Genomic DNA, 115,343 nt, shown 5'->3' with positions numbered 1-115,343 from the left:
TGCGCGGCGTGGCGAACAGCGGGCCTACAGCCAGATAGCAGACGGTCGCCAGCAGAACACCGGCACCACGGCCAATTGGCGTACTCAGGGCGTCAACACCGCCACCGACGCGCGCCAGCGCAATCACTGTCATCACCGGGAGACCTACCGCGGTTATCATAAACCCGGCAGCTGCCCACCAGACTTCAGGACCGGCCTGCAGGCCAACCATCGGCGGGAAAATAATGTTCCCCGCCCCGACGAATAAAGCGAAGGTCATGAAACCCAGCGCCAGAATATCTTTATTTGTTAAACGAGTACTCATGATTGGTGTCGTGTTGCCTGTTCAAATGAATAAAGTGACCGTTGCTGTCGTCTTGCCACCTCGTACAAGGATGAATGGCATAAAACTGCCAGAGAGCACCGTGTGGGGATCGAAGTGAGCTAAAAACGCCTGATGATATGCAGATGATTACGTTGTTATGCAGGGAGTATCGAGCGACAGCGGGCGTTAAGGTAAACGTTTATAGCGTATAAAGGCAAGCCGCGATCCAAAAAGCAGAGTGTTTAACCAGATTAACATCGCAAAGCAGTAATATTCGCTGAATACATCGAAAAACACGCCATATGATATGTATGATTTTTAAACTAATGAAGCACAAGATATGCTCCGGAAGGACGAAAAATGCGTGAAATCACCACTCTCAGGTTATTTCACGCACAGTTTACAACATTTTTACAAGGTCAAACATTAACCACTACCAGGCATTACCAGACGCGGGCAGCAATATCCACCACCAGTTTCAGTTTTTCCCACTGCTGCGCTTCGGTGAGGCTGTTGCCCTCTTCCGTCGAGGCAAAACCGCACTGCGGGCTGAGGCAAATCTGATTGATATCCAAATATTCCGCCGCTTCCGCCAGACGCGCTTCTACGGTTTTGGCCAGCTCCAGCTCGCCGGACTTGGTGGTGATTAACCCCAGAACTGCCTGCTGATGGCCCTTTTTAATAAAGCGCAGAGGCTCGAAGCCGCCGGAACGCTCATTGTCATACTCAAGGAAGAAGGCATCGATATTTACACCGCCAAACAGGATCTCAGCCACCGGCTCGTAGCCACCTTCGGAAATCCAGGTGGAGCGGAAGTTACCGCGACACACGTGCAAACCAATCACCAGATCGTCCGGTTTACCGGCAATCGCTTTGTTCAGCACGTCCGCGTAAGTATGCGCTAACTCTTCTGGAGAATCGCCACGTTCGCGGATTTGCTGCTTCTGATCTTCCGAGCACAGATACGCCCAGACAGTATCGTCAAGTTGCAGATAGCGGCAACCGGCGTCGTAAAATGCTTTAATGGCGTCGCGATAAACCTGTGCCAGATCGTTGAAATAGTCTTTCAGATCCGGATACACCTCTTTGCTGATGGCATTACGGCCACCGCGGAAGTGCATCACGCTCGGGCTTGGGATAGTCATTTTCGGGACTGCGCTGCCGCTGATGCTTTTCAGAAAACGAAAATCGTCCAGCATCGGATGCGCACCAAAGCCGAGTTTACCTGTGACTTTAATGCTGCGTGCTTTGGTCTGTACGCCGTTGAACTGAATCCCCTGTACTGCGTCGTAACCTTCCACCCCGTCAAGCCCTTCGAAGAAATCGAAGTGCCACCATGCACGGCGGAACTCACCGTCAGTGACCACCTGCAAACCGGCTTCGCGCTGTAAATCCACCACGCGGCGGATTTCAGTATCTTCTACGGCACGCAGCTGCGCGGCATCGATCTCGCCAGCCTGAAACAGCTTACGCGCTTCTTTGATAGCCGCCGGGCGCAGGAAACTGCCGACCACATCAGCACGGAACGGAGGGATAATACGTTGCATGAAAAACTCCTTAATGGCATCCCGTCGCAGACGAAATGCAAATGATTTACAAGGTAAATAATTGCGCCGCGTTACATATAGACTTCTGGATGTCTAAATGGCTTTAAGGCCATACTGTCATGCCGGTTACTCACCGACAACAGAGGAATTTTCATGGGAGATGAAATAAATTCACGATCAAATGCGGTGAGTTAATGAAGCAGCAAACAAAAAAAGCCCGACATGGAGAAATGCCGGGCTGGATAGAAAACAGCAATTTACGGTTTCACTGAAAATTTAGTGGTGTTATCGGAAGGAACTATCAGCTTGGGTGCCAGCGTAAAAATAAAGCGCGTGCCGACGCCGACTTCACTCATCACTTCGAGCCTGGCGTTGTGGTGGCTGAGCGCATGTTTGACGATCGCCAGCCCCAGTCCGCTGCCACCGGTCTGGCGGGAACGGGCTTTGTCGACACGATAGAAACGTTCAGTCAGACGCGGGAGATGCTGAGGTGCAATGCCCGGCCCGTTGTCGCTTATCTGGAACTGTGCGCCGTGCGGCGTTTGCTGCCAGCTGACCTCAATTCGGGTGCCCGGCAGCGTATGATTGACCGCGTTATACACCAGATTCGACACCGCACTGCGTAGCTGATCCTCGTTGCCGAAGACCTTCAGCTTCTCGTTTACGCGGAACACAACTTCGTGCTGACCGCCACTCAGTGTCTGTACTTCGCGCTCCAGCATCCCGAGCATCACCGGAATATCGACTTTTTCGTGCAAATCCATATTGGCGGAGGCTTCGATTTTTGACAGCGTCAGGAGCTGCTTGACCAGCCCGTCCATGCGTCGCGTTTGCTCTTGCATAGTATCGAGCGCTTTAGTGCGAAACGGCTCTTCCAGCTTGGCATCTTCCATCATTTCCAGGTAGCCCTGCAAAACCGTCAGCGGGGTGCGAAGTTCATGGCTGACGTTGGCGAAGAAGTTACGCCGCGCGCCTTCCAGCTGGCGCATTTGCGTGACATCACGCGCCACCATCAGTAACTGCCCTTCGGAATAAGGCATTACGCGAAATTCGACGTAATGTTCATTATTGAGCTGAAGATTGAGTGCGCGGCTGAAATCACGCGCCTGGATCCAGGCGCGAAATTCCGGATAGCGCAGCAGGTTGAAGATGTGTTGCCCGTTATCTTCCGGCCAGCGGAAGCCGAGAAGCTCCTGCGCCAGACCGTTACACCAGAAAATATTGCCCTCTTCAGTGGTCAGCACCACTGCATCCGGCAACGATTCTGCACCGCTGCGAAAACGTTTAATGAGTTGCCCTAATTCACGGCGGCGACGGCGGTTGCGCATCTGCATCTGGTTCAGCCCGTAGAACAACGGCTCCCAGCTCCAGCGGCCATTTGGCGGGGTGATGCTGCGGTCAAGCCACAGCCAGTGTGAAAGTTTAAGCTGGTTATAATAGTTCCAGCCCAGCGCCGCCAGCAGAGACGCAAAGAGAAGCCAGCCAAAATGGCCGACAAAAATACCGAGAATGATCGCTGGCAGGCAAAACAGAAAAAATTCGCCGGCCAGCCGTTTCCATGACAAACGTTCTAACACACAGATTCTCCGCTGTGGGGACTAATAACGCGTTGAAAAACGGTATCCCGTGCCACGAACAGTCTGGATCATTCTGTCATGTCCACTGGTTTCCAGCGCTTTGCGTAAACGACGAATATGCACGTCTACCGTGCGATCTTCCACATAAACGTTAGTGCCCCAGACGTTATTGAGCAACTGTTCGCGGCTGTAAACACGTTCGGAGTGGGTCATAAAGAAATGTAATAATTTGAACTCGGTCGGCCCCATGTCGAGCGCCTGCTCATTGGCCATCACGCGGTGAGAGGAAGGATCGAGCGTCAGACCCTGCATGTCGATCACCTCTTCCACCGCCATCGGTGAAATACGGCGCATCACAGCTTTAATACGGGCAACCAGTTCTTTAGGAGAAAACGGTTTAGTAATGTAATCATCGGCACCCACTTCGAGGCCACGCACCCGGTCTTCTTCTTCACCGCGTGCAGTCAGCATCATCACCGGAATTTCGCGGGTCAGGGCTTCACGTTTAAGATGCTTGATAAACTGGATCCCGGACCCTCCCGGTAACATCCAGTCGAGCAGGATAAGCTCAGGATAAGGCTCGACCAGTTGGCCAATCGCGGAATCAAAATCTTCAGCTTCTACTGCCTGATAGCCATTTTGTTCCAGTACAAAACACACCATTTCACGGATTGGAGCTTCGTCTTCAACCACCAATATACGTCTAGCCATCGTAGGTCCTGCCAATAGGTTAGCGATCTTTTATTTGATTGCGGGCGCCATTATGCGTCAGTTTTGTGACAGATTTATGAATAGAAAGGATGGTCTATTACACCGCACTTTGACAGCCATCTTGCTGAAATTCGCCTGATTTTTCTGGGGACATCGTCCCCCGACGGCGTTTATACTTTGCGCCATTGTTACCGTCTAGCGAATCACCGGGAGTTTCATGCGCCTGATCCACACTTCAGACTGGCACCTTGGCCAGTACTTCTTTACCAAAAGCCGCGCCGCCGAGCATCAGGCCTTTCTGCGCTGGCTGGCGGAACAGGTGGAAACTCATCAGGTCGATGCCGTGATTGTGGCGGGCGATATTTTCGATACCGGCTCGCCACCAAGCTATGCGCGGGAATTGTATAACTGCTTCGTGGTGGAATTACAACACACCGGCTGCCAGCTGGTAGTGCTGGCCGGTAACCACGATTCGGTCGCCACGCTCAATGAATCGAAAGAACTACTTTCCTGCCTCAACACCCGCGTGATCGCTACCGTCGGTGAAGACTTGTCTGAGCAGGTTTTGGCATTAAATCATCGTGATGGCTCGCCCGGCGCAGTGCTTTGTGCGATCCCGTTCTTACGCCCGCGCGATTTGATAGCCAGCCAGGCCGGTCAGTCCGGCAGCGACAAGCAGCTGGCGTTGCAGGAAGCCATCGCTGCCCATTATGACGCTTTATATCAGGCGGCACAGGCGAAGCGCGACCAGCTCGGCGTCCCGCTGCCCATCATCGCCACCGGCCATCTGACCACCGTCGGCGTCAGCACCTCGGATTCCGTTCGCGACATTTATATAGGTACTCTCGATGCCTTTCCGGCACAGGCATTTCCGCCGGTCGATTACGTCGCACTCGGGCATATTCACCGCGCCCAGTGCGTGGCGAAAACCAACCACATCCGTTACAGCGGCTCGCCGATTGCGCTGAGTTTTGACGAACTCGGCAAAGCCAAAAGCGTATTTCTGCTCGATTTTACGGGTGCAACGCTGAACAGCATCGAAACGCTGGAAATTCCGGTATTTCAGCCGATGCAGATGATCAAAGGCCCGCTGGCCGAAATAGAAAAACAACTGATGCAGTTCAGCGATGGCGATACCACCAAACCGGTCTGGCTGGATATTGAAGTCGCGACGCAGGATTACCTCAGCGACATTCAGCGGCGGATCCAGGCGCTGACCGCTGAACTGCCGGTGGAAGTCGTACTGCTGCGCCGCAGTAAAGAACAGCGCATTAACAGCATTGAACAACAGGAAAAAGAAACCCTCAGCGAGCTGAGCGTGAGCGATGTCTTCGAGCGGCGGCTGTCGCTGGAAGCGGACACTGACGAACAGCGTCAGGCACGGATGCGCACGCTGTTTGCGCAGGTGGTCGATGAGGTCACCAGCGGTCATCACGCAGAGGACGCCGCACAATGAAAATTCTCAGCCTGCGTTTAAAAAATCTCAACTCGCTGGAAGGCGAATGGAAAATCGACTTCACCGCTGAGCCTTTTGCCAGCAACGGATTATTTGCTATCACCGGCCCGACCGGCGCGGGAAAAACTACCCTGCTCGATGCCATTTGTCTGGCGCTGTATCACCAGACGCCGCGTCTGAACGTCACCCCCAGCCAGAACGAACTGATGACCCGCCACACCGCCGAATCACTGGCCGAAGTGGAATTTGAAGTGAAAGGCATTGGCTACCGTGCCTTCTGGAGCCAGCGCCGGGCGAAAAACTCACCGGACGGCAATTTACAGGCGCCGAAAGTCGAGCTGGCATTGCTGGCGGACGGCAAAATTCTGGCGGATAAAGTACGCGATAAACTTGACGCGATTGCCGAACTGACCGGGCTGGATTTTGGCCGTTTCACTAAATCGATGATGCTGTCACAGGGACAATTCGCCGCCTTTCTCAATGCCGATGCCAATGACCGCGCCGAATTGCTGGAAGAACTGACCGGCACGGAAATCTACGGTCTCCTGTCTGAACGCGTGTTCGAACAGCATAAAGAAGCGCGCGTAGCGCTCGACGGTTTGCATCAGCGCATGGCCGGTATCGAACTGCTCAGCGAAGAACAGCGTCAGGCGCTGGAAACTCAGCTTAAAGAACTCAACGCGCAGGAAATCAGCCTTAGCCAGCGGGCGCAGCAGCGTCAGCAGGATCTTAACTGGCTGCAACACTGGCAGCAGGTGCAGCAAAAACATCAGCAATCAGTGCAACAGCTGGCAGCGACGGAGCAGGAAATGGCGCAGGCTGCGCCGCAGTTGCAGCAGCTGGCACTCAGCGAACCGGCGGAAAAACTCCGTTCACGTCTTAACGATCGCCAGCGCTGCCAGCAGGAAACACTGAATCTGCAACAGCAGACCGCGCAGCTGATCCAGCGGCAGGAACACCAGCTGGCGCAGATGACGCCGCTGAAGCAGGCCGCAGAACAGGCGCAAAATGCGCGCCAGAAACAGGTGGAAGAACAGCGACAGCAGCAGACACTCATTGAAGAGCAAATCCTGCCGCTGGATAACAGCATCGCCCAGTGGCGGAAAGCGCAAACCGATACGCAACAGTCATTGAATGACGTACAGAAACAGGTCAGCGAGCAAAATCTTGCACTTGAACAGCTGACCGCCGAACGTCAGAAGCTTGAAGAGCAAAGCCGCCAGCACCAGACGCGGCACACAGCCCTGACCGAGGCACTGACCGTGCAGCAACAGCGTCAGGCAGCGCTGGAAAATCAGCATCCGCTGGCGGCGTTGCAGAAACGGCAGGCTGAACTGACACACCTGCGGCCGGTGCGCCAGCAGCTGTATTCGCTCGCGCAACTTTATCCTCCGCTGAACCGCCGGGTGGTGCAGCAAAATGCCGATTTCACACAGATCCAGACGCAGGTCTTGCAGGAAGAACAGCGACTGGGCGCGATCCGTCTGCAATGTCAGAAGCAACTGGAACATCTCAATGACGTCAAAGCCCGCCTGAAAAGTGAAGAGCTGATCGTCAGCCTCACCGCCGAGCGCGCGAATCTGCAAAGTGGTAAGCCGTGCCCGTTGTGCGGGTCGACGTCGCATCCGTCGGTGGAAAGCTATCAGGACGTGAAACCGTCAGAAACCGCGCAGCGCGTCGAGAAAATGCAGGCCGAATTCGATACGGCAAAAACCAGCGGCATTGAGCTGGCGGCGAAGATTAAAAACCTGAAAGAGCAGCAGACGCGCCTGCAAACCCAGCTGGAGCAGGATCAGCAACAGCTGAATGCGCAACTCGAGAGCTGGCAGCAACTGAGCGCGCCGCTGAATCTGACCTTCGTATTGCAGGATACGGATGCCGTTCAGCAATGGCTGGCGGAACGCGATCGCGAAGAGCAACAGTCCCAGGATCTGCTGGGTGAGCACGAACAGCTGGCGCGGGCGTTGCAACAGGCGAAAGATGCACTGAATGATGCCGTGAATGAGCAGCAAAAAGTGCAGCAGCAGACCGCCCTGCTGACCGAACGCTTTACGCTTATCGGGCAAAGTCAGGTCAAACTTCAGGAACAGATCGAGCACTTGCAAAAGCAGTTTACCGAGGGTGAGAAAACGCTGGCAGAGCTGGATGCGCAGCGTCGCAGTCTGTTCGGCGATAGCCAGATTGCGCAGGTTCGCGAGCACTTACATCAGCAGCAACTGGCCGCAGAGAAAGCCGTCAGCGACGCAGCCGAAGCACTGAACAAAGCGCAGGAACAGCGCGATAAACTGGCCGGTCAGCTGGCCAGCACGCAGCAGCAACATCAGCAGGCGACGGAACGTCTGCAACAGGCTGAAAATGAGTGGCAACTGGCGCTGGCCGCCAGCGAATTCTCTGACGAAGAGGCGGTGAAACTCGCCCTGCTCGATGACGGGCTGCGTCAGCAACTCCAGCTGCAAAAAGAACGTCTGCAACAACAGCTGGCGCAGGCCCAGGCGCTGCTGAGTGATGCCGGTGCGACGCTGGAAGCTCACCGTCTGGCGCGCCCTGCGCATCTGCGCGAGAGCGAAATCGACCTCACCCAGCTCACCGCAGAACAGGCGACGCTGGCGCAACAGCTGAAAGCGTTACAGCAGCAGCTCGGTGAAGTCAGCAATCAGTTGAAATTCGATAAAGAACGGCACAGCGGACAACAGGCGTTGATCGGTCAGATTGCACAGACACAGCAGACCTGCGACGACTGGGGCTATCTCAACCAGATGATCGGCTCCAGCGACGGAGCGAAATTCCGCAAATTCGCACAGGGGCTGACGCTGGATCATCTGGTGTATCTGGCGAACCGTCAGCTGGAAAAACTGCACGGCCGCTATCTGTTACAGCGTAAAACCAGCGACGCGCTGGAGTTGCAGGTAGTCGATACCTGGCAGGCCGATGCGGTTCGCGATACCCGTACGCTCTCCGGCGGTGAGAGTTTCCTCGTGAGTCTGGCACTGGCGCTGGCGTTGTCCGATCTGGTCAGCGACAAAACCCGCATCGATTCGCTGTTCCTCGATGAAGGTTTCGGCACGCTCGACGCCGACACGCTGGACACCGCCCTCGACGCCCTCGACAGCCTGAACGCCTCCGGTAAAACCATCGGCGTCATAAGCCACGTCGAGGCTATGAAAGACCGCATTCCGGTGCAAATCAAAGTCACTAAAGTGAACGGGCTGGGCATCAGCCGCCTGAGCAGTGAATTTAAAGTCTGACCGCAAAGTCGCAGGGCAAGCCGCTAGCAATCATGCTATCGCCTTGCCCTGTGGTGGATCCTTTCTGTGAGCACCCGCACAAAAATCGCACCGTTGCAGTGCGCGCGCTCCTGACAACCTGATGAATATTCGGTTATTTCGTTAAACCGCCGATCTGGCACGCCCTGTGCTTAACGTTATGTATACAAGTTGCAGTACAAGCTGCACAGCCTGCATAACAGCCAAGGGGAACGCCGATGAAAAACGACAAACCTGAAATCCTTCCGTTCAATAAACAACGCCGTCAGATGATGAAATGGCTGGCGATCACCGGCGGTGTGATGACGCTGGGCGGAATGATCCCCACTACCGTTTTCGCCGCAGACGACGATGAAATTCGCATCGGCTACTGGCCAATCGTCGGCGGATTGCCGTTGTATGTCGCGCTCGAACAGGGCTTTTTCAAAGAGGCCGGGCTGAACGTCAAAGGCGTCAAATTTGCCAGTGCACAGCAAATTGTCGAAGGGATGATCACCGGCAGGATCCACGGCTGTGCCAACGGCACGGCCACAGGCGCATTGGGTTTAGGCGCGATCACGTCGCCAGGCCTGTTCAAAATCATCTGCTCGAATCCTTCCAATCACACGCTGGTCTTAGATGAATTTCTGGTACCGCTGAACAGCACAGCGAAAACCATTGCCGATCTGAAAGGCAAGAAAATCGCCTGCGGACCAGGCATCCAGAACGTCACCATGGCGAAAATCATTCTGGAGAAAAACGGGTTCACTAATCCGTCAGTAATCGAACTCCCCGTCGGTCAGCACGCCCCAGCCCTTGCCGCCGGGCAAATTGACGGCGTTTATACCCTGGAGCCGACCGGCACCGTCGGGCGTATGAAACACCTGTCGCGCACGCTGGAAACCGGCGTCATTTCCAAATACGTACTCGGTAACGCCGATGCCCCGTGGTTCGGCGGTGCAGCGGCGCTTAACGCCACTTTCATCCAAAATAATCCTGACGCCGCGAAAAAGTTTATCGCCGCCTATCAGAAAGCCGTGGAATTTATTGCGGCCAATCCTGACAAAGCGCGGGAAAACGTGGCGGGTTATACCAGTATCGAACCGGCGCTGGTGAAAGAAGTGCCACTGCCCGGCTTCGTGATGTATCCCGACCTAAAGGGCGACAACCTGCAATGGTTCCAGAAATTTTATGACGTCTTTACGGAAAGAAAAATCTTCAGCAAACCGGTGGATGTCGCTTCGCTGATATATCAGGGATAAGGGGAGTTAATATGACGTCACGTTGGTCTTCGAGATTATTGCCGCTGATTGGGCCGGTGCTGCTGTTTCTGTTCTGGCAACTGGCGGTAAGCGCCAAATGGCTGAATCCGGTGCTGCTGCCTTCGCCCGTCGAAACGCTGGGCTTCATGTTCCAGTCGTTTTCGGATGTCTCAATGCGCACTGACATCGGCGCGACGCTGTATCGCACACTGGTGGCCTTTGGCTTCGCGGCGGTGATTGGCGTCCCGCTCGGCGTGATTTTAGGCAGCAACGAAAAGGTGTATCGCAGCCTGGAGTTTCTGATCGACTTCTTCCGTTCGACGCCGTCATCGGCGCTGATCCCGCTGTTCATGCTGATTTTCGGGATCACTGACGCTAACAAAATCGCCATCGCCGCCTTTGCCGCTGTACTGGTCATCCTGTTCAACAGCGCCTACGGCGTAATGAATGCCAAGAAAACCCGCCTGATGGCGGCCAAAGTGATGGGCATTTCCCGCTGGCATATTTTCAAAGACATCCTGCTGATGGAAAGTCTGGCGCAGACGTTCGTCGGCCTGCGCACCGGTGTGTCGATCGCGCTGGTGATCGTTATCGTCGCCGAAATGTTTATTGGTTCGGAAACCGGCCTCGGGCATCGGATTATTGACGCGCAGCAGGTCTTCAATATCAAAGACATGTACGCCTCGATCCTTATCACCGGCGCACTGGGTTATTTACTGAATCTGGCTTTTTTACTGATCGAGAAAAAAACCGTCCACTGGAGTAGCAAAGCATGACGCAACCTCTCTCGCTGAAACCGGATTACAAGGGCCCTCAGCTGCCGCAGTACGCCACGCGCCCGGATACCCATGTCACTATTCGCGGGCTGACCAAAGCCTTTGCCGGGCAGCCGTTGTATACGGATCTGAATCTGGATCTGCCGCGCGGCAAAATTGTGTCGATCTTCGGGCCGAACGGCTGCGGGAAATCTACTTTAATGAATATGATCGCCGGACTTATCCCGGTAGACAAAGGCGACATTCTTTTCGACGGCAAAACGCTGGCGCAGACGACTATCGGCTATGTGTTTCAAAACTACCGCGATGCGCTGTTTCCGTGGATGAGTGCACGTGCCAACATCGCCTATCCGCTGGTGCGCAAGGGCATGAGTAAGGCCGACGTGAACGCCCGCGTCGATGAACTGACGCAGATGTTTGATATCCGCTTCGATCTTAAACGTTATCCGTACGAGCTTTCCGGCGGGCAGCAGCAAACCGTGTGCATCATGCGCGCACTGGCGACGCGGCCGGAAGTCATGTTCCTCGACGAGCCTTTCTCGGCGCTGGATTTCGAAATGACGCTATTTATTCGCGATAAATTGCAGGAAGTGCAGCTGGCGACCGGCGTCACTATGCTGATTGTCTCTCACGATCTGGAGGATGCGGTATTTCTGGCGGATGAAATCTTACTGCTCACGCGACGCCCGACGCAGGTGGCGGAAATCGTCCCCTTCGATCTGCCCCGCCCGCGCGGTTCAGAAATAATGAGCCACCCGGAATTTATCCGCGTGAAGGCGCATACGCTGGAAGTGTTTAAGCGGGAGATGGCGCTCTGACTGAAAGAACGGGCGCGGTATTTTTGCAAATTCCGCGCCCGAGACTTTCTCAGAGAATTAAAAACGATTAAAGCGCAAACCTCGACTGCGGCCACAGCCATGCCGCACCGCGTACGCCGCTGGAATCGCCGTGAACGGCTTTGAGGATCGGCGTTTCGCATTCGCCGCCAAACACCCATTGCTTCACCAGCAGCGGAACGGTGTCATACAGGCGATCGACATTGCTCATGCCACCGCCGAGCACAATCGCGTCGGGATCGAGAATATTCACCACGTTTGCCAGTGCTTTCGCCAGACGACGTTCATAACGCCCCAGCGCCAGCTCCGCTGTTTCATCGCCCTGTTCCACCAGCGTAATAATCTCTGGCCCCTTCAGCCGCTGGCCGGACAGACGGAAATAATCTTCCGCAAAACCCGTGCCCGAAACGAACGTCTCGACGCAGCCTGATTTTCCGCAATAACACGGCACGTCGCTGGCAAACTGTCTTTCCTCTTCATCCTGCCACGGCAACGGATTGTGCCCCCATTCACCGGCATTGCCGTTACCACCCGCGTGCGCAGCACCGTGCAGCGCCACACCGGAACCGCAGCCGGTGCCGATGATCACTGCAAACACCGTATTACGGCCTGCGCCAGCGCCGTCGGTGGCTTCAGACACCGCCAGGCAGTTGGCGTCGTTGGCAATGTGCACTTCGCGGTTGAGCAGCAGCGCCAGATCTTCATCCAGCTGCTGGCCGTTGAGCCATACCGAATTTGAATTTTTCACTTTACCGGTGAACGGAGAAAGCGTGCCGGGAATACCCAGACCGACGCTGCCACGCTGGCCGGTGGCCTTCTCTGCATCCAGCACCAGTCCTTCAATCGCTTTCAGCGTGCGTTCGTAATCATTCCTTGGCGTGTCCACGCGTTTACGAAACAGCTCGCGGCCTTCGTCGGATAACGCGATGACTTCTATTTTTGTGCCACCTAAATCAATGCCAATTCGCACGTTTTCTTCTCCTGTCACATCGGGTAGGGTCAGTTTTTTATCTTTAATCCAGTTTAGAAGCCTGAAGCGGCAACCACCAGAATAAGGTGTTATGCAATGTTTCGCACAGGGGCGATTTCTTAACGACGGCTGACGCCCAATTGGGTATCATGCCGCCCTGTATTCATTTAATCAGCGTACCACGAGTGCGCCGGGACAGGGATAACGCCATGTTATGGTTTAAGAATTTGTTGGTATACCGTTTGAGCCGTGAAGTTTCGTTATCTGCTGACGAAATGGAAAAACAGCTCAGCGCTTTCACCTTTACCCCGTGCGGCAGCCAGGACATGGCGAAAACCGGCTGGGTTTCACCGATGGGTTCCCACGGTGGCGACGCGCTGACTCACGTCAACGGCGGCCAGATCCTCATCTGCGCCCGTAAAGAAGAAAAAATTCTGCCTTCTCCGGTGATCAAGCAGGAGTTACAGGCCAAGATCGACCAGCTCGAAGGTGAACAGCATCGCAAGCTGAAGAAAACCGAAAAAGATTCCCTGAAAGATGAAGTGCTGCACAGCCTGATGCCACGCGCCTTCAGCCGCTACAGCCAGACCTTCATGTGGATCGACACCGTTAACGGCCTGATTATGGTCGATGCTACCAGCGCCAAGAAAGCAGAAGATATGCTGGCACTGCTGCGCAAAAGCCTCGGCTCGCTGCCGGTGGTGCCGCTGACCATGGAAAGCCCGATCGAACTGACGCTGACCGAATGGGTGCGTTCAGGCGTTACCCCAGCCGGTTTCACGTTGCAGGATGAAGCTGAGCTGAAAGCGATTCTGGAAGAAGGCGGCGTGATCCGCTGTAAAAAACAGGCGCTGGTCAGTGACGAAATCGCCACGCACATTGAAAATGGCAAACTGGTAACCAAACTGGCGGTGGACTGGCAGGAACGTATCGCCGTGGTGCTGGCCGATGACGGCAGCATCAAGCGTCTGAAATTCAGCGATGTGATCCGCGATCAAAACGAAGATATCGACCGCGAAGATTTCGCTGGTCGCTTCGATGCGGATTTCATCCTGATGACCGGTGAACTGGCAGCGCTGATTCAAAACCTGATCGAAGCGCTGGGCGGCGAAGCCCAAAAATAACGGGCAAACTCCGGATGTAAAAAAGGCGCTCATTGGCGCCTTTTCTATTGGTACTGTGTCTGAACGGTTTATTTACTCAGATACTTACACAGGTACGAAGTGGTTTCGCCGACCTGCAGGTTGAATTCGCTTTTACCCGGAATGTAGAACGTTTCGCCGGGCTTAAAGACCTGCCAGTCCGGAGAACCTGGGATCAGCACTTTCAGTGAACCACTGATGACCGTCATTTCTTCCGGTTTTGCCGTGCTAAACGTGTATTCGCCAACGGCCATCACGCCAACGCTGGCGGCACCCGTACTTTCGCTGTCAAAACCAATCGATTTTACTTTCCCGTCAAAATACTCATTATTTTTCAACATAGATTGGCCCTTAGCGATAATTTTCAGAGGTTTCATATTAGGGGCAAAAACCCGCCGCTGTCACTGATTATTATAGCTTTCTCCCCACCCGGCGACACCGCCCGCAAACCGCAATGACTGATTTGATTTTACGTCTGCACAGTGCCATTGTGGGGAGTCACGCCCGCACACAACCCCGGTTATGCCACCAGTTCAGCCGCCAGTTGCACCATCAGCACATTCGCCAGTAATACAGGAATATCGAGATGCTGTTCTAACACTTCAACGTGATGATGGTTGTAGCCGAAGCAATCAAGCACCACCACTTCCGCGCCCTGCTCAGCAAAGCGCATCGCCGCGTCAGTCAGTGCCTGGTCATCAGGTAAATACGGGCTCGCCACTGCAAAACACGGTGCCTGTTCCAGCTTGCGCCATTTATTCGTTTGCCAGCCAATCTGGGATTCCACCGGCACCACAATGCCTGCCCGATGCGTTCCGACCATCGCGCCAATCAGTGGCGGGATCATCCGCTCCGGTTCGATAAGCAATGCACTGTCGGCGTGTAAGCCGCTGAATTCCCCACCGCACAGCAGCAGAATGGTGGCACATCCCTGCGCTTCCAGCTGGTAGATTTTTTCCTGCAATCCTCGCTCGGCGCCGGCCGCAGCAAGTAAAACCTGCGAACCATCCAGCAACAGTGCCACCAGCACAGCTTCGCCCTCTTGCGGCGCATAACGCTGCTCAATTTGCTCCCGGCTAAGACCGTCCAGTAACCCGACGTGCGTGACGGGTTCGTCCGGCAGATGCGCCATCAGCAGCGGTGTTATATCGCTGCGCGGCGCCTGTCCAATGGTGAGGGTAGCAAAAGAAGTCATCATAAGCGGGATGTCCGGCCATTCAGGTCGGTCACCCCTGAATGACGCAAGGAAGGATAAAACGCAGATATCGTAAATGTGTTTTGTACACTCATCACAAAGTCCTCTTAAACCACGTAACCGGCGCAAAAGCGCATGAGCTAAAAACGGTTACGAACGCTGTTCATCGTGGAACAGTCATTGTTTAGTGCTGGCTAACAATAAGCCCTGGTGTCGGTCTGGTACTCACTTCACTTTCTGCATCAGTTGCCTGATGCGTTTACTGCAAGCCGGGAAGATGCTGATCGTTAATCCAGTCATCATCACCGAGCTTTTCAGCAATTTTTCGGGTCACGGCGGTGAGGCCGTCCTTTATTCCATCCGGTATGCCCTTTCCTTCGGCGGGCGAAGAGAAAGACAGGCCCAACCCCACAATCTCATTTCTGTGCTTATTAAAAATGCTGGTCGCTAAAGAACTGATCCCCTGCAACGTTTCGTTATTGGCAAAAGACAAACCGGTTTGCCGGATTTCAGCCAGCCGCACTAATAATAAATCGATACTTTTCGGCGAATTGGCCGATTTGACCTGATACGCGCCGCGATACCGTTCGCGAACTTCGTCGTCGCTGTAGCGCGCCAGAATCGCCCGGCCAATGGCCGTTTCATGCGCCGGTAATAAACTACCCGCCGGTGTCACCACCTGCAGATAGGTTCTGCCGGGGAACATCCGCATGATCATTATCTCGCAGCCTTCGAGCATCGACACATAGCCAGTGCACTGCGTCAGCTGACTCAGCTGCGTCATATACGGCGTTGTCGCATCGACCAGCGGCGTCGATAAATAGTGGCTGGATATCGCCAGTAATAATTTTCCGATTCGATATAAACGACTGTCCGGATCGCGCTCTAATAAGCCTTCACTTTCCATGGTCATTAACAATCGGGAAACGGTACTTTTTGGCAAGGCTAAATTGCTCACCACATCGCTAAATGACAGCCCCGGATGCCCCTGGCTGACGCCCTGCCTTGAAAATAACTTCAGTACTGCCGTCGCATTCTCTAAAGTGCTCATAAAGAGAAGAGTTCCATTATGCGGAACAAGGTTCCTGTAAAGTTAATTGAAAAATAGTGCTGATACGTGTCAGCGTCAAGGCGTTTATTTTGGACGGAATAAAATTCCACTTAATAAATATGCTTAAAGATAATCCTAAAGCCATTTATTTAAGAGAAAGGGAAATGAATTGCCGAGTATTTATGAGGTGAAGCGCGTCAAACCCAGCAGATTATAGCGATTAAAGATTGCGCAAAATATACAACGCAATAGAGGCTTCTACGAGGATGATAGTGATCGACCAGACAGCCGGCATCGCTTTGCTGTGCTGGTGAAAGAACGACATCAGGGGTTTCATCGTGGGGTCCATAATGGAGGTTAAAGTAATCACCTGAGTTATTACATTACTCCCATTTATTCGTAAGGACAATAAGTCACCCTATGTGACACCGATCACTTAATATGGCCCGTTTTGTTTACGCTTTCGGATATTTCCCTCACCGCAGACATAAAAAAACGAGCCACCCGGACTCGTCGTTTTACATCATCACGCCTGTCAGCGTGCCATCGGCAATGCCAGTGCATCCATGATGGCATTGACGACCTGCGCCGGATCCTGCGTACCGTCGACAACGTGATGCGCGGCCTGCTGATACAACGCTTCGCGCTCGTTCAGCACCTGCATCATTTCTTCGGTGATCGGCTTACCGGTCAGCGTCGGACGCTGATCTTCCATCGGGGCATCTTCCAGACGGTTTGCCAGCGTGGAGGCTGGTGAACGCAGATAAATCACCGGGCCGGTCTGGCGCATAAAATCACGATTTTCCGCCGACAACACCACTCCACCACCGGTGGCGATTACGGTCAGCGGCGAGCTTATCGCCTTCAGCGTTTCAGTTTCACGACGGCGGAAACCCGCCCAGCCTTCACGGTCAACGATATCGGCCACGCTGAGCCCGGAGGTGCGCAGCAGATAGAGATCGGTATCGACAAATTTATAGCCCAGCACTTTGGCCAGAGCACTTCCAACTGTCGTTTTACCCGCGCCACGCGCGCCTACCATGAAAATGGGTTGTGTCATTAACGCTGTCCTTAATTCCCCGGGAGCCTCGTTGCTCATCTGATGAAAATCCATCATTTACCTGAAGCATGAATGTCAAAATAGTTGCTGATCTGACGCCAAAACGTACTCGCAAGATAGTACAACAAAAAAGCCTCACTGGCAGATTTTTGTCACCTGCCGGTGAAGCTTCTGTAGCGTTTTATTTACGCCACCCGTGGCATCATACTGATAAATCCTTACAGCGCAATGTTCTCAGCGGGTTCGACCGCTAAAGTGCTGTATCAGCGTGGTTTACAAATATAGACCAGTGCCGGGGGGAAATTTTTCACAACGCGGATTTTTTTCCAGGTGAAGTAGCGGGAGAGCATTTTCTCGGAAAGATGACTGTACTGGAAGAGCACCAGCACACCGTCTTTCGCCTTCAGTTGCTGCTGCGTTTTCTGCAAAATCTTCATGCTGATACGCGTCGGCATCGACAGCAGCGGCAGACAAGAAAATACCGCATCATAATCCCCCGTCAGGTGCTCGGCCGAATGCGCCATGACCTGCAACCGCCGGTCGTCGAACAGATTCAGCTTGCGGATAAACGCAGGCTCAATCTCAAAAGCATCCAGCCGTGCATCTGCACGCATGCGGTTAAGGATCCGCCGCGTCAGCACACCATCAGCCGCGCCTAACTCGGCGATATCCAGAGACTTTGTCCAGTCGATCTGGCTGAGCATCGCGTGACACAGCCAGGGTGACGACGGCATCAGCGTCCCCATTGTCCGTGGTGAGCTGATAAAATTCTGCAAATAAAAAAACTGATTCTGGATCGAAAGACCGGTGTTCTTAATCGTCATTCTTGCGGCATTCAACATATTAACGACCTCCTGAAGACATAGACCCTTATATAACAGAAAAATTCTTAAGAAATGATTAATAAGGGGAATAAATGTCACAGAGGCTAATTAAAAACAAATCACATGGGATAACTCCCAAAAAAAGCATTATGCCGTGGTCATGGATAAATAAAAAAAGGCCAATGTCAGATGACATTGGCCTTCTCATACTCAATCTGAAATCAGTCAGATTTTATTTATACAGCTCAACATTTGCACGGTTCAGGCTTGAATCACCCGGTGTACCGGCACCAACAACGCGATAGTGTGTTGCGCCTTTATCGCTGGCAATCTGGTTCAGCGCATCTTTCATGCTGCCCGGAACGGTGCTTGGCGCACTCACAGACACCATTCCCAGTGACTGATAAGTCCCGCTTTGTGCTTCTTGCGCAGTAATTGGCGATGCCGCCAGCGCTGAGAATGAAGCAACAGTAATAGCAACAGCTGTAATTGCAGGTAAGAGTTTCATATTACGCACCTTTCTTTCGTTAGTTTCGTTAATTAATGGAGCGGAAGCAATCCGTTGAAATAATTATCGTTGAAACAATGAAAGGGGGCGTAATGCAACGTAAAGAAGTTTAACCATTGTGGTAAAAATAAGGAGACAATGAAAGTAAGTATTTCGTCAATGATAACTGCAAGAGAATTAACGATATTTGATGGAGAAATGATGGAGAGTTTTCAAAGTTATTTATAGCCCGCACAACATTCGCACAAATCGACGCCGTAGTGCAATCACTGATATGATTATTTTTTATGAATTTTCTGCTTCCTTGATCACCTGCACAATCAGGGTCGCAGATTCGGGCCTCCGCGCGGGCGGTGGCTCATTTAAACAAGAAACTAAGGACGTTTTTATGGGGAGCATACATTATGGCGGGTGGTAGCCTTCTGGCCTTAATCGATGATATCGCATCGATTCTCGATGACGTGGCCGCAATGAGTAAAGTCGCGGCGAAAAAAACCGCCAGCGTGCTCGGTGACGATTTAGCGCTGAACGCACAACAGGTCACGGGCGTAAAAGCTGACAGGGAATTACCGATCGTCTGGGCCGTGGCGAAAGGTTCCATGCTAAACAAAGCCATACTGGTGCCGCTGGCGCTGCTGATAAGCGCCTTCATTCCATGGGCTATCACGCCGCTGCTGATGATTGGCGGCGCGTACTTATGTTATGAAGGGTTTGAGAAAGTCGCGCACAAGCTGATGCCCGGCAAACATCAGGAAGAAGAAAAACCGGCAGCGGAGCAGGTAAAAAGCGAAGCTGACGCGAAAAAGCTCGAAAAAGAAAAAGTGAAAGGCGCAGTGCGCACCGACTTCATTCTGTCGGCTGAAATCATCGTGATTTCTCTGGGTATCGTTTCCGCTGCGCCGTTCCTCAATCAGGTCACCGTCATGGTACTGATTGCTGTCGCCATGACCATCGGCGTCTACGGTCTGGTGGGCGCGATTGTAAAAATCGACGATGCGGGTTTGTACCTGAGCAAACTCTCCGGTGAGAGCGGCGTCATGAACAGCGTGCGGGCCTTTGGCCGCGGCATTGTCAATCTCGCGCCCTGGCTGATGAAAACGTTGTCGGTCGTTGGCACCATCGCCATGTTCCTGGTCGGTGGCAGTATTATCAGCCACGGCTTGCCGTTCATGCACAGCCTGCTGGAAAAATTCACCCACGGCCATCAGGGCTGGGTGAATACGCTGATCACCGGAGCGACCGATTTGGGCGTAGGCCTGATCGTCGGCGCCGCTGTTCTGGGCGTCGTTCTGCTTGGGCAAAAGATGTTCGGGAAGAAGTAAAACAACAGCGCCCCCGGTTTACCGGAGGGCGCACTCCATACCTTCACGACGCTCAGTTCTTCGACGCCACCAGCATCATTATGTCGCTGGTGAAAGAACCGTCGGGCTGGATCTCGAAATGCTGAACAACGTCGTCTGACATCACTTTTTGCAACTCGCGGATCGCCACGGAGAAGTGTTCCGGTGTACGCATACGTGCGATCCAGCTGGTGAACTCCAGCGGCAGGCGGTCAGTGGTGACTTCGCGGGTAATCAGTCCGGCTTCCGACGACATGCCCAGCCATTCGCCAGGCGAATAGTTACGGACATGCGACGTATCACGCAGCACTTCGATGGTTTGCAGATAGATATCCAGCAGCGGATGCCCCGGTGACACGACGTCCATCATGATAAATTTCCCGCCCGGCTTCAGCACGCGTGCCACTTCGCGCAGTGCCTGCCCGACATCGTGCCAGTGATGCGCAGAATAGCGGCTGATGATGATATCGGCGCTGCTGTCGGCAAACGGCAATGATTCCGCTACCCCTTGTTGTACGCGGATGTTCTCCAGTTGTTTATCCTTCGCCGCCTGCGCCACGACCTCCAGCATTTGCGCGGACAAATCATAGGCAATCACGCTTTTCACCACCCCCGCCGCCACGAAGCTGGCGTGGCCTGCACCACAGCCCAGATCAATAACATGCGCCTCTTTGTGTGGTGACAGCAACGCCGCCAGACGCTGTAAATCTGCGCCCTGCGCATGAACGGCGCTGGTCAGATAATCCTGCGCCTGCGAACCAAACTGCTTATCAACCGCCTGACTGTGAGTATTCTTCATGTTCATCATTGCTCCTGCCTGTCTTGTTTTTATGGGGATAATTTCGGGTTTCAAACGACCTCAAAATCACTATAGGCATTGTTCTATACGGGTACAATATGAGCGCTTATACTGGTATCAGTTACTCCCAGTCTCAGAGATAAGAATGATAGATAACGCAGAGTCGCTCACCGGCCCGAAGGCACTGGGGCTGTTTTTACGCACACACCGTGAGCGGGTTACGCCGGAAATGGTCGGGCTGCCAGGATCATCGCGCCGCAGAACCAGCGGGCTGCGGCGGGAGGAGCTGGCGCAAATCAGTGGCATCAGCGCCACCTGGTACACATGGATTGAACAGGGGCGTGATGTGTCTATTTCCGCTGCTACGCTCGATAATCTCGCTAACGCATTGCGGATGGAACCGGCCGCGCGCGAATATCTGTTCAGCTTAGCGGCGGTGAAAGATCCGCAGGCCGTGCACATTTCCGGCGCACCGGACGTCAGCCTGAAAAACTGCGTGAATCAGTTCACCTGCCCGGCTTATCTGCTCGACAGCTGCTGGAACGTACTGGCGTGGAATGCTCAGGCCGAAGCGCTGTTCAGCGGCTGGCTGGGAGTTGATCCGCAACCCAACCTGCTCGACTTCATGTTTCTGCATACGCTGGCGCGTAAACTGGTGACTAACTGGGCTGAACGCGCCAAGCGCGTAGTCGCAGAATTTCGCGCCGAAACCAGTCACTATGCGCATTCCGATGCGGTGCGGGAGACCGTTATCAGCCTGCGCGAGCGCAGCGCAGACTTCAATCAGTGGTGGACGCAGCAGGAAGTTTTGTCGCGGGAGGGGGGCGAACGGCGCTTTAATCATCCGGCGGAAGGTGAAAAAAGTTACCGTCAGCAGACTTTTTTCCCGGCAGGATATGCCGATTGCAAACTGGTGATGCTGGTGCCACAGGAGTAAGACTGCGGGCCAGACAGCGCTGTTTTTTCACACTTAATTGGCCCTGTCGCCAATTGACATATTGATGCTGTATGTGTGAGGCTGATTTGATTGCTTTCCCCAATCATTTCTACACTGACGGATGATAATCATGATGACACGCCAGATTTATCAGGACGAAGAAATCGAAATCCGTACTGCAACCGAACTGGAGGCCGTGCTGCACTTTGCAGCCGTTCAGGCCTCAGTAAAAGAAATTGGCGCATGGGAAACATGGTGCACCGAAAAATACGCGCTGGAGGACAGCCGCAAGTATCTGACCGACAGCGAGCAAAAACGCCATCGCGGCGCAGAATTCAATTTCTGTCTGTTCGATCGCGCCAGCGGTGATCTGATTGGCAGCGTAGGCATCAACCGCATCGTGCAGGAATATAAGTTCGCCAATCTCGGATATTGGATCCGCACCGGGTATACCGGCCGGAATCTGGCGACGCTGGCGGTCAGAGCGGCGGCCCGTTTTGCTTTTACCGATCTTGAACTCACGCGGCTGGAAATTGTGGCGATGGAAAGCAACGCCCGCAGCCGCCGCGTCGCAGAAAAAGCAGGTGCAATTTCCGAGGGCCTGCATCGCAATCGTCTTTATTATCACGGTCAGCCGCGCGACGCCTGGGTCTACTCCCTGATCCCGGGCGATCTCTGAGCTGGCTTCACAAAAAAGATAAGGCACAGAACATGACTTTTTCTACCCATACCGTATCTACCGACTGGCTGGCGAAGAATCTGAATTCACCGGACGTGGTCATTATCGATTGTCGAAAATCCAAACCGGGCATCACCCCGCCGATTGATTTTCATGCCAAATATCTGGAAGCGCATATCCCCAACGCGATCTATGTGGAAGTCGACAGTATTTCCGACTGCTCCACCGGCCTGCCGCATATGATGCCGACCGCGGAAGAATTTGCCGCCTCAATGAGCCGTCTCGGCGTGGCCGATACCCAAACTATCGTGCTTTACGATGAAGGCGATTTATTCTCTGCACCGCGCGTATGGTGGATGCTGACCAGTTTCGGCGCGAAAAGCGTCCGCGTGCTGGACGGTGGCCTGAACGCCTGGGTTGCCGAAGGTAAGCCGACTCAAAGCGGTGAACACACCCGCGTGCCCTCAACGTTCAATGCGAAGCTGGTGCGTCCGGTGGTCGTCTCGGCACAGCAGGTCAAAGAATCACTGGGCAAAGTGCAAATCATTGATGCCCGCTCGCTGGCGCGCTTTAAAGCCGAAGCGCCGGAGCCGCGTCCGGGTTTACACGGCGGCCATATTCCGGGCAGCCTTAGCGTGCCTTTTACCGAGCTGACGCAGGACGGCCATCTGAAAGCGCCACAAGCCCTGAAGGCAACGTTCGAAAAGCTGGGCGTGGATCTGAATAAACCGGTGATCACCAGCTGTGGCTCGGGCGTCACTGCCGCAGCACTAGCTTTCGGACTGGACGCACTGGGCGTGAAAGATGTCGCGCTGTACGACGGTTCGTGGGCAGAATGGGGGGACGTGAACGAAGATTTCCCTATTGAAACGCACTGAAAGTAGAGTGTGAGGGATCAAAATCACCGGGCTGAGAAGCCCGGTTTTTTTATGCCGTTTTTTGCAGCGTCAGTTCGCTCACGCCGAACGACTGCGCGATCTCCTTCATCAGCGTGATCACACCGTAGGCCAGTCGCGGCACTTCAGTGAACTCTTCGATCAGTAACGGCTCGCTGACGGGTTCATGCGCGATTTCATGCAATGCCTGTCGTAAAATCGCCAGCTGTTCGGGTGAGGTTTGCGCTGACGTAATCAGCGGTAAACCAGGCACGGCGGCGGTTTGGCCGATAATAACCAGCCCGGTGAGGATTTCAGGTTCCGCGCGTTTGAGCAATTCCATCGTCACGCAATCTACCGCCGCAATATCGGCTTTATTCTGCTGAATAAAATGAAGGGATTCGCGGTGGCTGCCCGTCGCTGAGGCCTCTGAAAAAAACCGCCCTGCGTCCGCCAGCGGTGCCACCAGTGCACGCAGGCTGTTATAACCGGACTGTGAATCGGTGCTATTGAAAGCCAGACGCCGGTGGCGGAAATCGGCCAGATATCGCCCTTTATCCTCCTCACGCACAACTAAAAAGCTGCGGTAACGGAACCCGTCGCAGCCGGGGGCACGATAGCTGAATAATCCCACCAACTGCACCTGCGGCAGGCTTTCCATCAGGGGGAATCCACAGGTCTGACTGAGCAGTAAATCCGGCAGTTGCCAGTGCGCCAGCAACGCCTGCGGCCAGCTCAAAGAGTCGGGCGTATCGGGCAGGCCGAGCCGGCGGAGCTTTTCACGCAACACGCTGGCGAAGGCCTCAACGTCGGGCGGGGAGATGGCGTACATCGGTAAAGACATCAGCATGATTTGGCGACTCCTTCAGAGGGTGTCCTGCTGATAATCATAGTCGCTGCAGGACGGTTGCGCTGGCATTCCCTCCGGCGCAAAAGGATGACTCTCGACGACGACCGCAGACCTGGAGTGATCGCGAAACCACTGCCGGTAGCCTTTCACCAAAAAACCCTGGCTTCGCGTAATGTACCCCTCACGATCGGCGACATACACCTGACGCAATGCAAACCACGGGACGCCTGGCAGATCGTGATGCACCAGATGGTAATTCAGATTGAGGAACAAAATCCGCCACACCAGACCGGCTTCATTCAGGGTAGAACGTGCCTCAGGCGCATGTTCGGCGCGGTGTTCGAAGAAAGAGCGGACTTTAGTCAGGCTGAGCGCCGGATAGCTCACTACCAGAATATAAAAGGCAGGCGATAAACCGTGCTGGGCCATCCAGTACAGCAATCCCGCCAGCAAAACGCCGTGCGTCAGCCACATCGTGACGGCCCGCCCGTCACCGCGAAACACCGCCATGAATGCGCCAGTCAGCGTGCTGCAAATATCCAGCAGCGGGCCGAGGAGCATTCTGCCCGGCAGGGTATTGCGTAACCGAACCAGCGCTTTCATTGTGGGTGAAAGCGTTTCCCAGCGGGCACGGCTGAAGTAATAACCTTCAGGATCATCACCGGGCAGCGTGAGATGTTCGTTAACGTGATGCTGCAAATGGGTATCACGATACAAACCGTACGGATACCAGACCGCCAGCGGCAGCGTGCCCATCAGCTGGTTAAACCACGGTTTGCGGGTCGGGTGGCCGTGAATGAGTTCATGTTGCAGCGACATATACCATGTGGTGAACCAAATCAGCAGTGGCGTGCCGATCCACACGCCGAGCGACGTCCAGAATATGACGACCGTAAACCAGCCGCTGTAGACGGCAACGATAAGCGCCCACGTCGGTAATTCCAGCCGCCACAGGAGGCGACGGGAACGGGCCACGATGTCTGCCCGCTGTCGGGCGCTGAGGTAATACGGGGTCGACGCCATAATTTTCCGCGCTGCTGATGATAAAGGCTTCGGCAAATTATCCCGCATCCCGGCACTTCGGCGAACTGACTTAAAATGCATTCTATTGCCAGTTCAGCGCTAAAGCCTTCGGCAAAGTTCAGGCGTAAAAAAGCCCGCCGGAGCGGGCTGGAGACGTCTTATGACTCAGCTTATCCTTGCAGATCTTTCTGCACGGCCTGAGTAAATTCGTCCATCGGGCAGAAACCCTGTTTATCGACGGCACAGCCTTCGATTTGCAGCGTCACACGCTCAGGAGGATTTTTGATACTCAGCGCAACATTGTTACGGATTTGCTTCGCGGTCGGATAAATGTATTCAATCTTCATCAGATCTTTATTGGCTTTCTTGTCATGCCAGCGCTGGAAAACAACGGTGCCGCTGATTGGCGTACGTTCGTACTGACCCGGTAAGGTGTAGTCCTGCGTTTTCAACGCGGCGAGCAGCGAGGCGATATTCGAATCGTGCCCGACCAGCACGGCCAGTTTTGACTGCTGTGCCGCTTTCTCATCAGCGGTATTCGCCAGTTTTGGATCCAGTGAGCCGGCAATAAAGGTGAGCAACGGTTTAGCCGCGTTTGCCGCAATCGTTGGCGAACCGAACAGGGTCTCGTGATACAGATTTTTGATAGTTTCCAGCTTCGTCCATTGCTCAGGCGTACTGATTTTTCCCCATGCGATGTCTTTCATCGGGAAACCTTCGTAATACTGCAACATGAACGCGTCGGTGGCACCGGTCGCCATGCGCAGAGGCCCGGTGATGCCCGGCTCTTTGCCCTGCGTGAGCACGACATCCGACGGTTGCGACGCCAGATCGCACTGCTGTTTCTCTTTACACATTTTGCTGTTTTTGTAATCGAGAATACTTTCCAGCAGTTGGTAATTCGGTTTCAGACGCTGATTCAGCCCCGCCAGACCACCCTCACCGGCATGCTGATTAACAGAATTCAGCGCGCTGGTTTTGAAGGTATCGTTCACTTCGGCAGTAATAATGGGGTTGAATACCGGATCCATTTTACCGACTTCTACGCGGTTGATGACCGGTACATCACAGCCGGGGAAAGCGCCGGCAGTAAAGTGTTTCGCAGTATCAATGGTGCGCGGCAAACTGTTGGCGTAAGTGAAAACTTGCGCGTTTGCAGGGCATCCGGCGGCGGGCAGCAGTTTGTCTTTCGCCAGCCACGCGCGGAAATAATGACCCATATGTTCGGAAACCTGACCGCCTTTTGGCGTCAGTAAGCCGCCTTCGGTTTTCCAGACAGGCCAGGTATGCGTGGTGGATTCGGCCAGCACATCTCCATAATTGACCAGCGGCGCACGGATACCGTGACGGCTGAGCACCAGCACCTGTTGCAGTTCTAAATTATCGGACTGAGCAGCCTGAGCGACAGGCACGGAGAGCGGCAAAACGCAGGCAAGTGCAGACAATGCAAGAAAACGGGATGCTTTTTTCACGAGTGATCCTCTTGATGAATAGTTTTGTAGATTCCCTGAAATAAAAAATCACCGCAGGATCCAACAGATTGATTCCTGCGATGAATTTCTAGCATAGTGGAATATTCACCAAAAGTGGGGGATCAGGTTCACAACCTGCGCCCGGGACTTTGTTCAGTCACAAAGAAACTGACTCAGAACTGATAACGCAGCCAGGCAAAGAACACGTTGCCATTATTATGGGTACCGGGAATATAGGTCGCCTGAAAAGTGAGTTTGTTATAGCCGACCGAAGCCAGCGGTAATACGATCGGAATAGGAATATATTTATAGTCATCGCGCGCGGTGACCGCCGCCGTATACCCTAAACCTAAACGAAAATCTTTATCATTGATTGGCTGCCATATTTTTTCCCAGCCATACCCCCCGATCGGTTGCCACTTATTATGTGAGTCTTTAAACGCCATAAAATAGATGCCGTTCCAGTTTCCCTTCTCATCATATCGGGAAACACCATAACCTCCGCCCCACGGACGCTCGTTATATCTGTCAGTTTTTTCTTTATCATAAGTCAGGCGGTTGTGCCAGGTTATGACCGGCAGATAGATATCCTGCGAATCAGAATCGTTCCAGGTATCGGACACGTTCTCTTTGAAAGAATCCCATATCCCCGGAAAAATGGACTCCGTGCCATCTTTATTGGGGGTGCTCATCGGATCCAGTCCGCTGGTGGTTGCCCAGACAGGCGAACTCAAACATAACGTTAATACCACTACCCAACAACCTAATACTTTATTGATTAGCATTTTCACAATAACTCCCTGCATTGAGGTAGTATCATAAACAAAGCTTGGCTCAATAAAGTAAACGTAGGTATAACGAAAAAACCTCGCCACAGTTAATTTAATGAATTTACAGCATTTAAATTCTGTATTATCAGAATTATCCTTAAATGATTTAGTTTTTGTTTATACAACTCCCACCCGAACCTTCCATAACACTCAGAACATTCGCAAAGATGCTGCGGGAATTATCTTATTATTTAACTAAAGTAATTAAATTAATTATCAAAACTGAAAACGGAACCAACCAAAGAGAACGTTACCTTTGCTGTTGGTGCCTGGAACGTAGGTTGCCTGGAACGTCAACCGGGAATAGCCTGCTGAAACCAGAGGCAAGACCATCGGGAAAGGAACGTAATCATAATTATCACGCGCCGATACGGCAGTAATATACCCTGCACCTAATCGGAATTCTTTATCATTCAGCGGTTGCCATATTTTTTCATAACCATAACCGGCAACAGGTTCCCATTTATTAAAGGAGTCTTTAAATGCCATAGCATAAAGCGCATGCCAGTTTCCTTTTTCGTCATAGCGAGAAACGCCGTAACCACCACCCCAGGGATGTTCATTATATCCATCGATTTGTTTTTTACTGTGGGTATGGCGATTGTGGCGTGTTAATACGGGCAGAAAGAGATCCTGATGCTGTGGCGCATTCCAGGTTTCCGCAATATTATGTTTATATGCAGGCCATAAACTTTCGTTATTCCCTTGTTCTGAAACTGTTTTAGCTTGAGGAACAATAACACTATCTTCAGCTTGCGCTGTGTTAGCACCAATTAGGGAAAGAGCAAAAACAGAAAATGAGAGTACCGCGTGAATATGCACGAAATTTATATTTTTCATTGGCATGAGCGCCCTGTTGAATTGACCGGGGCATCATATAACGTAAAAAAATCCGCAGGCTTTCGCGCTGCGGATTTTTATTACTGTCGCTATTTTATAACTCAGCCCAGCTGTTTACGCGCATTACGGAACATGCGCATCCACGGGCTGTCTTCGCCCCACTCTTCCGGGTGCCACGAGTTGCTGACGGTGCGGAAGACACGCTCAGGGTGCGGCATCATTACGGTGACCCGACCTGAAAGGTTAGTGACCGCAGTAATGCCGTTCGGTGAACCGTTCGGGTTCGCCGGATAGTTTTCCGTTACCTGACCGTGGTTATCCACAAAGCGTAGCGCCACCAGATTGCTGTGCTCGATCTGTGCCAGATGCGCAGCGTCCCGCACTTCCACATGGCCTTCACCGTGTGAAACCGCAATTGGCATACGTGAACCTGCCATACCCTGCATGAACATCGACGGGCTGGCGGTCACTTCGACCAGACTGAAGCGCGCTTCAAAGCGGTCAGACAGGTTGCGCACGAAGCGCGGCCAGTGTTCTGCGCCCGGAATCAGCTCTTTCAGGTTAGACATCATCTGACAGCCGTTACACACACCCAGCGCCAGCGTTTGCGGGCGATGGAAGAACTCCGCGAACTCTTCACGCACGCGCTCATTGAACAGGACAGACTTCGCCCAGCCTTCTCCTGCGCCCAGCACGTCACCGTAAGAGAACCCGCCGCACGCCACCAGCGTGTGGAAATCCTGCAAATCACGGCGACCGGCCAGCAGATCACTCATGTGGACGTCTACCGCGTCGAAACCTACACGGTGGAAGGCGGCTGCCATTTCCACGTGAGAGTTCACGCCCTGCTCACGCAGCACAGCGACTTTTGGCCGTGCACCTTTCGCGATGTAAGGCGCGGCAACGTCTTCATCAGGTGCGAACGTCAGTTTGACGTTCAGACCCGGATCGAGATCATTGGTTTTCGCCTGATGTTCCTGATCGGCACATTCGGGGTTATCACGCAGACGCTGCATCTGCCAGGTGGTTTCCGCCCACCAGGTACGCAAGGTGGTGCGACTTTCGCTGTACACCGGCTTGTCGCCATGAGTGATGATGAAACGGTCGCCGGTTTCCACTGTGCCGAGATAATGTGTGCAATCCGCCAGACCAAACTTCGCCAGCGTCTGCTCAACGGCATCACGGTCCTGTGCGCGAACCTGAATCACCGCACCCAGTTCTTCATTGAACAGTGCAGCCAGAGCGTCATTGCCGAGTGCAGCGATATCAGCCGTCAGGCCGCAATGACCAGCAAAGGCCATTTCTGCCAGCGTGACCAGCAAACCGCCGTCGGAACGGTCATGATAAGCCAGCAGTTTCTGCTCAGCGACCAGCGCCTGCATCGCGTTGAAGAAGCCCCCGAGCTGTTCTGCACTGCGTACGTCAGCAGGAGTGTTACCCAATTGACGATAAACCTGTGCCAGCGCCGTTGCACCCAGGGCATTATGACCGGCCCCCAGATCCACCAGCAGCAGCGCGGTGTCGCCTTTATCGGTGCGCAGTTGTGGTGTCACGGTATGACGCACGTCTTCGACACGGGCAAACGCGGTGATTACCAGAGACAGCGGTGACGTCATCTCGCGTTGTTCGTTGCCTTCCTGCCAGCGGGTTTTCATCGACATAGAGTCTTTGCCCACAGGAATGGTGATACCCAGCGCCGGACAAAGCTCCTCGCCTACGGCTTTCACCGCCGCGTACAGACCGGCATCTTCGCCCGGATGACCGGCCGCTGACATCCAGTTCGCAGAAAGCTTCACGCGCTTGAGGCTGCCGATTTCCACCGCCGCAATGTTGGTCAGCGCTTCGCCGACGGCCATGCGCCCGGAAGCAGCAAAGTCCAGCAGCGCAATCGGGGCACGTTCACCCAGAGACATCGCTTCGCCATAATAGCTGTCGAGGCTGGCGGTGGTGACGGCGCAGTCAGCGACAGGGATCTGCCACGGGCCGACCATCTGATCACGCGCAACCATGCCGGTAACCGTACGGTCGCCGATCGTGATCAGGAAGGTTTTCTCTGCCACCGCAGGCAGATGCATAACGCGGTTTACGGCCTCAGCAATCTGAATATTTTCCGCGTTAAGGTCATCGCCGCTCGCTTTCAGCGTCGTGACGTCACGGGTCATTTTCGGCGTTTTGCCAAGCAGAACGTCCAGCGGCATATCGATCGGCTGGTTGTCGAAATGGCTGTCTTCCAGAGACAAATGCATTTCTTCTGTCGCTTCGCCGATCACGGCGTAAGGCGCGCGCTCGCGTTTACAGATGGCATCGAACTGTTCGAGCTGAGCAGGTGCAACCGCCATCACGTAACGTTCCTGGGATTCGTTACACCAGACTTCCAGCGGGCTCATGCCCGGCTCGTCGTTGAGGATATCGCGCAACTGGAAGCGGCCGCCGCGGTTGCCGTCGCTTACCAGTTCCGGCATGGCATTGGATAAGCCGCCGGCGCCAACGTCATGGATAAACAGAATAGGGTTGGCTTCACCGAGCTGCCAGCAGCGATCGATGACTTCCTGGCAGCGGCGTTCCATTTCCGGGTTATCGCGCTGTACGGAAGCAAAATCCAGATCCGCATCAGACTGGCCAGAGGCCATAGAAGAAGCCGCACCGCCGCCCAGACCGATATTCATCGCCGGACCGCCGAGGACAATCAGCTTCGCGCCAACGGTGATTTCGCCTTTCTGTACGTGATCGGCCCGGATGTTACCGATACCGCCCGCCAGCATGATCGGTTTGTGGTAACCACGCAGCTCAGGACCATTGTGGCTGTTGACGTTTTCTTCGTAAGTGCGGAAGTAGCCTAACAGCGCCGGGCGACCAAATTCGTTGTTGAACGCTGCGCCGCCCAACGGACCGTCGGTCATGATATCGAGCGCGGTAACAATGCGATCCGGCTTGCCGAAATCTTCTTCCCACGGCTGTTCAAAGCCCGGAATACGCAGGTTGGAAACCGAGAAACCGACCAGACCGGCTTTAGGTTTTGCACCGCGACCGGTTGCACCTTCGTCACGGATTTCACCGCCGGAGCCCGTTGCCGCGCCCGGCCACGGAGAAATCGCCGTCGGGTGATTATGGGTTTCGACCTTCATCAGGATATGCGCCTGCTCCTGATGGAAATCGTACAGACCGTCTTTCGCATCGGCGTAAAAACGACCGACCTGCGAACCTTCCATCACGGCAGCGTTATCTTTATACGCAGAAAGCACGTAGTCCGGCGTCTGTTCGAAGGTATTCTTGATCATCTTAAACAGGGATTTCGGCTGCGTTTCACCGTCGATCACCCAGTCTGCGTTGAAGATTTTGTGGCGGCAGTGTTCAGAGTTAGCCTGCGCGAACATATAGAGTTCGATGTCAGTCGGGTTGCGCCCCAACGACGTAAAGGCTTCCATCAGATAGTCAATTTCATCCTGCGCCAGCGCCAGACCCAGTTTGGTGTTGGCGCTTTCCAGCGCGCTGCGGCCTTCGCCAAGAATATCGACATGCTGCACTGGCGCGGGCTGATGCTGCGCGAACAAGGCGCTGGCGTCTTCGAGCTTACCGAAGAGAGTTTCCATCATCCGGTCATGCAGCAATGCGCCCAGATGCGTCCACTGCGCTTCGGTCAGCTGCGGTGCCTGTACGTAAAATGCCAGACCGCGTTCAAGACGCAGCACCTGAGATAAACCGCAGTTGTGCGCGATGTCAGTGGCTTTGGAAGACCACGGAGAAATGGTGCCGGGACGTGGAGTGACCAGCAGTAAGCGGCCAGTTGGAGCGTGTTCAGCGAGAGAAGGACCGTATTTCAGGAGGCGTTGTAACTTGGTTTGTTCGTCCGAACTCAGCGGTGCGCTGACATCGGCAAAGTGTACATATTCGGCGTAGACATCGCTGACCGGAAGGTGGGCATCCTGACAGCGGGACAACAATTTGTTAATGCGAAAAGCCGACAAAGCGGGCGAACCACGCAGTATTTCCATAATCACAGATCTCTCGTCTTCGAAGACACTGACCACAGTGCTTCATTGGGCGCAACAGGGGGAAAACGCGGCCTATTATAAAGAAAGCCATCGCCCGACGAAACCGTTTGCGCAGGGAATATTGATATTCATTTATAGACTTACAATTTGTGCGGATATTATGAATAAAGTTGCAGACTGCCGTTTTGTTGAGCAAAATGCGTCAGCACTGGGGATATAACCATACTAACTGCACAGCATATCGTAAAAAAACAAGAGCGCCGCAGCGAGATAACTATTTGACGCGACTAAAAATTAACTATGTCCTGATGGGGATTGCCGCCCTGTTGCTGGCGCTGGCCTTATGGCCTGCCGTGCCATGGCACAGGGGTGAAGGCGACCAGTTGGATCAAATAAAATCCCGTGGAGAATTGCGCGTCAGCACGCTCAATTCTCCACTGACTTTTATGGACTCCCCGGAAGGTAATCTCGGCTTCGATTACGAGCTGGCGAAACGCTTTGCAGATTATCTGGGCGTGACGCTGGTCGTCTCTCAGCACACTACCGTAGACGCCATGTTCAGTGAACTGGACCACGATAAAGCCGACATGCTGGCTTCGGGTCTGGTGTACAACAATGAACGGCTGAAAAACTACCGGGCCGGGCCTGAATACTATTCCATCTCGCAGCAGCTGGTTTACCGGCAGGGTGCCGCGCGCCCGAAAAGCTTCGCCGACATTAAAGGCACGCTGATGGTTTCCGCCGGCACCGCGCACATCCCGACGCTCGAAGCCGCTGGCAAAAAATTCCCTAACCTGACGTGGAGCACCACCGACAAGATGTCGCCGCGCGACCTGCTGCAACAGGTAGAAAACGGCAAGCTGGATTACACTCTGGGCGATTCCGTGACTATTGCACTGATGCAGCGCGTATATCCGCGTCTGGCCGTTGCTTTCGACGTTACCGAAGATGAACCCGTCACCTGGTATTACCGCAAGCAGCCGGACGATGACAGCCTCTCCGCCGCCATGCTGGATTTTTTTAGCCAGATTGCCGACGACGGTACGCTGGAGAAACTCGAGGAAAAATATCTCGGCCACGTAGGCGACTTCGATTACGTCGATACCCGCACCTTCCTCAATGCCATCGACAAAACGCTGCCGGATCTGCAGCCGCTGTTTGAGAAGTACGCGCAGGACATCGACTGGCGGTTGCTGGCTGCGATTGCTTATCAGGAATCACACTGGGATCCGCAGGCTAAATCACCCACCGGCGTGCGCGGCGTGATGATGCTAACCCGTGCAACAGCTTCAGGGCTGGACGTGGATGACAGGACCGATGCAGAGCAAAGTATTCGCGGCGGTGCGCTCTATCTTTCAAGGCTGATGGAAAAGATGCCGGAAAGCATTCCGCAGGATGAGAAAATCTGGTTTGCCCTTGCCGCCTATAACATGGGTTACGGCCACATGCTGGATGCCCGTAAGCTGACGGCGCAGCAGAAAGCCAATCCCGACAGCTGGGCTGATGTAAAACAGCGGTTGCCGATGCTGAATCAAAAACGCTATATCGGCCGTACTACCTACGGCTATGCGCGCGGAACACAGGCGTATAACTACGTGGAAAACATCCGCCGCTATCAGCTCAGTCTGGTGGGGTATCTGGTGGAAAGAGATAAACAACAGGCACAGCAGGCGGCGTTGCAAGCTCAGTTAGGCCAGGGCTATCCGGTGGTGGATGCGAAGGAAGCGCTGGCGGAGTAAACGTGCAGATTATTCTTCCGGCGATGCGCCACTTTCAGCAACACGCTGCGCCAGCCGCAGCGCTTTTTTCTGACTGCGTCGATAACGGAAGAAAGCGCTCAGCTGTTCCGAACAGGCATCGGCCAGTATGCCGGACGTAATTTCTACCTGATGATTCATGCCCGGATGGCGCAGCACATCGAGCAGGGAACCGGCAGCCCCGGTTTTGGCGTCTGCCGCGCCATACACTACGCGGCGGATCCGGCTATGGATCATCGCGCCCGCGCACATCACACAAGGCTCCAGCGTGACATACAGCGTAGCGTCGATCAGGCGATAGTTTTGCACGACGTTGCCTCCCTGCCGCAGCGCCATAATTTCGGCATGTGCAGTGGGATCATGATGGCCGATGGAACGGTTCCAGCCTTCGCCAATGACCTGATTATCTAAAACCAGCACGGCACCCACAGGCACTTCACCTTCATCCTGTGCTTTAAGGGCCAGATTCATGGCATGGTGCATCCAGAACTCATCATCTTTTACTTCTGCCAACTCAACGTCTGCCACTTCAACCTCAATCATTTTTAACCGGCCGTCATTATACCTTTCTTCCGGATACGCGCCCACGACAGGAGAACGTACTCAAGAAAACTATTCATATTATTAATTGAACAGTTTACCTCATCGGTATTTATCAATGAATTCATCTCCCTTAAATCAAAGCCAATCGCAATAACCTTTCAATTCATAATGGTAATTTATTTATTGTTTTTAAATTCAAAAATTATTGTGGTAGATCAAATGATGTTACCGGTAACAATCATAAGCTTTATTTGTACCTACTAAGAATTAACTATAAGGATATACATTATGACTACCGCAACGTTCTTCATCCCATCTGTCAACGTGATTGGTTCAGGCGCACTCAACGATGCAGCGTCTGCCATCGCGCAGCACGGTTTCCACCACGCCCTGATCGTTACCGATAAAGTGCTGTTCGATATCGGCGTCGTAAAACAGGTTCAGGAATTACTGGCGCAAAGCGATGTGCAAAGCAGCGTCTACCACGGAACACATCCCAACCCGACCACCCGCAATGTGCGTGAAGGTTTGGAAATTCTGCAACGTGATGCCTGTGACTGCGTGATTTCCCTCGGCGGTGGTTCACCGCACGACTGCGCAAAAGGGATAGCATTGCTCGCCACTAACGGTGGCGACATCAAAGATTACGAAGGCGTTGACCGTTCTGCTAAACCACAGTTGCCGCTGATCTCCATTAACACCACCGCCGGTACGGCATCCGAAATGACCCGCTTTTGCATCATCACGGATGAAGCACGCCATATCAAAATGGCCATCGTCGATAAGAATGTGACACCGCTGATGTCCGTCAACGATCCACATCTGATGGCAGGTATGCCAAAAGGGCTGACAGCGGCAACCGGTATGGACGCACTGACGCACGCGATTGAAGCCTATGTTTCCAGCGCCGCGAATCCGATCACCGATGCCTGTGCGCTGAAAGCGGTCACCATGATTGCCGATTCGCTGCGCACCGCCGTCAACGAAGGCGCCAACATGCAGGCGCGCGAAAACATGGCCTACGCGCAGTTCCTGGCGGGGATGGCGTTTAATAACGCCTCCCTCGGGTATGTTCACGCGATGGCGCACCAGCTGGGCGGTTTCTATAATCTGCCGCACGGCGTCTGTAATGCGGTGCTGCTGCCTTTCGTGCAGGAATATAATGCCCGCGTGGCCAGCCCGCGCCTGAAAGACGTCGCTGCCGCGATGCACATTGATGTCGCTGGCATGACGGACGAGCAAGGTGCCAAAGCCTGTATCGATGCGATCCGCCAGCTGGCACGCGACGTCGGCATTCCGGCCGGACTGCGTGATTTGAACGTGAAAGAGGAAGATTTCAGTACGCTGGCGACCAACGCACTTAACGATGCCTGTGCGCTGACTAACCCGATTCAGGGCACACATCAGGACATTGTTGAGATTTTCAAAGCGGCAATGTAACCCCTCTCAGGAAAATTTCTTAACCCTGACGGGGCGTCAGGCAATAGAAAAACAGATAAGGCCGGAAATCCGGCCTTATCTGTTTATGAGGCGCAGAACCGGAAACGTCATTCCAGTTGCTGTAGCTCACCTTGTTTGCTGACGCGAAAACGATGCTCGCAAAAATACAGTAATGGGTTGTCCTGTTTGCTGTCGCTGTAACCGCTGTACAGTTTCAGCGGCGAACCGATGCGGCTTTCCAGTTGCACCACTTTCTCTTCGCCCAGACAACGCAGTGGTAAAACCCAGCCACCTTTAGCCCGTTTAATCCGGCTGCCTACCAGTTTCACCTGCGGTAAAAACAGCGATTCGTGATAGACCTGCTTCACCAGATTTTCCGGCGATCCGGTAATCAGCCAGACTTCGGTATCATCGCTGTCGAGATACTCCCGCAAACGGCGCTGCACCACCGGGAATTCCACCACTTTCTGGCGGAACGCATTCACAAACTGCAACTCCAGCGCCTTGAGTCGCGCCTCGCTGTGCCCGAAGGTGATCGCCCAAAGCAAAAGGCTCATCGGCCAGCGGGTCGCACGCCCCTGAAAGAATAATCCCAGCCCAATCAGTGGCAGCAAAGGCACCACCAGAATCAGATTTTGCGGCATACGCCAAAGCAGGAAGCGTAAGAAGGATCCAAACATGTCCTGCTGATGCAGCGTGCCGTCAAGATCAAAAAATACTACCCGTCGGTCAGGCTTCGTAGTCAATCCGTTACTCCTCGGGATCGTTGAACCCCATCATCCAGGTAAATATAAAACCAGCTAATACCGTAATGACTAAACCTGCCAGATACAACATCACTTTGCCGGAAACAATGGTCAGCGCCAGCGGCAATCCTGAAATACCAAAAGTGATCACCGTCGCGACTTTCCAGTAACAGATTAGCGCACCGCCGACGGCTCCGCCCAGACATGCGCCGATAAAAGGTCGCCCAAGTGGCAATGTCACGCCAAATATCAGCGGCTCACCGATGCCCAAAATGCCGACCGGCAAGGCGCCTTTAATCACTTTTTTCAACCGGGCATTGCGGGTTTTCATATAGACCGCAATCGCCGCGCCCACCTGCCCTACGCCGGCCATCGCCAGGATCGGCAATAATGGATTGGAACCGTGCGCCTGAATCAGCTCGACGTGGATCGGCACCAGCCCCTGATGTAAACCTGAGAGCACCAGCGGCAGAAACGCCCCAGCTAAAATAGCGCCGACCAGCAAACCACCTTTGTCGATGGCGATATTCACGCCGTGCGCGATACCGTCAGATATAATTCCGCCAAGCGGTTGCAGGATAATGATCGCCAGCGTTGCGGTAATCAGCGTGGTGATCAGCGGATTGAGGATAAGCTCAACGGATTCCGGCAACCACTGCCGCAGGCGTTTTTCCAGCCAGCACATCAGCGCAACCACCAGCAACACGGCAATCACGCCGCCACGGCCGGGTTGAAGTGTTTCCCCGAATAAGGTGATTTGCGCCAGCGCCGGGCTCGATAGGATCCCTGCCATCACGCCACCCATCGCCTGAGAACCACCGAAAACCCGCGCAGCATTCACACCGACCAGAATATTCATGATGGCAAACACCGCACCGCCGAATACCGCCAGCAGCCCGAGAATATTCGGATAATCTGTCGCAATCGAACCGGCAATATCAGGCCGTTTAAGCAGATTGATGATGCCCATGATCAGGCCTGAGGCGATAAATGCCGGAATAAGCGGGATAAAGATATCTGCGAGTTTGCGCAGCGCCCCGCTCATTGGGGCGGAATATTTGGCTTTCGCATCGGCTTTGTTGCGTGCGATGTCGCTTTCACCGGAGCCCGTGCGCACCGGGCTGAGCTGTAACCGCATGGCATCCACAACTTTTGCCGCCGCACCCGGACCGACAATAAACTGATGCTGCTCGCCCTGCTTAAGATAGCCCTTGATACCTTCCAGCGTGTTCAGGCTGGCCAGATCCAGAAGCCCATCGTCGTACACTTCCACGCGTACGCGGGTCATGCAGTTTTCCAGCTTACTGATATTTGCTTCACCACCCACACCCTGCAAGATCTTCGAAGCCAGCAGGTGAGTTTTGTTCATCGCCGTCGCCATGCTTATCCCCTTTGCTTTAATACGCCAGAGCTGCGCGCAGGAATCCATTGTGTTTTGTCAGGCGCGCAATGGCCTGCTGCGCATCGATTCCCGCCAGTAACATCAGAATCGCCGGTTTCACTTCGAATTCGGTTTCTGACAAAGCTTGTTCAGCGGCTTCCCGCGCAGCTCCAGTGGCTTCCACTACAATGCGACAGGCGCGATCGACCAGCTTAACGTTGGTCGCTTTCACATCCACCATCAGGTTCTGATAAACCTTGCCGGTTTTGACCATCGCGCCGGTTGAAATCATATTCAGCACCAGCTTCTGCGCCGTGCCGGATTTCAGACGAGTGGAACCGGTCAGCGCTTCCGGACCGACGACCGGTGAAATCGCGACACTGGCTTCACGGGCAATCGGCGAATCCGGGTTACAGGAAATCGCAACGGTGGCACAACCGAGCTGCGTAGCGTAACGCAGCGCACCAATGACATAAGGTGTCCGCCCGCTGGCAGCAAGACCTACTACCGTATCTTTGTCAGTCAGACTGAGATTTTTTAAATCTTCAATGCCCAGCGATTCGTTGTCTTCCGCGCCTTCTACCGCTTTAAGCATCGCACCCGGCCCACCGGCAATCAGGCCGATGACCATAGTGTGTGGGACGCCAAACGTTGGAGGACATTCTGATGCATCCAGCACGCCCAGACGGCCACTGGTTCCTGCGCCGAGATAAATCAGGCGACCTCCGGCTTTAAATGAGGCAGCCGCTTTGTCGACAGCCAGGGCGATTTCCGGCAGCACCTTATTGATAGCCTCCGGCACCTTGCGGTCTTCATGGTTAAAGCAGGTCACCAGATCCAGCGTGGACATTTCATCCAGATTCATCGTATCCGGGTTGCGGCTTTCTGAAACCAGAGCACCTAAGTTCATCGTAAGGTTCATTACACACTCCTGAATTTTTAATTCAAAATAATTGCACAATACTTGAATATTTTATTCATCAATGCGAGGAATATTTGCTACTTTAAAGAACATAATCAGTAAAACGTGATGTCGGTATTTTGAGGAACGGGGAAAACCCAGCATGAGTTGTATGATTCGGATCCGCCAGCTCTACCCAAGGCTGGCACAAAATGACCGCAAGCTGGCCGATTTCTTACTGGATCAGCCGGATAAAGCACGCCATCTTAGCTCGCAAAAACTGGCGGAAATGGCAGGCGTCAGCCAGTCGGGCGTCGTAAAGTTCGCACAGAAATTAGGATATAAAGGTTTTCCTGCACTGAAACTGGCGATGAGCGAATCGCTGGCCTCCCCGAAAAATAATGCGCCTGTGACGGTGCACAATCAGATCCTCAGCACGGACAGTTTGCATGTGGTCGGGGAGAAATTGCTGGCAGAAAAACAGGCGGCATTGCGCGCTACGCTGGATATCAACGGTGAACCCCGGTTAAAAATTGGCTTATCCATGCTGACCGATGCCAGAAAAATTGTGTTGACGGGCATCGGGGCATCCGGTCTGGTGGCGAGGGATCTGGCATATAAGTTGCTAAAAATCGGCGTGACTGCCATCGCCGAATCCGACACTCACGTGCTTATCGCCACCATGCAGGCGCTGTCTAAAAAGGATTTGCTGCTGGCGATTTCATCGAGCGGTGAACGCAGTGAAATCAATCTGGCAGCGCGGGTCGCACGAGAGAGCGGTGCGAAAGTACTGGCGATCACCGGTTTTACACCCAATACGCTGCAACAGCAGGCTGACCACTGTCTCTATACCGTCGCGGAATTACCGGCCACGCGTGGTGCAGCGCTCTCGGCAACCACCGCGCAATATTCACTGACCGATCTCCTGTTTGTTGCACTGGTTCAGCAGGATACAGAACATGCGCCGGAGCGGATCCGCCACAGCGAAGAATTAGTAAAAAAGCTGATTTGATCAGGATCAGTTCAGGCGTGGAAAGGCGCTGGCGCGGAAACTATGCCAGCGCAATTCTGGTATACTGCGCGCCCTGATTATTGAAGATACGAGAGATGTTATGGCCCTGCTGATCACACACAAATGCATTAACTGCGATATGTGCGAACCGGAGTGCCCGAATCAGGCGATCTCGATGGGCAATGAGATTTACGAAATTGACAGCGATCGCTGTACGGAATGTGTCGGCCATTACGACAAGCCGACCTGCCAGAGCGTCTGCCCGATCGACAACACGATCATCATTAATCCGCAACACACCGAATCCAACGAGCAGCTCTGGGACAAATTCGTCGTACTGCATCACACCGTGTAATTCAATTTTCGATAATCACCGTGGCGCACGCGTAACGTCGCTCATCGGCCAGCGTCACATGGACGTGTTTCACGCCCAGCTCCGCCGCCATTTCTGCGGCACGGGCGTGAAATATCAGCCCCGGTTTTCCCAGCACGTCGTTCACCACTTCAAACTGTTCAAACGCCAGCCCGTTGCGGATTCCCGTGCCCAGCGCTTTCGCCGCGGCTTCTTTCACCGCAAAACGCTTTGCCAGAAAGCGAACCGGCTGCTGATGCTGCTGGTAGACAGCCCATTCATTGGCGCACAAGATACGTTTTGCCAGCCGGTCGCCGCTGCGTTCAATCACTGCTTCGATACGGGTTATCTCAACGATATCCGTACCTAAACCTAAAATACTCATTAACGGCGTGCTTCCCGCATCAGGTTTTTCATTTCACGTACGGCACCCGATAAGCCATCGATCACGGCCTGACCAATGATTGCGTGGCCAATGTTTAGCTCGTGCATCTCCGGCATCGCTGCGATCGGCTGTACGTTGTGGTAAGTCAGCCCGTGACCGGCATTCACTTTCAACCCTTTGCCCGCGGCATAAGCGGCACCTTGTTTAATACGCTGAAGCTCGGCCTGGCGCTCAAGGTCAGTTTTCGCTTCGGCATACGCACCGGTATGAATTTCGATATAAGGCGCACCCACGGCAACGGCAGCGTCTATCTGGCGCAGATCTGCATCGATAAACAGGGAAACCAGAATACCCGCTTCACTAAGACGGGAGACGGCAACGGTCATTTTGTCGATCTGCCCGGCAACGTCGAGTCCGCCTTCGGTGGTGACTTCTTCACGCTTTTCCGGCACCAGGCAGCAGAAATGCGGCAGAACTTCACAGGCAATGCCGACCATTTCATCGGTCACCGCCATTTCGAGATTCATGCGGGTCTGGATGGTCTGACGCAGAAGACGGACATCACGATCGGTGATATGGCGACGGTCTTCGCGCAGGTGAACGGTGATCCCGTCAGCTCCCGCCTGTTCAGCGATAAACGCCGCCTGAACAGGATCAGGGTAAGCCGTACCGCGTGCATTACGCAGTGTCGCGACATGATCAATGTTAACGCCTAACAGCAACTCAGCCATAACAGCTCCAGATTTAAGAATGGATTGATTTAAGAGTGGATCAAAAAAGCCAATTTCCGCAGTTTACACCCTAGGGTACGGTGGCGTGTAGTCTGGGGAAAAAATTAGCTGTCAGAATTGTCAGAAGGTGCGACAGGCTTTTTGACCTGAAACTGGCGGAACAGCTCACGGCTTTTCAGCGGTTTACCGCCGAGATAGGGCTTGAGCGCAATACGGGTAAAACGTTTGGCGGCGCGCAGAGTGGCTACGTCGGGGAAATCACGGCTGGCCAACGCTTTCAAATCTTTACCGGTAAAGCTTGAGTTGTCGATCACCAGACTGGCGATAAACCCTTTCTCTTCGCGATAACGATAGGTCATGGTGTCACTGACTTCTTCGCCACTGCCCGCACAATGCAAAAAATCCACGCCGTAGCCCAGATGATGCAGCAGTGCGAGTTCAAACTGACGCAGCGCATATTCCGGAGAGCCGGTCGCCCCCGCGAGGTTTTGCAGACAATTGAGATAATCGAAGAATAACGAGGAGTAGTTGGCTTCCTGTTCAAGCACGCGGGAAACCAGTTCGTTAACGTACAGGCCGCTGTAAAGCATCAAACCGGAGAGAGGAAGAGCCAGAGAAACCGGCTCAGCGTTACGCAGGGTTTTCACTTCTCCCCGCCCGCTCCAGCGAACCAGTAAAGGCGTAAAAGGCTGCAAGCAGCCTTTCAGATTGGACCGGCGGCCACGCGCACCTTTAGCCAGTATGCGCACCCGCCCTTGTCCTTCAGTGAAAAGATCCAGCATGAGACTGGTTTCACTGTAAGGTCGCCCATGCAATACAAATGCGCGTTGCCAGCCTTCCATAGGCGCGGACCTTATAAGTCGTCTGTATAACCCAGACTGCGCAGCGCACGTTCATCGTCTGCCCAACCGGATTTGACCTTAACCCACAATTCAAGATGAACCTTCGCTTCAAACATGTTTTCCATGTCCTGACGAGATTCGATACCGATCGTCTTGATTTTTGAGCCTTTGTTACCGATAACCATTTTCTTCTGGCCTTCACGTTCTACCAGAATCAGGCCATTGATATCGTAACCGCCACGTTCATTACTCACAAATCGCTCGATTTCTACGGTCACGGAGTAAGGCAGTTCTTCGCCCAGGAAACGCATCAGTTTTTCACGGATGATTTCAGAGGCCATAAAACGCTGTGAGCGGTCAGTAATGTAGTCTTCAGGGAAATGATGAATCGCTTCCGGCAGACGCTTACGCACGATGCTGGCGATGGTATCTACGTTAATACGTTTTTCGGCAGACATTGGCACGATATCGATAAAGTTCATCTGTTCGCTGAGGAACTGCAAGTGTGGCAACAACTTCGATTTGTCAGTGACATTATCGATTTTGTTGATAGCCAGCAGAACAGGCGCCTTAATGTCGCGCAATTTATTCACGACCATTTCGTCGTCCGGCGTCCAGTGGGTGCCTTCAACCACGAAAATAACCAGTTCCACATCACCGATCGAACTGCTTGCTGCACGGTTCATCAGGCGGTTGATCGCCCGCTTTTCTTCCATGTGCAGCCCTGGGGTGTCCACGTAAATCGCCTGATAAGGGCCTTCTGTATGGATACCCATAATACGGTGACGTGTTGTTTGCGGTTTACGCGAAGTAATGGAGATCTTCTGCCCCAATAATTCGTTCAGCAAGGTTGATTTACCGACGTTAGGACGGCCAACGATTGCTACAAAACCACAGTAATTCTTTTCTTCGCTCATTCAAGCTCCAGCTGTATCAGCGCTTGTTCCGCTGCCGCCTGCTCGGCTTTTCTGCGGCTTGACCCGGTTCCTACAACCGGCTGATTCAAGCCACTGACCTGGCAGTGGATGGTAAACTCTTGGTCGTGTGCTTCACCGCGAACCTGCACAACCAGATAAGAAGGCAACGGCAGATGACGACCTTGCAAAAACTCCTGTAAACGGGTTTTTGGGTCTTTCTGCTTATCACCGGGACTGATTTCGTCTAAACGACTACGGTACCAATCGAGAATCAGCTTTTCGACGTTCTGGATATCACTGTCCAGGAATACGCCGCCAATGAGTGCCTCCACCGTATCCGCAAGAATTGACTCACGGCGGAAACCACCACTTTTTAATTCGCCCGGCCCTAAACGCAAGCATTCACCAAGATCGAATTCACGTGCCATTTCAGCTAACGTATTTCCGCGCACCAGCGTGGCACGCATGCGACTCATATCGCCCTCGTCTACCCGAGGAAAACGTTGGTACAGTGCGTTAGCAATCACATAACTAAGAATGGAATCACCCAGGAACTCTAAACGCTCATTGTGTTTACTGCTTGCGCTGCGGTGAGTCAGTGCCTGCAATAAAAGCTCCTGCTGTTGAAAAGTGTAGCCCAGCTTCCGCTGAAGCCTGTTTATTACGATGGGATTCATGAGTTACCAATAGATCAAGAATGCGTCAAAAACTTCAGCATACGGAACAGGCCTGCTTCGCCCTAAGCCAATCCAAAGCTGTTTCGTTTGCAGTGGCTCTCTCAGTGCATTTTCAATATGAAATAAAAATCCGAAGAGCCAACTTTTATCGCCCGAAGGGTTATTCTACAACGTGTGGATATTTAATGCTGCGCTAATATGCCCGTCATTATTGAAGTTGCAGGGGCTTTCACCTCCTGCAACTCGAATTATTCCGGGCAGCAATAGCAAGAATTAATGTATTCCACCGATACGGCTTAATCGAACACCGGTAGGCCATTCACCTTCTTGTTTTTTAAAGCTCATCCAGATGGCAGAAGCTTTACCCACTAAGTTCTTTTCTGGCACAAAGCCCCAATAGCGGCTATCTGCACTGTTGTCACGGTTATCGCCCATCATGAAGTAATGGCCGGCCGGAACAACCCAGGTGCCCATCGGCTGGCCCGGTTGCTGATAATAAGCCCCTAGCTGGTCACGCGCGCCGGGCACGGTCAGAATGTGGTGCGTTACATTGCCCAGCGTTTCATTGAACTGAACCAAACGGACGCCATCCTGAGGGACATTCTCCGTTGGCGGGGTTTCAAAAAATCCGCTGCTTGCTTCCCCACCGGAGGCCTGAGCGAAGGTCTGAACGAAATCACTGGCAGCGCCGGCGTCATAAGTCACGGCCAGCGCGGTATTACAATTACTGCCGCTTTTGCAGGCGGGCTGAATGGTGACTCGCTTACTGAAAGGATCGTAAGTCACCCGGTCGCCCGGTAAGCCCACAAGGCGTTTAATATAATCCACTTTTGGATTCAGCGGATATTTGAACACCACGACATCACCGCGTTTCGGCTCGCCCGTTTCGATAAGTTTAGTCTGAGTAATGGGATCTTTCAGACCGTAGGCATATTTTTCTACCACGATGAAATCGCCGATTAACAGCGTTGGCATCATGGAGCCTGACGGGATCTGGAAAGGTTCATAAATGAATGAACGCACCACAAACACGACTAACAAGACCGGGAATACCGAAGCACAGGTTTCTACCCAACCCGGCTGCTTCGCCACTTTGTTCAGCGTGGTATCGTCTACGGCACCACCCGTTTCGGCCTTGATTTTGGCAATTTTAGCCCGGCGAGCGGGTGCAAGCTTGAAACGATCAAGGCACCAGATAATCCCTGAAACCAGCGTTGCAATCGCCAGAACCAGGGCAAACATGTTAGCCATGCATACTCCCTACAACTCAATTAAGGATTTATTTATTGCCGTCTTTACCCACATGGAGAATGGCCAGGAACGCTTCCTGAGGCAACTCAACGTTACCCACTTGCTTCATGCGTTTCTTACCATCTTTCTGCTTCTGCAACAGTTTCTTCTTACGACTGACGTCACCGCCGTAGCACTTAGCTAAAACGTTTTTACGTAACTGTTTCACAGTGGAACGGGCAATGATATGTGCACCAATCGCCGCCTGAATAGCAATGTCGAACTGCTGACGCGGGATCAACTCCTGCATCTTCTCAACCAGTTGACGCCCACGACCTTGCGAGTTGCCACGGTGAGTGATCAGCGCCAGGGCATCCACGCGTTCGCCGTTGATTAGAACATCAACGCGTACCATGTCAGAAGCCTGGAAACGTTTGAAATTGTAATCAAGTGAAGCATAACCACGGGAAGTTGATTTCAGACGGTCAAAGAAATCGAGAACCACTTCTGCCATGGGGATTTCGTAGGTCAGTGCAACCTGGTTACCGTGGTAAACCATATTCGTCTGTACGCCACGTTTCTCAATACAGAGTGTAATAACGCTACCCAGATATTCCTGAGGCATCAGCATATGACACTCAGCGATAGGTTCGCGTAATTCCAGAATATTATTCAGCGCTGGCAGCTTAGACGGGCTATCAACGTAGATGATTTCGTTACCGGTAGTCACCACTTCATAAACAACTGTTGGTGCAGTGGTAATCAGGTCAAGATCGTATTCGCGCTCCAGACGTTCCTGAATGATTTCCATATGCAGCAGGCCGAGGAAGCCAATGCGGAAACCGAAGCCCAGTGCGGTTGAACTTTCTGGTTCGTAGAACAACGACGCATCGTTCAGGCTGAGTTTACCCAGCGCATCGCGGAAGTTTTCGTAATCGTCGGAGCTGACAGGGAACAGACCGGCGTAAACTTGTGGTTTCACTTTCTTGAAACCAGGCAGAACTTTATCCGCAGGATTACGTTGCAGCGTCAGGGTGTCACCCACCGGTGCGCCCAGAATGTCTTTTATCGCACAGACCAGCCAGCCTACTTCACCGCAGTTCAGAATATCTTTATCAACGCGTTTCGGCGTAAAGATACCCAGACGATCGGCGTTATAAACCTGTCCGGTACTCATCACTTTAATCTTGTCGCCCTTCTTCATGGTACCGTTTTTGATACGGACCAGAGACACAACGCCCAGGTAGTTATCGAACCATGAGTCGATGATAAGCGCCTGCAGAGGGGCATCCGGATCGCCTTCGGGTGGCGGAACATCGCGCACCAGACGTTCCAGAACTTCCGGAACACCGACGCCGGTTTTCGCAGAGCAACGCACCGCATCTGTCGCGTCGATACCGACGATGTCTTCGATTTCCTGCGCTGCGCGATCGGGATCAGCGGCGGGTAAGTCGATTTTATTGAGAACCGGTACGACTTCCAGATTCATTTCCATCGCAGTGTAGCAGTTAGCCAGAGTCTGAGCCTCTACGCCCTGCCCCGCATCCACGACCAGCAATGCGCCTTCGCAAGCAGCCAGTGAACGGGAAACTTCATAGGAGAAGTCAACGTGCCCGGGAGTATCGATAAAGTTCAGATGATAAACTTGCCCATCCTTCGCTTTGTAATCGAGAGTTACGCTCTGAGCTTTGATGGTAATGCCGCGTTCGCGCTCAAGATCCATCGAGTCGAGGACCTGTGATTCCATTTCACGGTCGGACAATCCACCGCAAATTTGAATAATACGGTCGGACAGCGTCGACTTACCGTGGTCAATGTGGGCAATAATGGAGAAATTTCGTATATGCTTCATTATAAAAGTTTTTCTGCCTTGGTATTTCTGGATCATTCGCCATGAACATGCAGCGACGGTTTGTAGGTTGGCTGTCTTTCGCCTAAGTGGCAGCATTCTACATGTCAGCACCGTGAAAACCTAGTCTCGACATCCCTTTACTCCACATTATGCGTGCTTTCCTGAAAGCCAGAACGGACATTTACGTCAGTTATCCACGCCACCTTCTGCCAGCAGATACTTTGACATGTTCCGGGCCTAAGATTATCGACATTCATCGGCCTTTACTGCTTTAGGAAAATCCCCATATACAAAAACCACGATCTGTTCTTAATATATTGTTATAAAAAGAAAATCTGATTCCAAAAATAACAATTTCAATCTCCATTCTTCCTTAAGCTTTTTTATATTTTAACTCAATCCGGTCACAAGGTTATCAACATGATCAATGAAGGGCGGCTGCTCAGTCAGCATGGCTTTGCCAAAGCCAACTCGTGGATCACACTGGTCCTGTCAATTCTCTTACTGGTCGCAGGGGCAATACAACTCGCCTTTCTGCTGACCGTTGATCACCCGGCAAACAGCCTCTATAGCGTGTTTTTTACGGCACTCTTGAGCATTGCTTTGGGTGTTGTCCTGATGTTTTTGAGACGCCTGATCCGGCCTCATCAGATCTATCAGTTACATGAAAATGGCATTTTAGTGATAAGCCAGGAAGACAAAAAAAGCAGATTCATTCCGTTTGAAAGGATCATGGATATATATCGTTTCAGGACAGGGAAATATTCACGGCGGATTTTAAATACCATGTTATTTCGTGAAGAGAATAGCCGAACCTGGCACCATATCACGCCAAACATCGCTAACTCTGAACGATTAATTGAGATCATAAAAACTGAGCAACTGATGTTTCGTGGCCCGTGGGCACTCAATACCCTGGCCCAGGGCGGTGACATTCACTTCACCAGCACGACGCATGCTCGCTGTGGCCTGAAACATTTCTTCAATAGTAAGCTCATGATGAATGAGAAAAAGATAAGACTGAGCGCGCTGGCGCTCACGCCCGACCAAGGTAAAATCGTGCCGGTAGAGGATATTCAGTTTATCAGCGGAGGCAGCAACAGCCCGCTGGTCAGATTGCTTGATAAACATGGCAGAATTTTATTCTCCGTTCCGTATACATCGCTTTCCAGCGCCGATCTTTTTATTGCGCTGATTGAGCATATGATTCAGAACCGAATACCGGTCAGACATTAGAATGGGCAGGATGACAAGGACGTAATTAAAAGCCGATATCTCTCAGAGATAGCGGCTTAATATCAGGAAGGAAGGTTCGGTTCTGACTCAACAGAATACCGGAATGCATTTGGTGGTAAGCCCACCTGCAAGACGACAGGCTGATAACCAGACTGACCATCAACTTTCGTCGCCAGCGCTTTGGCGATAAAAAAGCCCAGCCCGCCCCCCAGCACCGCACCGACTACCGCATAAACATCTGCTTTCAACAGCGCCTGTAGCAGACCACCGCCAAGGATCACGCCAAACAGCGGCGTCATATAAACCAAAAATGCCGAACGTAGCAGGCTTCCTTCAGAAATCCCCAATTCGACTTTTTGTCCCGGCTCAAGACGCTCAGAAATGTTTACCTGCAGATTATGCTCGGTTTGCGTCCCCAGTTTATTGAGTACGCGGGCACCACATCCTGAACGTGAATGGCAGCTGCTGCATCCCGCCTGCGTTTCACAACGCAGTGATGCGACACCATCTTGCCACGAGACCACGGTGGCCCATTCCTTCATCATGTGATTGCCCTCAAATTTATTTTGCAGAGAACACGATGCTGTCAGCGATACGCTTGGCCGTGGAAGGCGGCAATTCGCCGACGACAGTAATTTCATTGCCATTACGTATTTCTGTTTGCACCGTTCTGCGCCCCTGCCTGATCAACTGCTCAGATGGGCCGTTAGTTGTTGCAGTGACGTTGACTGAGAAACTGAACAATCCGTCGGTATATAACCGTGATTCTATCGTAACGGGCATATTTGGCAACGTTCTGCGACTGCTGGCCACTTCAGTGATACCTGCCGGAAGCCATTTCACCTGCCAGGTGAACTTCACCTGCTCGGAAGCCGGTAAGGAAAGTACAGGAGGAAGATTGGCCTTTTCGAGGTCGGCCAGTGAGCTGATGACTTCTTTATCAACGTCATTAAAACCAATCACCCGGAATTGCTCCAGCGTCTCACCATCGCGATCCAACAAATCAACGCGCATTGGCAATTTGGTCTCTTCATCCACCCAAATCACATAGCTGAAACGCGTGCCATCGCGTGAAACCACACGAATCACCTGGCTCAAACGGTCAGCTGCACGCGCTCGACCAACGGCAATAAAGTCGTAATACTTTGAGAGCAGGGAGAAATCACTGAAGACAATTGAGGGCAACGAATCAACGATGTGATCGCCATCCAGCGTGAAGGGTTGCAGGCCGGTTTCAAAGTAACTGATGTCTTTTCCACGCTGGACAATTTCACGGCGCGGACCGTCCATCAGAACCAGCTGTGCCAGCGAGGTTCGGTTAGAGATAGCATGACGATAGCGATAGGAATCAATCCCTTGCTTCGTGATGTTGATAAAACCCATTTCATAATTCAGCGACTGACTGGCTTTGCCCATATCCTGTAATAACGCCTCGGTAGATATCTCTGCCGAGGCGATACCTGAATAAAGCAGGTTGCCTGTCGCTAAACAAACGGCAAACCAAATTTGCTTCATTACTGCGTTTGCGTTCCTAAAGACTGAGTACCAGGGACCTGAACAGCGGCTTGTTGTGGCGTAACAGGTTCAAGTTGAAGCTGCTCGGAGTGCAAGCGGCGCTGCAATTCGTAATCCTGCAACATCGCATTGATACGCTTACGTTGTTCCTGCACGTTCTGCTGCCCGTTGGCGGTATTACCCTCGCTCGGTACGCCGAAGCTAACCGGAGAAGCTTTACCCATCATTGGCAGAGTATTGAACGCCGGTGTTTCTGGTGAATCACCAGAGGCATCAGGCTGATTGTAGTGCTGAACACCGACAATCACCGCCAGCGATACACAGGCTGCAACACCGACCTGAGTCAGCTGGCTTGCCCAAGGGCGAACCTTCTGCCAGAACGGCATTTTTTGCCAGGTATGAGGCTGAGGTTGCGATTCGGTAGCAGACCCAGGAACCAGTTTAACCGGCTCGTTTGCCAGCGCAGCGGCCACACGATCTGCGATATCCAGATGCACCACATTCCCAATATCACCACGCAAGGTATCGCGGATCAAATGATAACTCTGCCAGTTTTGCTGAAGCGCAGGATCTGTTGATAAGGAACTTAACAGTTCGTTATCAATGGCTTCACCATCCATCAGAGCGGAAAGCTTTTCTTTCTGCATGCCTAAGTACCCTTCCTGTGTCCGTCATCTCTAACGCTGGATGAGCGGTTGAACTTTATTATCAATTGCTTCCCGGGCACGGAAAATTCGGGATCTCACCGTACCCACCGGACAGTCCATGATGGTCGCTATCTCTTCGTAGCTTAATCCATCCAGCTCCCTCAGAGTGATCGCCATGCGAAGATCTTCCGGGAGTGCTTCAATAGTACGGAAAACTATTTGCCGTAACTCTTCTGACAACATCAAGTTCTCAGGGTTCGATATTTCTTTCAGAGCGCCGCCACTTTCAAAATTCTCGGCTTCGTTTGCATCCACATCAATGGAGGGTGGACGCCTGCCCTGTGCAACTAAATAATTTTTCGCCGTATTGACTGCAATACGATACAACCAGGTATAAAAAGCGCTGTCGCCACGGAATGAATCCAGTGCGCGATAGGCTTTAATGAAAGATTCCTGAACCACATCAGGCACATCGCCCTGTGGCACATAGCGGGATACAAGGCTCGCTACCTTATGCTGGTATCGGATAACCAGTAAATTGAACGATTTTTGATCACCCTTCTGGACCCGCTCAACCAGAACCTGATCGGCTAACTGCTCGCTCATCCGAGGTAAAATCTCCCCAAAACTATCTCCGCGCATAAAGTAGTACTGCCAGCTTTCATCATTATATTCCTGAGCAAGTACAGCTTGGAGTTCACATGGAACATTAAGTTCCACATCGCCATTGTTTTTTCTATTGAAGTCTCATGCCCGTGGCTTTTGCACGGAGGTTTAGGCTAACATGAATTTCCCTCTTCTTCTGCAAACATCATACGTTATGCAACCTTCATCTGAATTTGTCAGTGATGTATTGATTATCGGAAGTGGCGCTGCGGGCCTTTCTCTGGCTTTGCGACTTGCAGACCACTGTCACGTAACTATTCTCAGCAAAGGCCCTCTCAACGAAGGTTCCACGTTCTACGCACAGGGTGGTATCGCCGCCGTTTTCGATGAAGCAGACAGTATTGCCTCACACGTCGAAGACACCTTAATCGCCGGTGCAGGCTTATGCGACAAAGAAGCCGTTGAATTTATCGCCAGCAATGCACGTCATTGCGTCCAGTGGTTAATCGATCAGGGTGTACTGTTTGATACCGAAACCAACGCGAGTTCAGAAGAACGTTATCACCTGACCCGTGAAGGTGGCCACAGCCACCGCAGGATCCTGCATGCTGCTGATGCGACAGGTAAAGAAGTAGAAACTACGCTGGTAGGTAAAGCAAGAGCACATGCCAATATTTGCGTTAAGGAACGCTATAACGCAGTTGATTTAATTACCTCCAGCAAAATCGGTTTACCAGGGACTCAGCGCGTGGTGGGCGCGTATGTCTGGAACCGCGACAAAGAACATGTCGAAACACTGCGAGCCAAAGCCGTTGTGCTGGCGACGGGCGGTGCGGCGAAAGTGTATCAGTACACCACCAACCCGGATATTTCATCAGGCGACGGTGTAGCAATGGCCTGGCGAGCAGGCTGCCGCGTGGCCAATCTCGAATTCAATCAGTTTCACCCGACCTGCCTTTATCACCCGCAGGCACGTAATTTCCTGCTGACGGAAGCCCTGCGCGGCGAAGGCGCCGTACTCAAACGTCCGGACGGTTCGCGCTTTATGCCGGACTTTGATTCGCGTGGCGAACTGGCTCCCCGCGATGTCGTTGCCAGAGCCATTGACCATGAGATGAAGCGTCTCGGCGCGGATTGCATGTATCTTGATATCAGCCACCGCCCGCCGGAATTCATCAAACATCACTTCCCGATGATTGATGAAAAGCTCAGTTCTCTGGGTATTGATCTCACGAAAGAAGCCATTCCGATTGTTCCTGCTGCGCATTATACCTGCGGTGGCGTGATGGTCGATCAGCACGGGCGTACGGATCTCGACGGCTTATATGCTATCGGTGAAGTCAGCTATACCGGACTGCATGGTGCGAACCGGCTGGCATCGAACTCTTTACTTGAATGCGTGGTATATGGCTGGTCAGCGGCGGAAGATATTATTAAGCGACTGCCTCACGTCAAACTGGCGAAACATGTGCCGCAGTGGGACGAAAGCCGGGTGGACAATTCAGATGAGCAAGTAGTTATCCAACATAACTGGCATGAATTGAGGTTGTTCATGTGGGACTACGTCGGGATTGTACGTACGACGAAACGACTGGAGCGCGCGCTGCGTCGTATCATGACACTGCAACAGGAGATTGATGAATACTACGCCAATTTCCGCATTTCCAATAACTTGCTGGAGTTGCGAAATCTGGTGTTAGTCGCAGAGCTGATCGTCCGCAGCGCCATGGAACGCAAAGAAAGTCGCGGACTGCACTACACGCTGGATTACCCTGATTTACAGGAAAATCCGCAGCCCACGATCCTCCAGCCTTAATGGCGTCAAAGTGCGAAGGAACGCACTTTTCAATTTTCGCCCATCTTAATAATTCAGATAAAAATCCGTAATCAATGCGCAAAACGCCTCACTGTAAATCCCTTCGGATTTCCGCAGTGCCAGCTCCTGTTCGACAATCTCTGCCGGTTGTCGGGATAAAGTTAACAGCATACGGTTCAGGGGTTTCCCGGGGCGATCGCGAACCACCATCCGCCAGGCGCTAAACCAGCCTTTCTGACGCGCCATTGCTTCAAACGTCATCCCAATATCATACGGCAGTACTACGCTTAACATTCCCTCAGGCGTGATGAGCTTAGCGGCGCAATCGAGCAACGCGTCGTGGGTCAACGTTTCAGTGTACCGCGCAGCATTACGCGCTTCATCGCGGCAGGCCACTGCAGATTCGAAGTAAGGGGGATTACTGACGATCAGGTCATAGGCTGCCTGATGTTGATCGGCGTAATCATTGATATCCTGCGCATACACGGCCATTCTGTGTGCCCATACGGACTCGGCAAAATTCTCAGCCGCCTGCGATGCCGCGGCAGGCTCAAGTTCTACGGCATCAATCTGCGTCTGAGGACCGCTGCGCTGCGCCAGCATCATAGCGATAAGTCCGCTGCCACAGCCGATATCCAGAACGCGACGGGCATGGCTCACTGATGCCGTTGCGCCAAGCAGAACGCCATCGGTGCCGACTTTCATCGCGCACCGATCGTGCGCCACAAAAAACTGTTTAAAGGTAAATCCATTACGCCGTAAAGGCTGAGAGGAACTGACTTCTTTTGTCACTAATTTCACCGTAATTGCGCCAGCCATCAGGCCTGTGAACGAAAACTGACGTAGCATAGGGCAAAGAGATGCAGAGGAAAAGGTACGCAAACCGCTTAAATAGGTGAAGATCGCGTCTAACACGTCTATAATCGGCGCCCCAAGTAGAGGTAGACCATGACTGTAACGAATTTTTCCGAACTCGAACTCGATGAACGCCTGCTAGACGCCTTAGGCGAAAAAGGCTATACCCGGCCGACTGTCATTCAGGCAGAGGCAATTCCGCCTGCAATGGACGGACGCGATGTGTTGGGTTCGGCTCCTACCGGCACCGGCAAAACAGCGGCATTCCTGTTGCCTGCATTGCAACATTTGCTGGATTTCCCGCGTAAGAAATCTGGTCCGCCACGAATTCTGATCCTCACGCCAACGCGTGAACTGGCTATGCAGGTTGCCGATCAGGCACGCGAACTGGCCAGGCATACCGATCTGGATATCGCGACGATCACCGGCGGTGTGGCGTACATGAACCACGCCGAAGTATTCAGCGAAAACCAGGACATTGTCGTCGCGACGACTGGCCGTTTGCTGCAATACATTAAAGAAGAAAACTTTGATTGCCGCGCCATCGAAACGCTTATCCTCGATGAAGCTGACCGCATGCTGGACATGGGTTTTGCGCAGGATATCGAAACCATTTCTGCCGAAGCACGCTGGCGTAAACAGACGTTGCTGTTCTCCGCAACGCTGGAAGGGGAAGCCATCCGTGAATTCGCTGAACGCATTCTGACTGAACCGGTTGAAATTGAAGCCGATCCGTCACGCCGCGAACGTAAAAAGATCCTGCAGTGGTATTACCGCGTTGATGATGTGCCACACAAAACGCAGATGCTGATCCACCTGCTGAAACAGGAAGATGTCACCAAATCCGTGATCTTCGTGCGCAAGCGTGAGCGTGTGCACGAACTGGTTGCATGGTTGCGCGAAGCGGGAATTAACTCCTGCTATCTCGAAGGCGAAATGGTTCAGGTTAAGCGTACCGAAGCCGTGAAGCGTATGGTCGAAGACCGAGTGAATGTGCTGGTTGCCACCGATATCGCCGCGCGCGGTCTGGATATCAACGACATCAGCCACGTCTTCAACTTTGACCTGCCGCTGACCGCTGATATCTACCTGCACCGTATCGGGCGTACCGGCCGTGCTGGCCGTAAAGGTACGGCGATTTCTTTCGTGGAAGCGCATGACCATCTGCTGCTGGGCAAAATTGGCCGTTATCTGAATGAGCCGCTGAAACCTCGCGTGATCGACGAACTACGTCCGAAAACGAAAGCACCAAGCGAGAAGACCACCGGTAAGCCATCCAAGAAAGTACTGGCGAAGCGTAAAGAGAAGCAGAAAACCGCGCAGGAAAAATCGAAGGTGAAAGTGAAAGTTCGCCATCGCGACAGTAAAAACGTGGGCAAACGCCGCGTAAAACCTGATGCGGCGAAAGACGCGTCAAAATAAGTATCAGTTAATCACCTGATACAAATGAAAAAAAACCGCCTTCTCAGGCGGTTTTTTATTGGCTTCAGTCAGCGAAACAGCGCTGTTATTACAGGCTTTCGGTGAAGGTACGGGTGATCACGTCACGCTGCTGTTCAGCAGTCAGTGAGTTGAAACGTACCGCATAACCAGACACACGAATGGTCAGCTGCGGGTATTTTTCAGGATGCTTAACCGCATCTTCCAGCGTTTCGCGACGCAGTACGTTAACGTTCAGGTGTTGGCCACCCTCTACGCGTACAGTCGGCTGAACTTCCATCGGCACTTCACGGTATTCGAACTGGCCCAGTTCGCTGACAGCAACGATCTGGTCTTCCGCATAACCCGCTTTTGCACACACGCAGCGCGCTTCTGCTTTTTCATCATCCAGCAGCCAGAAAGAATTTTTCAGGGCTTCGTTGTTAGTTTTGGTAATTTGGATCCCGGTGATCATATGTTGCCTCCATAATTGGCTACGATACTGTTAATTGGTTGAGTGTCAGGTTCATACGGCAACCTGTTATTTCTGCTCTCAGATATAACAGCACTACACCCCGCAAACCTTGACTAATATCAATCATTTCAGTGTGGTTATTTTCCACTCCCGGCATATTTATGTTTTATATCAATTTTTCCAACCCCTGCGCTTAAATTATTTTTGTAAATTATCAATAAAAATTGCATGCAGAAACGTTAAGCCCTAGATAAACATCAGCAAAAGGATGTGCGGGTTTCGCTCGAAGGGACGAGCAGGTAAGCTACGCGCAATAAAATTACCTTCAAAAGGAGAGCGTCAATGTCCAAAACTCTCACCTGGCATGACGTGATTGGTCAGGAAAAAGAACAGCCCTACTTCGTTGATACTCTGAAGTTTGTTGCTGCTGAACGTGCTGCTGGAAAAACCATTTATCCGCCACAGCAGGATGTGTTTAACGCTTTTCGCTCGGCAGAGCTGGCGGATGTGAAAGTGGTCATCCTCGGGCAGGATCCTTACCACGGCCCAAATCAGGCTCATGGCTTATCCTTCTCCGTCCGCCCCGGCATTCCTGCGCCCCCGTCGCTGGTGAATATGTATAAAGAGCTGATCACGGATATCCCGGGGTTTGAGCGTCCGAATCACGGCTATCTGCAAAGCTGGGCCGATCAGGGCGTGTTACTGCTTAACACGGTTCTGACCGTTGAAGGTGGACAGGCTCACTCTCACGCCAAGCTGGGCTGGGAAACGTTCACCGACCGGGTGATTGCGGCACTGAATGAAAATCGCGAAGGGATTGTCTTCTTACTGTGGGGTTCGCACGCACAGAAAAAGGGTAACATTATCGATACGCAACGCCATCATGTCCTGAAAGCGCCGCACCCTTCCCCGCTTTCGGCACATCGCGGGTTTCTGGGTTGCAAACATTTCTCTCAGGCGAATACCTTGTTGGAAAAACAGGGTCTGACTCCCATTGATTGGGTGCCGGTATTACCTGCGCAATGACGTAAAAAAAAGAGGCACCAGCAAAGGTGCCTCTTTCATCATCTTACTCTGTTCAAAACAGAATCAGGCTTTCGCTTTAGAAACCGCGACCATCGCCGGACGTAACAGACGACCATTCAGCGTGTAACCCTTCTGCATAACCATAATCACGTGATTAGGCTCCAGCTCTTCGGATTCCATCATGGTCATCGCCTGATGCAGTTCAGGATTAAATGGCACGTGAATATCGCCCACCACTTCCATACCGAACTTGCGAACCGCATCCAGCATGGATTTCAGGGTCAGTTCAACACCTTCAATCAGACCGGTCAGTTCAGGATTGGATTTATCAGCCAAATCGATCGCACGTTCCAGGTTATCAATCACTGGCAGCAACTCGCCGGAGAATTTTTCCAGGGCGAATTTGTGTGCTTTTTCGATGTCCAGTTCAGTACGACGACGGACGTTTTCCACTTCCGCTTTCGCACGCAGCAGGCTGTCACGCTCACGCTGCTGGACTTCTTTCAGCTGTGCTTCTAGTTCAGCAATGCGTTCATCGCGCGGGTCAACGACATCTGCCGCCTGAGTTTCCGCTTCCGCATGCAGCTCTTGTTCCTGATTCAGTTCTTCAGAGACTTGCTCGTCAGGTGTCTTATGTTCTTTACTACTCATGAATATCTCCGCGTTTTAGCATTAATCTTGCTAGTTGGCTTATTATGGGGATCAAAACCGGGGATTCAAGGTTTGGTTTTTAATGAAACCGGTCATAATGCAGGAGTCATCACACCCTGCTGAGGATAACCACAGCGATGAATAAAAAATTTGAGTGCATTGGGATAGTCGGACACCCTCGCCATCCTTCCGCACTTGCCACCCATGAAATGCTTTATTACTGGTTAATCTCAAAGGGTTATCAGGTGATTGTTGAGCGGCAGGTGGCGCAAGATTTAGCCCTGGAAGGCGCGCAAACCGGCAGTCTGGCGGAAATTGGCAAATTGGCAGATTTGGCTGTCGTGGTCGGCGGTGACGGCAATATGCTCGGCGCGGCGCGGGTACTGGCGCGCTATGACATCAAAGTTATCGGCATTAATCGAGGTAATCTGGGCTTTCTGACCGATCTGGATCCGGACAACGCGTTACAGCAGCTGGATGACGTTTTACAAGGCGAATATATCAGCGAGCAACGTTTTCTGCTGGAAGCGATGGTGCGCTGTAAAGATCAGCAATGTCGCGTTAGCACGGCTATCAACGAAGTGGTGCTCCACCCGGGGAAAGTCGCACACATGATTGAATTTGAAGTCTATATCGACGACAAGTTCGCGTTTTCTCAACGCTCCGACGGCCTGATTATATCGACACCTACGGGTTCAACGGCGTATTCACTGTCCGGCGGTGGCCCGATCCTGACGCCGACATTAGAAGCGATTGCGCTGGTGCCGATGTTCCCGCACACGCTCTCGGCACGTCCTCTTGTCATTAACAGTAACAGCACCATTTGCCTGCGATTCTCACATATGAGTACTGATCTAGAAATCAGCTGTGACAGCCAGATTGCGTTACCTATCCAACCCGGCGAAGAGGTCGTGATTCGTCGCAGCGAGTTCCACCTTAATCTGATCCACCCAAAGGATTACAGCTATTTCAATACGTTAAGCACCAAACTCGGATGGTCAAAAAAACTGTTCTGAATTGAAAAAATAATTCGCCAGCCTCTTTACTGTATATAAAACCAGTTTATACTGTATGTAATTACAGGTCTGTTGTTATGTACAGGAAGGTGATCATGCTGGCGCAATTAACTATCAGTAACTTTGCTATTGTCCGTGAGTTAGAAATCGATTTTCATGCAGGGATGACGGCAATCACCGGGGAAACCGGTGCTGGTAAGTCCATTGCTATTGACGCGCTCGGGCTTTGCCTGGGTAACCGCGCCGATGGCAGCATGGTGCGTCTCGGTGCAAGCCGCGCAGATATCTGTGCGCGCTTCACCTTAGCCGATACCCCTTCCGCGAAACTCTGGCTGGCTGAAAATCAACTCGATGAAGGGCATGACTGCCTGCTGCGTCGTACCATCAGCAGTGACGGGCGCTCACGGGGCTTTATCAACGGGACACCGGTGCCATTATCGCAGCTGCGCGAATTGGGCCAGCATCTGATCCAAATCCACGGGCAGCATGCCCACCAGCTTTTACTCAAACCTGAACACCAAAAACATCTGCTTGATGCTTACTCCGATCAGCCCCTCCTGCTGGCTGAAATGCGTAAAGCGTATCAGAACTGGCACCAAAGCTGCCGTCAGCTGGCGCTGTATCAGCAACAGATGAACGAACGTGAATCACGCCGTCAGTTATTGCAATATCAGCTGAAAGAGCTCAATGAGTTCTCTGCGCAGGCCGGCGAATATGAACAAATCGATGAAGAATACAAACGCCTGGCGAACAGCGGACAGCTTCTCTCACTGAGCCAGAGTGCATTGCATCTGCTGGCCGATGGCGAAGAACAAAATATTGTTAGTTTGCTGTACAGTGCGCGCAACCAGCTCACTGAACTGGCTGAGCTCGACAGCAAAATGAATGACCTGATCGTCATGCTGGACGACGCCTCGATTCAAATCATCGAGGCCAGTGATGAACTTCGCCATTACAGTGAACGTCTGGATATGGATCCCAACCGGTTGTTCGAACTGGAGCAGCGTTTATCCCGTCAGATGAATCTGGCACGTAAGCATCATGTGAGACCGGAAGAATTGCCCGAGCATCATCGTCAGTTGCTGGAAGAACAGCAGGCGCTCGATGATCAGGAAACCAATCAGGCCGAACTGAGTGAAGCAGTACAGGCGCATTACCAGCAAGCTGTCGCCATTGCCGCCGAGCTGCACGATAAGCGTCAGTTCTTCGCTGATGAGCTGACACTGCTGATAACTCAAAGCATGCAAGCTCTTTCCATGCCTCACGGTAAGTTCCAAATTCAGGTGCATTTCGAACCGGAACATTTGGGAGCAGAAGGTGCTGACCGCCTGGAGTTCCAGGTCACCACTAACCCGGGACAACCGTTGCAGGCTTTAGCTAAGGTTGCATCAGGAGGCGAGCTTTCCCGTATCGCGCTGGCGATTCAGGTTATTACAGCGCAAAAGATGGAAACACCCGCACTGATCTTCGATGAAGTGGATGTTGGCATCAGCGGCCCGACTGCGGCGATTGTCGGACGTCTGTTGCGTCAGTTGGGTGAATCAACCCAGGTTATGTGCGTCACGCACTTACCGCAGGTTGCAGGTTGCGGCCATCAGCATTATTTTGTTAGCAAAGAAACTGACGGTGAAGTGACAGAAACGCAAATGAATCGCCTCGATAAAAAGGCGCGTTTGCAAGAACTGGCGCGCTTGCTGGGCGGAAGTGAAGTCACCCGAAACACCCTGGCCAATGCAAAAGAGTTGCTCGCCGCGTAAAAAGCTCAACTTTTTTACAGTTCAGCGGTCATACAGGTGCCCCGCAAAGGTTTCAAACTGATGAAAGGTCTATTATCATCGGCATCTTATGCCCTAAAGGAATGTAATGACTATGCGCTGTAAAACGCTAACTGCCGCCGCTGTAGCTCTTGTAATGCTTACTGCGGGCTGTTCCACTCTGGAAAAGGTGGTTTATCGGCCTGACATTAATCAGGGGAACTACTTATCCCCTGCTGACGTACAAAAAATTCATACCGGCATGACTAAGCAACAGGTTGCTTATGTTCTTGGCACGCCGATGCTGCACGATCCATTTGGCAGCGATGTCTGGTATTACGTGTTCCGTCAGGAACCAGGCCATCAGGGCGTCACTCAGCAAACACTGACACTGACCTTCAACGGCTCAGATACGCTGACTAACATTGATAACAAGCCGACGTTGACCGATCAGAAATAAACCGCCCCGGTGTGATGGTCGCTGGTAACAACCCAAAAATCATCTTTCAGGGTAAAAAAATAAGGCGCCTCAGGCGCCTTATTTTTTGGAACGTTCAGCGCGAATGCGCCGTAACTCTTTTGGATCCGCAATCAGCGGACGGTAAATCTCGATCCTGTCACCGTCATTGACGGTATCAGCCAGTTTGACCGGGCGGCTATAAATCCCAAACTTATTCTTTTTCAAATCGATATCTTTACGCAACTCCAATAACCCGGAAGCCAGCAGCGCCTGTTCGACGTTACTTCCCTCCTCCAGCTTAACGGTTCGAAGATACTGACGTTCCGGCAATGCATACACCACTTCAACGCGGATTTCAGACACTGTAGACCTCTTTCGCACGCAGGGTGAACGCCTGAACCATACTGCCCGCGAGCTCTTTAAAGATTTTCCCGAAAGCTAATTCGATCAATTTATTCGTAAATTCAAAATCAAGGCTGAGTTGCACTTTGCAGGCATCTGGACTGAGTTCGATGAAGTCCCAGCCCCCGGTCAGCTTACGAAACGGACCATCAACCAGTTGCATATCAATACGCTTATTACTGATTAATGTGTTCTTCGTGGTAAAGGTTTTGCTGATACCCGCTTTCGAAACATCAACAGCTGCCGTCATTGACGTATCACTGTTATCCAAAATACGGCTGCCGGTACAACCAGGCAGAAACTGCGGGTAAGCATCGACATCATTCACTAAGGTGTACATCTGTTCCACGCTGAAGGGCACCAGCGCAGAACGACTTATCTGTGGCATATCATTTTCCAGGTGTCATAAAACGTACAGATAATACCATTTATCCGCCCGGTAATAAAAACTACGAAGCACAGGGGGCCAAAAAAGGAAAAACAACAGAGTCAGACGCGTGGGGATTTCATTCGGCAACGCTTACAGTATAATAAGTATCACTATGACAAAGAAAAAAGCACATAAACCCGGTTCCGCGACTATCGCGATGAACAAACGCGCTCGCCACGAATATATCATTGAAGATGAATTCGAGGCGGGGCTTGCTTTGCAGGGATGGGAAGTCAAATCGATGCGTGCTGGTAAAGCAAACATCACTGACAGTTACGTCACATTCCGCGACGGTGAAGCCTTTTTGTTTGGCGCAACCATTCAACCTCTCAACATGGCGTCCAGTCATATTGTTTGTGACCCGACCCGTACAAGAAAATTACTGCTGAACAAGCGTGAGTTAGAAACGCTGTTTGGCAAAGTCAGTCGCGATGGTTACACCGTCGTCGCGCTTTCCATGTACTGGAAAAATGCATGGTCAAAAGTGAAGATCGGTCTGGCTAAAGGTAAGAAAGAGCACGACAAGCGCGATGACATTAAAGATCGTGAGTGGAAAGTAGACAAAGCACGTATCATGAAGCACGCAAATCGCTAAGTCTCTGGCTTAGCTTGGTGTTTTGCTGGTATACTGCGAAATAGTACTTGGGGCTGATTCTGGATTCGACAGGATTTGCGAAGCCCAAGGAGCATGCCGAGGGGCGGTTGGCCTCGTAAAAAGCCGCAAAAAAATAGTCGCAAACGACGAAAACTACGCCCTAGCAGCTTAATACCCTGCTTAGAGCCCTCTCTCCCTAGCCTCCGCTCTTAGGACGGGGATCAAGAGAGGTCAAACCCAAAAGAGATCGCGTGGACACCTTGCCTGGGGTGAAAGCGTTAAACCCAATCAGGATAGTTTGTTAGTGGCGTGTCCATCCGCAGCTAACCGGCGAATGTAAAGATTGGACTAAGCATGTAGTGCCGACGGTGTAGTAATTCTGGACGGGGGTTCAAATCCCCCCAGCTCCACCAAATAATGATCCGGTTATTACCAGATAAGTCCGGAGAAGTCCTGAAAGCCCGCATCCCTTCTAGGTTTGCGGGCTTTTTTGTGTCTGTAGAAGTCCGAGAAGATCCGCCTGAAACCGGCGTCTATTAGTATACGAATTGGTATACGCTAAGATATATACCAATAAACGTATACCAATTAGGGAAGATCCTTGCATGGCGCGGACTACACGCCCCCTCACCCACACTGAAGTACAAAAAGCCAAAGCCACAGACAAAGACCTCACATTGCATGATGGTGACGGACTCTTTCTCCTGGTCAAAACCACCGCAAGAAAATTTGGCGCTTTCGCTACCAGGTTCCTAACACATCAAAACGCACCATGATCAGCCTAGGCGTTTATCCTGCACTTTCACTGGCTGATGCCAGAGAAGTGCGCGCTGAGAAGCTGACGATGTTAGTCAAAGGGATCGACCCACAAGCAAGAGCTGGCGAAGAAGCTGAGAAGGTCCAAATCGCTCAGGAAAGCATTTTCGTAAATGTGGCACGTAAATGGTTCGAGTTGAAACAAAGTCACGTTAGCGCTGACCACGCTAAAGATATCTGGCGTTCTATTGAGAAAGACTTCCTGCCCAGTATTGAAAATGTTCCTGTTCAGGAGTTGAAGGCTCGCACCCTGATCCAAGTGTTAGAACCAATCAAAGCGCGGGGAGCATTAGAGACGGTAAGGCGGTTAGTTCAGCGCATCAATGAGATAATGATTTATGCGGTGAATGTTGGACTGATTGAGGCAAACCCAGCTTCAGGTATTGGTAATGCTTTCGAGCGCCCGAAGAAGCAACATATGCCCACAATACGCCCCGAAGAACTGCCTAAACTAATGCGCACGATTTCGATGAGCAATTTATCAATACCAACCCGCTGCCTGCTTGAATGGCAACTACTGACTCTTATACGCCCTGCAGAAGCTTCAGCAACAGCCTGGTCAGAGATCGATATCGAGAATAAGCGGTGGTGTATTCCAGCTGAACGCATGAAGGCAAAGCGAGATCATATTGTTCCGCTGTCAGAGCAAGCATTAGAACTCTTAGAAATCATGCGTCCCATTAGTGGTAATCGTCAGTACGTTTTCCCTAGTCGCAATGACCCTAGAAAGCCGATGAATAGTCAAACAGCAAATGCCGCTTTGAAGCGTATTGGATATGGTGGGAAGCTTGTTGCTCATGGTTTACGTTCTATAGCCAGTACAGCCCTGAATGAAGCGGGTTTTAATGCGGATGCCATAGAGGCTGCACTTGCACATAGCGATAAAAATGAAGTCAGAAAGGCATATAACCGTTCAACCTACATCAAGCAACGCAAAGAACTAATGGAATGGTGGGATACAGAAGTTTATTTTAAGAAATAACCCAGAAAGATAGTAAATATAAAATGATAGGCAATCATAAATGCCTATCATCTGAAAATATCACAGTAATTTAGTTAAGTTGTAATCGTCAAGCCTAGCATTAATTGAATAAGCTATATCTAAGTATGTATTGGGAGAGAGAATAAAATCACACCATTTCACTGAGTGAATATATGATGGAAAACCACTGTAAGGTAGTCCCCCATCAGCATGAGAATCACAATTAACATATGTAGGTGATTTTATATTAAACATATTATTTTTAAGAATATCAAAGAGAATATTGGTTTTAATGATTCTACTATCGCATGAAGCGCAGTTGTGCTCTTCTATGAAATAATCATAGCTACCTTCTATATCAGGTAGCACAACAGCTAAAATAGCATTAGTACTACTTCTCCTTTCTCCTCGTGTTATTTCACGAAGTGAATAAGAGATTTCCCAAGGTATCCACTGGTCAGCCTCGATCTTTGTTATATCTTTCATTCCTTTCGATATCATAACAATTGTTAAAGTACTATCGAAAATTTTACTTTTAAGCCCGTCTTCTATAGTACTATCCTTAAAATGACTCAAATCTTCTCCATCATTCTCACCTTTATTAATGTGGTCATTTTGATCTAATAGATTTTGGAGTTCCGTTACATAATCCCTAGCCCTAGTAACTGGATAGCCAGCAAGTTCCTCGACAAAAATATCAGAATATTTATATGAGACAAAAATTTTTCTACCCATGTTATTTTCCTTGCAATATATCAATTATATTCTAGTGAAAGTTGATCTAGAAAGTTTACAACTGAAGATATTATTTCGTTTGGATTTTTCGTAATCTTCCCCAGATCTTCAAAACACTCTTTGAGTTTACCGCTTGAATCAGGATAAAATGATTCAAAAGAAATTCTTACTTCATTCCAAAGTTCCTTAGCCATAAAACCGCTTGAACCAATTGGAACGAGTGCTATCCCAAGTTCTTTTGCGATTGTGAACTCTTTTCTTACTCCATCAGCTAGGTTTATTTTTTCTCCATCATTAGTATTGCCCAGTATGAATAAGGCAATTCCTGAACGTTTTATCAAATCACGCCTATATAAATCCCAAACCTTTTCTTTCTCGCTTTCTGATTCAACATACTGAGGAAAAGGACGCATCAGTATATGATCTTCAATAGATTTATTTCTCTCTCTGTAAACTTGTGATATTGCACCAGAAATAATCATATTTCCAATGCCTATACCAACCCCAGTAATTATTTTATATCCTTTTTTAATTAGAGTACTACTTAAAATACTCAATGCTAACTCTGTGTCTTTACTATCCCACTCACCAAAACAATCAGCACTTCCAGAGATAAAAACTGCCTTTCTAGCAAGTCTCTTTTCAATTACTGTCAATATTTCCTTGATGTCACTATATTGTTCTACTAACAGCACTTGAATATTAAATCTTTTCAAATCTGTTATAACAAATCCTTGTTTTAGAGATGCTATTTTAAAATCATTATCATTTTCGAATTCTTCACGATGACACTTTTTGAAAATGCAATAATGGCCTCGCTGATCCTTATCGAAAAATATCCTTATTCTTGACAATATTAAGTCTAAATTTGGATCAGTAAAACTAAATCCAAGAAAAAGAAATGTTTTAGATACTAAATCACCAGATAACGCATTAATGAAAGGAGTATAGTTTAAAGCATATCTCTCATAATCATCTTTTATCAAAACTGCTGAATCAGGATTCTCTATGTCTCCATGCATTTTATAGACAACAGCATCTCTTCTTGGCTTAGTAGTTGCTAATTGTTTTACAGTATATTTAACATCCGCTATTTTCCCATTCTCAACTAAAGCCGATTCAATTAATCTATCATAGTTAGTCGTCCAAAATGTATCAATTGGTAATCGTGATAAAATTAAATGACTTTCTGTTGGCTTTTGATCTACTGGAAATGAAGTTATCAATTGTTGATTAATTCGATGCCTACCAAACCCATTAAAATAATACTGAGCCAACGAGACTAGGTCATGCTCCTCATCAACATTAACCCCCAACTCTTGAGCTAGAGGCCTCAATAGCTCCTTCCAATTAACAAACCCTGCTGAGACAGAAAAACCGGCACCTAAGAATACCGCAGCATTTTCTTCTTCAAGTTCTTTAACAAAACGATCTATGAAACTACTAATATCTCTATTTTCCATCATGAAATGTCACCTAAGATAACTATATAAACTTTATTATTTAATTTAGGATGATTTAAGGTTTCGTCATTTTTATTGATTATTGATCAAGAGAATCTATTTTCCTATATCTTTTTACACATTAACCATTAAAAGTGATAGGTATCTATATATTCATATATATCAGATAGTTATAGATATTGTTTTAGTTTATTGCCAAGGATGCATATAGCATTTAGTTATATATGTTTTTTGATGTTGCCTTAAACAACTTAAAACTCGTTCAAAACATCTTTCTATCAGATTTTTGTAGGATGTGATCAGAATGAGACTTAGAGGATGTTTACTAGAGTAATTATAAGCATGCCCTTTTAAACTGCCGCGCGCGCAATTCTCCCCGCCTGCCCGCTGCTGACTTAGCTCACTGGTTTTAATGCATGAAGAAAAGCCGCTGAAAGCCCGTGTAGCAAGGGCTTTGAGCCCTTTTGAGCACGCCGGATTACATGCAAAACCATGCACCCTATGCATGCAGCGCTCGCAAGGGCAGGCTAGCCAGAGAAAAGACTGTCAGGAGGGACGGTTTTGCACCGCGTTAATGAAAAATGCCGCTTTATTCCTAAGCGGCATTTCAAATTATTTTCGAAGCAATTGAAACTAACTTAAATTTATATTTTCCGCTTCGGGTTTTCTCTTTTAACGATTTTACTAATACTTTCATTTTTTTAAATGCGCATGAACATTCCAGCCTGGTGCACTGATAATAAGACTCCTTAGTCTGTTCGGTGATATAACGGCTTGTGCGAATGTGAGAAACCGAGCTGCAAAGCGGGCAGCGCATCATTTGCTGTTACTCCTTGTTTGAATCGATACGCTGGGAGAGTTTTTGAGCCAGTAATTGTCTTTTTATCGGACTTTGCAGCAGCCCCATATCGACACCAGGCAGCGCAGGAGGATGCATCCCGATTTTCTCCAACATAGGTCTGCATCCATGTTGAACTGACCGATGTGAGCCGCACCGACTAACGCGTTGCCAATTTTAGCGCTGATAATTTTGCCGGGCTCTACATAATGACCGGATTGTGTTTCCTGATAACTTACGGTGGATAACGCCAGAAGTTTAAGTTTTACAGCACGCACAAGCGCCGGACTGAGATTGTTGATGGCCATGCGCCACTATGTATCAGCAAAGGCATTCAGTGCGCTGCGGTGGGCGCTAATTAACGCTCCCCCAGCATTAGCACAATGCAACATCGCCGACTGTTTCTCGACATTCAATTCTTCAATCAGGTCATCGAATTCTTTAACTAGTCCTTGCTGAGCCCCTTACCGACCCAATTTTGGTATTCAAGATTTCAATAATTTTATTCTGTCAGTATCACGCCAGGGGCTTTTGTAATGGGTACTAGCAGGAGGGCACTTTTGAAGAATATAAGCTTTTTGATCATCGCTACTTTGGCCGCAACAAATATTTTGCGCAGACCGCATCGAAGTGATGCTCGCGCAAACTGACGCTCTTCTAAAAAAGCTGGAAGGCACAGCGGTTGACCTGCGTACAGACATTCAGTGGTAGCTGACATTAATCAACAATGCACAGGCAGAAATCCATAAAATGGCACCTCTTCAGGGCCACCGGGATCATCCCAAGCGGCCTCTGCTTTGAATTCATCTCCCAAAATACTCTGTCTGCTACTGCAACGCTTTCACATTGTTTTCGTGATGCCACTCACCCCTTCAAACTGCCTGTTTCCCTTATTTTCCTGACAGCTTACAGTCAGCATGCGTTGAAAATACCAGCTTCAATAAGGAGTTACACAAGAATGAGATCGGTCGATGTCTGTTTTAGTGCCTGCTGTGCTTCTTCGCTGATGTCCGTATCGGTGATGATGGCGTCGATTTTTTCCATCGGCAGCACCAGGTTATATCCGCGACGACCAAACTTAGTGGAGTCAGTGACGACTACAACCCGCTGAGCGGCATCGGCCATAATACCGCTGATGCTGTAACCCTCGTTAAAGGTCGTGATCCCGTTGGCAGCATCAAGACCGTCGGCGCCGACAAACATCAGATTGGCGACGATGCCCTGCAATGCGTATTCCGTAATGTTGCCATGCAACGATCGCGTTTTATGTCTTACCGTTCCACCGCAAACCACCAGTGTGATATCGGGATTTTCAGACAACACAAAAGCAGCGGGCAAATTATTCGTAATTACCGTGATACCGCCCGATTTCACCAGCTCTTCAGCCAGCAGCATCGTCGTACTCCCGCTGTCAAGAATGACTGTATCGCCAGGCTTGACCATCTCTGCCGCAGCGAGAGCGATACGTTTTTTGGGGTCGGTTGCCTGCAGATAACGTTCTTCCAGCACCATTTCGTCCTGCTGCTTGTTAAGCCCGTCATTGCGTATTTCTTTTCGTTTCGCAGCTCCGCCATGAAAACGTTCCAGTTCACCTTTTTGCTCTAAAAAACTCAGATCGGAACGAATGGTCACTTCGGAAACACCGAAACGATTCGAAAGATAAGTGACCTCAACACTGTCTTGTTCATTGACTAACTCGGTAATTTTATTGCGACGATCGTAAGTATTCATTCTGTTTAGTCCAAAACGTCATATTCCCCCTAGTGTAAACAAAAGAATTCGCAATGAGGAGCAGCAATTAATCTGAATGTGAGACAACGCACTCTCGATTCAAGACATTATCCATTTGCTCGTTGATTGAAATCGCTCGACACCCGTCAGAAATGAAAGAAAACGAATGAAATAACTTACGAAATATTACGATCATCATCACGAAACGCAAAAAACGCTATTGTATGATTTTCGGAAAGATACGAATCTCTTCGAAAACAAACGGAGGATAAATGAAAACAATAATTGCACAACATAAGAAAGGCGAAAGCATCGGTATTTGCTCAGTCTGTTCAGCTCACCCTTTAGTGATCGAGGCAGCACTTCGGGAAGATCTGCACACCTGTCGTAAAGTGCTGATCGAAGCCACATCGAATCAGGTTAACCAGTTCGGGGGTTACACCGGCATGCTGCCGATTGATTTCCGCGACTTCGTCCTTGCGATAGCGGAGAAAATAGGATTTCCAGTTAATCGTCTGATTTTAGGGGGAGATCATCTGGGGCCAAATTGCTGGCAGAGCGAAAATGCTGCCAGCGCGATGAGCAAAGCCGAAGTCTTGATTGCGCGCTACGTTGAAGCCGGGTTCAGCAAAATTCATCTGGATGCCTCGATGTCCTGCGCAGACGATCCTGTTCCATTAGATCCTTACGTCGTGGCTCAGCGTGCTGCCCGCTTGTGTCAGGTCGCGGAAAAGATCGCAACGCCAGAGCAAAAGCTGTCCCTGACTTATGTCATTGGGACGGAAGTTCCGGTGCCCGGCGGCGAAGCATGCGCTATCGAGCATGTGCATGTCACCCACGCGAAAGATGCCAAGGCAACGCTGGATATGCACCATAAGGCATTTCTGGCGACCGGACTTGAGGCTGCCATCGATAGGATTATTGCTGTCGTCGTTCAGCCAGGCGTAGAGTTCGATCACAGTCGGGTGATCCACTATCAGCCCGATCTCGCGAGGGATTTATCAGCCTATATAAATACCACTCCGCTGGTGTATGAGGCGCATTCCACCGATTATCAAACCCGCGATGCCTACCGCAATCTGGTAAAAGATCATTACGCGATCCTCAAAGTCGGCCCGGCGCTGACCTTTGCGCTGCGCGAAGCCGTTTTCGCACTGGCAAATATCGAACAAGTGCTCATTGCGCCAGAATCCCGCAGCCAGCTTCTGATGGTAATCGACGGCGTCATGCTTGATGAACCGGGTTACTGGAAAAAATATTACAACCCGACCTTCAGCCAGTCCCTGATTGACCTCCACTTCAGTCTTTCTGATCGCATTCGCTACTACTGGCCTCATGCCCGCATCAATAAAGCGATGGATGTGCTGATCGCCAATTTGCAGTCGATTGATATTCCGCTTGGCTTGCTCAGCCAGTATCTGCCAGCACAGTTCGAGCGTGTGATGGCGGGTGAACTTGCCAGCGATCCTCATGAATTGATCATCGACAAAATTCAGGACGTATTACGCGCCTATCACTTCGGCTGTACTGCACAACCCGCAACTTGCGGAGAGTGCAGCCATGCATAACTGCGAAGTGTTCGTTAAAACCGGCATCGCCTTTGAGGACTACCACGAGGCGCTGGTGCATATCGGTGAATCTATGGTGCAGGCAGGCATAGTTGAAACTACTTATCCGCAGGCGTTATTGAGCCGGGAGGCTGAATTCCCCACCGGCATTCAGCTTGAACAACATGCGGTTGCCATACCGCATTGTGACGCAACACATGCCCGCACTCCGGCCATTTATCTGATACGACCTGATGCGCCTGTCGAATTTTTTCAGGCCGACGATGAGGGTACCGTTGCCGTTTCACTGATTGTTGCGCTCATCGTCACCCATCCGTCTGAGCAGCTGATGTTATTGCGCAAATTATTCAGCCAGTTACAGGAGCCAGCGTTTTTCGAAAGTCTGCTTAGGGTGCCCGAAGATCAGCTGGCAGCCCTGTTTAAACAACACGTTTTTGTCTCTTCCCCCGAGAACGCGGTCACTGCAATTACCTGAAATTGCCATGACCAATTTGTACCCAAAGTCCTACAAAAAATAACACCAAAAACAGATCATCAAGGAGTCTTACCGTGAAACGAAAAATCATTGTCGCCTGTGGCGGAGCCGTTGCCACATCAACGCTGGCAGCAGAAGAAATCAAGGAGTTGTGTGAAGCACACGGCATAGAAATGGAGCTTGTTCAGTGCCGTATCAATGAAATCGAAACCTTCATGAGCGGTGCGCACTTGATCTGCACCACCTGTAAAGTCGACCGCACGTTCGACAGCATTCCCGTCGTACACGGGATGCCATTTATCTCCGGCGTCGGCATGGATATTTTGCGCCAACAAATACTGACCCTGTTACAGGAGTAAGCCATGTTTACCGAAATTATGCGCTACATCCTCGATCTCGGGCCAACAGTCATGCTGCCCGGAGTGATCATCATTTTCTCCCTGATATTAGGGATGAAACTGGGTGATTCTTTTAAATCTGCGATTCACATTGGGATTGGTTTTGTAGGTATCGGGCTGGTCATTGGTCTGATGCTGGATTCCATCGGACCCGCCGCGAAAGCGATGGCTGAACATTTTGAAATCAATCTGCAGGTTGTCGATATCGGCTGGCCGGGTTCATCGCCGATGACCTGGGCATCGCAAATTGCACTGGTGGCTATTCCCATTGCTATCGGTGTGAACATCATCATGTTACTGACCCGCATGACGCGCGTCGTTAATGTGGATATCTGGAACATCTGGCACATGACATTTACCGGCGCCATGTTGCATCTTGCGACAGGTTCCTACTGGCTGGGAATCATGGGCGTGGTGGTGCATGCGGCGTTTATTTACAAGCTGGGTGACTGGTTTGCCAAAGACACGCGGGACTTCTTCAATCTCGAAGGTATTGCTATTCCTCACGGTTCATCGGCTTACCTCGGGCCTATTGCCGTGCTGGTCGATACCATTATTGAAAGAATCCCCGGCCTGAACAAAATTCACTTCAGTGCTGATGACGTACAAAAACGTTTCGGCCCGTTTGGTGAACCGGTCACCGTCGGCTTTGTGATGGGGCTGATCATCGGCTATCTCGCGGGTTATGACATCAAAGGCGTATTGCAACTGGCGGTCAAAACCGCTGCGGTAATGCTGCTGATGCCGCGAGTGATCAAACCAATTATGGATGGCTTAACGCCAATTGCACGCCATGCCCGCACCCGTTTGCAAGCCCGCTTCGGAGGGCAGGAATTCCTGATTGGCCTGGATCCGGCGCTGTTACTCGGTCATACCGCCGTTGTCTCCGCCAGCCTGATTTTTATTCCGCTGACGATTCTGATAGCGGTGCTGGTTCCGGGAAATCAGGTATTGCCGTTCGGCGATCTCGCCACCATCGGTTTCTTTGTTGCCATCGCGGTTGCAGTGCATCAGGGCAACCTGTTCCGCACGTTAATCTCCGGATGCATCATCATGGGTATCACCCTGTGGATTGCCACGCAAACCATCGATTTGCATACCCAGCTGGCAGCAAATGCCGGTGCTTTGAGCGCAGGTGGCAGGGTTGCCTCAATGGATCAGGGAGGTTCACCGATCACTTATCTGTTGATTCAACTTTGTACGCTTAAAAATATCGCGGGGTTAAGCATCATTGGCGTGATTTACGCCATCGGTGTCTTCCTCACATGGCGTCGCGCCCGCAACTTCATCAAAACCGAAAAGCTGGCCGCTGAACTGGCCAACGCTTAAATCTTCATTCCGGCGGGGGAATACCCCCGCTAAAAGGAAACTGACTATGAAATCTGTCGTTGTACATACCGGCGGGGAGATGACCGTTGTAGAAAGCCCGATGCCTGAACTTAACGCTCCTGATGACGTATTGGTGCGTGTTGCGTATTCCGGCCTGTGCGGCTCTGACATTCCGCGTATTTTTTCCAAAGGTGCACATTTTTATCCGATCACGCTCGGCCACGAATTCAGCGGCCACGTGGTCAGCACTGGCAAAGATTGCGGTGATTTTAAGGAAGGTGATGCCGTGGTTTGCGTACCGTTATTACCTTGTTTTCAATGCGAAGAATGCTCAAAAGCAGCGTACTCACAGTGTAAACACTATCAGTTTATTGGCTCCCGCTGCGATGGCGGGCACGCCGAGTTTGTCGTGGTTTCACGTAAAAACCTGTTCAGGCTGCCGGAAGGCTCTTCGCTGATGCAGGGGGCGTTTTTTGAACCCATAACTGTTGGCTTACATGCCTTGAAACTGGCGGGGGGATGCAAGGGCAAAGAAGTGATCGTGATTGGCGCAGGCACTATCGGCCAGCTCATCATTCAGGCCGCTGGCGCATTGGGTGCAAAATCCGTCACCGCCATCGATCTCAACCCCCAGCGACTGGATCTGGCGTTAAGCACCGGCGCCACCCATGCCTGTGACAGTGCAATCATGAGTACGGAGGAAATCCGTCAGCACACTCATGAACGCCGCTTTAATCAGTTAATCCTCGAAACTGCGGGCACGCCGCAAACCGTGGCGCTGGCTCTGGATATCGCAGGTCCGAAAGCGCAGGTGGCACTGGTCGGAACCTTACACAAAGATCTGACGCTAAACGTGGCCACCTTCAGCCAAATCCTGCGCAAAGAACTGACGATATTAGGCAGTTGGATGAATTACTCCGCGCCGTGGCCGGGCAGCGAGTGGCAGCTGGCGACGCAACTATTTGCCGAAAATAAGATGAACCTGGAGCCGCTTATTGCAAGCCTCAGCACGCCGGAGGAGTTCGTCACAGATGTGATTTCGCTTGGGGGTAAGCCAATGACCGGCAAAATTTTGCTGGATATGACAGGGAGCTGAAAAATGTATCTGATTTCAAACAGGGAAATGCTGTTGGCGGCGCAGCGCGAAGGATATGCCGTGCCGGCATTTAATGTCCACAATCTGGAAACCGTTCAGGTCGTAGCCGAAACGGCAGCCGCCATGAGTTCACCCGTGATTCTGGCCGGTACGCCGGGCACATTTAGCTATGCGGGAACGGATTACCTGATTTCAATCTGTCAGGAAGCGGCACGGAAATACCGCCTTCCGCTGGCGCTGCATCTGGATCATCATGAAGAACAAAGCGATATCGAAACAAAAGTTCGCGCCGGTATTCGTTCAGTAATGATCGACGCCTCGCATTTTCCCCTGCCAAAGAATATCGAAAAAGTCAGGCAAGCAGTACGTTTGTGCCACGCATTCGACGCCAGTGTTGAAGCTGAACTCGGTCGCCTTGGCGGGCAGGAGGACGATCTGGTAGTGGACGAAGGCGACAGCTTCTTTACCGATCCGGTCGTGGCGAGACATTTCGTCGATGCCACCAACATCGACTCACTGGCCGTGGCGATCGGTTCCGCTCATGGCTTGTATCACGGCGAACCTAAACTAGATTTCACCCGACTAGGACAGATCCGACAACTGGTCGATATCCCACTGGTTCTGCATGGCGCATCGGGGATCCCGGAGAAGATGATTCATCAGGCGATCGAATTGGGGATCTGCAAAGTTAACGTTGCTACTGAACTGAAGATCGCCTTTGCGGAGGGTATAAAACAGTATTTCTCCGAACATCCGCAAGCGAACGATCCGCGAAAATACATCGTGCCAGGCAAAATCGCCATGCAAAAGATAGTCGAGGAGAAGATCAGAATTTGTGGCAGCGCCGGGCGGTTATAGCATTTTACTTACTGCTGAATATCAATGAAATCAGGCGGGGATTTTCCCCGCTTAACTGGCTTTTATCGCCGGTCCGGTTGCAGCCATCCAACTGTTCTGATTTTATGGATGCTCTTCGACAGTGAATGGAAACTGCTATGACAACCCTTAACCACTTTGGTCAACCCGTCGGTGATGCCCTGCCCGACTGGCAACCACGCGAACGTCCGACGCACGTTCAGCTGGACGGTATCTGGTGCCGTCTCGAGCCACTAAACCGCAAGCGCCACAGTCAGGATTTATTCAACGCCTGGCACAGTATTGATGACAATCGTGACTGGACGTATCTCTCGGTCGATCGTCCTGCAACGCAGACTGAGTGTGATGCGTTTATCGGTCAGCAGGAAAAAAGTGAAGACCCGGTGTTTTTCGCCGTGGTGGATTTGGCGACCCAGCGAGCCGTGGGTAGTGTGTCTCTGATGCGCATCGATGCAGTCAACGGCGTTGCGGAAATTGGCTGGGTGAACTGGTCGCCGCTGATGAAGCGCACGCGCTTTGGCACTGAAGCCATTTATCTGCTGCAACGCTATCTGTTCGATACCCTGAAATATCGCCGCTGCGAATGGAAATGCCACAGCCTGAACGAACCGTCAAAACTGGCGGCTGAGCGTTTCGGCTTTCAATACGAAGGGACGTTCCGCCAGGCTATTGTTAATAAAGGCCGTAATCGCGATACGCTCTGGTTCTCATTGCTCGATCACGAATGGCCAGCGTCAAAAAGTACCTTCGATCGCTGGTTAAGTCCGGAGAATTTCACGGCTGAAGGTCAACAGAAACAACGGCTGGAAGATCTCAGAAAGAGCTGATAACGAAGGGAAAAGATGAACAGTTCCCGCAATTCATTGGCGCGGGAACTGTAAAAAATGCCACGCTATTACAATGCTGTCAGCAGCGTAATGTCTGGCCAGGCATAAATAATATTACGAGAGCGCCACAGCGGCCCGGCATCGGTATAACGTCCGGCTTCCTTACCGCCCAGCGCGCGATAAAAACGGATGGCCGGTTCGTTGCCTTCAACCACGCCCAGCCCGGCACTGCAATAACCCGCCTCGGCAAGATGTCGTGCAGCCTCGGTGATTAAACGCTTGCCGATCCCCTGACGTTTAAAATCGCCAGACACGTACAGGAATTTGATTTCAGCCATTTCCCCATATTCCGGGTTTGTCGAAGACGATGCCAGAGTGAAACCCGCCAGTTGCCCGTCAACCTCGGCCAGTAAAATGCACTGCCCGGCGGCCGGATTTTCAAATTTTTCCTGCCAGAAGATTTTCCGGCGCGGAACGTCCAGAGCGGAAAAAGCCTCTGCGGGCGCGATATCGCGATAGGTATCTCGCCAGATAGCGACGTGTAAGGCAGCCAGTGCATCAATATCCGCAGGCTTAGCAAAACGCAGTGATAATTTAGGCACAGGATCCCTCGTCAATGTTGATAATTATCGAAATAAAGTCAGTCAGGCCAGTATAATCAGTTTTTTTCTTCACGCGCCAGCAAACTGCGTTTGCGCTCGACGCCCCAGCGGTAGCCGGAAATATTACCGTCGGTTTTTACTACGCGATGACAGGGGATCGCGACCGCCAGCACATTTGCGGCGCAGGCTCCAGCCACCGCGCGAACAGACTTTGGTGAGCCGATTTGACGGGCGATTTCTGCATAACTGGCGGTGGTGCCCACAGGAATAGCGCGCAGCGCCTGCCAGACACGCTGCTGGAAAGCCGTACCGCGAATATCCAGGGGTAAGTCGAGACCCATATTCGGCGCTTCGACGAAGCCGACAATCGACGCAATACGCTGTTCGAAGTCCGGATCGCCCCCGAGCAGCTCAGCCTGCGGGAAACTATTTTGCAACTCGATGATCAGCGCCTGCGGATCATCACCGAGTAATATCGCGCAAATTCCCCGCTGACTTTCAGCAACCAAAATCGCGCCCAGCGCAGAGTCGGCTATTGCAAACCAGACGCGCACATCGCGTCCGCCGGAGCGGAAACCCTGCGGCGTCATACCCAACGTTGCAGCAGAAGTTTCATAAAACCGGCCATCGGAAGGATAGCCCGCGGCGTAGATCGCCTCAGTCACCGTGGTGCTGTCGGCCAATTTTTCGCGAACGCGCCGGGCGCGCTGCGCCTGCTGATAGTCTTTTGGCGTGACACCGGTTTGCGCTTTGAAAAGGCGATGAAAATGATAGGCGCTGATGCCAACCGCCTCCGCCAGTTGGTTCAGCGTCACTACTTCAGCAGACTCTTCCAGCAACCGGCAGGCTTTTTCCACCCGCTGGGCATGAAATTGTGCCAGTGAGATCAGCCCCTGACGGCAACGCTTACACGGCCGGAAACCGGCCTGCTCAGCAGCTTCGGCGCTTTCGAAAAACATAACATTTTCCGGGTTCGGCTGACGCGACGGGCAGGAAGGCGCACAGTAAATACCGGTGGTTTTTACGGCGTAAACAAACCGGCTGTCGGCACTGGCATCGCAGTTAATTAGCGCAAGCCAGCGCGGATCTTGTGCAGTTTTATGTATGTTCATGGTTGCCTGATGAAGAGTTTTCGTTTTGCCTGACATAGTGCGCCTCACGTTTCCCGACTGATTGAATCTCAGCTTAAGCTGCTGGCCTTCGGCGCGCCCTCCGGCTCTTGCTTTCTTATTCAGTCAGCCATTATCAGCCCCCCACCGGCTCAGATGGCGTACTAAGGATCAGCTGATAAAAGGCCAAATCCAGCCAGCGGTCAAATTTATACGCGGCTTGTTTTATCGTACCGGTATGACTAAAGCCGTTTTTCTTATGTAGCGCAATGCTGCCGCCGTTAGTGGCGTCGATGGCACCAATCAGCGTATGCACATCCCGCTCACGGGCGGCATCAATCAATGCCATCAGCAGCACTTTTCCCAGCCCTTTTCCGCGATGGTCTTTATGAATATAAATCGAATGCTCGACTGAGTATTTATACGCTGGCCAGGCGCGAAACGTGCCATAACTCGCGAATCCGAGCAGTACGCCCTGTTCGTCTTCCAGCCCGATCACCGGGAAATTATTGGTCAGTTTAGAGGCAAACCATGAGGTCATAGTGTCGATGTGGCGTGGTTTATAATCATATAACGCGGTGGAGGTGAGGATCGCGTCGTTAAAAATATCCAGAATCGCGACAGCATGCTGGCGCTCAGTGCAGGCAATCAGTTTCATAAGTCGTTCCCCGTTGGCTTCCGTTATGCGCTTAATTCCACTATAGTAGAATTATTTCCACAAAAGTAAACAACGGAACTTACCCTATGTCAATCGACCAGTTGATTGCTACCCGGTTGCAATCATTACGTAAAGCGCAAGGGCTGAGCCTTGAACAGCTCGCCAGCCGTTCGGACGTCAGTAAAGCCATGATTTCGAAAATTGAGCGACAAGACAGCAGCCCAAGTGCCAGCCTCTTGGGACGTCTGGCGGCCAGTCTGGGCGTATCACTGGCGCAGCTACTTGCGGAGGATAATGCCCAGTCTGCGCCGTTACGGCCGCTTGCACAGCAGGAAGTCTGGCAAGATCCGGACATTGGATATTTACGTCGACAGGTGACAGCGCATGAAGAACACGGCGGCCCGGATCTGGTGGAAATCACCCTCCCCGCTGGCGCACGCGTAAGCTATCCCGGCTGGAGCCATCAGGCTTACCGGCAACGTTTATGGATGGTGGAGGGCTCACTGAATATTGATTACGGCGCACAGAACTATGGGTTGTCCGCCGGAGATGCGCTGACGTTTGGCGTCGATCTGCCGATTACGTTCAGCAACCCCGGCGAACACCCTTGCCGCTATTTGCTGGTAATGAGCGACAAATAGCGGCTGAAACCCGATAACCGCTGAGTTTACAGGTCTAACGTGCCGTCGATCAGGGTGCAAGAATCGCCGCCGACCCAGGGTTCACCGTCAATAAACGTCACCGTCACGCGGCCATCGCGCTGGAGTTTGGTGCCCTGACGCACGAGGTATTTTTGGTCGGTATTTTTGCCGTCCGGAAAACCGGCTTCTTTCAGCACCCGCGCCAGACAGGCGTTGGCGCTGCCGGTAACCGGGTCCTCTTTCAGTACGCCGTCTTCATCAATCAACGCCCGCACTTCGTAATTCGCCGGGCCATTTTCATCATGCAAACCATAGACCGCCACGCCGTTGATACCGAGCTGCGTTTGTAGCTGGCTGATGGCTGCCGCATCGGCTTTTATGTTCAGGCAGTCCTGCGCGCTCTCCATCCGCACCACCAGCCAGATAATGCCCATGTCTGCCTGAACTGGCGTGACGTCGGCCTGTATTTTCCCGCCGCGCAACGCGCTGGCCAGCAAATCATGATACTCGACCGCCAGTGGTTTCAGCACCGCAGGAGGCGCGGAAAATGCCTGCCCGCCTTCTGCCAGCTGGTTCACCTGAACCAGCCCAACGCCGCATTCCTGCACCAGATAGCCCGGATTTTTTGGCGTCAGACCGTTTTCTAACAGCGCGTACGCTGTACCCAGCGTCGGATGACCGGCGAAAGGCAGCTCTTTATCGGTGGTGAAAATACGCACGCGGTAATCGGCCTCCGGCGACACCGGTTTAAGTACAAACGCAGTTTCCGCCAGATTAGTCCAGCGCGCCATGGCGTACATTTCGTCATCCGTCAGCCCTTCGGCATCAAGGATCACAGCCAGCGCATTGCCTTTCAGTGGCACAGCAGTAAACACATCAACTTGTTTAAAACGACGCAGGCGGGTCATAGCAAATCCTTTTTAATCAGTGAGAAAGAAAGGGCGAAGTGACTGAGTTTAAGAATAATTCGATAAGTTATCGAGAAAAATGTCAGGCGCCAATGGCTGACCTATGCTTAAGGCACTTTCCATATCATTTCAATGAAAACACAAGGAACAGAAAGATGCCCGCGAAGGATTTGATAGGTATTGGCATAGGCCCCTTCAACTTAAGCCTGGCCGCGATGGCAAAGGATACGGGAAAACTCGACGCCGCCTTTTTCGATGCAAACCCGGAATTCAGCTGGCACCCCGGCATGTTGTTGCCGACCGCCACCATGCAGACTTATGTCCTGCAGGATTTGGTAACGACCGTTGCGCCACGCAGTGAATTCTCCTTCATCAACTATCTGGTTGAACAGAAGAAAATTTACCGCTTTCTGGCCACCGAGCAGTTGATCATCAGCCGTGATGAGTTCTCCGATTATCTGCGCTGGGCCTGCGACCGCATCCCGGATTTACATTTTTCCGCGCCGGTGGAGAGTATTGATTTCGATGATAAGCGTCAGGAATTCGTGGTGCAGAGCGAAAAAGGGGAGCACCGCGCCCGAAATATTTGTCTCGGCACCGGCCACGCACCGTGGATACCGAAACCGGCAAGGGCAGCGCTGGGGGAGAACTGTTTTCATGCCGCCGAAATTGAACTGCGCGAGCCGGATTTCACCGGCAAACGCGTTGCCGTGGTCGGCGGCGGCCAGAGCGGCGCAGACATTATTCTCAATGCGCTAAGCGGCCACTGGGGAGAATTCGCTGAACTGAGCTGGCTCTCACGGCGACCGAACTTCCAGCCGCTGGATGAATCGATTTTCACCAACGAATATTTCACGCCGGAATATGTAAATTACTTCTATACCCTGCCGGAAGACGTGCGTGAGCGGGAGATCGCCACACAAAAATTACCATCTGACGGCATCAGTTATCACACGCTGGAAGATATCTATAAGCAGCTGTATCACCGTTTCGACGTGCTGCATCAGCCGCGCAACGTGCGTTTATTACCGCACCGCGCACTCGATCATATCTCGCGCAACGCCGCCGGAGATTTCAGCCTGCAAGCCCGACACGGGCTTGAGAACTGCGAAGAACATTTCAGCGCCGATATCGTGATTCTGGCGACCGGTTATCGCCCCGGCCTCCCGGAGTATCTCGCGCCCATGCTTGAGCGGATCCCCTATGACCGTGAGCAGCATTTACCGTTGCAGCCGAATTTCAATCTGCGCTGGGATGGCCCTGATCAGAACCGGATTTATGCGGTGAATGCCGGGATCCACAGTCACGGCAGCGCCGAAGGGCAACTGACCCTGACGGCGTGGCGCTCGGCGAAAATCCTCAATCATCTGCTGGGGGAATCGCATTACGATCTGAGCCCGGTACCTTCGCTGGTGCAGTGGTGGGCGGGGAAATAACAGGCACAAAAAAGCGGAGCGCAGGCTCCGCTTTTACATTTCATAAGAAAGGTTAGACGTAGAAATAAATCGCCAGAAAGTGACAGGCGCTGCCACCGAGCACAAATCCGTGCCAGATGGCGTGACCAAAGCGAAAACGCTTCGAGGCGTAGAATATGACCCCGAGCGTGTACACCACACCGCCGATCGCCAGCAGCCATACGCCGCCGGGCAGCAGTTTCATCGCCAGCTGATAAATCACCACCAGTGACAGCCAGCCCATCGTCAGATAAGTGATGAGGGAGAGCACTTCGAAACGGTGCGCAAATGCCAGTTTAAAAATCACACCGAACAGCGCCAGTCCCCAGATCACCGCCATCAGGCCTTTTGCCAACGGGGAATTCAGCCCGACCAGCAGGAACGGCGTGTAAGTGCCCGCGATCAATATGTAAATGGCGCAGTGATCAAGCTTCTTCAACCAGTATTTCGCTTTCTCATGCGGAATGGCGTGATAAAGCGTCGACGCCAGAAACAGCAAAATCATGCTGCCACCGTAAATGCTGTAACTAGTGATGGCCATCACGCTGGCGTTTTCGCCCAACGCCTGAACCAGTAATAACACCAGCCCGACAATCCCAAATACCAGACCAACGCCGTGACTCAGGCTATTGGCAATTTCTTCAGCCCACGGATATCCCTGTGGTGATGGAGACGACTTACCCATACGATGAGGATCCTCAGAACAATAAAATGACAGGTTATAAATTACCCTGATCAGCAGAGTAGCTGAGAACGATTCCAGTGTACACCTGTACGCTTAAATTGAGTATTTCCTCCTGTAACAGTCTCTTAGCCGGATCATCATTTTCTACGCATCAGATTGCAAAGCCGTTCAATTCATTCACTTTGTTTATAATTTATCCATGTGACATTTTTACGACGCGGGGAGTTTCCGCACCCAAAAACATGATTTTTTGTCACCAAGCGATTATCGTATAGCGGAAATCTCTGATAACGCTGTTCATCATGTCGTCAATTTGACTAAGGTTTGATTATGTCAGTAGCAACTCCCCCGCTGAATTTCGGCGCAATGACCGAAGTTTTTCAATTCCTGATGGAAATCGACAAACTGAAAAGCGTGCAACGCCGCACCAAAGTGTTAGGCACCGATCGTCAGGAGAATTCAGCAGAACACAGCTGGCATTTCGCCGTAGCGGCCATGTCTCTGGCCCCTTTCGCGCCAGATGGGGTTGATATCAATAAAGTCATCCGTATGGCGCTGATTCACGATATCGTCGAAATCGATGCCGGTGATGTGCTGGTTTACGATCTGGCTGCCCGCGCGGCGGTACACGATCAGGAAATCATTGCAGCGAATCGCCTGTTCGGCCTTTTGCCCGCGCCGCTCGCCGGCCAGTTCCTCGATTTGTGGAATGAATACGAAACAGGTGAAAGCCCGGAAGCAAAATTCGCGCTGGTGATCGACCGCATCATGCCGATGATCATGAACCTGAACAATCAGGGGCAGAGCTGGGTGGAAAACAATATCCGTCTGGAACAGGTTCTGGCGCGCAATGCTTTCATCGCTGATATCCACCCGGAACTGTGGCAGCACCTTCGCGGCCATCTGGATAACGCCCACCAGCAGGGCTGGCTGAAGTAATTTGGATTCACTGTGCGTGAAAAGCCCCTTAGCAATTAGCCAGGGGCTTTTTTGTTTTCTTTAAAAACTTACTACACCATGCTCAGCGCCATAGAATCTACATAAGGCTTCATATTGGTGTCAGCGCTTTCTGTACTTGCGCTACGGCCGCTCCAGACCCCGCTCACTTTCAGGCTGACCCGATACTACAGAAAAGTACTCTAATCACTCCTCAAATCAGTTATGTGGCAGTAATGTTATTTTTTTGGCCTAAATGATGTGAAAAAATATTCTTATACGAAATTAATTGTTTGAGATTGTATTGATATTTAAAATCGCCCTACAGATGACACAACCTAAAACATAGTCAGATTGTATTACCTATATTATTTAAAGACAGGGGTAACTTAACACTTCTATTTTTAATTCATTGCATTAACTCTCTTGAGGTGAGTATGAAAAAATCAAGAAATATACTCCATTTTTGTATTTCGGCTGCACTATCATTATTTATCGTTGACGTTCATTCAGCAGTTACCCTGTGTGCCGGTGAAAAACTACCTGAGATTACTGGTGTCACCTTAACCTGTGCCACAACTCTGGGTATATTTCCCAATACCGGCATAGATCTTTCAGGACAAATTAACGCATCTATGCCATCAAATGGAGGGATTTTCTTCCCTGCAGGCGACTATATAGTCAACCACAATATCATCCTGAGAACCGACAACAGTCTGGTCGGCTCTGAAACTGGAATTACCCTGTTCACCGACACATCTTCAGATAGCTCTGCGGAGATAGGGAATCCTGATTACAGTCCAGTCGTTAAAAACTTAACGATAAAAGGATTGATATTCAACAACCTGATTGTTCATTTCTATGGCAATAAATCAAATATTAATATAATTAACAATGCATTCATCAACACCATCAATAAAGACGTACAACTGAGTGTTTCTCATAATCCCTTTGTTATCCGTGGAAATATATTATTAAGGGATGAAGACCATCCGGGGGTAGGATTAAGCACGTACAGAAACACGAAAACACTGATTGAACATAATATCATCGGTGACATTTCTGATGCCAAACGTATTTCTACGTTAAATTATTATGATACTGACACATTCAATATCGTAAACAAAATAAAACAAGCCGCTACAGCCGGACGATTGGTCTTAAAAGATGATCAGGGCAATTTCCAGTCAGGATGGTACGCAACCGACGGCCTGAATAATTCAACTTTTAACAAAAATGTGATTTCTGGAAACACGAAAAGTTGCCTGAAGATTGACCAGGCGACCGGTGATTGCACCATAGGCAGGGATCATGTTACCTATATTAAACAATATAATAATGTTGATGTGACCAATAATTATTACAATGGATGGCCCACCGATGCATCAGGTTCAGTAAAGTTCAGAAATGCAACAAATCTATATTTTTCAGGTAACTATCTGGACAATGTAGAGTTCGACGCAAGACCATATTCTACATCTGACACGGCGAGCATGGATAATACCTTCATATTTAATAACTTCCTTAAAGAGGCGATGGTAAGCTTCTGGCAGGATACGACTGATACTGACACCGTTTATATTAGTGCCAAAAACTTTGTGGTTTTCGATAACGTATTCAATACACAGGACAAAAAGTTGGTACGAATATCTTCTACCTGGCGAAATACTCATGGGGAGTTTTTAGAATCAAATAATTTATATCCTGATTTCACTTCAGTGCTAACCGCTAACTTCCAACATATTGATATCAATGAAGCTAAAGCACGGTTACCTGAAGAGAAGTCAGCCTTACTTTCGCTAAAACCTATTCCTCTTTGGACAAAAATAGGACAGATTAATGGCCCTGACTTGGCAGAAAACAAGCTGGCCAGGCTTGATATTGATGTCAAAGGTTATAAGAATCAATTCGTCGTTTATGACCCGCAAGATAGTTATTCCTATCCAGCCTATCGGTGGGCACCAGGATTAACCAAAGAGTTCAATGCAAAGATAAAGGGAGCCTGTGCTGGCATACTCACAAATAATGTTGTCACAGATAACACCTGTAAGTTTATGGGGGCTATCGGTTCAAGTTATCTTAATGATATTTATACCACCGAAGGTGAGTCGGCAAACTATACTATCAATATTATTGATAAGTACCGTCAGACTGGCACAATTTCCGGACAGGCATTACAAACCGGACAATCAGTTAAACTATCGGTAACCTTCGAAGATGGTACAAAAAATGAGGTTATTTATACTCCTGCAAGTGATTACTGGATGGCAGCACATCGGTGGACAAAAGCTTTGGCAATAAAAATCAACAGCGATATCCCTGGACTATGTGCCGGTCAATATAACGGAGTGAAAAACAAACCGACAGAAGGAACTAAATGCTCATTTTCTCAGCCAGTTGCCTCTTCTTATTTAAATAATGTTTATACAATTAACGGACAATCAGCAGTAATGACGCTGTCTGTTATTAGTCAATAATAGGCGACCTGAAGCATCTTGAATAAGTCCTGAATTTTATTCAGGACTTATTTTAATTTCAATCTACTCAACATTGATAATGTCGTTTTGTCGTTGCCGCGCCTCCTCAAACGTCGGCATCGACGCCGCCGCACCGGCCCTTTCCACACAAACCGAAGCGTAGGCGGAAGCAAACAAAGCGGCGTCTTGCAGCGTCGCTCCGGCGGCAAGCTGTGCGGCCAGCGCGCCGTTAAAGGCGTCACCCGCGCCGGTGGTATCAACCGGCGTTGCCGGGCACGCGGCGATCAGCTGGATTTCACCATTGACCGACAGCAGCGCGCCCTGTGTACCGAGCGTGATGATCAGCGCCTTTATTCCTTTGGCGTGCAGCGCGAGGGCGGCGCGTTGTGCCGACGGAATATCGCGTACCTCAATGCCGGTCAGCAGCGTACATTCCGTGGCGTTCGGCGTGAGCAGATCCACCTGCGCCAGCAGATGGTCGGAGACCGGCTGGAACGGTGCAGGATTGAGGATAATGTAGGTGCCGTTTTCTCTGGCTATGCCTATCAGCTTTTCGATCGCCGGTAAATTATTTTCCAGCTGCGTCAGGAGGATATCCGCCGCCGCGATAGCAGGACGGCACTGTTCGACCTCTTCGTCGGTGACCGTCAGGTTGGCACCCGGATCGACTGCGATCATATTTTCCGCATCGGCACCGGCAACATAAATCAGCGCGTTGCCGGTCGGGCATTCGCCGGTGGAAAACAGCGTGACGGCGTCGAAACCGGCGCTGTCGAGATGGCGACGGGCGAACATGCCGAAGTCATCGCGCCCCACTTTGCCGATGTAATGCACCCGCGCTCCGGCGCGCAGCGCGGCGACGGCCTGATTTGCGCCTTTACCGCCCGCGCCCATCATACTGTTGCGGGCAATCAGTGATTCCCCCGGTTGCGGAAAGCGCGCCATGCCTGCGACGATGTCGAGGTTGAAAGAACCGAATACGCATACCTTGCCTTTGTTCATGCCTCTCTCCTGAAGGAAAACGGTCGCGCTGCAACGGCAGGCTGCGACTGAAAAACGCGCTGTGCGGCCAGACATGCACCCCGGCAGCCGGTCTCGTCGGTAATCGCGCTAAAGTGAATACTCAGTCCGTTCGCCGGATACGGGCTGCGCAGATGACTGCGTAACTGCTGTTCGAGCAAAGCGAGCGGGAAGTTCTCCATCGCCAGCACGCCGCCGCCCAGCACCAGAAACTCTGGATCCAGAATGTTCATTTCGCTGGCGACGGTACGTGCCAGACGGGCAACAAATTCGATTAAATCGCCATGCCCGGCGTGCCGCGTAAACAGCTCGGCGAAAGGCGTTTGCGGCGCATGTTGTCGCGCCCAGCCGGTCAGCCAGTTGCCGGAAGTCAGGGTCTCGACGCAGCCGGTTTTACCGCACGGACAGAGCAACAGATTGCCTGCCAGTGGGATATGACCAAGCTCACCGGCACCACCGTGCGCGCCGTGATAAAAATCCCCATTGATCCACAAACTGTTGCCAAGGCCGGTGCCGAGATACAGCCCGACCGCAACGTCCGGCAGCGCGCCGTGCTGCTGTAAATCCCACCACATCAGATGGTTAACGTCTTTATCCATTGTTACCGGCAGATGCAGACGCTCCGACAACAGCGCCGCCACTGGCTGGTTATCCAGCGCGGAAATGAACGGCAGCGACAGCACGGTATTGCGGTCGCGGGAGAGAACGCCCGGCAGGCCGAGCATCACCTGTGACACCTGAGAGTGCGGATCCTGCGTAAGCAGATATTCCGCGATCAGTCCTTCCAGACCGCTTAACGGGCAGCTCTGCCCTGCCCAGCTTTGGGTCGGCCATTTGCGGTAGCCGCGAAACTGTTGCTGGCTGTCCATCAGCATTAAACGGGTGTTGGTGCCCCCGACGTCGACTCCGAGAAAGTGCGGCATACGGCTCTCCTGCCCTCAGGCTGCGTGACGCGCCTGACGCATCTGATCGAGCATTTTGTCCCAGGCGATATCCAGATCATCGTCCAGCGTGAACAGGCCGGAGCTGCCAACGATCAGCACTTCCGCACCCGCCGCCAGCAGATCCTGATAGGTGCGCAGGTTGCAGGAACCGTCGATCTCGATCAAATAGCGATAGCCTTTTTGCTGTTTGAGATCGCGCAGCTGGGCTATTTTTCCCAGCATCTCCGGGATAAACGGCTGCCCGGCGTAGCCCGGATCGACGGTCATTACGGTGATTTTATCCACCAGATGAATGTAATGCTGGATGTACTCCACCGGCGTTGCCGGGTTCAGCACCACGCCGACTTTTTTCCCCAGTGAGCGGATCTGGTTAATGATGCGGAACGCGTCGCGGTTGATGGTTTCGGCGTGCGGACAGATAAAATCGGCACCGGCGAGGGCAATCGGCTCGATAAAGTCCGACGGGTTTTCCACCATCATATGCACGTCGAGGATCAGCGGCGTGTGCGGGCGGATCTGCTCGATAAAGAACGGCGACAGGGTGATATTTTTGACGTAATGACCGTCCATGATGTCGATGTGCAGCATATCGGCACGGCGGTTCAGCACGGCCAGCTGCTGTTTGATGTCGATCAGGCTCATGCACATCAGCGACGGAGAAATTTTGTATTCCATGATGTTGTCCTTGGGTCAGAAGCAATAAATTAATGAAAACATTAAGGTTGCGCCGCGCGCGCTTTGGCTGCGCTCATGTGCCCCGCCCGTTTCTGCAAGAAGCGCGCGCGGAAGAATTTCAGCGCCAGTACCACAATCAGCACCGCGCCCCACATCGCCAGGCTGAAATGCGGGCTGACGTTCATCAGATTCAGGCCGGTGGAAATCACCTGCAAAACAATCAGCGAGAGCACCACGCCCGCCACTTTGCCGAATCCGCCGTTGGGGTCGGTGCCGCCGAGAATGATGGCGAGAACCGTCAGCAGCAGGTAAGAATCGCCATAGCCCATGCGCGCCGAATTGAAACGCGCCATCATGATCAGCCCGGCAATCACGCATAACATGCTGGAAATCACGTAGATGGCGATCAGCACGCGGTGGGTGTTCACGCCGCTGAAATGGGTGGCGTTGATGTTGCTGCCGCTCATGTAGATGTATTTTCCAAGGCGTGTGCGCTCTAAGAACACCGCCACCAGTACCGCCGTCAGCAGGAAAATAATCAGCGGCACAGGGATGCCGAGCAGCGTCTCTGCGCCGATGAAGCGCACGATGTCCGGCATGCCGCTGATCGCCGCGCCGCGTGAAAGGTAGATACCGACGCCGTTCACCATCGTCATAGTCGCCAGCGTCACCAGAATCGGATGCGCACCGACGTAAGCCACCAGCGCACCGGTCAGCATGCCAATCACCAGCGCCAGAATCATTGCGCCGACCAGCGCCAGCGTCAGCCACACCGCCTGCATCGCCATGCTGGCATCCGGCGGTAGCCAGGTCAGAAACACCCAGGCCATCAGTAAGCTGGTCAGGTTAGCGGTGGCGATAATGCACAGGTTCAGGCCGCCGCTGAGGATCGGGATAAACATCGCCAGCGTCAGCAAACCGAGCTCCGGCAGCTGGAAGGCGACGCTCATGAAGGTGGCGTCACTGAAGAATCGCCCCGGCATGGCCAGACTGAAGCCGATGATCACCACCAGCAGCAACAGCGATAATCCGAGTGTCGTGCTATCTATTTTCAGGGAAGCGATTTTCAGGCGAGGCCGCGCATCAGGCTTCGCCTTAAGACTCACATTTCTGCTTTTTGCTAACATAGCGATTTTCCTCAGGCGAAGCCGACTTCGGTTTCTTTGCGTTTTTTATAATGAGTGACGGTGATGGCCGCGACGATCACCACACCGATGACGATGTTCATGAAGTAGCTGGAAACACCTATCAGGTTGAGACCGTTCTTCAGCACGCCAATCAGGAACACACCCATCAGTGTGCCGACCACGCTGCCTTTGCCGCCATTGAGGCTGGCGCCGCCGAGTACCGCGGCGGCGAGGACGTCCAGTTCACCACCGACCAGCGCATTCGGCACCACTTCACCGACGCGATACACCTGCACCAGCCCGCCGATAGCCGCCATTGCGCCAAGATATCCGTAAGCGAAAAGATGCAGCAGACCGACGCGGATCCCGATGCGGCGCGCTGATTCCTGATCGCCACCGACCGCAAACAGCTGCCGCCCGAGGTGCGTTTTGTTCAGCAGGATCCAGCTCAGCCCGGCGACGCCCAGCATTACCACCACCGGCAGGCCAATCTGATAATGCTGCTCGCCGACGCTGAACGGCAGTACCCGGATTGGCGTAGTCAGCCAGTCAGGCAGGTCGTACAGGCTGGTGCCGTTGGTCAGCCACATCAGCATCCCGAACAGCAGTGACTGCATACTGATGGTGACGATGATCGACACTATGCGCAGGCAGTAGATCAGAATCGCGTTGATCATCCCAAGCACGGTGCCGATGGCGACAGCCAGTAAAATGCTGCCCGCCGGGCTGCTCAGGCCGAAGTGGATCGCCAGCGTAGCGATGATGTACTGCACCACCGACGCCACCGCTGCAAAGGAAATGTCGATACCGCCGGTGACCAGCACCACAAACAGACCGAGCGCGAAAATGCCGCTGACGGCGTAGCTTTCAGTGAGATCCAGCAGGTTCTGTAAGGTCAGAAACTGGTTGGTGAGCAGGGAAAAAGTGACGATAACCACCAGCAATACCCAGGCCAGATAGCCTTCGTTGCTGGACGGGCGTAACCGGCTGAGCTTAAGCATTGACTGCCTCCGCAAGCTGTTGCTGAGTAATGCCGCGCGGCAGGTATTCACCTACCACCGTCCCTTCGCTGAAATGCAGCACGCGGTCACAGTTGAAATAGACTTCCGGGACTTCGTCGGAAATCAGCAGGATCGAAATCCCCTCTTCCGCCAGCTGGTGGATCAGCTGATAGATGCTGGCTTTGGCACCGACATCCACGCCGACGGTCGGCGAATCGAGGATCAGAATTTTCGGCTGAGTCAGCACCCATTTCGCCAGCACGATTTTTTGCTGATTACCGCCGGACAGCGTAGAGATCGCCTGATCCGGATTGGCGACTTTGACGCCGAGTTTTTCGATCCACTGCTGAATGATCTTGTTTTTGCGGTATTCGTCGATCAGATGAAAACGGCTGCGTAGCTGATCCATGATCGCCAGCACCGTGTTGTCACCGACCGACTGTTGCTGGATCAGGCCGAGCGTCAGCCGGTCTTCCGAGACGTAGCCGATGCCGGATTTAATGGCGTCTTCATGGCCGCGAAAACGTACCGGTTTGCTGTCGAGATACAGTTTGCCGCTGTCCGGTTTGGTCATCCCAAACAGGCTGAGCGCCAGTTCGGTACGCCCGGATCCGAGCAGGCCGCACAGGCCGAGCACTTCACCGGCGTGCAGTTTGAAACTGACATCGTGGTACTGGCCTTCGCGGGTGAGTTTGTCGGCTTCCAGCATGATGCGTTCATCATTCATGTTGGCGGCTTTCAGGCGGTAATCGAGTTTGAGGCCGGTCATCAGCTCGGTCAGACGTTCGCTGCTCACCTCAGAAGCCGGGAAAGTGCCGACTTTTTTGCCGTCGCGGATAACCGTCACGCTGTCGGAAATCTCCAGCACTTCGTCAAGGCGATGGCTGACGAAGACCACGCTGATACCTTTGTTTTTCAGATAATGCACGGTGCGCAGCAGCTGGTTGACTTCGGTTCGGGTCAGCGAGGCGGTGGGTTCATCCATAATAACCAGCCGCGCATCGGCAACCAGCGCGCGGCAAATCGCCACCTGTTGCCGCTGGGCAATCGGCAGCGTCGAGACTTTACTGTCGAGATTTAAGCTGTAATTCAGTTCGGTGAGAATGCGCCGTGCAGTCTCCCGCAAGCGTGACGGGCGATACCACCCCATCAGCCCGTGCAGGTTGTGGTCGAATGCGATGTTTTCGGCGACGCTCAGGTTAGGGAACAACGAAAGATCCTGATAAATCACCTGAACGCCAAACTGCCGCGCCTGATCCGGAGACAGCTTGCTAAAACGCTGGCTGCCCTGCGAAGGCGAACTGAGCGTGATCTGGCAACCGTTATCCGGCTGATAAACCCCCGAGATCACTTTGATCAACGTACTTTTTCCGCAGCCGTTGGTGCCCGCCAGGCAGTGAACTTCGCCCGGCATCAGCCGCAGGGAGATATCGTTGAGCGCACGCTGTCCGCCAAAGGTCACCGACAGATTCTGTACATCAATCAGCGGTTCGTTGTCTGTTTGAATGATCTCGGAGATTGCCATGATTACAGCCCCATTTTGACCAGTTTCGGCAGATTGGCTTTGTCCAGACTTTCGGTTTCGTTACCCAGAATGGTGTGCGTGGCGTCATCTACTTTGACTTTGCCCATGCCTTCAATGGTCATGCCGTCAGTGATTTTTTCGCCTTTTTCCAGCTTTTCGGCGATGCGTACGAAGACTTCACCGGCGACCATCGGATTCCAGATAAAGCCGCCTTTGATGGCACCGGCTTTGACCAGACTGGCGCCCTGTCCCGGACTGAACGGTCCGAATACGCAGATATCGTCCGTTTTGCCGCGGTTAAGCACCGCACGCCCTGCACCGATCGGGCCTTGTGAACCGATCGCCAGAATGCCTTTCAGGTTGGCGTCTTTGGACATCAGATCATTGGTGGTACGGATGCTGTCGTCGAGGGATTCACCGACGCCAAACTTGTCACCGACCAGGTGCATATTCGGGTAGTGCTCTTTCTGATAATTGATGGCGGCATCGGCCCATTTCTGATGCAGCGGCACCGTTAAGCTGCCGACGTACACCGCGTAATCGCCCTTCTCTTTCATGCACTGCGCGAGGGCGACCATGTGCGTAATGCCGTGCTGGGTGGCATCGACCATTTCAAAATCCCAGTCGGCGTATTTCTGATCCGGGGATTCATGGACGATGACTTTGATCCCTGCGTCGTGGGCGCGTTTCAGCACCGGTTCGAGCACGCGGGCATCGTTAGGCACCACGCCAATCACATCCACTTTTTGCGCAATCAGATCTTCAATGGCGCGCACCTGCAATGCCGGATCGGCGCTGGTCGGCCCGACCTGCCAGGCGTCGATCCCGCGTTTGGCCGCTTCACTTTTGATCCCGGCCTCCATCGCGTTGAACCAGGCGTTACCGCCGACTTTCACCACCACGCCCATGCGGATTTTGTCGGCGGCGTGGGCTGACAGGGACAACATGGCTGTGGCAAACAGGCAGGCAAGAACGGATTTCTTGATCATGTTTTCTCTCCAAAGAGGTTCAGTTATTTGCCGCAGCGAGAGGGCCGTTGCGGCTGTTTTTAGTTTTTTTCTGTAGGGGTGAAGGAGAAACCTCAATTACGTTGACGTTGCTCCAGGCCAGTTCCTGTCGGAATTCTTCATCCTCGAGATGGTCTGTTATCAGTGTGTCTATTTCCCGGTAGTGGCAGATCCGCGCAAAAGAGCGCCGGCCGAATTTGCTGGCATCGGCCAGCAAAATTTTGTGCTCGGAGGAAAGCAGCATTTGCTGTTTCAGCCGTGCGTGATGCTCGTTACTTTCACGAATACCGCCTTCGTGGCTGATGCCGTGACAGGAGAAAAACAGTTTGTTGATCACGAACTCTTTCAGCATTTGTTCGGCGAGTACGCCGACAAAATCCTCATACTTCGCCGAATACTCGCCGCCCAGCCCGATAACCCGCACATTGGCTTTCACCGCCAGCGTCTGGATGATGTGCACCGAGTTGGTCAACACCACCAGCTGGATGTCCGGCAACTGCCGGGCCAGAAACCAGCTGCTTGAGCTGCTGTCGAGCAGCAAACAATCGCCGGGATTAATCAGCTGCAACGCGCGCTTGGCGATGCGGGTTTTGCTGTCGGGGGACTGGTTACTGCGATCGCGAAACGATTCTCCCTGCTCAATCTGCGACGGCACCGAGGCTGTCCCGGACGCCGCATGTTGGGCAAATACCGCGCCGCCATGACTGCGTTGCAAAATCCCGCGCCTTTCCAGCAGTGCCAGATCGCGCCGCGCAGTCTCCAGAGAGATGCGGCATAACTGCGCCACTTCCTGTACCAGAATGCGTCCGCGCTGGCTGAGGATTTCAGTGATAAAACGATGGCGTTCTACAGGCAGCATGTGGTGATTCCTCTTTCCCGATGTCAATTAGGATACGCAGCCGGATGCTTACGGAATGCGCAGTGCCTCAAAAGCGACCGCGTGCATTTTTCGCCGCTGTCGTCATGTGATAGTTGTCACGAAAAGATGAGAAGAGATGAAATGTTAAAGTTTGGATCTGTGGCGGGAACGGCATTAAATCGTCATTCAGGCTGCAACAAGACAGCAACAGTTTTGCAAACGGTCACAATTCCTCGTGCGCCCCAGTGACCGCATGTGACCGTTTATGTTGTTTTGACCGTTTGGGAATAAAAAAAGCACCCGCAGGTGCTTTTGACGTTTCTCAGGGGGGATTATTTTCCGCCTGCCAGCTCCAGAAAACTGCCGGTCACGTAGGAGGCTGAATCCGACAACAACCAGCAAATCGCCTGCGCGACTTCTTCCGGCTGACCTCCGCGCTGCATCGGCAAACTGGTTTTCACGCGATCCACCCGCCCCGGCTCACCGCCGCTGGCGTGAATGTCGGTGTAGATCAAACCGGGGCGCACGCAATTAACACGTATACCGCAGGCCGCCACTTCCAGTGCCAGACCGGTGGTCAGGGTATCAACCGCGCCTTTCGATGCCGCGTAATCCACATATTCACCCGGTGCGCCCAGCCGGGAGGCCGCTGAGGAAACATTCACAATCGCCCCGCCCTTTCCACCATGGCGATGCGACATAATTTTCACGGCCTCGCGACAGCACAGGAAATAGCCGGTCACGTTGGTAGACAGCACATGGTTGATCCGCTCAGCGGTGAGATTTTCGATGGTCGATTGCTGGAACAGAATCCCGGCGTTATTGACCAGTGCGGTAACCGGGCCGAGTTCATTGGTTAACCGCTGGAACATGGCCACAACCTGCGTCTCCTCAGCGATATCGGCTTGCAGAGCGATTGCCCTTCCGCCGTTGGCGGTGATCTGGTTGACGACATCCTGCGCGGCAGCTTCATTATTGAGGTAATTGACGCCGACGGCGTAACCTTGTTCGGCGAGTAATATCGCCGTGGCACGGCCGATGCCGCGGCTGGCACCGGTAACTAACGCTACGCTTTTCATGGGCAACTCCATAGGGGAAGGTAAGCAAATCATAGAGGGGATGGTTTCAATGACAACTTTGGCTTTGGCTTTGGCTTTAATTTCAAGGTCAATACCTTGGGCTCGCCGCTCAAACTGGCCTTAAGGGGGGCTTATCACCGCCCCCCCTTAAGAATCCCAGGCTCTTTAAAACATGTGCCATGCAAACCGGCTATGTTTCAGCGGCTTTCGCTATTGCTGCAAAATCCCGCCGCTACGCGGTTCCCTACGGTCGGGTTACAACTTCACCCACTCTGATCATTTCAAAAAAAAAGATAATTGCTCAATCCAGATTTCTTTTAAAAATGGCGAGATGGCGCAATCAAAAAATCCTGCTGAACGGAGCGGCTTCGAGACCATAGGCTCGAAGACCGAGAGAAGGCACCGCACAGCGGCAGGGTTTTGCGCCACACGCGGAAGTACAAGAACACGTCCATCGGCCTGGCGATAGCGCGTGTTTTAAAGAGCCGGAGATTCTTAAGAGGCGCGGCGACAGGCGCCTCTTAAGGCCGGTTTGGGTGGCAACCCTAGGTCTTGACCTTAAACCCGGTTCGGGTGGCGAGCCCAAACTGACCTTAAGGCCGGTTTGGGTCGCAACCCAAAGGGTTTAATTACTCGTAATCACTCATCGGCACACATGAGCAGAACAAGTTTCTGTCTCCGTACACGTCATCCAGACGCTTCACCGCTGGCCAGTATTTATTCTCGCTGCCTGCCGGGAAGACTGCCAGTTCGCGTGTATACGGATGAGTCCACTCACTGACCAGCTCGTCCTGCACGTGCGGAGCATTCACCAGCGGGTTATCAGCCAGCGGCCATTCGCCTTTGGCGACGCTGTCGATTTCACCACGGATGGCCAGCAGCGCGTCGATAAAGCGATCCAGCTCGACTTTGCTTTCTGATTCGGTTGGCTCAACCATCAGCGTACCGGCAACCGGGAAGGACATGGTCGGGGCGTGGAAGCCGTAGTCGATCAGACGCTTGGCGATGTCCATTTCACTGATGCCGGTGGCTTCTTTCAGCGGTCGGATGTCCAGAATACATTCGTGCGCCACGCGACCATCGCGGCCGGTGTAGAGCACCGGATAAGCATCTTTCAGACGGGTGGCAATGTAGTTAGCGTTCAGGATCGCAACCTGGCTGGCCTGTTTCAGGCCTTCCGCGCCCATCATGCGGATGTACATCCAGCTGATTGGCAGGATGGAGGCGCTGCCGAACGGTGCGGCGGAAACCGCGCCGTTTTGCGTCAGGACGCCGTCAATCTGTACTACGCTGTGACCCGGTACAAACGGCGCCAGATGCGCTTTCACGCCGATAGGGCCCATGCCCGGACCACCGCCGCCGTGTGGGATACAGAAGGTTTTATGCAAGTTGAGGTGCGAAACGTCCGCGCCGATATAACCTGGCGTGGTGATGCCGACCTGTGCGTTCATGTTAGCGCCGTCGAGATAAACCTGACCGCCGTACTGATGAACAATCTGGCAAACTTCGCGGATGGTTTCTTCGTAAACGCCGTGCGTAGACGGGTACGTCACCATGATACAAGACAGCGCATCGCCCGCCTGCGCCGCTTTCTCACGCAGATCGCTCAGATCGATATTGCCCTGTTTGTCGCAGGCAACCACCACCACCGTCATGCTCGCCATCTGTGCTGACGCCGGGTTGGTACCGTGCGCGGAACTTGGGATCAGGCAAATGTGACGGCTGCTTTCGTTACGGCTTTCGTGGTAACGGCGGATTGCCAGCAGACCGGCGTATTCGCCCTGCGCACCAGAGTTCGGCTGCATACAGACAGCATCGTAACCGGTCAGTTGCACCAGCCACTGTGACAGTTGACCAATCATTTGCTGATAACCGGCGGCCTGTTCAGTCGGGCAGAACGGGTGCAGTTCAGCGAATTCCGGCCAGGTGATTGGGATCATCTCGGCGGCGGCATTCAGCTTCATGGTACAGGAGCCCAGCGGGATCATCGCCTGATTCAGCGCCAGATCCTTTTTCTCCAGACGGTGCATATAACGCATCATCTCGGTTTCGCTGTGGTACTGATTGAATACCGGATGTGTCAGGATCGGATCCACGCGCAGCATCGCGGCAGGAATTGAGTTACTGTCGGTTGAGACGGCTTTATCGAGTTTATCGATATCCAGACCGTTGTCGTCACCCAGCAGGGCAGCAAACAGGATCTGCACGTCTTCGCGCGATGTGGCTTCATCAAGCGTCACGCCGACCGCACCGTGAATATCGGTACGCAGGTTCAGACCGAAACTCAGCGCGCGTTCCAGCACGGCGGCCTTGTCTTTCACTTCCACGGTCAGGGTATCGAACCAGGTATTGTGACGCAGGGTCAGACCGCCCTGTTTCAGGCCAGTGGCCAGAATGTCGGTCAAGCGGTGAGTGCGTGAGGCAATGCGTTTCAGGCCTTCAGGGCCGTGGAATACCGCATACAGGCTGGCGATGTTGGCCAGTAAAACCTGCGAGGTACAGATGTTGGAGTTGGCTTTTTCGCGGCGGATATGTTGCTCGCGGGTCTGCATCGCCATGCGCAGTGCGGTTTTACCTGCAGCATCGCGGGAAACGCCGATAATGCGGCCCGGCATCGAGCGTTTGAAATCATCAATACAGGCAAAGAAGGCCGCGTGCGGGCCGCCGTAACCCATTGGCACTCCAAAACGCTGTGCCGAACCAAAGACTACATCCGCGCCCTGCTTGCCCGGCGCGGTCAGCGTCACCAGTGCCATAATGTCAGCGGCAACGCTGGTGATAATTTTACGGGATTTCAGTTCAGCCAGCAGCGCGCTGTAATCATGAACTTCACCTGTGGTGCCGACCTGCTGTAACAGCACGCCGAACACGCCTTCAAGATCCAGTACCTTCTCAGCCTTATCGACAATGATGTCGAAGCCAAAGGTTTCAGCACGGGTGCGAACCACGTCCAGGGTTTGCGGATGCACATCGTCAGCCACAAAGAAACGGTTGGCGTTTTTCAGTTTGCTGGCGCGTTTTGCCAGCGCCATCGCTTCAGCCGCGGCGGTCGCTTCATCAAGCAATGAAGCCGAGGCCAGATCAAGACCGGTCAGATCCAGCGTCAACTGCTGGAAGTTCAACAGTGATTCCAGACGCCCCTGCGACACCTCGGGTTGATACGGTGTGTACGCGGTGTACCAGCCCGGATTTTCCAGCATATTGCGCAGGATAACCGGCGGCGTCAGCACCGCGCTGTAACCCATACCGATGTAGGATTTGTAGCGCTGATTCTGGCTGGCAATGGCTTTAAGCTCAGCCAGCGCCTGATGTTCGGTTACGGCATCGCCGACGGCCGGTGGCCCCGGCAACTGAATATCGACCGGAACGATCTGCTGGATCAGGGCATTTAACGAACCGGCACCGACCGTCTCCAGCATGTCTTGCTGCTGCTGAGAAGACGGACCAATGTGGCGGCCGATAAACGCTTCGCTGTGTTCGAGTTGGCTGAGAGTCTGAGTCATTTGCTACGCATTCCTGAAATCTGCTGGAGGTGTCTTGGGATACTGACAAAAGCTACGGGTGTTGAATGCGCCCCGCAAACGGGTTGCGAGGCGATCGTGCAGTCTTACTTATTCGTCGATCGAGGAACCATAGGCTGCTGCATCAAGCAGGTTAGCCAGTTCGGCTTCGTCTGACGCTTTAATCTGGAACAGGAAACCGGCACCGTATGGCTCGCTGTTCACCAGCTCAGGGGAGCCTTCCAGCTCGCCGTTCACCGCGATGATTTCGCCACTGATCGGGGAGTAAATATCGGAAGCCGCTTTCACGGATTCTGCCACGGCGCAGTCTTCGCCAGCGGCCACTTCACGGCCGACTTCTGGCAGATCAACAAACACCATGTCGCCCAGTAATTCCTGTGCGTGTTCGGTGATGCCCACGGTGTAAACGCCGTTGCCTTCTGAACGCACCCATTCGTGGGAAGAGGCATATTTCAACTCTGCGGGAACATTGCTCATCAATAATCTCCTGAAAATGTTTTTAAATTTTTGTGTTCAACTCAATCGGATGGGTTATTGCGCCAGCGGTTTACCGTTGCGGACAAAGCCCGGTTTGGTGACTTTTACCGGCATCTCACGGTTACGAATTTGCACAATCGCCTGCTCGCCGATGCCTGCCGGAACGCGCGCCAGCGCGATGCTATAGCCCAGCGTCGGGGAGAATGAACCGCTGGTGATCACGCCTTGTTGGGTGTTGCCTGCGGCGTCGGTGAAATGCACCGGCAGTTCGTTACGCAATACGCCCTTTTCGGTCATTACCAGACCGACCAGCTGTTCGGTGCCCTGCTCGCGCTGCCTTTCCAGCGCTTCACGGCCAATAAAATTGCGGTCTTCCGGTGCCCAGGCGATGGTCCAGCCCATGTTGGCCGCCAGCGGTGAAACGCCTTCATCCATTTCCTGGCCGTAAAGGTTCATACCCGCTTCCAGACGCAGCGTGTCACGCGCGCCAAGCCCCGCAGGCTGCACGCCCGCCGCCAACAATTTCTGCCAGAAATCTGCGACCTGTTCCTGCGGCAGTGCGATTTCATAGCCCGCTTCACCGGTATAGCCGGTGGTCGCGATAAACAGATCGCCCGCCTGTACGCCGAAGAACGGCTTCATGCCCGCGACAGCTTGTTTTTGTTCAGCGGTGAATAAGGTTTCGGCTTTTTCTTTCGCCTGCGGCCCCTGAACGGCCACCAGCGCTAAATCATCACGCACGGTCAGTTCGACGCCGTACGGTTCTGCATGCTGCGAAATCCATGCCAGATCTTTCTCGCGGGTCGCGGAGTTCACCACCAGGCGGAAATAATCTTCGGTAAGGAAATAAACAATCAGGTCATCAATCACGCCACCCGACGCGTTAAGCATGCCGGTGTACAGCGCTTTGCCAGGAACGGTGAGTTTGGCGACATCGTTCGCCAGCAGGTAACGGAGGAATTCACGGGTACGGGCACCGCGGAGATCAACAATGGTCATGTGGGAGACGTCGAACATGCCGGCATCCTGGCGCACAACGTGGTGTTCATCCAGCTGGGAGCCATAATGCAAAGGCATCATCCAGCCGTGGAAATCGACCATACGCGCACCGCACGCGACGTGTTGTTCAAAAAGCTGAGTCTGCTTAACCATCTTATTCCTCATGACGAAAAGGCTGCCTGAAAAAGTCGAAATTCGCAGGGAGCGCAAACGATACCCTTTACCTGAACTTACCACCGAATCCCCCTGCTAACCATAAGATAAAATATGCAGAGCAAAGGGAATGTCAGTTAATTAGCAGGGGCATTGTGCAGAGTTTTTGACTGGGAAAATGGGGTTTGTGGCGCAAAATCTACAAATAAACAGCAAAAATATCGACGTTATATAACGACAAGGCCGGATTTCTCACCATTTGCAGAATGAGAAATCCGGCCCCGGATTAGAAAATGTAATGGAAAAACTGAGCTGAAATTAGATTATTTCAATCGAAGCGGATCGTCATGCAACCATTCGGGTAAATCGTTCAGCCCCATAGCCTGACGCACTAATTTAGGTTTTACGCCCGGCAGAGAATCAGCCAGCGTCAGGCCGATGTCGCGAAGGAGTTTCTTCGCCGGATTGTCACCGGCAAACAGTTCGCGAAATCCCTGCATTCCGGCCAGCATCAGTGCTGCACTATGCTTGCGTCGGCGCTCGTAGCGGCGCAGATACATGTGCTGTCCGAAGTCTTTGCCTTCTTTTTGCAGCCGTCTGATCTCAGATGCCAGCTCGGCCGCATCCATAAAGCCTAAGTTGACGCCCTGCCCGGCCAGCGGATGCACGGTGTGCGCCGCATCCCCCACCAGCGCCAGACGCTGTCCGGCAAAGCTGCGGGCATAACGACCAGTCAGCGGGAAGGTCTGACGTTCGCTTTCCACGCTACAGATGCCCAGACGCAGATCGAAAGTGCTGGCGAGAATTTTGTTGAATTCTTCCGGTGCCAGTCCGCGCAGTCGCTGTGCTTCATCCGGCGAAACGGACCAGACGATCGAAGATAAATGCGCATCGGCCAGCGGCAGAAAGGCCAGAATGCCATCGCCGTGAAAGACCTGGCGTGCAACAGACTGGTGCGGCTCTTCGGTGCGAATGGTCGCCACCAGTGCATGATGGCGGTAATCCCAGAATGTCAGCGGGATATCGGCGTGCTGACGAAGCCACGACTGTGCGCCGTCTGCGCCAACGACTAAGCGCGCGCTCATCTGGCGTTCGTCACTAAGCGTGATAAAGGCGTCGTTTTCGCCCCACGCGACGTTTTTCAGCGTAGCGGGTGCCAGCAGGGTGATATCAGAGGATTTCTCCGCCTGTTGCCATAACGCGCGGTGGATCACCTGATTCTCGATGATGTGACCGAGATGGCTGAATCCGTATTCTTCACCACGGAATGCGATTTTGCCGAAGCTATCGCGATCCCAAACTTCCATCCCCTGATAGGCATTGGCGCGCTGCGCGGTGATATTGTCCCAGACACCGATATATTTCAGTAAACGCTCACTGGCGGCATTGATGGCTGAAACACGCAGTCCCGGTTGTTCCGGCAAAGGAGAATCGAGATCCGGCTGTTGGCTTTCAAGCACCGCAACGCGCAATCCGCTGCCCTGTAATCCGCACGCCAGCGCCAGACCAACCATCCCGCCCCCGGCGATAACCACATCAAAAGATTGCATAATTTTTCCTGTAAGGATCAAAGGCTCAACGGTCAACCCAGCCTAAAGTCCTGCGTGTAAAAGCATCGCGCAGCGGCGTAATACCTTCCATCGCCATTAAACCCAGATTGCGTCCGACCATTAATGGCAGCCAGCGATTAGCGAATAAGTGGATCAGACCATCGGTCACGCCGACGGTAGCCTGCTGATCGGGCTGACGGCGCTGCTGGTATTCACTCAGCACGCAATAACTGCCGACGTCGGTTCCGTGCGCGCAAGCATTTGCCAGCGTTTCCGCCAGCGTCATCACGTCACGCAAACCAAGATTAAAGCCCTGTCCGGCGATCGGATGCAGCGTCTGGGCGGCATTGCCAACCAGCGCCAGACGGTGGCTGATATGACTGTTGGCTTTCTGTAATTGCAGCGGATAGCTAAAGCGCTTGCCAGCCTGTTTCATCGTGCCCAGACGCCAGCCAAAGGCTTTTTGCAGTTCACTGAGAAATTGCGCTTCGCTCCAGCCATCGATTTCAGCTTTGGCCTCACGTGGATGGCACCACACCAGCGAGCTGCGCCCGTCGGACATCGGTAATAAGGCCAGCGGACCGTGTTGTGTAAAGCGTTCGAATGCGCGGCCACGATGCGGTTCAGACGTTGCGACATTGGTGATGACCGCAATCTGACCGTAGTCTTCACGCTGCCAGCCAATATTACAGGCCTTCGCCAGCGAAGAGTGGGAACCGTCGGCGGCGACCAGCAGCTGTGCGGTCAGTGATTCACCGCTATCCAGCGTGACGCTGGCAGAATCTGCAGTCCTTGCGATATCAACGACTTTAGCCGGGCAATGCAACGTGACACCCGGAGCCGCCTTCAGGAGTGCAAACAGACGTTTGCCGACTTCATGCAGCTCAACCACCTGCCCTAATGCTTCAACGCCGTAATGCGCGGCATTGAGATGCACAAAGGCCGCATGGCCACGATCGCTGACGTGGATATCACGGATCGGCGTGGCGATTTTTGCCAGTGCCGGCCAGATGCCTACGCGAGCAAGCTGCTGACAAGTCCCCTGCGCCAGCGCTATCGAACGGGCATCAAACCCCGGATGCCCGTGATTTTCCGGCGCAGTGGCTTCCACCAGATGCACTGCCAGACGCCCTTGCGTCAGCGCGGAAATCGCCAGCGCCAGTGTGGCACCGGTCATTCCGCCGCCAACAATCACTATGCTCATAGACAAACGTTGCTCATATTATTTACGTGCCGCCGCCATCAAGGCTTCAATATCGTCAGCTTCTTTCACTACGTCGCCGGTCAGAATTTCAATACCGGTGGCGGTGATCAGGATGTCGTCTTCGATACGAATACCGATGCCGCGATAGGCCTCGGGTACATCAGCATCCGGTGCAATGTACAAACCGGGTTCGACGGTCAGTACCATCCCAGGTTCCAGCGTACGGCTACGGTCAACCGAACCATAATGGCCGACGTCATGCACATCCAGCCCCAGCCAGTGGGACAGGCCGTGCATGAAGAACTGGCGGTGCGCCTGCTCGGCATAGAGTGTCTCAACGTCGCCTTTCATCACGCCCAATTTAACCAGACCTTCGATCATCACGCGGACAGCCGCTTCGGTGGCGGCCTGAATGCTGCTGCCCGGTTTAAGCACTTCCAGTGCTTTGTATTCTGACGCCAGCACGATGTCATAGATTTCGCGCTGTGCTTTACTGAATTTGCCGTTCACCGGGAAGGTACGGGTAATGTCACCGGCGTAGCCTTTGTATTCACAACCGGCGTCGATCAACACCAAATCACCGTCGCGCAGCTCACACTCGTTTTCGGTGTAATGCAAAATACAGGCATTTTCACCACCGCCGACAATAGTGTTGTAGGAAGGATAACGTGCACCGTGACGGGTAAATTCGTGATGAATTTCACCTTCAAGGTGATATTCGAACATCCCAGGACGGCATTTTTCCATCGCACGGGTGTGGGCCAGCGCGGTGATTTGTCCGGCGCGACGCATAATGCTGATTTCTTCGGCGGACTTGAACAGGCGCAGATCGTGAACCCACGGACGCCAGTCAGTCACCGTGGCCGGAGCGGAGAAGTTCTGGCGAAAACCTTTGCGCAGTTTGTCCATCGCACGATTAACGATTTCATCGGCGTAGGCGTATTCGCCCTGAGCGTGGTACACCACGTCCAGGCCGTTAAGCAGCAGATGCAGTTGCTGGTTGATGTCGCTGAACGGCAGCGCTTTGGTAACGCCGAGCTTCGCCGGTGCCGCATCCTGGCCGAGACGACGGCCAAACCAGATTTCAGCAGTGAGATCGCGCACGCGGTTGAACAGCACGCTGTGGTTGTGGTTCTCGTCACTTTTCACCAGAATCAGCACGGCTTCCGGTTCGTTGAAACCGGTGAAATACCAGAAATCGCTATTCTGACGATACGGGTATTCACTGTCAGCGCTGCGCGGCGCTTCGGGTGCTGCAAAAATCACGGCGGCGCTGCCTGGTGCCATCTTGGCTAAAAGTGCCTGACGACGATTCTCAAATTCTTGCTGAGTCATCTCACCTGCTCTCCTGAAATCGTTTTAATTTATTGTGTTAAGAACAATACTTGCTAAGAACAATTCATGAAAAACTTAATGCAATGTACGCGGATTTTCCGGGGCGGTTGGCAGGCTATGGCCAAATTCACCAAAGCACAGGATGGCTGCCACGCGGACGTACTCCACCACTTCTTCTAAAGACTGCGCCAATTGTTCCTGATCTTCATCTTCGTCGTAGCCTAATTGCGCGATGCTACGCAAATCGTCGATGGCTTCGCCGACTTCGCCTTTCACTTTAGCGAGTTTGGGCTGCATCATGCCGAGACCCAGCAGGAAATGGTTGACCCAGCCCGCCAGCGCGTCGGCGCGCTCGAAAATGCTTTTATCATCATCAGGCATCATGATTTTGAATTCGAAACTGTCATCTTCCAGAGTATCTGATGTCACTTTACGCAGTTGCTGTAGCAAATCGGCCAGCGTGTGCGGGAAGGCCATGCCTTCATTAGTCAGATCATGCACCAGCGTTAACCAGCTACCGTCGCGGTTGCCACCGCACAGTAAACCACTGATCAACCCGTGCATTTCTGCTGCGGTCAAAGCAACCGATTGTTGTTTCAGGTTTTGATCCAACGAATCGTAAGTTGGGTAAGTATTCTCAATAGACATGCGCATTCGCCATCGTTGGCTGGATAAGTTCGTGTTATGCTACCACCAAGGTCTGTCGTAGTACCAGATTAGCAGCCTGTCTCAGGCACACTGAGGGTTGAATAACTCGCTCTGAACAATCGGGCAGCAGTCAGTCAGCCACGGGGTTGTAACCTGGTATTGAGATAGTTATAGTGGCGCCCGCTTCCAACATCCTGCGCCAGGTCGTAGTGGTCACGTTGGGGCGGACGAATAAATTAGCAGGAAGGTGGCATGTCTGCACAACCAGTAGATATTCAAATTTTTGGTCGCTCTTTACGGGTGAATTGTCCGCCAGAACAACAGGAAGCACTGAATCTGGCAGCTGAAGATCTTAATCAGCGGTTGCAAGATCTGAAAGTTCGCACTAGAGTCACCAATACAGAGCAACTGGTTTTCATCGCGGCATTGAACGTATGTCACGAACTTGCTCAGGAAAGGTTGAAAACTCGCGATTACGCATCCAATATGGAACAACGTATCCGGATGCTGCAACAAACCATCGAGCAGGCACTGCTCGAACAAGGCCGGATCTCTGAACGTGAAGGGGCGCCTTTCGAATAACACACGTTGCTGATTTGCTGGTCACAGGCAGTCAGAAACGGTAAAAAATTTCTCTGAGATGTTCGCCAGCGGGCCCGTCCCCTGAGCCGATAATTAGTACCAACAGAATGTGATGATCCGCAATCGGTGCGCATGCTCGGTCCGTCCGAGAAGCCTAAAGATTGCGACAGCACGTTCACCTTGAACCATGGGTTCAAGGGTTACAGCCTGCGACGGCATCTCGGAGATTCCCCTTTCTTTTCGGTACATTCCTTTCTGGTTCATGTATCTATGTTGCACACACCTCAGTTCGCTTCAGCCAGACAACAACTTCGCACCGAAATACGCCAACGCAGAAAAAATCTGACTCCTGAACAGCAAACTCATTTTGCCCTTCAGGTCGCAGAACGCGTTGCGTCACATCCTAAAATCCGCTCTGCGACGACTGTTTCCGTATTTCTATCTTTTGACGGAGAACTGGACACCGCACCGCTGATTCAGCGTTTATGGCAAGAGGGCAAACAGCTGTGCCTGCCGGTGTTGCATCCGTTTTCATCTCATCATCTGCTGTTTCTGCACTACACGCCGCAAACACCGCTTGTACGTAATCGTCTTAAAATTCTCGAACCACGGCTGGACGTTACACAGGTTCTTCCCCTCGCACAGCTGGATATTATCCTGACACCGCTGGTGGCGTTCGATAACCACGGCCAGCGCCTGGGCATGGGCGGCGGTTTTTATGACCGTACGCTGGAGCACTGGCAGAACGGCGGGCCTTATCCGATTGGTTTAGCCCATGATTGCCAGAAAGTAGAGGAGTTGCCGGTTGAGCACTGGGATGTGCCATTGCCGGAAGTGATTACGCCGGGCAACGTCTGGACGTGGTAATGCTCACATCCCTCTGTTAATCTCCCTAAAAACCAAAGTATGTTGTAACTAACATTACATAAAGAACCTAATTGCGTTCGAGATCCATTTCAAATAACTGAAAAGTAATGTTTTTAGAGTTTATACATACCGTTACACGCCGAAACCAATCACTCACGGACAATCGAGTTCGACGCGCCTATTATCCTTTCATCGGCCCCGCAGTGGGGTAGACACATAAACTAAAAATCCTTGAGGAATTAACGATGAAAAAAGTATTAGCTCTGGTTGTAGCCGCTGCAATGGGCCTGTCTTCTGTCGCTTTCGCTGCTGAAACAACAGCAACTCCGGCGCCTGCTGCCACCGCAACAACGGCCGCACCTGCCGCCAAGCACGTAACTAAACACAAGACTCACAAGAAAGTTGCTCAGAAAGCGCAAGCGGCTAAGAAACACGTAAAACACGCTAAGAAAGCCGCACCGGTTGCTCAGAAAGCCCAGGCTGCTAAAAAACCTGTAAAACACGTTAAGAAAGCAGCGCCGGTTGCTCAGAAAGCCCAGGCTGCTAAAAAACACGTAAAACACGTTAAGAAAGCAGCGCCGGTTGCTCAGAAAGCCCAGGCTGCTAAAAAACACGTAAAACACGTTAAGAAAGCAGCGCCGGTTGCTCAGAAAGCTCAGGCTGCTAAAAAACACGTGAAACACGCTAAGAAAGCGGCTCCTGTTGCTCAGAAAGCCCAGGCTGCTAAAAAACACGTGAAACACGCTAAGAAAGCGGCTCCTGCTGCAAAAGCAACACCAGCTGCATAAGTCTGCCTACGATTTCCGGGTGAGTGCCTTCACTGACCCGGTATCCAGACTGATAATCTGACACCCGGTCCGCCGGGTGTTTTTTTATCCATTTTCTGCCCTGAGGTACCGCAAGATGCTGCGACGCTACCAGTTCGAAATCACCTTTTCCTCTCTGATCCTCTGCGGCCTGATCGCCCTGCTTCTTCTGATGAGATTTTGAATTGTCGTTAGAGGGCCCACGAAACCCAAAACTCCCTGATACCAGACAAAAAAAACCGCCTTTCGGCGGCCTGGTTGTTTCAGCTGATGCGATCAGTAAAGCAGACGGGCACGAATCGTTCCCGGAATGGCCTTCATCAGTTGCAGCGCGGTAGTCAGCGTCGCGATATCCGTTTCTGCATCAATCACCACATACCCAATTTCAGGGCTGGTTTGCAGGTACTGTGCTGCGATGTTGATCCCCTGCTCGGCGAAAATCTGGTTGATGCTGGTCAGCACGCCCGGACGGTTTTCGTGGATATGCAGCAAACGGCTGGCTTTCTCGGTGTGTGCCGGCAAAGACGCTTCCGGGAAGTTAACCGCTGACAATGTAGAACCATTATCAGAGTATTTCGACAGTTTACCTGCCACTTCCAGACCGATACCTTCCTGCGCTTCCATGGTGGAGCCACCGATATGCGGTGTCAGCAGCACGTTGTCGAACTCACACAGCGGTGAATTGAACGGATCGCTGTTGGTCGCCGGTTCTTCCGGGAAGACATCGATCGCCGCACCAGACAGATGTTTGCTGCGCAGTGCGTTGCATAACGCAGGAATGTCGATCACGGTGCCGCGTGAGGCATTGATCAGCAGTGCGCCCGGCTTCATCTGCGCCAGTTGCACTTCAGAAATCATGTCTTTGGTGTTGCGTGTTTCGGGCACGTGCAGCGTCACAACGTCGCTGGTGTTGAGCAGTTCTTCCAGAGAAGCAATCGGCTGCGCATTCCCTAACGGCAATTTGCTTTCGATGTCGTAATAGAAGACACGCATCCCCAGGCTTTCCGCCAGAATACCCAGCTGTGTGCCGATATGGCCATAACCGATGATCCCCAGACGTTTCCCGCGCGCTTCGAACGAACCGACAGCCAGTTTGTTCCAGATGCCGCGGTGGGCCTTGGCGTTCGCTTCAGGAATGCCGCGCATCATCAGCAACATTTCGCCCAGCACCATTTCGGCAACCGAACGGGTGTTAGAGAACGGTGCGTTAAAGACCGGAATACCGCGACGCGTTGCTGCTTTCAGATCAACCTGATTGGTGCCGATACAGAAACACCCCACAGCCACCAGTTTTTCTGCTGCCTGGAAAACTTCTTCGGTCAGCTGAGTACGCGATCGGAGCCCAACAAAGTGCGCATCACGGATCGACTCTTTCAGCGATTCCGTATCCAAAGCACCTTTGTGAAATTCAATATTGGTGTAGCCCGCTGCACGGAGGGTATCAACCGCACTTTGGTGGACGCCTTCCACTAACAAAAATTTAATCTTGTCTTTCTCAAGTGATACTTTTGCCATTTCCCGACCCTATAATTTTCTGGCTGAATTCGAACTGCGAGGTGATTACTCACAGCCAACATAACAAAAAATCCGCCATCATCAATACAAACGATTGCCTGGCCGGTAGCAGAAGGCTCACCGTGACAGAGGGTTTTTAGCATTTCATGCTGGTTAGATTTTACTGCGCCAAACGTTCAGGAGGAGATTATCGGAAATGTGACATAAGTCACCGAATTCAGGCTTTTGAAGAAAAGATGATTCAGTCAGAAAATTATCATCTTCATAACATTGCGTTATGACAGACGTGTGTCTGGCTGCCTTTAACACAGCAGCCAGATCTTCTGCTTATCGCTGGGTTATTTCAGCGTAACAGTTTTAACGCCTTCCGAAGTGCCGACCAGCGCAACATCCGCGCCACGGTTAGCAAACAGACCGACGGTCACGACTCCGGCAATATTGTTGATCTTATTTTCCATCGCGACGGCATCAAGAATGTTCAGATTGTGCACGTCGAGGATCACGTTGCCGTTGTCGGTCAGCACGTTCTGACGATATTCCGGCAGGCCGCCAAGTTTTACCAGCTCACGCGCCACGTAAGAGCGCGCCATCGGTATGACTTCTACCGGCAGCGGGAATTTACCCAGCACATCGACCTGCTTGGACGCATCGACGATACAGATGAATTTTTTCGCAATCGCAGCAATGATTTTTTCTCGGGTCAGCGCAGCGCCGCCGCCTTTAATCATCTGCATGAAGCCGTTGATTTCGTCGGCACCGTCAACGTAGATATCCAGCGAATCCACTTCGTTGCAGTCGAAAACGTGAATACCTAAGCTTTTCAGTTTCTCGGTAGACGCGTCGGAACTGGAAACTGCGCCTTCAATTTGCCCTTTGATTGAGCCGAGTGCATCAATGAAATGGGCGGCGGTGGATCCGGTACCTACACCGACGATGGTGCCCGGCGTAACGTAATCCAGTGCGGCCCAGCCGACTGCTTTCTTCAATTCTTCCTGCGTCATAATGGCTTCTCTGTCTGATAACCCGAAAGTGCCGGTGATTATAAAGCAAGTCAGGGTGATTGGGATAAACAACGCCGTAGCGAGATCACACTTATTAAGTGCAATCGCGCTGCAAACGCAAAGATTTTCCTCACCACAAAACCTGACAATCTGTGGCATAGTGTTTGGATAAAATAAAATCCAAGGGACAGAACTCCGATGAAACGCCCAGATTATAGAACGTTGCAGGCACTGGACGCGGTGATCCGTGAGCGCGGTTTTGAGCGCGCGGCACAGAAGCTTTGCATCACTCAATCGGCGGTCTCACAGCGCATTAAACAACTGGAAAATCTGTTCGGCCAGCCTTTGCTGGTGCGCACCGTGCCACCGCGCCCGACCGAACAGGGGCAGAAATTGCTGGCGTTGTTGCATCAGGTCGAGCTGCTGGAAGAAGAGTGGCTGGGCAGTGACAGTAATAGCGACAGCAATGATACGCCGCTGCTGCTCTCGCTGGCGGTCAATGCCGACAGTCTCGCTACCTGGCTGTTACCGGCGCTGAAATCGGTGCTGGTCGATTCCCCTATTCGCCTGAATTTACAGGTTGAAGATGAAACCCGGACGCAGGAGCGTCTGCGCCGTGGTGAAGTGGTCGGTGCGGTGAGTATCCAGCCGCAACCGTTGCCGAGCTGTCTGGTTGATCAGCTGGGCGCGCTCGATTACCTGTTCGTAGGTTCGAAACCGTTCGCCGACCGCTACTTCCCCAATGGCGTCACCCGCTCCGCGCTGCTGAAAGCGCCGGCGGTGGCGTTTGACCATCTTGACGATATGCATCAGGCTTTTTTACAGCAGAACTTTGATTTGTCGCCGGGCAGCGTGCCTTGTCATATCGTGAACTCGTCGGAAGCCTTCGTGCAACTGGCGCGTCAGGGCACCACCTGCTGCATGATCCCGCATCTGCAAATCGAGAAAGAGCTGGAAAGTGGCGAGCTGATCGACCTGACGCCGGGCCTGTTCCAACGCAGGATGCTGTACTGGCATCGTTTCGCCCCGGAAAGCCGCATGATGCGCAAAGTCACCGACGCCCTGCTGGCGCACGGCCATCAGGTGTTGCGTCAGGACTGACTGACGATCCAGCCAGAAACAAAAAACCCGCCGGAGCGGGTTTTTTCATTTTTACAGCTTCATGTTTACTGAGCAGGAGCAGGAGCAGGAGCAGGAGCTTGCGGCTGCAATTCAAACACCACATCAACCTGATCGTCAAAGTGAATGCTTTGCTGTTCGTAAGTCTGTGCCACGTCGCTCTGGCCTGCGGCTTCGGCGGTTTTGTACATCCGCGCGACCGGCATCGGCTGGTAGTTAGCGACGTGATAGCGAATGCTGTAAACCGGCCCCAGTTTGGTATGGAAACCTTCTGCCAATGATTTCGCCTGCTGCGTGGCGTTATCAATCGCTTTCTGCCGCGCTTCGTCACGGAAACGATCCGGATTCGCAACGCCCAGTTCGACAGCACGGACTTCATTCAGACCCGATTTCAGCGCACCATCCAGCAGTTCGTTCAGTTTATCCAGCTGACGCAATGTCACCTGCACCTGACGCACCGCACGGTAGCCTTTAAGCTGTGACTTTCCATCTTTCAGGTAGTCGTATTCCGGCTGAGTGCGTAAATTCGCTGCATTGATGTCTTTCTTCTCAATGCCATTTTTCTGCAGGAAAGCAAAGTATTCCGCTACACGCGCATCGGCCTGTTGCTTGGCGCTTGCGGCATCTTTCGCAGAGACGTTCACTTCGATCGCCAGCGTGGCAATATCTGGCGTGGCGTCAACGCTCGCCGTTCCTGAGGTCACAACGTGCGGTCCGGCAGGTAATTCTGCCGCCTGCAACGTCAGTGGTAATGTCCCTAATCCCAACATCGCTGCTACAGTCAATGCTTTCAGTTTCACAGTGCCTCCATTAATCATCAAAGATATGGCAATAAACGTATTAACTGCGAAACCGTAGCATAATCCGTTACAACAGAAACTAAGATTAGTGACAAAAACCTGTTTATCCGGCGAACTTAAAGTACACCGGTCTGCCGCGCCAGCTGAATGGCAATGCCCCACATAATGGTGCCGACGATAAAGTTGATCACCCGCTGCACTTTGCCGGTGTTCAGCCACGGCGCCAGCATGGCGGCGAGGAGAGCCAGCCCGAAGAACCAGATGACCGACGCACTGACCGCGCCGAGCGCGAACCATGAGCGTTCATCGGCATTCAGGCTGCCGCCGAGACTGCCGAGAACCACGAAGGTATCGAGGTATACGTGCGGATTCAGCCAGGTCACGGCCAGCATGCTGACCACAATTTTCCAGCGGCTTTGCTTTGCCACTTCGGCCTGCGCCAGTTCAGGATTTTTGCTGAACGCCGTACGGTACGCGCCCCAGCCGTACCACAGTAAAAACGCCACGCCGCCCCAGCTCACCAGCAGCAGTAAAAGCGGTGATTTGCTCAACAGCGCGCTACCGCCAAAGATGCCGCCACAGATGAGCGCGATGTCGCTCAGCGCGCATAATCCGGCAATCATCAAGTGATACTGGCGGCGAATGCCCTGGTTCATCACAAACGCATTCTGCGGGCCAATCGGTAAAATCATTGCGGCGCTCATCGCCAGTCCTTGCAGGAAAATAGACAGCACGTCGTCATCCTTTAAACAGTCAGTCAGAGAGAATGCGCGCAGTGTAAGGGCATTGATGGCATTAGAGGAAATAGATAATTCTAATCCCCCATTAGGTCAGCTTATCAGGGGGATTCATCGATTGGGGATATGAAAAAGGCGCCCGCAGGCGCCTGAGTTTTACCGGCAAATCGCGCGTTATTCCGCGATGCCCTTGCTTTCGATTGAACGCTGTTCTTCCTGCTGGCTGGCAGCGGCATCTGCAACACGATGCAAATGCACGTCCATCTGCGGGTAAGCGATGTTGATTTTGTTCTCGTCAAGCGCACGTTTGAAGGCTTCCAGCAGATCCCAGTAAACTTCCTGAGCGTCGCCGTTGGAACTCCAGACACGTACCACAAAGTTCAGCGTTGAAGCGCCCATTTCATTCAGACGCACGGTAACGCCTTTTTCATGCTGGATACGTTTGTCCGCCGCGATGATATCGCCCAAAACTTTTTTCACCTGATCAATATCAGATTCATAACCCACGCCCACCACGATTTCGGTACGACGGTTTGGCTCACGTGACGTATTGATAATATTACCGGCGATGATTTTACCGTTCGGTACCACGATCATTTTGTCATCCGGGGTAACTAACGTAGTGGAGAAAATCTGCACCTGCGTCACGGTACCAGCCACGCCGCCGAGATCGACATATTCACCAGCACGGAACGGACGGAAGATGACCAGTAGCACGCCTGCGGCAAAGTTTGCCAGCGATCCCTGCAAGGCCAATGCTACGGCCAAACCTGCGGCACCGAGAACGGCGATGACCGATGCGGTCTGCACACCCACGCGCCCCAGAACGGCAATCAGCGTGACGGCGATAACGGCGTAACGCACGAGAGCGGCGAGGAAGTCAGAGACGGTCAGATCGATACCGCGCAGTTTCATCACGCGGCTGACAGCGCCAGATAACACGCGGGCGACGATCAGACCGATGATAAGAATAAAGATTGCCGCGACGATATTGACGGCGTAATGGATCAGTAAAGCCTGATTTCTCACTAACCAGTTGCCCGCATTGTTAATGCTGCCCACAACGTTCAAATCATCCATTTAATTACCCCAAAAAATTACCCTGACGGGTGATAAGAAACCAAAGCTGCCCGACATACGGGCAGCAACTTTGGGTTAAGGTTAACTAACAATGCAATGAAGTGCCAATTTCAGGGTAAGATCCAGTGAAATTAGGAATTTGCGGGGTGATTCTTCAACGGCTCTGGCGTTTTGAAAGCCTGCAACGGGCCGCGTCCGCTCAGCGTAAAGGCTGAAATCACGGTGAAGGTCAGCGCGATAAGACCGAGGATCAGATAAGTACCGTGGAACCCGATACGGTCATACATATTCCCGGCAAACACCGACATAAACATGATCGCTACCTGCTTAAAGAAGCAGAAGGTCACCAGATAAATCGTCGCCGAGAAGCGCACCTCAAACACTGACGTGATGTACTTAAAGCAGCCGACGATCAAAAACGGAACTTCAAACATGTGCAGCGTTTTCAGCACCACCACTTCGAGAGGCGAAGAGGCAAACGAAGATCCGATGATGCGCACGGACATGATCATCCCTGCCAGCAGCAGTGCATTTTTGCCACCGATACGGTTCACGATAAGCGGTGCGAAAAACATGATGCAGGCGTTTAGCAATTCGCCCATGGTGGTGACGTAACCGAAGACGCGTGTCCCTTCCGATGAGGAAGCAAAGAACGAGGTGAAGAAGTTGGCGAACTGCTGATCGAAAACGTCATAGGTGCAGGAGACGCCGATCACGTACAGCGCCAGGAACCACAGTTTGCGGTCTTTCAGCAACTCAAGGGCAATTTTCAGGCTAAAGGGTTTGGTATTTGCGCCCAGATCGTTCGCCACCCGCGCACTGGAGGTCACTTCCGGTTTGGCTATCAGCAACAGAATGGCGAGGATCACCGCACAGCCAGAACCGAGCCAGAACACAAACTCGTTGTTAATCGTAAACATGATGCCGACCACCGACGCGCACAGCGCCCAGCCGACACAGCCGAACATCCGCGCACGGCCAAATTCAAAGCTGCTGCGGCGGCTGACCTTTTCGATATAGGCTTCAATTGCTGGCGCACCGGCGTTATAAATCAGCCCGAGATAAATCCCGCCGACCACCGATCCCAGATAGATGTTCACTTTGAGCAACGGGCCGAACACGTAGATAAAGAACGGCGCAAACAGCACCAGCATCCCGGTAATGATCCACAGCAGGTGCTTTTTAAGCCCCAGCTTATCCGAGAGCAAACCAAATACCGGCTGGAAAAGTAATGAGAACAGCGAAATGCTGGCGAAGATAATTCCGGTATCGCTTTTGCTGATCTGATTAATGTCGTGCAGCCAGATCGGGAAGAACGGGAAATAGGCCCCCATGATGAAAAAGTAGAAAAAGAAGAACAGCCCGAACATCCAGAAATTGGTATTTTTCATGTAATTCATTTGCAGTTTCCTTGCGACGGAATGCTGCGCCGCAGCAGATTAATGCCACGGCGCGGGATATCAGGAACGTTTCCAGGTGAAGGCGTAATGGTAATGACCGGCAGTCAGCAGGAAGTCCGGGCTGACGCTCGGGCTCCACGAGTCATCGCCGCCGACGCCCATATGGAAGCCGTCGACATTCAGCCAGGTGCCCTGCTCTGCGCGCAACAGGTGACGATGGCTGGTGTCCATCAGCTGTTGCAGGCTGAAGCGGCTCAGGCCAAAGTGGAAATTGCCACGCAACTGCCATCCGGCGTAATCCAGTTCACGGGTGTCGCCGCGCAGGCCGTTTTCCGTCGGGAAGACGTAAGGCGTGTAGAGCTCTGTCAGCGGTAACGTCCAGCGGCCGTGTTGCGCGGCCAGACGACGGTCAGGGTAGTTCTCATGCGGTCCTAGCCCCAGCCAGCTCGCACTCTCTGCGGTGTCCGCCAGCTGGCAAGTCATACCGATGCGCCCCGGTGACGGCACGTTAGAGGCGACGCGCACATCCACGTCGATATGCAATTCCCCCTGATTATCAACGCGGTAAACCTTGTTGCTCAGCACACGGATTTCGTCACCTGCAAGGAAAGCATGTCTGGCAACAATAACCACGCGATCTTCTAACTGATCGGCGAGCACGCTCAGCGTGCGCGATTCCAGCTGATACATTCCGGCGGCTTTCCAGCGTTCCACCCACGCATTCGGATCGATGCGGGTCACTTCGCTGACGCCGATGTCGTTATCCACCGGCGCACGCACAAACTGATCGCGCAGCGCAGATAGCAGGCGCGGCGTTTTACCATCGAACCACTGCTCCAGCAAACCGGTCTGCCGGCTGAACTGCCAGCGCTGAGTGCCGTGCACAACAAAAATCTGATCACCCTGCACATCGAGAACCGGCGCAGCCGCGGTGATATTTTCCGAAACCGGCAGGCTCAGCGCCTGTGGCAGTTGCCACTGATCCCACGCGCTGCGATGTCCGGCTTCTGACCACGCCGTCGCCTGCGGCTGATGCACGGCAACATTTAGCCATAAATCGCCTTTCGCCTGCGGGATCTGCCCAAGATCCAGGATCTGAGTACCGTTAGGTGCAATATTCAGCGCGGCCTCACCCTGTGAAATCACTTCGCCATCGCGCTCAATACGCCAGACCAGCTGCTCGTTATCGCTGCGGCGGAACAGGTATTCGCTTTGAATTTGCAGCGTCAGGGGCGCGGTACTGACCAGTGAGAACTGGAAGAATTGCTGCGCGCGCTGCGCTTCAAACAGCGACGGATGCGGCGTGCGGTCGGCGAATACCAGACCGTTCATGCAAAACTGACGGTCGTTCGGTGTATCACCAAAATCACCGCCGTAAGCCATATGACGCTCACCGTCTTCGCCGGTACGCAGCAAACTCTGATCAACCCAGTCCCAGACAAATCCGCCCTGCAGACGCGGGAACTGGCGGAAGGCTTTCCAGTATTTATCGAAACCACCAAAGCTGTTGCCCATCGCGTGGGCGTACTCGCAGAGGATCAGCGGACGCGTTTCGTCAGGCATACTGATCCACTTTTTGATCGACCATTTCGGCACCGCCGGGAATGGCTGGTCCTGCTCCACACGGGAATACATCGGGCAGATAATGTCGGTTGCCGCGCTGTTTGCGCCGCCGCCTTCATACTGCACCGGACGCGTCGGATCGACGGATTTGATCCAGCGGTACATGGCGTCATGGTTCGCGCCGTGGCCGGATTCGTTACCCAGTGACCAGATGATGATGCACGGATGGTTGCGGTCGCGCTGAACCATACGGGTGACGCGCTCGCTGAATGCGTTGAACCAGACGGGATCGTCTGACAGACGGTTCATAGGCTGCATGCCGTGGGTTTCGATGTTGGCTTCATCAACCACGTACAGGCCGTACTCATCGCAAAGTCG

General features: G+C 52.4%; 108 protein-coding genes, 2 other RNA genes and 1 pseudogene (1 of these 111 running past the window's edge). 40 read left to right on the top strand and 71 right to left on the bottom strand.

The window, feature by feature from the left end; genetic code table 11:
- The 4 genes from brnQ to phoB form a co-directional block, all read right to left on the bottom strand.
- Positions 1-304 carry the start of a branched-chain amino acid transport system II carrier protein gene (gene brnQ, locus ACMHLI_RS02080; RefSeq protein WP_413528053.1) on the bottom strand. 1,016 nt of this gene lie to the left of the window's left edge, so 304 of the gene's 1,320 nt are visible here — the first part of the coding sequence; the start codon lies at positions 302-304; its stop codon lies off the left edge, out of view.
- A gap of 443 nt (positions 305-747) precedes the next feature.
- On the bottom strand, positions 748-1,851 hold the full coding sequence (locus ACMHLI_RS02075) for a cobalamin-independent methionine synthase II family protein (RefSeq protein ID WP_413528052.1): 1,104 nt from the start codon (positions 1,849-1,851) through the stop codon (positions 748-750).
- Between the two features lie 257 nt (positions 1,852-2,108).
- Positions 2,109-3,428, bottom strand: coding sequence for a phosphate regulon sensor histidine kinase PhoR (gene phoR, locus ACMHLI_RS02070; protein ID WP_413528051.1), 1,320 nt, complete (start codon positions 3,426-3,428; stop codon positions 2,109-2,111).
- A gap of 21 nt (positions 3,429-3,449) precedes the next feature.
- A complete protein-coding gene (phoB, locus tag ACMHLI_RS02065; RefSeq protein WP_112164277.1) occupies positions 3,450-4,139 on the bottom strand; it encodes a phosphate response regulator transcription factor PhoB in 690 nt (229 codons plus the stop codon).
- Positions 4,140-4,356: 217 nt separating this feature from the next.
- Between phoB and sbcD the strand changes: the two genes are divergently transcribed.
- The 5 genes from sbcD (at position 4,357) to ACMHLI_RS02040 (ending at position 11,693) form a co-directional block, all read left to right on the top strand.
- On the top strand, positions 4,357-5,595 hold the full coding sequence (gene sbcD / locus ACMHLI_RS02060) for an exonuclease subunit SbcD (RefSeq protein ID WP_413528050.1): 1,239 nt from the start codon (positions 4,357-4,359) through the stop codon (positions 5,593-5,595).
- Entirely contained in the window at positions 5,592-8,840 is a 3,249-nt protein-coding gene (gene sbcC, locus ACMHLI_RS02055; protein WP_413528049.1) for an exonuclease subunit SbcC, read from the top strand. The genes sbcD and sbcC overlap by 4 nt, the downstream gene beginning before the upstream one ends.
- A gap of 236 nt (positions 8,841-9,076) precedes the next feature.
- A complete protein-coding gene (locus ACMHLI_RS02050) occupies positions 9,077-10,099 on the top strand; it encodes an ABC transporter substrate-binding protein (protein ID WP_413528048.1) in 1,023 nt (340 codons plus the stop codon).
- A gap of 11 nt (positions 10,100-10,110) precedes the next feature.
- Positions 10,111-10,875: an ABC transporter permease gene (locus ACMHLI_RS02045; RefSeq protein WP_112164273.1), complete on the top strand. Its 765-nt coding sequence runs from the start codon at positions 10,111-10,113 to the stop codon at positions 10,873-10,875.
- Positions 10,872-11,693 carry an ABC transporter ATP-binding protein gene (locus ACMHLI_RS02040; RefSeq protein ID WP_413528047.1) on the top strand — a complete coding sequence of 274 codons (822 nt, stop codon included), beginning with the start codon at positions 10,872-10,874 and terminating at the stop codon, positions 11,691-11,693. Before ACMHLI_RS02045 ends, ACMHLI_RS02040 begins: the two co-directional genes overlap by 4 nt.
- Positions 11,694-11,760: 67 nt before the next feature.
- Here ACMHLI_RS02040 and mak read toward each other — a convergent pair whose 3' ends face one another.
- Positions 11,761-12,681, bottom strand: a complete 921-nt coding sequence (mak, locus tag ACMHLI_RS02035) for a fructokinase (protein WP_413528046.1) — start codon at positions 12,679-12,681, stop codon at positions 11,761-11,763.
- 209 nt (positions 12,682-12,890) lie between these two features.
- On the opposite strand from mak, the gene rdgC reads away from it, so the two are divergent.
- Positions 12,891-13,805 carry a recombination-associated protein RdgC gene (rdgC, locus tag ACMHLI_RS02030; RefSeq protein WP_413528045.1) on the top strand — a complete coding sequence of 305 codons (915 nt, stop codon included), beginning with the start codon at positions 12,891-12,893 and terminating at the stop codon, positions 13,803-13,805.
- A 68-nt stretch (positions 13,806-13,873) separates the two neighbouring features.
- Here rdgC and ppnP read toward each other — a convergent pair whose 3' ends face one another.
- From ppnP to ACMHLI_RS02000, 6 genes are all read right to left on the bottom strand, one after another.
- Positions 13,874-14,164: a pyrimidine/purine nucleoside phosphorylase gene (gene ppnP / locus ACMHLI_RS02025; RefSeq protein ID WP_413528044.1), complete on the bottom strand. Its 291-nt coding sequence runs from the start codon at positions 14,162-14,164 to the stop codon at positions 13,874-13,876.
- A gap of 179 nt (positions 14,165-14,343) precedes the next feature.
- Positions 14,344-15,021 (bottom strand): AroM family protein, encoded by a 678-nt coding sequence (locus ACMHLI_RS02020; RefSeq protein ID WP_413528043.1) that lies wholly within the window; start codon positions 15,019-15,021, stop codon positions 14,344-14,346.
- 256 nt (positions 15,022-15,277) lie between these two features.
- Positions 15,278-16,069, bottom strand: a complete 792-nt coding sequence (locus ACMHLI_RS02015; RefSeq protein WP_413528042.1) for an IclR family transcriptional regulator — start codon at positions 16,067-16,069, stop codon at positions 15,278-15,280.
- A 535-nt stretch (positions 16,070-16,604) separates the two neighbouring features.
- Positions 16,605-17,129: a shikimate kinase AroL gene (aroL, locus tag ACMHLI_RS02010; RefSeq protein WP_413528041.1), complete on the bottom strand. Its 525-nt coding sequence runs from the start codon at positions 17,127-17,129 to the stop codon at positions 16,605-16,607.
- A gap of 263 nt (positions 17,130-17,392) precedes the next feature.
- Positions 17,393-17,971: a class I SAM-dependent methyltransferase gene (locus tag ACMHLI_RS02005; protein ID WP_413528040.1), complete on the bottom strand. Its 579-nt coding sequence runs from the start codon at positions 17,969-17,971 to the stop codon at positions 17,393-17,395.
- 214 nt (positions 17,972-18,185) lie between these two features.
- Positions 18,186-18,461: a DUF1471 domain-containing protein gene (locus tag ACMHLI_RS02000; protein WP_112164265.1), complete on the bottom strand. Its 276-nt coding sequence runs from the start codon at positions 18,459-18,461 to the stop codon at positions 18,186-18,188.
- Between the two features lie 404 nt (positions 18,462-18,865).
- On the opposite strand from ACMHLI_RS02000, the gene ACMHLI_RS01995 reads away from it, so the two are divergent.
- Complete coding sequence (locus ACMHLI_RS01995; protein ID WP_413528039.1) at positions 18,866-19,783, top strand: DUF808 domain-containing protein; 918 nt, start codon at positions 18,866-18,868, stop codon at positions 19,781-19,783.
- A 52-nt stretch (positions 19,784-19,835) separates the two neighbouring features.
- Here ACMHLI_RS01995 and ACMHLI_RS01990 read toward each other — a convergent pair whose 3' ends face one another.
- Positions 19,836-20,606 carry a class I SAM-dependent methyltransferase gene (locus ACMHLI_RS01990; protein ID WP_413528288.1) on the bottom strand — a complete coding sequence of 257 codons (771 nt, stop codon included), beginning with the start codon at positions 20,604-20,606 and terminating at the stop codon, positions 19,836-19,838.
- A 139-nt stretch (positions 20,607-20,745) separates the two neighbouring features.
- On the opposite strand from ACMHLI_RS01990, the gene ACMHLI_RS01985 reads away from it, so the two are divergent.
- The 3 genes from ACMHLI_RS01985 to sseA all read left to right on the top strand — a co-directional run bounded on the left by ACMHLI_RS01985 (position 20,746) and on the right by sseA (position 23,094).
- Complete coding sequence (locus tag ACMHLI_RS01985; protein ID WP_413528038.1) at positions 20,746-21,537, top strand: helix-turn-helix transcriptional regulator; 792 nt, start codon at positions 20,746-20,748, stop codon at positions 21,535-21,537.
- A 130-nt stretch (positions 21,538-21,667) separates the two neighbouring features.
- The gene (locus ACMHLI_RS01980) at positions 21,668-22,216 is read left to right on the top strand and encodes a GNAT family N-acetyltransferase (protein ID WP_413528037.1); all 549 of its coding nucleotides are present in this window, start codon (positions 21,668-21,670) and stop codon (positions 22,214-22,216) included.
- Positions 22,217-22,248: 32 nt separating this feature from the next.
- A complete protein-coding gene (sseA, locus tag ACMHLI_RS01975) occupies positions 22,249-23,094 on the top strand; it encodes a 3-mercaptopyruvate sulfurtransferase (protein ID WP_413528036.1) in 846 nt (281 codons plus the stop codon).
- Positions 23,095-23,143: 49 nt separating this feature from the next.
- Here sseA and ACMHLI_RS01970 read toward each other — a convergent pair whose 3' ends face one another.
- From ACMHLI_RS01970 to purL, 6 genes are all read right to left on the bottom strand, one after another.
- Entirely contained in the window at positions 23,144-23,941 is a 798-nt protein-coding gene (locus ACMHLI_RS01970; protein ID WP_413528035.1) for a phosphate/phosphite/phosphonate ABC transporter substrate-binding protein, read from the bottom strand.
- 15 nt (positions 23,942-23,956) lie between these two features.
- Complete coding sequence (locus ACMHLI_RS01965; RefSeq protein ID WP_413528034.1) at positions 23,957-24,964, bottom strand: fatty acid desaturase; 1,008 nt, start codon at positions 24,962-24,964, stop codon at positions 23,957-23,959.
- Positions 24,965-25,134: 170 nt separating this feature from the next.
- Positions 25,135-26,436: a bifunctional glucose-1-phosphatase/inositol phosphatase gene (gene agp, locus ACMHLI_RS01960; protein WP_413528033.1), complete on the bottom strand. Its 1,302-nt coding sequence runs from the start codon at positions 26,434-26,436 to the stop codon at positions 25,135-25,137.
- A 173-nt stretch (positions 26,437-26,609) separates the two neighbouring features.
- Positions 26,610-27,221 (bottom strand): lipid IV(A) palmitoyltransferase PagP, encoded by a 612-nt coding sequence (pagP, locus tag ACMHLI_RS01955; protein WP_413528032.1) that lies wholly within the window; start codon positions 27,219-27,221, stop codon positions 26,610-26,612.
- A gap of 261 nt (positions 27,222-27,482) precedes the next feature.
- Positions 27,483-28,112: a lipid IV(A) palmitoyltransferase PagP gene (gene pagP, locus ACMHLI_RS01950; RefSeq protein ID WP_413528031.1), complete on the bottom strand. Its 630-nt coding sequence runs from the start codon at positions 28,110-28,112 to the stop codon at positions 27,483-27,485.
- 95 nt (positions 28,113-28,207) lie between these two features.
- Positions 28,208-32,098: a phosphoribosylformylglycinamidine synthase gene (purL, locus tag ACMHLI_RS01945; RefSeq protein WP_413528030.1), complete on the bottom strand. Its 3,891-nt coding sequence runs from the start codon at positions 32,096-32,098 to the stop codon at positions 28,208-28,210.
- A 278-nt stretch (positions 32,099-32,376) separates the two neighbouring features.
- Here purL and mltF point away from each other — a divergent pair, with 278 nt between their 5' ends.
- Entirely contained in the window at positions 32,377-33,837 is a 1,461-nt protein-coding gene (gene mltF / locus ACMHLI_RS01940) for a membrane-bound lytic murein transglycosylase MltF (RefSeq protein ID WP_413528029.1), read from the top strand.
- Positions 33,838-33,846: 9 nt separating this feature from the next.
- Here the strand turns inward: mltF and tadA are convergent, their stop codons facing one another.
- Entirely contained in the window at positions 33,847-34,398 is a 552-nt protein-coding gene (gene tadA, locus ACMHLI_RS01935) for a tRNA adenosine(34) deaminase TadA (protein WP_413528028.1), read from the bottom strand.
- Between the two features lie 288 nt (positions 34,399-34,686).
- On the opposite strand from tadA, the gene yiaY reads away from it, so the two are divergent.
- Positions 34,687-35,838, top strand: a complete 1,152-nt coding sequence (yiaY, locus tag ACMHLI_RS01930; RefSeq protein ID WP_413528027.1) for an L-threonine dehydrogenase — start codon at positions 34,687-34,689, stop codon at positions 35,836-35,838.
- A 107-nt stretch (positions 35,839-35,945) separates the two neighbouring features.
- On the opposite strand, the gene yfhb is transcribed toward yiaY, so the two are convergent.
- Genes yfhb through murQ form a run of 3 tightly spaced genes read right to left on the bottom strand, consistent with a single transcriptional unit; the run spans position 35,946 to position 38,875 of the window.
- Complete coding sequence (gene yfhb, locus ACMHLI_RS01925; protein WP_413528026.1) at positions 35,946-36,584, bottom strand: phosphatidylglycerophosphatase C; 639 nt, start codon at positions 36,582-36,584, stop codon at positions 35,946-35,948.
- Positions 36,585-36,588: 4 nt separating this feature from the next.
- Positions 36,589-37,953, bottom strand: a complete 1,365-nt coding sequence (locus ACMHLI_RS01920; protein WP_413528287.1) for a PTS transporter subunit EIIC — start codon at positions 37,951-37,953, stop codon at positions 36,589-36,591.
- 28 nt (positions 37,954-37,981) lie between these two features.
- Positions 37,982-38,875 carry an N-acetylmuramic acid 6-phosphate etherase gene (gene murQ / locus ACMHLI_RS01915; protein WP_413528286.1) on the bottom strand — a complete coding sequence of 298 codons (894 nt, stop codon included), beginning with the start codon at positions 38,873-38,875 and terminating at the stop codon, positions 37,982-37,984.
- Between the two features lie 154 nt (positions 38,876-39,029).
- On the opposite strand from murQ, the gene ACMHLI_RS01910 reads away from it, so the two are divergent.
- Together ACMHLI_RS01910 and ACMHLI_RS01905 are read left to right on the top strand one after the other, a co-directional pair.
- Entirely contained in the window at positions 39,030-39,878 is an 849-nt protein-coding gene (locus ACMHLI_RS01910) for a MurR/RpiR family transcriptional regulator (RefSeq protein WP_413528025.1), read from the top strand.
- Positions 39,879-39,978: 100 nt separating this feature from the next.
- Positions 39,979-40,233: a YfhL family 4Fe-4S dicluster ferredoxin gene (locus tag ACMHLI_RS01905; RefSeq protein WP_413528024.1), complete on the top strand. Its 255-nt coding sequence runs from the start codon at positions 39,979-39,981 to the stop codon at positions 40,231-40,233.
- Position 40,234: 1 nt separating this feature from the next.
- Here the strand turns inward: ACMHLI_RS01905 and acpS are convergent, their stop codons facing one another.
- The 7 genes from acpS to lepA all read right to left on the bottom strand — a co-directional run bounded on the left by acpS (position 40,235) and on the right by lepA (position 46,864).
- Positions 40,235-40,615 carry a holo-ACP synthase gene (gene acpS / locus ACMHLI_RS01900; RefSeq protein ID WP_413528023.1) on the bottom strand — a complete coding sequence of 127 codons (381 nt, stop codon included), beginning with the start codon at positions 40,613-40,615 and terminating at the stop codon, positions 40,235-40,237.
- A complete protein-coding gene (pdxJ, locus tag ACMHLI_RS01895; protein WP_413528022.1) occupies positions 40,615-41,346 on the bottom strand; it encodes a pyridoxine 5'-phosphate synthase in 732 nt (243 codons plus the stop codon). Before pdxJ ends, acpS begins: the two co-directional genes overlap by 1 nt.
- Positions 41,347-41,450: 104 nt before the next feature.
- Entirely contained in the window at positions 41,451-42,188 is a 738-nt protein-coding gene (recO, locus tag ACMHLI_RS01890) for a DNA repair protein RecO (RefSeq protein WP_413528021.1), read from the bottom strand.
- Positions 42,189-42,199: 11 nt separating this feature from the next.
- On the bottom strand, positions 42,200-43,105 hold the full coding sequence (gene era / locus ACMHLI_RS01885; protein ID WP_112164246.1) for a GTPase Era: 906 nt from the start codon (positions 43,103-43,105) through the stop codon (positions 42,200-42,202).
- Complete coding sequence (gene rnc, locus ACMHLI_RS01880) at positions 43,102-43,782, bottom strand: ribonuclease III (protein WP_112164245.1); 681 nt, start codon at positions 43,780-43,782, stop codon at positions 43,102-43,104. Before rnc ends, era begins: the two co-directional genes overlap by 4 nt.
- A 273-nt stretch (positions 43,783-44,055) precedes the next feature.
- Entirely contained in the window at positions 44,056-45,033 is a 978-nt protein-coding gene (lepB, locus tag ACMHLI_RS01875; RefSeq protein ID WP_413528020.1) for a signal peptidase I, read from the bottom strand.
- Between the two features lie 28 nt (positions 45,034-45,061).
- Positions 45,062-46,864, bottom strand: a complete 1,803-nt coding sequence (gene lepA, locus ACMHLI_RS01870; RefSeq protein WP_112164243.1) for a translation elongation factor 4 — start codon at positions 46,862-46,864, stop codon at positions 45,062-45,064.
- 420 nt (positions 46,865-47,284) lie between these two features.
- On the opposite strand from lepA, the gene ACMHLI_RS01865 reads away from it, so the two are divergent.
- Entirely contained in the window at positions 47,285-48,100 is an 816-nt protein-coding gene (locus ACMHLI_RS01865) for a DUF6585 family protein (protein ID WP_413528019.1), read from the top strand.
- 62 nt (positions 48,101-48,162) lie between these two features.
- Here ACMHLI_RS01865 and rseC read toward each other — a convergent pair whose 3' ends face one another.
- The 4 genes from rseC to rpoE are packed head-to-tail and all read right to left on the bottom strand — an operon-like array spanning position 48,163 to position 50,868.
- Positions 48,163-48,645, bottom strand: coding sequence for a SoxR-reducing system protein RseC (gene rseC, locus ACMHLI_RS01860; RefSeq protein WP_413528018.1), 483 nt, complete (start codon positions 48,643-48,645; stop codon positions 48,163-48,165).
- 16 nt (positions 48,646-48,661) lie between these two features.
- Positions 48,662-49,615 (bottom strand): sigma-E factor regulatory protein RseB, encoded by a 954-nt coding sequence (rseB, locus tag ACMHLI_RS01855; RefSeq protein WP_413528017.1) that lies wholly within the window; start codon positions 49,613-49,615, stop codon positions 48,662-48,664.
- Complete coding sequence (gene rseA, locus ACMHLI_RS01850; protein WP_413528016.1) at positions 49,615-50,262, bottom strand: anti-sigma-E factor RseA; 648 nt, start codon at positions 50,260-50,262, stop codon at positions 49,615-49,617. The genes rseB and rseA overlap by 1 nt, the downstream gene beginning before the upstream one ends.
- Positions 50,263-50,292: 30 nt before the next feature.
- On the bottom strand, positions 50,293-50,868 hold the full coding sequence (gene rpoE, locus ACMHLI_RS01845) for an RNA polymerase sigma factor RpoE (protein ID WP_413528285.1): 576 nt from the start codon (positions 50,866-50,868) through the stop codon (positions 50,293-50,295).
- Between the two features lie 214 nt (positions 50,869-51,082).
- Between rpoE and nadB the strand changes: the two genes are divergently transcribed.
- Entirely contained in the window at positions 51,083-52,684 is a 1,602-nt protein-coding gene (gene nadB / locus ACMHLI_RS01840; RefSeq protein WP_413528015.1) for an L-aspartate oxidase, read from the top strand.
- 45 nt (positions 52,685-52,729) lie between these two features.
- On the opposite strand, the gene trmN is transcribed toward nadB, so the two are convergent.
- Entirely contained in the window at positions 52,730-53,476 is a 747-nt protein-coding gene (gene trmN, locus ACMHLI_RS01835; RefSeq protein ID WP_413528284.1) for a tRNA(1)(Val) (adenine(37)-N(6))-methyltransferase TrmN, read from the bottom strand.
- A 156-nt stretch (positions 53,477-53,632) separates the two neighbouring features.
- On the opposite strand from trmN, the gene srmB reads away from it, so the two are divergent.
- Positions 53,633-54,961, top strand: coding sequence for an ATP-dependent RNA helicase SrmB (gene srmB, locus ACMHLI_RS01830; RefSeq protein WP_413528014.1), 1,329 nt, complete (start codon positions 53,633-53,635; stop codon positions 54,959-54,961).
- Positions 54,962-55,049: 88 nt separating this feature from the next.
- On the opposite strand, the gene grcA is transcribed toward srmB, so the two are convergent.
- Complete coding sequence (gene grcA, locus ACMHLI_RS01825) at positions 55,050-55,433, bottom strand: autonomous glycyl radical cofactor GrcA (RefSeq protein ID WP_112164236.1); 384 nt, start codon at positions 55,431-55,433, stop codon at positions 55,050-55,052.
- A 342-nt stretch (positions 55,434-55,775) separates the two neighbouring features.
- Between grcA and ung the strand changes: the two genes are divergently transcribed.
- Positions 55,776-56,459, top strand: a complete 684-nt coding sequence (ung, locus tag ACMHLI_RS01820; RefSeq protein WP_413528013.1) for a uracil-DNA glycosylase — start codon at positions 55,776-55,778, stop codon at positions 56,457-56,459.
- 63 nt (positions 56,460-56,522) lie between these two features.
- Here the strand turns inward: ung and grpE are convergent, their stop codons facing one another.
- Entirely contained in the window at positions 56,523-57,110 is a 588-nt protein-coding gene (gene grpE / locus ACMHLI_RS01815; protein WP_056770817.1) for a nucleotide exchange factor GrpE, read from the bottom strand.
- A 137-nt stretch (positions 57,111-57,247) separates the two neighbouring features.
- Here grpE and nadK point away from each other — a divergent pair, with 137 nt between their 5' ends.
- The 3 genes from nadK to bamE all read left to right on the top strand — a co-directional run bounded on the left by nadK (position 57,248) and on the right by bamE (position 60,340).
- The gene (gene nadK / locus ACMHLI_RS01810) at positions 57,248-58,126 is read left to right on the top strand and encodes an NAD(+) kinase (protein WP_413528012.1); all 879 of its coding nucleotides are present in this window, start codon (positions 57,248-57,250) and stop codon (positions 58,124-58,126) included.
- Between the two features lie 95 nt (positions 58,127-58,221).
- A complete protein-coding gene (gene recN / locus ACMHLI_RS01805) occupies positions 58,222-59,883 on the top strand; it encodes a DNA repair protein RecN (RefSeq protein WP_413528011.1) in 1,662 nt (553 codons plus the stop codon).
- 112 nt (positions 59,884-59,995) lie between these two features.
- Positions 59,996-60,340, top strand: a complete 345-nt coding sequence (gene bamE / locus ACMHLI_RS01800; protein WP_413528283.1) for an outer membrane protein assembly factor BamE — start codon at positions 59,996-59,998, stop codon at positions 60,338-60,340.
- 78 nt (positions 60,341-60,418) lie between these two features.
- Here the strand turns inward: bamE and ACMHLI_RS01795 are convergent, their stop codons facing one another.
- Complete coding sequence (locus ACMHLI_RS01795; RefSeq protein WP_413528010.1) at positions 60,419-60,703, bottom strand: RnfH family protein; 285 nt, start codon at positions 60,701-60,703, stop codon at positions 60,419-60,421.
- Complete coding sequence (locus ACMHLI_RS01790; RefSeq protein WP_112164229.1) at positions 60,696-61,130, bottom strand: type II toxin-antitoxin system RatA family toxin; 435 nt, start codon at positions 61,128-61,130, stop codon at positions 60,696-60,698. Before ACMHLI_RS01790 ends, ACMHLI_RS01795 begins: the two co-directional genes overlap by 8 nt.
- 154 nt (positions 61,131-61,284) lie before the next feature.
- Between ACMHLI_RS01790 and smpB the strand changes: the two genes are divergently transcribed.
- From smpB to ACMHLI_RS01775, 3 genes and pseudogenes are all read left to right on the top strand, one after another.
- A complete protein-coding gene (gene smpB / locus ACMHLI_RS01785; protein WP_112164228.1) occupies positions 61,285-61,767 on the top strand; it encodes an SsrA-binding protein SmpB in 483 nt (160 codons plus the stop codon).
- A gap of 49 nt (positions 61,768-61,816) precedes the next feature.
- Positions 61,817-62,180, top strand: a transfer-messenger RNA (tmRNA) gene (gene ssrA, locus ACMHLI_RS01780).
- Positions 62,181-62,372: 192 nt separating this feature from the next.
- Positions 62,373-63,565 (top strand): annotated as a pseudogene (locus tag ACMHLI_RS01775) (integrase domain-containing protein).
- A 60-nt stretch (positions 63,566-63,625) separates the two neighbouring features.
- On the opposite strand, the gene ACMHLI_RS01770 reads toward ACMHLI_RS01775, so the two are convergent.
- From ACMHLI_RS01770 to ACMHLI_RS01750, 5 genes are all read right to left on the bottom strand, one after another.
- Positions 63,626-64,300, bottom strand: a complete 675-nt coding sequence (locus ACMHLI_RS01770; RefSeq protein ID WP_413528009.1) for a TIR domain-containing protein — start codon at positions 64,298-64,300, stop codon at positions 63,626-63,628.
- A gap of 20 nt (positions 64,301-64,320) precedes the next feature.
- The gene (locus ACMHLI_RS01765) at positions 64,321-65,766 is read right to left on the bottom strand and encodes an SIR2 family protein (RefSeq protein WP_413528008.1); all 1,446 of its coding nucleotides are present in this window, start codon (positions 65,764-65,766) and stop codon (positions 64,321-64,323) included.
- 604 nt (positions 65,767-66,370) lie between these two features.
- Positions 66,371-66,580, bottom strand: a complete 210-nt coding sequence (locus ACMHLI_RS01760) for an ogr/Delta-like zinc finger family protein (protein WP_413528282.1) — start codon at positions 66,578-66,580, stop codon at positions 66,371-66,373.
- A gap of 9 nt (positions 66,581-66,589) precedes the next feature.
- On the bottom strand, positions 66,590-66,718 hold the full coding sequence (locus tag ACMHLI_RS01755) for a hypothetical protein (protein WP_413528007.1): 129 nt from the start codon (positions 66,716-66,718) through the stop codon (positions 66,590-66,592).
- An 831-nt stretch (positions 66,719-67,549) separates the two neighbouring features.
- Positions 67,550-68,332, bottom strand: a complete 783-nt coding sequence (locus ACMHLI_RS01750; protein ID WP_413528006.1) for a DeoR/GlpR family DNA-binding transcription regulator — start codon at positions 68,330-68,332, stop codon at positions 67,550-67,552.
- A gap of 272 nt (positions 68,333-68,604) precedes the next feature.
- Between ACMHLI_RS01750 and gatZ the strand changes: the two genes are divergently transcribed.
- From gatZ to ACMHLI_RS01715, 7 genes are all read left to right on the top strand, one after another.
- Entirely contained in the window at positions 68,605-69,900 is a 1,296-nt protein-coding gene (gatZ, locus tag ACMHLI_RS01745) for a tagatose-bisphosphate aldolase subunit GatZ (protein WP_413528005.1), read from the top strand.
- Positions 69,893-70,375, top strand: coding sequence for a PTS galactitol transporter subunit IIA (gene gatA, locus ACMHLI_RS01740; protein ID WP_413528004.1), 483 nt, complete (start codon positions 69,893-69,895; stop codon positions 70,373-70,375). Before gatZ ends, gatA begins: the two co-directional genes overlap by 8 nt.
- Before the next feature lie 74 nt (positions 70,376-70,449).
- Positions 70,450-70,734, top strand: a complete 285-nt coding sequence (gene gatB / locus ACMHLI_RS01735; RefSeq protein ID WP_413528003.1) for a PTS galactitol transporter subunit IIB — start codon at positions 70,450-70,452, stop codon at positions 70,732-70,734.
- 3 nt (positions 70,735-70,737) lie between these two features.
- Positions 70,738-72,102 carry a galactitol-specific PTS transporter subunit IIC gene (locus tag ACMHLI_RS01730; RefSeq protein ID WP_413528002.1) on the top strand — a complete coding sequence of 455 codons (1,365 nt, stop codon included), beginning with the start codon at positions 70,738-70,740 and terminating at the stop codon, positions 72,100-72,102.
- A gap of 46 nt (positions 72,103-72,148) precedes the next feature.
- The gene (gatD, locus tag ACMHLI_RS01725; RefSeq protein WP_413528001.1) at positions 72,149-73,198 is read left to right on the top strand and encodes a galactitol-1-phosphate 5-dehydrogenase; all 1,050 of its coding nucleotides are present in this window, start codon (positions 72,149-72,151) and stop codon (positions 73,196-73,198) included.
- A gap of 3 nt (positions 73,199-73,201) precedes the next feature.
- On the top strand, positions 73,202-74,056 hold the full coding sequence (locus tag ACMHLI_RS01720) for a tagatose bisphosphate family class II aldolase (protein WP_413528000.1): 855 nt from the start codon (positions 73,202-73,204) through the stop codon (positions 74,054-74,056).
- 137 nt (positions 74,057-74,193) lie between these two features.
- On the top strand, positions 74,194-74,901 hold the full coding sequence (locus ACMHLI_RS01715; RefSeq protein WP_413527999.1) for a GNAT family N-acetyltransferase: 708 nt from the start codon (positions 74,194-74,196) through the stop codon (positions 74,899-74,901).
- 68 nt (positions 74,902-74,969) lie between these two features.
- Here the strand turns inward: ACMHLI_RS01715 and ACMHLI_RS01710 are convergent, their stop codons facing one another.
- From ACMHLI_RS01710 to ACMHLI_RS01700, 3 genes are all read right to left on the bottom strand, one after another.
- On the bottom strand, positions 74,970-75,503 hold the full coding sequence (locus tag ACMHLI_RS01710; protein ID WP_413527998.1) for an N-acetyltransferase family protein: 534 nt from the start codon (positions 75,501-75,503) through the stop codon (positions 74,970-74,972).
- Between the two features lie 56 nt (positions 75,504-75,559).
- Positions 75,560-76,651, bottom strand: a complete 1,092-nt coding sequence (ada, locus tag ACMHLI_RS01705) for a bifunctional DNA-binding transcriptional regulator/O6-methylguanine-DNA methyltransferase Ada (RefSeq protein WP_413527997.1) — start codon at positions 76,649-76,651, stop codon at positions 75,560-75,562.
- Positions 76,652-76,748: 97 nt separating this feature from the next.
- On the bottom strand, positions 76,749-77,270 hold the full coding sequence (locus ACMHLI_RS01700; protein WP_413527996.1) for an N-acetyltransferase family protein: 522 nt from the start codon (positions 77,268-77,270) through the stop codon (positions 76,749-76,751).
- A gap of 86 nt (positions 77,271-77,356) precedes the next feature.
- Between ACMHLI_RS01700 and ACMHLI_RS01695 the strand changes: the two genes are divergently transcribed.
- Entirely contained in the window at positions 77,357-77,911 is a 555-nt protein-coding gene (locus ACMHLI_RS01695; protein WP_413527995.1) for a helix-turn-helix domain-containing protein, read from the top strand.
- 26 nt (positions 77,912-77,937) lie between these two features.
- Here ACMHLI_RS01695 and ACMHLI_RS01690 read toward each other — a convergent pair whose 3' ends face one another.
- Positions 77,938-78,819 (bottom strand): PhzF family phenazine biosynthesis protein, encoded by an 882-nt coding sequence (locus tag ACMHLI_RS01690; RefSeq protein ID WP_413527994.1) that lies wholly within the window; start codon positions 78,817-78,819, stop codon positions 77,938-77,940.
- Between the two features lie 155 nt (positions 78,820-78,974).
- Between ACMHLI_RS01690 and ACMHLI_RS01685 the strand changes: the two genes are divergently transcribed.
- Positions 78,975-80,255 carry a lysine N(6)-hydroxylase/L-ornithine N(5)-oxygenase family protein gene (locus ACMHLI_RS01685; RefSeq protein WP_413527993.1) on the top strand — a complete coding sequence of 427 codons (1,281 nt, stop codon included), beginning with the start codon at positions 78,975-78,977 and terminating at the stop codon, positions 80,253-80,255.
- A gap of 52 nt (positions 80,256-80,307) precedes the next feature.
- On the opposite strand, the gene trhA is transcribed toward ACMHLI_RS01685, so the two are convergent.
- Positions 80,308-80,958, bottom strand: a complete 651-nt coding sequence (trhA, locus tag ACMHLI_RS01680) for a PAQR family membrane homeostasis protein TrhA (protein ID WP_413527992.1) — start codon at positions 80,956-80,958, stop codon at positions 80,308-80,310.
- 330 nt (positions 80,959-81,288) lie between these two features.
- On the opposite strand from trhA, the gene ACMHLI_RS01675 reads away from it, so the two are divergent.
- Both ACMHLI_RS01675 and ACMHLI_RS01670 read left to right on the top strand, forming a co-directional pair.
- Positions 81,289-81,897: an HD domain-containing protein gene (locus ACMHLI_RS01675; protein WP_413527991.1), complete on the top strand. Its 609-nt coding sequence runs from the start codon at positions 81,289-81,291 to the stop codon at positions 81,895-81,897.
- A 434-nt stretch (positions 81,898-82,331) separates the two neighbouring features.
- Complete coding sequence (locus ACMHLI_RS01670) at positions 82,332-84,371, top strand: hypothetical protein (protein WP_413527990.1); 2,040 nt, start codon at positions 82,332-82,334, stop codon at positions 84,369-84,371.
- 63 nt (positions 84,372-84,434) lie between these two features.
- On the opposite strand, the gene rbsK is transcribed toward ACMHLI_RS01670, so the two are convergent.
- The 16 genes from rbsK to ACMHLI_RS01590 all read right to left on the bottom strand — a co-directional run bounded on the left by rbsK (position 84,435) and on the right by ACMHLI_RS01590 (position 103,495).
- Positions 84,435-85,373: a ribokinase gene (gene rbsK / locus ACMHLI_RS01665; RefSeq protein WP_413527989.1), complete on the bottom strand. Its 939-nt coding sequence runs from the start codon at positions 85,371-85,373 to the stop codon at positions 84,435-84,437.
- Complete coding sequence (gene alsK, locus ACMHLI_RS01660; RefSeq protein WP_413527988.1) at positions 85,370-86,314, bottom strand: allose kinase; 945 nt, start codon at positions 86,312-86,314, stop codon at positions 85,370-85,372. Before alsK ends, rbsK begins: the two co-directional genes overlap by 4 nt.
- 15 nt (positions 86,315-86,329) lie before the next feature.
- Positions 86,330-87,010 (bottom strand): D-allulose 6-phosphate 3-epimerase, encoded by a 681-nt coding sequence (gene alsE / locus ACMHLI_RS01655; protein ID WP_413527987.1) that lies wholly within the window; start codon positions 87,008-87,010, stop codon positions 86,330-86,332.
- Between the two features lie 41 nt (positions 87,011-87,051).
- Complete coding sequence (locus ACMHLI_RS01650) at positions 87,052-88,137, bottom strand: ABC transporter permease (protein ID WP_413527986.1); 1,086 nt, start codon at positions 88,135-88,137, stop codon at positions 87,052-87,054.
- An 11-nt stretch (positions 88,138-88,148) separates the two neighbouring features.
- Entirely contained in the window at positions 88,149-89,138 is a 990-nt protein-coding gene (locus ACMHLI_RS01645; RefSeq protein ID WP_413527985.1) for an ABC transporter permease, read from the bottom strand.
- The gene (locus tag ACMHLI_RS01640) at positions 89,131-90,663 is read right to left on the bottom strand and encodes a sugar ABC transporter ATP-binding protein (RefSeq protein WP_413527984.1); all 1,533 of its coding nucleotides are present in this window, start codon (positions 90,661-90,663) and stop codon (positions 89,131-89,133) included. The genes ACMHLI_RS01645 and ACMHLI_RS01640 overlap by 8 nt, the downstream gene beginning before the upstream one ends.
- Before the next feature lie 2 nt (positions 90,664-90,665).
- Complete coding sequence (locus ACMHLI_RS01635; protein WP_373283430.1) at positions 90,666-91,652, bottom strand: substrate-binding domain-containing protein; 987 nt, start codon at positions 91,650-91,652, stop codon at positions 90,666-90,668.
- Between the two features lie 19 nt (positions 91,653-91,671).
- Positions 91,672-92,529 carry a DeoR/GlpR family DNA-binding transcription regulator gene (locus ACMHLI_RS01630; RefSeq protein WP_213051292.1) on the bottom strand — a complete coding sequence of 286 codons (858 nt, stop codon included), beginning with the start codon at positions 92,527-92,529 and terminating at the stop codon, positions 91,672-91,674.
- 332 nt (positions 92,530-92,861) lie between these two features.
- Positions 92,862-93,608, bottom strand: a complete 747-nt coding sequence (locus ACMHLI_RS01625) for an SDR family oxidoreductase (protein ID WP_413527983.1) — start codon at positions 93,606-93,608, stop codon at positions 92,862-92,864.
- 629 nt (positions 93,609-94,237) lie between these two features.
- Positions 94,238-97,111: an aminomethyl-transferring glycine dehydrogenase gene (gcvP, locus tag ACMHLI_RS01620; RefSeq protein WP_413527982.1), complete on the bottom strand. Its 2,874-nt coding sequence runs from the start codon at positions 97,109-97,111 to the stop codon at positions 94,238-94,240.
- 108 nt (positions 97,112-97,219) lie between these two features.
- Positions 97,220-97,606, bottom strand: coding sequence for a glycine cleavage system protein GcvH (gcvH, locus tag ACMHLI_RS01615; protein WP_112164197.1), 387 nt, complete (start codon positions 97,604-97,606; stop codon positions 97,220-97,222).
- Positions 97,607-97,660: 54 nt separating this feature from the next.
- Positions 97,661-98,758: a glycine cleavage system aminomethyltransferase GcvT gene (gcvT, locus tag ACMHLI_RS01610; RefSeq protein ID WP_413527981.1), complete on the bottom strand. Its 1,098-nt coding sequence runs from the start codon at positions 98,756-98,758 to the stop codon at positions 97,661-97,663.
- A 323-nt stretch (positions 98,759-99,081) separates the two neighbouring features.
- Positions 99,082-100,308, bottom strand: a complete 1,227-nt coding sequence (gene ubiI, locus ACMHLI_RS01605; protein WP_413527980.1) for an FAD-dependent 2-octaprenylphenol hydroxylase — start codon at positions 100,306-100,308, stop codon at positions 99,082-99,084.
- 25 nt (positions 100,309-100,333) lie between these two features.
- Positions 100,334-101,512: a 2-octaprenyl-6-methoxyphenyl hydroxylase gene (gene ubiH / locus ACMHLI_RS01600; RefSeq protein WP_413527979.1), complete on the bottom strand. Its 1,179-nt coding sequence runs from the start codon at positions 101,510-101,512 to the stop codon at positions 100,334-100,336.
- A gap of 18 nt (positions 101,513-101,530) precedes the next feature.
- Complete coding sequence (pepP, locus tag ACMHLI_RS01595) at positions 101,531-102,847, bottom strand: Xaa-Pro aminopeptidase (protein WP_413527978.1); 1,317 nt, start codon at positions 102,845-102,847, stop codon at positions 101,531-101,533.
- A 75-nt stretch (positions 102,848-102,922) separates the two neighbouring features.
- A complete protein-coding gene (locus ACMHLI_RS01590) occupies positions 102,923-103,495 on the bottom strand; it encodes a YecA family protein (RefSeq protein WP_413527977.1) in 573 nt (190 codons plus the stop codon).
- Between the two features lie 252 nt (positions 103,496-103,747).
- On the opposite strand from ACMHLI_RS01590, the gene zapA reads away from it, so the two are divergent.
- From zapA to asr, 4 genes are all read left to right on the top strand, one after another.
- On the top strand, positions 103,748-104,077 hold the full coding sequence (gene zapA, locus ACMHLI_RS01585) for a cell division protein ZapA (protein ID WP_013576788.1): 330 nt from the start codon (positions 103,748-103,750) through the stop codon (positions 104,075-104,077).
- Positions 104,078-104,124: 47 nt separating this feature from the next.
- A non-coding RNA gene (gene ssrS / locus ACMHLI_RS01580) (6S RNA) lies at positions 104,125-104,308 on the top strand.
- 39 nt (positions 104,309-104,347) lie between these two features.
- Positions 104,348-104,944: a 5-formyltetrahydrofolate cyclo-ligase gene (locus tag ACMHLI_RS01575; RefSeq protein WP_413527976.1), complete on the top strand. Its 597-nt coding sequence runs from the start codon at positions 104,348-104,350 to the stop codon at positions 104,942-104,944.
- A 245-nt stretch (positions 104,945-105,189) separates the two neighbouring features.
- Positions 105,190-105,732, top strand: coding sequence for an acid resistance repetitive basic protein Asr (gene asr, locus ACMHLI_RS01570; RefSeq protein ID WP_413527975.1), 543 nt, complete (start codon positions 105,190-105,192; stop codon positions 105,730-105,732).
- Between the two features lie 294 nt (positions 105,733-106,026).
- Here asr and serA read toward each other — a convergent pair whose 3' ends face one another.
- Both serA and rpiA read right to left on the bottom strand, forming a co-directional pair.
- Complete coding sequence (gene serA, locus ACMHLI_RS01565) at positions 106,027-107,265, bottom strand: phosphoglycerate dehydrogenase (protein WP_413527974.1); 1,239 nt, start codon at positions 107,263-107,265, stop codon at positions 106,027-106,029.
- A 338-nt stretch (positions 107,266-107,603) separates the two neighbouring features.
- Positions 107,604-108,266, bottom strand: coding sequence for a ribose-5-phosphate isomerase RpiA (rpiA, locus tag ACMHLI_RS01560; protein ID WP_413527973.1), 663 nt, complete (start codon positions 108,264-108,266; stop codon positions 107,604-107,606).
- A gap of 198 nt (positions 108,267-108,464) precedes the next feature.
- Here rpiA and ACMHLI_RS01555 point away from each other — a divergent pair, with 198 nt between their 5' ends.
- On the top strand, positions 108,465-109,367 hold the full coding sequence (locus ACMHLI_RS01555; protein ID WP_056773177.1) for a LysR family transcriptional regulator ArgP: 903 nt from the start codon (positions 108,465-108,467) through the stop codon (positions 109,365-109,367).
- A gap of 65 nt (positions 109,368-109,432) precedes the next feature.
- Here the strand turns inward: ACMHLI_RS01555 and ACMHLI_RS01550 are convergent, their stop codons facing one another.
- From ACMHLI_RS01550 to ACMHLI_RS01530, 5 genes are all read right to left on the bottom strand, one after another.
- Positions 109,433-110,185 (bottom strand): oxidative stress defense protein, encoded by a 753-nt coding sequence (locus ACMHLI_RS01550; protein WP_413527972.1) that lies wholly within the window; start codon positions 110,183-110,185, stop codon positions 109,433-109,435.
- Between the two features lie 116 nt (positions 110,186-110,301).
- A complete protein-coding gene (gene argO / locus ACMHLI_RS01545; protein ID WP_413527971.1) occupies positions 110,302-110,919 on the bottom strand; it encodes an arginine exporter ArgO in 618 nt (205 codons plus the stop codon).
- A 177-nt stretch (positions 110,920-111,096) separates the two neighbouring features.
- A complete protein-coding gene (gene mscS, locus ACMHLI_RS01540; RefSeq protein ID WP_413527970.1) occupies positions 111,097-112,002 on the bottom strand; it encodes a small-conductance mechanosensitive channel MscS in 906 nt (301 codons plus the stop codon).
- A 131-nt stretch (positions 112,003-112,133) separates the two neighbouring features.
- A complete protein-coding gene (locus ACMHLI_RS01535) occupies positions 112,134-113,402 on the bottom strand; it encodes an MFS transporter (protein WP_413527969.1) in 1,269 nt (422 codons plus the stop codon).
- A gap of 60 nt (positions 113,403-113,462) precedes the next feature.
- Positions 113,463-115,343: glycoside hydrolase family 2 TIM barrel-domain containing protein (locus ACMHLI_RS01530; protein ID WP_413527968.1), on the bottom strand; the 1,881-nt coding region annotated here is incomplete at its 5' end.

It is taken from the genome of Rahnella inusitata, assembly GCF_965118895.1.
GTDB lineage: Bacteria > Pseudomonadota > Gammaproteobacteria > Enterobacterales > Enterobacteriaceae > Rahnella > Rahnella inusitata_A.
The sequence above is the reverse complement of the archived record's forward strand: the minus strand, read 5'-3'. Positions and strand labels throughout refer to the sequence as shown.

What these genes read in the sequence shown, in the direction of transcription:
- recO (WP_413528021.1), bottom strand. Translation starts at nt 42,188, where the DNA reads ATGGAAGGCTGGCAACGCGCATTTGTATTGCATGGGCGACCTTACAGT.
- gatA (WP_413528004.1), top strand. Translation starts at nt 69,893, where the DNA reads ATGCATAACTGCGAAGTGTTCGTTAAAACCGGCATCGCCTTTGAGGAC.
- rpiA (WP_413527973.1), bottom strand. Translation starts at nt 108,266, where the DNA reads ATGACGCAGGAAGAATTGAAGAAAGCAGTCGGCTGGGCCGCACTGGAT.
- ACMHLI_RS01980 (WP_413528037.1), top strand. Translation starts at nt 21,668, where the DNA reads ATGATGACACGCCAGATTTATCAGGACGAAGAAATCGAAATCCGTACT.
- ACMHLI_RS01985 (WP_413528038.1), top strand. Translation starts at nt 20,746, where the DNA reads ATGATAGATAACGCAGAGTCGCTCACCGGCCCGAAGGCACTGGGGCTG.
- mscS (WP_413527970.1), bottom strand. Translation starts at nt 112,002, where the DNA reads ATGGATGATTTGAACGTTGTGGGCAGCATTAACAATGCGGGCAACTGG.
- purL (WP_413528030.1), bottom strand. Translation starts at nt 32,098, where the DNA reads ATGGAAATACTGCGTGGTTCGCCCGCTTTGTCGGCTTTTCGCATTAAC.
- sbcC (WP_413528049.1), top strand. Translation starts at nt 5,592, where the DNA reads ATGAAAATTCTCAGCCTGCGTTTAAAAAATCTCAACTCGCTGGAAGGC.
- ACMHLI_RS01690 (WP_413527994.1), bottom strand. Translation starts at nt 78,819, where the DNA reads ATGACCCGCCTGCGTCGTTTTAAACAAGTTGATGTGTTTACTGCTGTG.
- recN (WP_413528011.1), top strand. Translation starts at nt 58,222, where the DNA reads ATGCTGGCGCAATTAACTATCAGTAACTTTGCTATTGTCCGTGAGTTA.
- ung (WP_413528013.1), top strand. Translation starts at nt 55,776, where the DNA reads ATGTCCAAAACTCTCACCTGGCATGACGTGATTGGTCAGGAAAAAGAA.
- nadB (WP_413528015.1), top strand. Translation starts at nt 51,083, where the DNA reads ATGCAACCTTCATCTGAATTTGTCAGTGATGTATTGATTATCGGAAGT.
- ACMHLI_RS01750 (WP_413528006.1), bottom strand. Translation starts at nt 68,332, where the DNA reads ATGAATACTTACGATCGTCGCAATAAAATTACCGAGTTAGTCAATGAA.
- pepP (WP_413527978.1), bottom strand. Translation starts at nt 102,847, where the DNA reads ATGACTCAGCAAGAATTTGAGAATCGTCGTCAGGCACTTTTAGCCAAG.
- pagP (WP_413528032.1), bottom strand. Translation starts at nt 27,221, where the DNA reads ATGCTAATCAATAAAGTATTAGGTTGTTGGGTAGTGGTATTAACGTTA.
- tadA (WP_413528028.1), bottom strand. Translation starts at nt 34,398, where the DNA reads ATGATTGAGGTTGAAGTGGCAGACGTTGAGTTGGCAGAAGTAAAAGAT.
- gatD (WP_413528001.1), top strand. Translation starts at nt 72,149, where the DNA reads ATGAAATCTGTCGTTGTACATACCGGCGGGGAGATGACCGTTGTAGAA.
- ACMHLI_RS01715 (WP_413527999.1), top strand. Translation starts at nt 74,194, where the DNA reads ATGACAACCCTTAACCACTTTGGTCAACCCGTCGGTGATGCCCTGCCC.
- gcvT (WP_413527981.1), bottom strand. Translation starts at nt 98,758, where the DNA reads ATGGTTAAGCAGACTCAGCTTTTTGAACAACACGTCGCGTGCGGTGCG.
- acpS (WP_413528023.1), bottom strand. Translation starts at nt 40,615, where the DNA reads ATGAGTATTTTAGGTTTAGGTACGGATATCGTTGAGATAACCCGTATC.
- era (WP_112164246.1), bottom strand. Translation starts at nt 43,105, where the DNA reads ATGAGCGAAGAAAAGAATTACTGTGGTTTTGTAGCAATCGTTGGCCGT.
- ACMHLI_RS01790 (WP_112164229.1), bottom strand. Translation starts at nt 61,130, where the DNA reads ATGCCACAGATAAGTCGTTCTGCGCTGGTGCCCTTCAGCGTGGAACAG.
- ACMHLI_RS01905 (WP_413528024.1), top strand. Translation starts at nt 39,979, where the DNA reads ATGGCCCTGCTGATCACACACAAATGCATTAACTGCGATATGTGCGAA.
- ACMHLI_RS02045 (WP_112164273.1), top strand. Translation starts at nt 10,111, where the DNA reads ATGACGTCACGTTGGTCTTCGAGATTATTGCCGCTGATTGGGCCGGTG.
- ACMHLI_RS01640 (WP_413527984.1), bottom strand. Translation starts at nt 90,663, where the DNA reads ATGGCAATCTCCGAGATCATTCAAACAGACAACGAACCGCTGATTGAT.
- rdgC (WP_413528045.1), top strand. Translation starts at nt 12,891, where the DNA reads ATGTTATGGTTTAAGAATTTGTTGGTATACCGTTTGAGCCGTGAAGTT.
- sbcD (WP_413528050.1), top strand. Translation starts at nt 4,357, where the DNA reads ATGCGCCTGATCCACACTTCAGACTGGCACCTTGGCCAGTACTTCTTT.
- ACMHLI_RS01630 (WP_213051292.1), bottom strand. Translation starts at nt 92,529, where the DNA reads ATGCTGCCTGTAGAACGCCATCGTTTTATCACTGAAATCCTCAGCCAG.
- sseA (WP_413528036.1), top strand. Translation starts at nt 22,249, where the DNA reads ATGACTTTTTCTACCCATACCGTATCTACCGACTGGCTGGCGAAGAAT.
- lepB (WP_413528020.1), bottom strand. Translation starts at nt 45,033, where the DNA reads ATGGCTAACATGTTTGCCCTGGTTCTGGCGATTGCAACGCTGGTTTCA.
- bamE (WP_413528283.1), top strand. Translation starts at nt 59,996, where the DNA reads ATGCGCTGTAAAACGCTAACTGCCGCCGCTGTAGCTCTTGTAATGCTT.
- rbsK (WP_413527989.1), bottom strand. Translation starts at nt 85,373, where the DNA reads ATGAACAAAGGCAAGGTATGCGTATTCGGTTCTTTCAACCTCGACATC.
- ACMHLI_RS01760 (WP_413528282.1), bottom strand. Translation starts at nt 66,580, where the DNA reads ATGCGCTGCCCGCTTTGCAGCTCGGTTTCTCACATTCGCACAAGCCGT.
- gatZ (WP_413528005.1), top strand. Translation starts at nt 68,605, where the DNA reads ATGAAAACAATAATTGCACAACATAAGAAAGGCGAAAGCATCGGTATT.
- ACMHLI_RS01625 (WP_413527983.1), bottom strand. Translation starts at nt 93,608, where the DNA reads ATGAAAAGCGTAGCGTTAGTTACCGGTGCCAGCCGCGGCATCGGCCGT.
- ACMHLI_RS01920 (WP_413528287.1), bottom strand. Translation starts at nt 37,953, where the DNA reads ATGAACAAAACTCACCTGCTGGCTTCGAAGATCTTGCAGGGTGTGGGT.
- rseA (WP_413528016.1), bottom strand. Translation starts at nt 50,262, where the DNA reads ATGCAGAAAGAAAAGCTTTCCGCTCTGATGGATGGTGAAGCCATTGAT.
- ada (WP_413527997.1), bottom strand. Translation starts at nt 76,651, where the DNA reads ATGTCAGGCAAAACGAAAACTCTTCATCAGGCAACCATGAACATACAT.
- alsE (WP_413527987.1), bottom strand. Translation starts at nt 87,010, where the DNA reads ATGGAATACAAAATTTCTCCGTCGCTGATGTGCATGAGCCTGATCGAC.
- rpoE (WP_413528285.1), bottom strand. Translation starts at nt 50,868, where the DNA reads ATGAGCGAGCAGTTAGCCGATCAGGTTCTGGTTGAGCGGGTCCAGAAG.
- ACMHLI_RS01590 (WP_413527977.1), bottom strand. Translation starts at nt 103,495, where the DNA reads ATGTCTATTGAGAATACTTACCCAACTTACGATTCGTTGGATCAAAAC.
- ACMHLI_RS01635 (WP_373283430.1), bottom strand. Translation starts at nt 91,652, where the DNA reads ATGATCAAGAAATCCGTTCTTGCCTGCCTGTTTGCCACAGCCATGTTG.
- ACMHLI_RS01535 (WP_413527969.1), bottom strand. Translation starts at nt 113,402, where the DNA reads ATGAATTACATGAAAAATACCAATTTCTGGATGTTCGGGCTGTTCTTC.
- phoB (WP_112164277.1), bottom strand. Translation starts at nt 4,139, where the DNA reads ATGGCTAGACGTATATTGGTGGTTGAAGACGAAGCTCCAATCCGTGAA.
- trhA (WP_413527992.1), bottom strand. Translation starts at nt 80,958, where the DNA reads ATGGGTAAGTCGTCTCCATCACCACAGGGATATCCGTGGGCTGAAGAA.
- ppnP (WP_413528044.1), bottom strand. Translation starts at nt 14,164, where the DNA reads ATGTTGAAAAATAATGAGTATTTTGACGGGAAAGTAAAATCGATTGGT.
- lepA (WP_112164243.1), bottom strand. Translation starts at nt 46,864, where the DNA reads ATGAAGCATATACGAAATTTCTCCATTATTGCCCACATTGACCACGGT.
- ACMHLI_RS01995 (WP_413528039.1), top strand. Translation starts at nt 18,866, where the DNA reads ATGGCGGGTGGTAGCCTTCTGGCCTTAATCGATGATATCGCATCGATT.
- asr (WP_413527975.1), top strand. Translation starts at nt 105,190, where the DNA reads ATGAAAAAAGTATTAGCTCTGGTTGTAGCCGCTGCAATGGGCCTGTCT.
- ubiI (WP_413527980.1), bottom strand. Translation starts at nt 100,308, where the DNA reads ATGCAATCTTTTGATGTGGTTATCGCCGGGGGCGGGATGGTTGGTCTG.
- rnc (WP_112164245.1), bottom strand. Translation starts at nt 43,782, where the DNA reads ATGAATCCCATCGTAATAAACAGGCTTCAGCGGAAGCTGGGCTACACT.
- ACMHLI_RS01700 (WP_413527996.1), bottom strand. Translation starts at nt 77,270, where the DNA reads ATGAAACTGATTGCCTGCACTGAGCGCCAGCATGCTGTCGCGATTCTG.
- ACMHLI_RS01670 (WP_413527990.1), top strand. Translation starts at nt 82,332, where the DNA reads ATGAAAAAATCAAGAAATATACTCCATTTTTGTATTTCGGCTGCACTA.
- rseB (WP_413528017.1), bottom strand. Translation starts at nt 49,615, where the DNA reads ATGAAGCAAATTTGGTTTGCCGTTTGTTTAGCGACAGGCAACCTGCTT.
- ACMHLI_RS01575 (WP_413527976.1), top strand. Translation starts at nt 104,348, where the DNA reads ATGTTGCACACACCTCAGTTCGCTTCAGCCAGACAACAACTTCGCACC.
- nadK (WP_413528012.1), top strand. Translation starts at nt 57,248, where the DNA reads ATGAATAAAAAATTTGAGTGCATTGGGATAGTCGGACACCCTCGCCAT.
- ACMHLI_RS02000 (WP_112164265.1), bottom strand. Translation starts at nt 18,461, where the DNA reads ATGAAACTCTTACCTGCAATTACAGCTGTTGCTATTACTGTTGCTTCA.
- gcvP (WP_413527982.1), bottom strand. Translation starts at nt 97,111, where the DNA reads ATGACTCAGACTCTCAGCCAACTCGAACACAGCGAAGCGTTTATCGGC.
- ACMHLI_RS01755 (WP_413528007.1), bottom strand. Translation starts at nt 66,718, where the DNA reads ATGTTGGAGAAAATCGGGATGCATCCTCCTGCGCTGCCTGGTGTCGAT.
- pagP (WP_413528031.1), bottom strand. Translation starts at nt 28,112, where the DNA reads ATGCCAATGAAAAATATAAATTTCGTGCATATTCACGCGGTACTCTCA.
- ACMHLI_RS01555 (WP_056773177.1), top strand. Translation starts at nt 108,465, where the DNA reads ATGAAACGCCCAGATTATAGAACGTTGCAGGCACTGGACGCGGTGATC.
- serA (WP_413527974.1), bottom strand. Translation starts at nt 107,265, where the DNA reads ATGGCAAAAGTATCACTTGAGAAAGACAAGATTAAATTTTTGTTAGTG.
- ACMHLI_RS01720 (WP_413528000.1), top strand. Translation starts at nt 73,202, where the DNA reads ATGTATCTGATTTCAAACAGGGAAATGCTGTTGGCGGCGCAGCGCGAA.
- alsK (WP_413527988.1), bottom strand. Translation starts at nt 86,314, where the DNA reads ATGCCGCACTTTCTCGGAGTCGACGTCGGGGGCACCAACACCCGTTTA.
- ubiH (WP_413527979.1), bottom strand. Translation starts at nt 101,512, where the DNA reads ATGAGCATAGTGATTGTTGGCGGCGGAATGACCGGTGCCACACTGGCG.
- ACMHLI_RS01685 (WP_413527993.1), top strand. Translation starts at nt 78,975, where the DNA reads ATGCCCGCGAAGGATTTGATAGGTATTGGCATAGGCCCCTTCAACTTA.
- ACMHLI_RS02005 (WP_413528040.1), bottom strand. Translation starts at nt 17,971, where the DNA reads ATGTTGAATGCCGCAAGAATGACGATTAAGAACACCGGTCTTTCGATC.
- ACMHLI_RS01675 (WP_413527991.1), top strand. Translation starts at nt 81,289, where the DNA reads ATGTCAGTAGCAACTCCCCCGCTGAATTTCGGCGCAATGACCGAAGTT.
- ACMHLI_RS01865 (WP_413528019.1), top strand. Translation starts at nt 47,285, where the DNA reads ATGATCAATGAAGGGCGGCTGCTCAGTCAGCATGGCTTTGCCAAAGCC.
- grcA (WP_112164236.1), bottom strand. Translation starts at nt 55,433, where the DNA reads ATGATCACCGGGATCCAAATTACCAAAACTAACAACGAAGCCCTGAAA.
- ACMHLI_RS01965 (WP_413528034.1), bottom strand. Translation starts at nt 24,964, where the DNA reads ATGGCGTCGACCCCGTATTACCTCAGCGCCCGACAGCGGGCAGACATC.
- ACMHLI_RS01695 (WP_413527995.1), top strand. Translation starts at nt 77,357, where the DNA reads ATGTCAATCGACCAGTTGATTGCTACCCGGTTGCAATCATTACGTAAA.
- grpE (WP_056770817.1), bottom strand. Translation starts at nt 57,110, where the DNA reads ATGAGTAGTAAAGAACATAAGACACCTGACGAGCAAGTCTCTGAAGAA.
- pdxJ (WP_413528022.1), bottom strand. Translation starts at nt 41,346, where the DNA reads ATGGCTGAGTTGCTGTTAGGCGTTAACATTGATCATGTCGCGACACTG.
- ACMHLI_RS01730 (WP_413528002.1), top strand. Translation starts at nt 70,738, where the DNA reads ATGTTTACCGAAATTATGCGCTACATCCTCGATCTCGGGCCAACAGTC.
- murQ (WP_413528286.1), bottom strand. Translation starts at nt 38,875, where the DNA reads ATGAACTTAGGTGCTCTGGTTTCAGAAAGCCGCAACCCGGATACGATG.
- ACMHLI_RS02015 (WP_413528042.1), bottom strand. Translation starts at nt 16,069, where the DNA reads ATGAGCACTTTAGAGAATGCGACGGCAGTACTGAAGTTATTTTCAAGG.
- ACMHLI_RS02075 (WP_413528052.1), bottom strand. Translation starts at nt 1,851, where the DNA reads ATGCAACGTATTATCCCTCCGTTCCGTGCTGATGTGGTCGGCAGTTTC.
- ACMHLI_RS02020 (WP_413528043.1), bottom strand. Translation starts at nt 15,021, where the DNA reads ATGATGACTTCTTTTGCTACCCTCACCATTGGACAGGCGCCGCGCAGC.
- ACMHLI_RS01990 (WP_413528288.1), bottom strand. Translation starts at nt 20,606, where the DNA reads ATGAACATGAAGAATACTCACAGTCAGGCGGTTGATAAGCAGTTTGGT.
- smpB (WP_112164228.1), top strand. Translation starts at nt 61,285, where the DNA reads ATGACAAAGAAAAAAGCACATAAACCCGGTTCCGCGACTATCGCGATG.
- ACMHLI_RS01645 (WP_413527985.1), bottom strand. Translation starts at nt 89,138, where the DNA reads ATGCTTAAGCTCAGCCGGTTACGCCCGTCCAGCAACGAAGGCTATCTG.
- zapA (WP_013576788.1), top strand. Translation starts at nt 103,748, where the DNA reads ATGTCTGCACAACCAGTAGATATTCAAATTTTTGGTCGCTCTTTACGG.
- gcvH (WP_112164197.1), bottom strand. Translation starts at nt 97,606, where the DNA reads ATGAGCAATGTTCCCGCAGAGTTGAAATATGCCTCTTCCCACGAATGG.
- ACMHLI_RS01910 (WP_413528025.1), top strand. Translation starts at nt 39,030, where the DNA reads ATGAGTTGTATGATTCGGATCCGCCAGCTCTACCCAAGGCTGGCACAA.
- srmB (WP_413528014.1), top strand. Translation starts at nt 53,633, where the DNA reads ATGACTGTAACGAATTTTTCCGAACTCGAACTCGATGAACGCCTGCTA.
- ACMHLI_RS01970 (WP_413528035.1), bottom strand. Translation starts at nt 23,941, where the DNA reads ATGCTGATGTCTTTACCGATGTACGCCATCTCCCCGCCCGACGTTGAG.
- ACMHLI_RS01765 (WP_413528008.1), bottom strand. Translation starts at nt 65,766, where the DNA reads ATGATGGAAAATAGAGATATTAGTAGTTTCATAGATCGTTTTGTTAAA.
- ACMHLI_RS02040 (WP_413528047.1), top strand. Translation starts at nt 10,872, where the DNA reads ATGACGCAACCTCTCTCGCTGAAACCGGATTACAAGGGCCCTCAGCTG.
- ACMHLI_RS01770 (WP_413528009.1), bottom strand. Translation starts at nt 64,300, where the DNA reads ATGGGTAGAAAAATTTTTGTCTCATATAAATATTCTGATATTTTTGTC.
- aroL (WP_413528041.1), bottom strand. Translation starts at nt 17,129, where the DNA reads ATGACACAACCCATTTTCATGGTAGGCGCGCGTGGCGCGGGTAAAACG.
- ACMHLI_RS01650 (WP_413527986.1), bottom strand. Translation starts at nt 88,137, where the DNA reads ATGTTAGCAAAAAGCAGAAATGTGAGTCTTAAGGCGAAGCCTGATGCG.
- rseC (WP_413528018.1), bottom strand. Translation starts at nt 48,645, where the DNA reads ATGATGAAGGAATGGGCCACCGTGGTCTCGTGGCAAGATGGTGTCGCA.
- ACMHLI_RS02050 (WP_413528048.1), top strand. Translation starts at nt 9,077, where the DNA reads ATGAAAAACGACAAACCTGAAATCCTTCCGTTCAATAAACAACGCCGT.
- yiaY (WP_413528027.1), top strand. Translation starts at nt 34,687, where the DNA reads ATGACTACCGCAACGTTCTTCATCCCATCTGTCAACGTGATTGGTTCA.